General features: G+C 47.1%; 85 protein-coding genes and 2 pseudogenes. 48 read left to right on the top strand and 39 right to left on the bottom strand.

The genetic code is table 11. The features are described 5' to 3' along the window. Both QUB08_RS11120 and QUB08_RS11115 read left to right on the top strand, forming a co-directional pair. A pseudogene (locus QUB08_RS11120) lies at nucleotides 1-209 on the top strand (hypothetical protein); the annotation flags it as partial. A gap of 283 nt (nucleotides 210-492) precedes the next feature. Next, nucleotides 493-1,206, top strand: a complete 714-nt coding sequence (locus QUB08_RS11115) for a hypothetical protein (protein ID WP_333224781.1) — start codon at nucleotides 493-495, stop codon at nucleotides 1,204-1,206. A 112-nt stretch (nucleotides 1,207-1,318) separates the two neighbouring features. Here QUB08_RS11115 and QUB08_RS11110 read toward each other — a convergent pair whose 3' ends face one another. The 3 genes from QUB08_RS11110 to QUB08_RS11100 all read right to left on the bottom strand — a co-directional run bounded on the left by QUB08_RS11110 (nucleotide 1,319) and on the right by QUB08_RS11100 (nucleotide 3,770). Further along, entirely contained in the window at nucleotides 1,319-1,594 is a 276-nt protein-coding gene (locus QUB08_RS11110; RefSeq protein ID WP_172188035.1) for a MoaD/ThiS family protein, read from the bottom strand. A gap of 107 nt (nucleotides 1,595-1,701) precedes the next feature. Beyond that, nucleotides 1,702-3,000, bottom strand: a complete 1,299-nt coding sequence (gene thrC / locus QUB08_RS11105) for a threonine synthase (protein WP_333224780.1) — start codon at nucleotides 2,998-3,000, stop codon at nucleotides 1,702-1,704. 509 nt (nucleotides 3,001-3,509) lie between these two features. Continuing rightward, nucleotides 3,510-3,770: a MoaD/ThiS family protein gene (locus QUB08_RS11100; RefSeq protein WP_015179186.1), complete on the bottom strand. Its 261-nt coding sequence runs from the start codon at nucleotides 3,768-3,770 to the stop codon at nucleotides 3,510-3,512. A gap of 493 nt (nucleotides 3,771-4,263) precedes the next feature. Between QUB08_RS11100 and QUB08_RS11095 the strand changes: the two genes are divergently transcribed. Then, nucleotides 4,264-4,551 (top strand): hypothetical protein, encoded by a 288-nt coding sequence (locus QUB08_RS11095; RefSeq protein WP_006632921.1) that lies wholly within the window; start codon nucleotides 4,264-4,266, stop codon nucleotides 4,549-4,551. 538 nt (nucleotides 4,552-5,089) lie between these two features. Here QUB08_RS11095 and QUB08_RS11090 read toward each other — a convergent pair. Together QUB08_RS11090 and QUB08_RS11085 are read right to left on the bottom strand one after the other, a co-directional pair. Next, complete coding sequence (locus QUB08_RS11090; RefSeq protein ID WP_333224779.1) at nucleotides 5,090-6,466, bottom strand: cytochrome P450; 1,377 nt, start codon at nucleotides 6,464-6,466, stop codon at nucleotides 5,090-5,092. 138 nt (nucleotides 6,467-6,604) lie between these two features. Beyond that, nucleotides 6,605-7,210 carry a hypothetical protein gene (locus QUB08_RS11085; protein ID WP_333224778.1) on the bottom strand — a complete coding sequence of 202 codons (606 nt, stop codon included), beginning with the start codon at nucleotides 7,208-7,210 and terminating at the stop codon, nucleotides 6,605-6,607. 682 nt (nucleotides 7,211-7,892) lie between these two features. On the opposite strand from QUB08_RS11085, the gene QUB08_RS11080 reads away from it, so the two are divergent. The 6 genes from QUB08_RS11080 to QUB08_RS11055 all read left to right on the top strand — a co-directional run bounded on the left by QUB08_RS11080 (nucleotide 7,893) and on the right by QUB08_RS11055 (nucleotide 13,627). Continuing rightward, the gene (locus tag QUB08_RS11080; RefSeq protein WP_333224777.1) at nucleotides 7,893-8,501 is read left to right on the top strand and encodes a COP23 domain-containing protein; all 609 of its coding nucleotides are present in this window, start codon (nucleotides 7,893-7,895) and stop codon (nucleotides 8,499-8,501) included. A 119-nt stretch (nucleotides 8,502-8,620) separates the two neighbouring features. Then, nucleotides 8,621-8,941 carry a hypothetical protein gene (locus QUB08_RS11075; protein WP_333224776.1) on the top strand — a complete coding sequence of 107 codons (321 nt, stop codon included), beginning with the start codon at nucleotides 8,621-8,623 and terminating at the stop codon, nucleotides 8,939-8,941. A 47-nt stretch (nucleotides 8,942-8,988) separates the two neighbouring features. Beyond that, nucleotides 8,989-9,153, top strand: a complete 165-nt coding sequence (locus QUB08_RS11070; RefSeq protein ID WP_333224775.1) for a hypothetical protein — start codon at nucleotides 8,989-8,991, stop codon at nucleotides 9,151-9,153. A gap of 111 nt (nucleotides 9,154-9,264) precedes the next feature. Continuing rightward, nucleotides 9,265-10,488 carry a COP23 domain-containing protein gene (locus tag QUB08_RS11065; RefSeq protein WP_333224774.1) on the top strand — a complete coding sequence of 408 codons (1,224 nt, stop codon included), beginning with the start codon at nucleotides 9,265-9,267 and terminating at the stop codon, nucleotides 10,486-10,488. Nucleotides 10,489-10,707: 219 nt separating this feature from the next. Beyond that, nucleotides 10,708-12,948 (top strand): phosphoketolase, encoded by a 2,241-nt coding sequence (locus QUB08_RS11060; protein WP_333224773.1) that lies wholly within the window; start codon nucleotides 10,708-10,710, stop codon nucleotides 12,946-12,948. A gap of 79 nt (nucleotides 12,949-13,027) precedes the next feature. Then, on the top strand, nucleotides 13,028-13,627 hold the full coding sequence (locus QUB08_RS11055; protein ID WP_333224772.1) for a Uma2 family endonuclease: 600 nt from the start codon (nucleotides 13,028-13,030) through the stop codon (nucleotides 13,625-13,627). A gap of 487 nt (nucleotides 13,628-14,114) precedes the next feature. On the opposite strand, the gene QUB08_RS11050 is transcribed toward QUB08_RS11055, so the two are convergent. The 3 genes from QUB08_RS11050 to QUB08_RS11040 form a co-directional block, all read right to left on the bottom strand. Then, nucleotides 14,115-15,038: a methyltransferase domain-containing protein gene (locus tag QUB08_RS11050; RefSeq protein WP_333224771.1), complete on the bottom strand. Its 924-nt coding sequence runs from the start codon at nucleotides 15,036-15,038 to the stop codon at nucleotides 14,115-14,117. Beyond that, the gene (locus tag QUB08_RS11045) at nucleotides 15,001-16,959 is read right to left on the bottom strand and encodes a cation:proton antiporter domain-containing protein (protein WP_333224770.1); all 1,959 of its coding nucleotides are present in this window, start codon (nucleotides 16,957-16,959) and stop codon (nucleotides 15,001-15,003) included. Before QUB08_RS11045 ends, QUB08_RS11050 begins: the two co-directional genes overlap by 38 nt. Nucleotides 16,960-17,451: 492 nt before the next feature. After that, nucleotides 17,452-18,720, bottom strand: a complete 1,269-nt coding sequence (locus QUB08_RS11040) for a GH25 family lysozyme (RefSeq protein ID WP_333224769.1) — start codon at nucleotides 18,718-18,720, stop codon at nucleotides 17,452-17,454. Between the two features lie 113 nt (nucleotides 18,721-18,833). Here QUB08_RS11040 and QUB08_RS11035 point away from each other — a divergent pair, with 113 nt between their 5' ends. Then, complete coding sequence (locus tag QUB08_RS11035; RefSeq protein ID WP_333224768.1) at nucleotides 18,834-19,328, top strand: DUF427 domain-containing protein; 495 nt, start codon at nucleotides 18,834-18,836, stop codon at nucleotides 19,326-19,328. A 390-nt stretch (nucleotides 19,329-19,718) separates the two neighbouring features. Then, a complete protein-coding gene (locus tag QUB08_RS11030; RefSeq protein WP_333224767.1) occupies nucleotides 19,719-20,828 on the top strand; it encodes a diguanylate cyclase in 1,110 nt (369 codons plus the stop codon). Nucleotides 20,829-20,887: 59 nt separating this feature from the next. Here QUB08_RS11030 and QUB08_RS11025 read toward each other — a convergent pair whose 3' ends face one another. Continuing rightward, the gene (locus QUB08_RS11025; RefSeq protein WP_172186452.1) at nucleotides 20,888-21,127 is read right to left on the bottom strand and encodes a helix-turn-helix transcriptional regulator; all 240 of its coding nucleotides are present in this window, start codon (nucleotides 21,125-21,127) and stop codon (nucleotides 20,888-20,890) included. A gap of 150 nt (nucleotides 21,128-21,277) precedes the next feature. On the opposite strand from QUB08_RS11025, the gene QUB08_RS11020 reads away from it, so the two are divergent. From QUB08_RS11020 to QUB08_RS11010, 3 genes are all read left to right on the top strand, one after another. Then, nucleotides 21,278-21,457, top strand: coding sequence for a hypothetical protein (locus QUB08_RS11020; RefSeq protein ID WP_333224766.1), 180 nt, complete (start codon nucleotides 21,278-21,280; stop codon nucleotides 21,455-21,457). A gap of 128 nt (nucleotides 21,458-21,585) precedes the next feature. Further along, nucleotides 21,586-21,816 (top strand): addiction module protein, encoded by a 231-nt coding sequence (locus tag QUB08_RS11015; protein ID WP_333224765.1) that lies wholly within the window; start codon nucleotides 21,586-21,588, stop codon nucleotides 21,814-21,816. Further along, nucleotides 21,813-22,109 carry a type II toxin-antitoxin system RelE/ParE family toxin gene (locus tag QUB08_RS11010; protein WP_333224764.1) on the top strand — a complete coding sequence of 99 codons (297 nt, stop codon included), beginning with the start codon at nucleotides 21,813-21,815 and terminating at the stop codon, nucleotides 22,107-22,109. Before QUB08_RS11015 ends, QUB08_RS11010 begins: the two co-directional genes overlap by 4 nt. Nucleotides 22,110-22,151: 42 nt before the next feature. Here QUB08_RS11010 and QUB08_RS11005 read toward each other — a convergent pair whose 3' ends face one another. Then, on the bottom strand, nucleotides 22,152-23,168 hold the full coding sequence (locus tag QUB08_RS11005; RefSeq protein ID WP_333224763.1) for a methyltransferase domain-containing protein: 1,017 nt from the start codon (nucleotides 23,166-23,168) through the stop codon (nucleotides 22,152-22,154). A 585-nt stretch (nucleotides 23,169-23,753) separates the two neighbouring features. Between QUB08_RS11005 and trxB the strand changes: the two genes are divergently transcribed. The 4 genes from trxB to rpoD all read left to right on the top strand — a co-directional run bounded on the left by trxB (nucleotide 23,754) and on the right by rpoD (nucleotide 29,421). Then, on the top strand, nucleotides 23,754-25,124 hold the full coding sequence (gene trxB / locus QUB08_RS11000; RefSeq protein ID WP_333224762.1) for a thioredoxin-disulfide reductase: 1,371 nt from the start codon (nucleotides 23,754-23,756) through the stop codon (nucleotides 25,122-25,124). A gap of 400 nt (nucleotides 25,125-25,524) precedes the next feature. Further along, entirely contained in the window at nucleotides 25,525-26,409 is an 885-nt protein-coding gene (locus QUB08_RS10995; protein WP_333054802.1) for an ABC transporter permease, read from the top strand. A 540-nt stretch (nucleotides 26,410-26,949) separates the two neighbouring features. Further along, nucleotides 26,950-27,150 (top strand): hypothetical protein, encoded by a 201-nt coding sequence (locus QUB08_RS10990; RefSeq protein WP_333224761.1) that lies wholly within the window; start codon nucleotides 26,950-26,952, stop codon nucleotides 27,148-27,150. Between the two features lie 1,104 nt (nucleotides 27,151-28,254). Further along, nucleotides 28,255-29,421, top strand: coding sequence for an RNA polymerase sigma factor RpoD (gene rpoD, locus QUB08_RS10985; RefSeq protein WP_333154257.1), 1,167 nt, complete (start codon nucleotides 28,255-28,257; stop codon nucleotides 29,419-29,421). A gap of 210 nt (nucleotides 29,422-29,631) precedes the next feature. Here the strand turns inward: rpoD and QUB08_RS10980 are convergent, their stop codons facing one another. The 3 genes from QUB08_RS10980 to QUB08_RS10970 form a co-directional block, all read right to left on the bottom strand. Next, nucleotides 29,632-29,784 carry a high light inducible protein gene (locus tag QUB08_RS10980; protein WP_015179166.1) on the bottom strand — a complete coding sequence of 51 codons (153 nt, stop codon included), beginning with the start codon at nucleotides 29,782-29,784 and terminating at the stop codon, nucleotides 29,632-29,634. 125 nt (nucleotides 29,785-29,909) lie between these two features. Then, on the bottom strand, nucleotides 29,910-31,343 hold the full coding sequence (locus tag QUB08_RS10975; RefSeq protein WP_333224760.1) for an ATP-binding cassette domain-containing protein: 1,434 nt from the start codon (nucleotides 31,341-31,343) through the stop codon (nucleotides 29,910-29,912). Between the two features lie 199 nt (nucleotides 31,344-31,542). Continuing rightward, entirely contained in the window at nucleotides 31,543-34,095 is a 2,553-nt protein-coding gene (locus QUB08_RS10970) for a DNA topoisomerase (ATP-hydrolyzing) (RefSeq protein WP_333224759.1), read from the bottom strand. Nucleotides 34,096-34,537: 442 nt separating this feature from the next. Between QUB08_RS10970 and QUB08_RS10965 the strand changes: the two genes are divergently transcribed. After that, complete coding sequence (locus QUB08_RS10965) at nucleotides 34,538-34,663, top strand: hypothetical protein (protein WP_333224758.1); 126 nt, start codon at nucleotides 34,538-34,540, stop codon at nucleotides 34,661-34,663. Between the two features lie 927 nt (nucleotides 34,664-35,590). Next, nucleotides 35,591-35,986: a response regulator gene (locus QUB08_RS10960; protein WP_006632892.1), complete on the top strand. Its 396-nt coding sequence runs from the start codon at nucleotides 35,591-35,593 to the stop codon at nucleotides 35,984-35,986. Between the two features lie 312 nt (nucleotides 35,987-36,298). Here the strand turns inward: QUB08_RS10960 and QUB08_RS10955 are convergent, their stop codons facing one another. From QUB08_RS10955 to rpoB, 5 genes are all read right to left on the bottom strand, one after another. Further along, on the bottom strand, nucleotides 36,299-40,432 hold the full coding sequence (locus QUB08_RS10955; protein ID WP_333224757.1) for a DNA-directed RNA polymerase subunit beta'': 4,134 nt from the start codon (nucleotides 40,430-40,432) through the stop codon (nucleotides 36,299-36,301). Beyond that, nucleotides 40,419-40,640: a hypothetical protein gene (locus QUB08_RS10950; protein ID WP_333224756.1), complete on the bottom strand. Its 222-nt coding sequence runs from the start codon at nucleotides 40,638-40,640 to the stop codon at nucleotides 40,419-40,421. The genes QUB08_RS10955 and QUB08_RS10950 overlap by 14 nt, the downstream gene beginning before the upstream one ends. Before the next feature lie 291 nt (nucleotides 40,641-40,931). Continuing rightward, nucleotides 40,932-42,806 carry a DNA-directed RNA polymerase subunit gamma gene (locus tag QUB08_RS10945; protein WP_333054814.1) on the bottom strand — a complete coding sequence of 625 codons (1,875 nt, stop codon included), beginning with the start codon at nucleotides 42,804-42,806 and terminating at the stop codon, nucleotides 40,932-40,934. Between the two features lie 84 nt (nucleotides 42,807-42,890). Beyond that, nucleotides 42,891-43,979 (bottom strand): HNH endonuclease, encoded by a 1,089-nt coding sequence (locus QUB08_RS10940; protein ID WP_333224755.1) that lies wholly within the window; start codon nucleotides 43,977-43,979, stop codon nucleotides 42,891-42,893. 149 nt (nucleotides 43,980-44,128) lie between these two features. After that, nucleotides 44,129-47,515: a DNA-directed RNA polymerase subunit beta gene (gene rpoB / locus QUB08_RS10935; protein ID WP_333054817.1), complete on the bottom strand. Its 3,387-nt coding sequence runs from the start codon at nucleotides 47,513-47,515 to the stop codon at nucleotides 44,129-44,131. A 102-nt stretch (nucleotides 47,516-47,617) separates the two neighbouring features. Here rpoB and QUB08_RS10930 point away from each other — a divergent pair, with 102 nt between their 5' ends. Continuing rightward, nucleotides 47,618-47,761, top strand: coding sequence for a hypothetical protein (locus QUB08_RS10930; protein ID WP_333224754.1), 144 nt, complete (start codon nucleotides 47,618-47,620; stop codon nucleotides 47,759-47,761). A 356-nt stretch (nucleotides 47,762-48,117) separates the two neighbouring features. On the opposite strand, the gene QUB08_RS10925 is transcribed toward QUB08_RS10930, so the two are convergent. Continuing rightward, nucleotides 48,118-48,897: a TatD family hydrolase gene (locus QUB08_RS10925; RefSeq protein ID WP_333224753.1), complete on the bottom strand. Its 780-nt coding sequence runs from the start codon at nucleotides 48,895-48,897 to the stop codon at nucleotides 48,118-48,120. Nucleotides 48,898-49,120: 223 nt separating this feature from the next. Then, entirely contained in the window at nucleotides 49,121-49,423 is a 303-nt protein-coding gene (rpsT, locus tag QUB08_RS10920) for a 30S ribosomal protein S20 (RefSeq protein ID WP_333041544.1), read from the bottom strand. Between the two features lie 905 nt (nucleotides 49,424-50,328). Here rpsT and hisD point away from each other — a divergent pair. The 3 genes from hisD (at nucleotide 50,329) to QUB08_RS10905 (ending at nucleotide 54,946) form a co-directional block, all read left to right on the top strand. After that, nucleotides 50,329-51,642 (top strand): histidinol dehydrogenase, encoded by a 1,314-nt coding sequence (gene hisD / locus QUB08_RS10915; protein WP_333041543.1) that lies wholly within the window; start codon nucleotides 50,329-50,331, stop codon nucleotides 51,640-51,642. Nucleotides 51,643-51,966: 324 nt separating this feature from the next. Then, nucleotides 51,967-52,395, top strand: coding sequence for a universal stress protein (locus tag QUB08_RS10910; RefSeq protein ID WP_333224752.1), 429 nt, complete (start codon nucleotides 51,967-51,969; stop codon nucleotides 52,393-52,395). Nucleotides 52,396-52,822: 427 nt separating this feature from the next. After that, nucleotides 52,823-54,946, top strand: a complete 2,124-nt coding sequence (locus QUB08_RS10905; RefSeq protein WP_333224751.1) for an ATP-binding protein — start codon at nucleotides 52,823-52,825, stop codon at nucleotides 54,944-54,946. Between the two features lie 174 nt (nucleotides 54,947-55,120). On the opposite strand, the gene QUB08_RS10900 is transcribed toward QUB08_RS10905, so the two are convergent. From QUB08_RS10900 to QUB08_RS10885, 4 genes are all read right to left on the bottom strand, one after another. Next, nucleotides 55,121-56,395 (bottom strand): carbamoylphosphate synthase large subunit, encoded by a 1,275-nt coding sequence (locus QUB08_RS10900; protein ID WP_333224750.1) that lies wholly within the window; start codon nucleotides 56,393-56,395, stop codon nucleotides 55,121-55,123. Nucleotides 56,396-56,597: 202 nt separating this feature from the next. Next, entirely contained in the window at nucleotides 56,598-57,491 is an 894-nt protein-coding gene (locus tag QUB08_RS10895) for an isoaspartyl peptidase/L-asparaginase family protein (protein WP_333224749.1), read from the bottom strand. Nucleotides 57,492-57,865: 374 nt separating this feature from the next. Further along, nucleotides 57,866-58,012, bottom strand: coding sequence for a hypothetical protein (locus tag QUB08_RS10890; protein WP_333203961.1), 147 nt, complete (start codon nucleotides 58,010-58,012; stop codon nucleotides 57,866-57,868). Nucleotides 58,013-58,062: 50 nt separating this feature from the next. Next, nucleotides 58,063-63,459, bottom strand: a complete 5,397-nt coding sequence (locus QUB08_RS10885) for an AAA family ATPase (RefSeq protein ID WP_333224748.1) — start codon at nucleotides 63,457-63,459, stop codon at nucleotides 58,063-58,065. Nucleotides 63,460-63,644: 185 nt separating this feature from the next. Between QUB08_RS10885 and QUB08_RS32140 the strand changes: the two genes are divergently transcribed. Further along, nucleotides 63,645-63,767, top strand: coding sequence for a transposase-like zinc-binding domain-containing protein (locus QUB08_RS32140; RefSeq protein WP_445300908.1), 123 nt, complete (start codon nucleotides 63,645-63,647; stop codon nucleotides 63,765-63,767). 779 nt (nucleotides 63,768-64,546) lie between these two features. On the opposite strand, the gene QUB08_RS10880 is transcribed toward QUB08_RS32140, so the two are convergent. After that, entirely contained in the window at nucleotides 64,547-64,939 is a 393-nt protein-coding gene (locus tag QUB08_RS10880; RefSeq protein WP_333057711.1) for a hypothetical protein, read from the bottom strand. A gap of 537 nt (nucleotides 64,940-65,476) precedes the next feature. On the opposite strand from QUB08_RS10880, the gene chlP reads away from it, so the two are divergent. Beyond that, a complete protein-coding gene (gene chlP, locus QUB08_RS10875; RefSeq protein WP_333050110.1) occupies nucleotides 65,477-66,697 on the top strand; it encodes a geranylgeranyl reductase in 1,221 nt (406 codons plus the stop codon). 147 nt (nucleotides 66,698-66,844) lie between these two features. On the opposite strand, the gene QUB08_RS10870 is transcribed toward chlP, so the two are convergent. Continuing rightward, nucleotides 66,845-67,387 carry a Dps family protein gene (locus QUB08_RS10870; protein ID WP_333224747.1) on the bottom strand — a complete coding sequence of 181 codons (543 nt, stop codon included), beginning with the start codon at nucleotides 67,385-67,387 and terminating at the stop codon, nucleotides 66,845-66,847. 355 nt (nucleotides 67,388-67,742) lie between these two features. On the opposite strand from QUB08_RS10870, the gene QUB08_RS10865 reads away from it, so the two are divergent. From QUB08_RS10865 to QUB08_RS10855, 3 genes are all read left to right on the top strand, one after another. Next, nucleotides 67,743-67,988 carry an Asr1405/Asl0597 family protein gene (locus tag QUB08_RS10865; protein WP_333224746.1) on the top strand — a complete coding sequence of 82 codons (246 nt, stop codon included), beginning with the start codon at nucleotides 67,743-67,745 and terminating at the stop codon, nucleotides 67,986-67,988. A gap of 73 nt (nucleotides 67,989-68,061) precedes the next feature. After that, nucleotides 68,062-68,721, top strand: coding sequence for a (2Fe-2S) ferredoxin domain-containing protein (locus QUB08_RS10860; RefSeq protein WP_333224745.1), 660 nt, complete (start codon nucleotides 68,062-68,064; stop codon nucleotides 68,719-68,721). A gap of 274 nt (nucleotides 68,722-68,995) precedes the next feature. Next, the gene (locus tag QUB08_RS10855) at nucleotides 68,996-70,327 is read left to right on the top strand and encodes a hypothetical protein (RefSeq protein WP_333224744.1); all 1,332 of its coding nucleotides are present in this window, start codon (nucleotides 68,996-68,998) and stop codon (nucleotides 70,325-70,327) included. Nucleotides 70,328-70,365: 38 nt separating this feature from the next. Here the strand turns inward: QUB08_RS10855 and QUB08_RS10850 are convergent, their stop codons facing one another. Beyond that, the gene (locus tag QUB08_RS10850) at nucleotides 70,366-72,486 is read right to left on the bottom strand and encodes a flavin-dependent dehydrogenase (RefSeq protein WP_333224743.1); all 2,121 of its coding nucleotides are present in this window, start codon (nucleotides 72,484-72,486) and stop codon (nucleotides 70,366-70,368) included. A 193-nt stretch (nucleotides 72,487-72,679) separates the two neighbouring features. On the opposite strand from QUB08_RS10850, the gene QUB08_RS10845 reads away from it, so the two are divergent. Both QUB08_RS10845 and QUB08_RS10840 read left to right on the top strand, forming a co-directional pair. Then, complete coding sequence (locus tag QUB08_RS10845) at nucleotides 72,680-72,913, top strand: hypothetical protein (protein WP_190662685.1); 234 nt, start codon at nucleotides 72,680-72,682, stop codon at nucleotides 72,911-72,913. A gap of 46 nt (nucleotides 72,914-72,959) precedes the next feature. Beyond that, entirely contained in the window at nucleotides 72,960-73,523 is a 564-nt protein-coding gene (locus tag QUB08_RS10840) for a Uma2 family endonuclease (RefSeq protein WP_333224742.1), read from the top strand. Between the two features lie 171 nt (nucleotides 73,524-73,694). On the opposite strand, the gene QUB08_RS10835 is transcribed toward QUB08_RS10840, so the two are convergent. Beyond that, complete coding sequence (locus QUB08_RS10835; RefSeq protein WP_333224741.1) at nucleotides 73,695-74,774, bottom strand: M23 family metallopeptidase; 1,080 nt, start codon at nucleotides 74,772-74,774, stop codon at nucleotides 73,695-73,697. 160 nt (nucleotides 74,775-74,934) lie between these two features. On the opposite strand from QUB08_RS10835, the gene QUB08_RS10830 reads away from it, so the two are divergent. After that, on the top strand, nucleotides 74,935-75,636 hold the full coding sequence (locus tag QUB08_RS10830) for a phosphatase PAP2 family protein (RefSeq protein WP_333224740.1): 702 nt from the start codon (nucleotides 74,935-74,937) through the stop codon (nucleotides 75,634-75,636). A gap of 11 nt (nucleotides 75,637-75,647) precedes the next feature. Here QUB08_RS10830 and QUB08_RS10825 read toward each other — a convergent pair whose 3' ends face one another. Both QUB08_RS10825 and QUB08_RS10820 read right to left on the bottom strand, forming a co-directional pair. After that, nucleotides 75,648-76,532, bottom strand: coding sequence for an aspartoacylase (locus QUB08_RS10825; protein WP_333156187.1), 885 nt, complete (start codon nucleotides 76,530-76,532; stop codon nucleotides 75,648-75,650). A 505-nt stretch (nucleotides 76,533-77,037) separates the two neighbouring features. Then, the gene (locus QUB08_RS10820) at nucleotides 77,038-77,211 is read right to left on the bottom strand and encodes a type II toxin-antitoxin system VapB family antitoxin (RefSeq protein ID WP_333224739.1); all 174 of its coding nucleotides are present in this window, start codon (nucleotides 77,209-77,211) and stop codon (nucleotides 77,038-77,040) included. 289 nt (nucleotides 77,212-77,500) lie between these two features. On the opposite strand from QUB08_RS10820, the gene QUB08_RS10815 reads away from it, so the two are divergent. The 4 genes from QUB08_RS10815 (at nucleotide 77,501) to QUB08_RS10800 (ending at nucleotide 79,141) form a co-directional block, all read left to right on the top strand. Continuing rightward, nucleotides 77,501-78,013 carry a dihydrofolate reductase family protein gene (locus QUB08_RS10815; RefSeq protein ID WP_333224738.1) on the top strand — a complete coding sequence of 171 codons (513 nt, stop codon included), beginning with the start codon at nucleotides 77,501-77,503 and terminating at the stop codon, nucleotides 78,011-78,013. A 73-nt stretch (nucleotides 78,014-78,086) separates the two neighbouring features. Continuing rightward, the gene (locus tag QUB08_RS10810; protein WP_333224737.1) at nucleotides 78,087-78,503 is read left to right on the top strand and encodes a XisH family protein; all 417 of its coding nucleotides are present in this window, start codon (nucleotides 78,087-78,089) and stop codon (nucleotides 78,501-78,503) included. Then, complete coding sequence (locus tag QUB08_RS10805) at nucleotides 78,491-78,826, top strand: XisI protein (RefSeq protein WP_333224736.1); 336 nt, start codon at nucleotides 78,491-78,493, stop codon at nucleotides 78,824-78,826. The genes QUB08_RS10810 and QUB08_RS10805 overlap by 13 nt, the downstream gene beginning before the upstream one ends. An 18-nt stretch (nucleotides 78,827-78,844) precedes the next feature. Next, nucleotides 78,845-79,141 carry a hypothetical protein gene (locus QUB08_RS10800; RefSeq protein WP_333224735.1) on the top strand — a complete coding sequence of 99 codons (297 nt, stop codon included), beginning with the start codon at nucleotides 78,845-78,847 and terminating at the stop codon, nucleotides 79,139-79,141. Nucleotides 79,142-79,489: 348 nt separating this feature from the next. Here the strand turns inward: QUB08_RS10800 and QUB08_RS10795 are convergent, their stop codons facing one another. From QUB08_RS10795 to QUB08_RS10780, 4 genes are all read right to left on the bottom strand, one after another. Then, on the bottom strand, nucleotides 79,490-80,089 hold the full coding sequence (locus QUB08_RS10795) for a hypothetical protein (RefSeq protein ID WP_333224734.1): 600 nt from the start codon (nucleotides 80,087-80,089) through the stop codon (nucleotides 79,490-79,492). A gap of 129 nt (nucleotides 80,090-80,218) precedes the next feature. Beyond that, a complete protein-coding gene (gene ileS / locus QUB08_RS10790) occupies nucleotides 80,219-83,809 on the bottom strand; it encodes an isoleucine--tRNA ligase (protein WP_333224733.1) in 3,591 nt (1,196 codons plus the stop codon). Between the two features lie 267 nt (nucleotides 83,810-84,076). Further along, complete coding sequence (locus QUB08_RS10785) at nucleotides 84,077-84,640, bottom strand: Uma2 family endonuclease (protein WP_333224732.1); 564 nt, start codon at nucleotides 84,638-84,640, stop codon at nucleotides 84,077-84,079. A gap of 211 nt (nucleotides 84,641-84,851) precedes the next feature. Then, nucleotides 84,852-85,262 (bottom strand): Npun_F0494 family protein, encoded by a 411-nt coding sequence (locus tag QUB08_RS10780; protein ID WP_333224731.1) that lies wholly within the window; start codon nucleotides 85,260-85,262, stop codon nucleotides 84,852-84,854. A gap of 92 nt (nucleotides 85,263-85,354) precedes the next feature. Between QUB08_RS10780 and QUB08_RS10775 the strand changes: the two genes are divergently transcribed. Beyond that, nucleotides 85,355-88,090: a DNA methyltransferase gene (locus QUB08_RS10775; RefSeq protein ID WP_333224730.1), complete on the top strand. Its 2,736-nt coding sequence runs from the start codon at nucleotides 85,355-85,357 to the stop codon at nucleotides 88,088-88,090. A 140-nt stretch (nucleotides 88,091-88,230) separates the two neighbouring features. Here QUB08_RS10775 and QUB08_RS10770 read toward each other — a convergent pair whose 3' ends face one another. Beyond that, on the bottom strand, nucleotides 88,231-88,497 hold the full coding sequence (locus QUB08_RS10770) for a type II toxin-antitoxin system HicB family antitoxin (RefSeq protein ID WP_333224729.1): 267 nt from the start codon (nucleotides 88,495-88,497) through the stop codon (nucleotides 88,231-88,233). Between the two features lie 228 nt (nucleotides 88,498-88,725). Between QUB08_RS10770 and QUB08_RS10765 the strand changes: the two genes are divergently transcribed. Both QUB08_RS10765 and QUB08_RS10760 read left to right on the top strand, forming a co-directional pair. Further along, nucleotides 88,726-89,166, top strand: coding sequence for a peroxiredoxin (locus tag QUB08_RS10765; protein WP_172192900.1), 441 nt, complete (start codon nucleotides 88,726-88,728; stop codon nucleotides 89,164-89,166). A 659-nt stretch (nucleotides 89,167-89,825) separates the two neighbouring features. After that, nucleotides 89,826-92,480, top strand: coding sequence for a C39 family peptidase (locus QUB08_RS10760; RefSeq protein WP_333224728.1), 2,655 nt, complete (start codon nucleotides 89,826-89,828; stop codon nucleotides 92,478-92,480). A 96-nt stretch (nucleotides 92,481-92,576) separates the two neighbouring features. Here the strand turns inward: QUB08_RS10760 and QUB08_RS10755 are convergent, their stop codons facing one another. Beyond that, nucleotides 92,577-93,479, bottom strand: a complete 903-nt coding sequence (locus QUB08_RS10755; RefSeq protein ID WP_333224727.1) for a PEP-CTERM sorting domain-containing protein — start codon at nucleotides 93,477-93,479, stop codon at nucleotides 92,577-92,579. A 1,012-nt stretch (nucleotides 93,480-94,491) separates the two neighbouring features. After that, complete coding sequence (locus tag QUB08_RS10750; RefSeq protein ID WP_333156213.1) at nucleotides 94,492-94,707, bottom strand: hypothetical protein; 216 nt, start codon at nucleotides 94,705-94,707, stop codon at nucleotides 94,492-94,494. A 752-nt stretch (nucleotides 94,708-95,459) separates the two neighbouring features. On the opposite strand from QUB08_RS10750, the pseudogene QUB08_RS10745 reads away from it, so the two are divergent. The 9 genes and pseudogenes from QUB08_RS10745 to QUB08_RS10705 form a co-directional block, all read left to right on the top strand. Next, nucleotides 95,460-96,995, top strand: a pseudogene (locus QUB08_RS10745) (ferredoxin--nitrite reductase); the annotation flags it as partial. 21 nt (nucleotides 96,996-97,016) lie between these two features. Continuing rightward, complete coding sequence (locus QUB08_RS10740; protein WP_333206576.1) at nucleotides 97,017-97,343, top strand: 2Fe-2S iron-sulfur cluster-binding protein; 327 nt, start codon at nucleotides 97,017-97,019, stop codon at nucleotides 97,341-97,343. Nucleotides 97,344-97,434: 91 nt separating this feature from the next. Beyond that, complete coding sequence (locus QUB08_RS10735) at nucleotides 97,435-98,769, top strand: CmpA/NrtA family ABC transporter substrate-binding protein (RefSeq protein ID WP_333224726.1); 1,335 nt, start codon at nucleotides 97,435-97,437, stop codon at nucleotides 98,767-98,769. A 178-nt stretch (nucleotides 98,770-98,947) separates the two neighbouring features. Continuing rightward, nucleotides 98,948-99,817, top strand: coding sequence for a nitrate ABC transporter permease (ntrB, locus tag QUB08_RS10730; protein WP_333224725.1), 870 nt, complete (start codon nucleotides 98,948-98,950; stop codon nucleotides 99,815-99,817). Between the two features lie 168 nt (nucleotides 99,818-99,985). Next, nucleotides 99,986-102,010, top strand: a complete 2,025-nt coding sequence (locus QUB08_RS10725) for a nitrate ABC transporter ATP-binding protein (RefSeq protein ID WP_333224724.1) — start codon at nucleotides 99,986-99,988, stop codon at nucleotides 102,008-102,010. 104 nt (nucleotides 102,011-102,114) lie between these two features. Then, the gene (locus QUB08_RS10720) at nucleotides 102,115-103,815 is read left to right on the top strand and encodes a nitrate ABC transporter ATP-binding protein (RefSeq protein WP_333224723.1); all 1,701 of its coding nucleotides are present in this window, start codon (nucleotides 102,115-102,117) and stop codon (nucleotides 103,813-103,815) included. 375 nt (nucleotides 103,816-104,190) lie between these two features. Continuing rightward, on the top strand, nucleotides 104,191-106,386 hold the full coding sequence (locus QUB08_RS10715) for a nitrate reductase (RefSeq protein ID WP_333224722.1): 2,196 nt from the start codon (nucleotides 104,191-104,193) through the stop codon (nucleotides 106,384-106,386). A 640-nt stretch (nucleotides 106,387-107,026) separates the two neighbouring features. Next, a complete protein-coding gene (locus tag QUB08_RS10710; RefSeq protein ID WP_333143949.1) occupies nucleotides 107,027-107,341 on the top strand; it encodes an RNA-binding protein in 315 nt (104 codons plus the stop codon). A 361-nt stretch (nucleotides 107,342-107,702) separates the two neighbouring features. After that, the gene (locus QUB08_RS10705; protein ID WP_333224721.1) at nucleotides 107,703-108,161 is read left to right on the top strand and encodes a phosphate-starvation-inducible PsiE family protein; all 459 of its coding nucleotides are present in this window, start codon (nucleotides 107,703-107,705) and stop codon (nucleotides 108,159-108,161) included. Nucleotides 108,162-108,230: 69 nt separating this feature from the next. Here QUB08_RS10705 and rimM read toward each other — a convergent pair whose 3' ends face one another. Together rimM and QUB08_RS10695 are read right to left on the bottom strand one after the other, a co-directional pair. Beyond that, the gene (gene rimM, locus QUB08_RS10700; RefSeq protein WP_333056199.1) at nucleotides 108,231-108,872 is read right to left on the bottom strand and encodes a ribosome maturation factor RimM; all 642 of its coding nucleotides are present in this window, start codon (nucleotides 108,870-108,872) and stop codon (nucleotides 108,231-108,233) included. Nucleotides 108,873-109,006: 134 nt separating this feature from the next. After that, on the bottom strand, nucleotides 109,007-109,639 hold the full coding sequence (locus QUB08_RS10695) for a response regulator transcription factor (RefSeq protein ID WP_333224720.1): 633 nt from the start codon (nucleotides 109,637-109,639) through the stop codon (nucleotides 109,007-109,009). Between the last annotated feature and the right edge of the window lie 192 nt (nucleotides 109,640-109,831).

The following is a 109,831-nucleotide window of genomic DNA, read 5'->3' as shown; positions in this document are numbered from 1 at the left end:
GTAGGCACAGATATTTTTCCTACAGTGAAGGTATGAAAATCCTTAGTCATCAAAGCCAGAACTGCGGAATGTGGGTTTTAGGCAAATACGTAGCGAAATTCCTCCGCAGCGGCTCTCAACTGCTTCCTGAAGATTGGGAAGAAACTCCGGCTATTAACTGTTCGAGAGGAATTACACCGGAGTTTTTAGCAGAACACGGGTTTATTTAGCTAATATCATGTCTGGTCGTACGATCGAGAGATTCAGGAAGTTTTAGGTGAAGTTTTGTTACACTATCTACCCCATCCTATTTTGTGCTTATTATAATCATGCTTAAAATAGCGAGAAAGCAAGTCCAATATCTCACTTCTAAATATCGGTCGCGGCTCGTCGTCCTACAACTACTACCTCCTGCGTGGCATCCTTGATGAGGCGGTTATAGCGGAGGCTCGGGCCGTCGCTGCATCGCTACCCCAGCAGAAAGGTCTGTATAGTCGAAGCGGTAGCAATAAGATGTACGTCTATCTAGATCGATTACCATCCTTAGTCGCACTACTTCCTCAGCTTTTTGACCACCTCCACATTATAGGGAGCAATTTTTTTTGTAGCGAGCCTACTAACCCCAAGCACAACTCTCATGGGGAGTGGCATACAGGACATAGCCTCTACTTTGGCGTGAGAGGATCGGCTATGACATTGTGGATTCCCCTTCAGGATCTCAATGAGGACACGGGAGGACGGCTAAAGCTTTATAACGGCAAGTACATTAGCCAGATAGACGATCTGTTGAATTGTCAGGTGCGACACACGGGCAATAGCATCTCTAACGAACACTCCATCCTGAAGTTTCTCAACCATGAACTGGAGTCAGGCTGCAAGATAGAGAATATGTGTGTTGGTGATGCCTTGCTCTTTGACGAGATGCTCCCGCACCAGGCAGAGAAATGCCGCATACACCGAGAAGCGCTTGCTGTGCGTCTTGTGCTAGGCGATTACAGTCTCGACAAGGAGCTGATACAGCAGGTTCTTAAACGATACGAGACTGTTCCTGGAGAGAACGGCTATGCCGGGGAATATCTCGAAAACCTTCTGGAATACGGGGAATACCAGTTCCCTGGGTCAGCCGAGAGAACACAAATAGACCCCCCCACAGAAACAATGCCTGTGGAAGAACCTGAATTGAAACGAAATCTGTGGACGCGAGTTCGAGAACGAATGCAACGGTAAGACCGATTTTATCATTCGTACCGGAACAAATAGCGAACGCAGATAGTGCCGATAGTAATTAATTAAAATCTACCTGCGTTCATCTATGTTTTAAGATTTAATTAGGTGTTAATCAGCCGCCAGCAACAGCCGGAACAATACTGACTTCATCACCATCTTGGAGGGCTGTTTTTGAGCCATCCAAAAAGCGGATGTCTTCGCTGTTGACGTAGAAGTTGAGAAATCTGCGGGGTTCTCCCTTTTCATCACACAGGCTTTTTTTGATGCCGGGACAATTGGTTTCCAGCGATTCAATCAGTTCGGAAATGTTGTCACCGCCGCATTCGATGGTGGCTTGATTGTTAGTGAATTTTTGCAGGGGAGTGGGAATTAAAACTTTGACCGTCATTTTTTTAGTCCTTAGTCAGTAGTCAGTCCTTAGTTATCAGTCATTAGTCATCAGTCAACAGCTTAACAACTAATGACCAATGACCAATGACTAATGACTAATAAATATTAAACCGAAACTTGTTGCCATTCTAAGCGTTCGAGTGTACGGGCGCGTTCTAGGGCGCGCTCGAAGGCTTCTAGTTTCGGTTCGAGGGTGATGGGTTCGCCGATGTAGCCTTGAACTGCTTCTTGCGTTTTCAAACCGTTGCCGGTGATGTAAACGACGGTGGTTTCATCGGGATTGATTTTACCTGCTTCTACGAGTTTCTTCAAGACTGCGATTGTCGTGCCACCGGCAGTTTCTGTGAATATGCCTTCAGTTTCTGCTAGCAGTTTCATGCCTTCGATGATTTCGGTGTCGCTGACGGATTCAATGTTGCCGTTGGTTTTGCGGGCGATTTCCAAGGCGTACATACCGTCGGCTGGATTGCCGATCGCGATCGACTTAGCAATTGTATTCGGTTTCACCGGTTTGACGAAATCACGACCTTCACGGAATGCTTGGGCGATGGGGGAACAGCCGTCAGCTTGGGCGCCACTGAACCGGACTTTCTTTTCATCAACTAAACCGACTTCGATGAATTCTTGAAAGCCTTTGTAAATTTTTGTGAATAGGGAGCCGGAGGCGAGGGGAGCGACGATGTGATCGGGCAATTGCCAGCCTAGTTGTTCGGCAACTTCGTAGCCGAGGGTTTTTGAGCCTTCGGAATAGTAGGGACGCAAGTTGATATTGACAAATCCCCAGCCATGTGTATTGGCGACTTCGCAACAGAGGCGGTTAACTTGGTCGTAGTTGCCGTGAACTGCCATGACAGTTGGATTGTAAATCAGAGTGCCGAGGACTTTGCCTGCTTCTAAGTCGGAGGGAATGAAGACTACGCAGTCGAGTCCGGCGTGGGCGGCGATCGCAGCCGTAGAGTTAGCTAAATTGCCGGTGCTGGCACAGGATACCGTTGTGAAACCCAATTCTCTCGCTCTGCTGAGGGCGACTGACACCACTCTGTCTTTAAAGCTGAGAGTGGGCATATTGACGGCATCGTTTTTAATATAAAGATTTTTTAGACCGAGGCGGCGGGCTAAGCGGTGGGATTTTAATAGAGGAGTCATCCCAGTGCCGACATCGATGACGTTATCTGTAGCGACTGGTAAAAATGCGCGGTAGCGCCAGATCGAGTTGGGGCCGGCTGCGATGGTTTGGCGAGTGACGCTGCGGCGGATGGCGTCGTAGTCGTACTTGACTTCAAGCGGGCCAAAACAGCAATCGCAGACGTGCTTGGCTTGGAGTTCGTACTCTTCACCGCATTCTTTACATTTGAGGGCTGTGAAGGTTGCTGCTGTGGATTGGGTTCTGGTCGCCTGGGTCATAGCTCAACTCTCTAGTTTTGCGATGTTTTCTTAGTCTTGTGCAAGATTAGCACGGTCAATTTACCCCGTCAACCATACCCGATTTTTTTAGTCGGGATTGATTTTTTAGTGACTTTTGAGTTAAACACACCACTGTTTAACTTTGACATTTGGGCGGGCGAGACGCCCAACCCCTACTCCCCACAAGGATTTGACTTGTTTTCAGGATTGGGCTCTTAATCCAGATTGTCAGGCCCGCACGCGAGTTCGATCGAGATCAAGGATGATTTGCCGCCGGAATTGTTACAAAACTTAATAAATCTTTTTTGGGCTAAGAATTGGGCAGTAGTGCGATCGAACACAACTACAAAACCTCGAATTTTTGATTAACTGAGATGTTGCACCATTCTCAAGAACAGGCCGAAAAGCCTGTTCCACAAAAAAATTCATCTCTTGTGGAACAGGCCGAAAAGCCTGTTCATAAAAAGCTTATTGAGAATGGTGCAACATTTCAGATTAACCAACTTAGCCTACCCGCCACTGACGGGGGGGATGAGTACAACTTCGTCGCCGTCTTGGAGGATGGTGTCGGGGGAGACGAATTCCAGGTTGAGGCCGAAGCGAGTGCGATCGCGCCATTGTTCTAATTGAGGATATTGGGCGATCGAGCTTTCGAGCACTTGAGACACAGGGGTTTCGGGAGGAAGTTCTAGTGTAAGTTCCGAAACGCCGTAGGCTTCACCGAAGGCGGCGAACAGTTTAACGGTGATGGTAATCGAAGAGTTAGACACGGCTGTTGAGTGCGATCGACGGTTTGGCAATTATCAACTACACCATACAATTAATTAGGAATTAGGCGCGCCGAGGCTTAGAATTGAAAGCGGCAACCTCTAGTTAAGTTTTACCCCATCGGGTAAAGATAATAGTTGATTGCCGCAAAAAGTCTTAACAGGATTGTATGCCGATCGCTCTCACCAACCAGGCGTTAGAAGCAGTTAGCATCCACTTAGATGCAGCTAGCTAAGGTCTAGTTGGCTGCTGTTGAGGCTAATGCGAGAATATTTTTTGATGATGCGGTATAGATACTTTACCGTAATTGTGGGAGAGTACAAAAAGATCCCACTAAATTTAGCAGGCAACAACGCAGACAAGGCCTTGTCAACCCGCTTCCCTGACAAAAAATCAGGTTATCAAGTGAGGCTTGGGATGGTCAAACCTTTGCCATGCTTAGCAAGCTAGCCGTTCTATCTAAGAAGAATACTGAAGTTAACGCGATAGAAATATATGGCAAATAACGATTTTAAAGTGCTTCAAATTATTGAAGCTAAAGGCTGGTATGCCTTTGGGAGTACGAAGCAAAGCCAGCACGTTGAGAGATGGGTAAGACCTGTAGTGTGTTGGGTTTTAATAGAAGATAAAAAAAAGCGACGGGTTGTGACAGCTACCGCTAGCTATCAGATCCAGATTGACGACAAAGAAGTCGAGTTTTTTGCCCACGAAAGCGAAATTCAAGATCTGGAGAGTCTCCCGAAGTCTGTCTCGGTGTCAGAATTTCTGAAAACAGAAGATTGAGAGAAGGGCAAAAGGAGCTGATTTAACAAGTTATTAATTATTCCTTAGTGATTCCTTAAACTTGCTGTCGGATTCTATTTCAATGAGAGGCAGAGCTCTAGATGGGGGAGAGGGGCAGATGGGGACAGGGGGAGACTTTATACTTTTGCTTGGCCTTCTGCATCTTGTCTCCAATGCCTCAAGTACCGCAAAAAATAAAGAGGCCGGAAGATTGCTGGCAATGCCAACACGCTTCCGACCTTGCTGAATAACAGGGTATGCATATGTTTTTAAAGTATGGCAGGGATGCTTTTGAGATATCAAGAGGACTATTGCAATCACCCACTTTTGCTTTCAGGCTGTGTTTGCAAGGCTCCTATTATTTTAGACTGAGAATTTGAAAATTGAGAGGGGGGAGGCTTACAGGTTAAGGATTCTAGCTGTTTATCTGTAGCAGGTGCTACAAAAAATGGTGGCATTGGCGGACGATCGCACATTCTCGCTAAATTGTTTGCACTCAAAGCTGAAAGTTCGATCGCCCCCTGCAACGGCTGCGACTTCAAACCCCACTAACAACAGGTTCACGCTTCTGCTGCGACATCCGCCGCCCCAGCAGGGCCATCCGCACGCCACCGGCTGGCCCTAAAGTCACCCCTCGGCGTTTGGCCTGTACGGGCTTTTTCTCGGCCAATACGAGGTCGAAATCCCGCAAAATGGTTGCCAGCACCAGTTTCATCTCCAACTGCGCCAGCGCCAAGCCGATACAGCGGCGGCTGCCGCCTCCAAAGGGCAAATACTCATAAGGCGAGAATTGCCTCTCCAAAAACCGTTCCGGTTTAAATTGCAGCGGTTCTGGATACAAATCCTCCCGTCTGTGGGTCAAATAAATCGAGCCGATGACAACCGTGCCAGGTTCGAGTTGATGTCCCATCAGTTCCACGGGCGTGAGCACTTCTCGCGCAAATGTCAGCATTCCCACCGGGTAAATTCGCAGCGTCTCCTGACAAACTGCACTCAGGTAAGGTAAGCGGAAAATCTCCATCGGGTCGGGATTTTCCCCCAAACTGTCCAATTCTTGCAGCAACTTCTGGCGCACCGAGGGCAAACTGTGAATCCAGTAAAACGCCCAAGCTAGGGCCGTTGCTGTGGTTTCGTGGCCTGCAAACAGCAGCGTCATCAACTCGTCGCGCAATTCTTCATTGGTCATTGGTTGCCCGTTTTCGTCGCGGGCGGCCATCATTAAGCTGAGAATGTCGGTGCGGCTGGCGTCTGGTTGTAGTCTGCGTTCTTCAATTTCCCCGTCGATCAGAGCGTTAACTTTCCGCTGCCGCTGTTTCATGCGTCCCCAAGGACTCCAAGAACCCCAATCTTGCTGCATCCAGCCGAAAAACAGTATGCTCGATCGCAACGGAGAACCAGTCATATCCACGAATGAGGCAAGTAGTGGCCTGAGTTTTTGTAACCGCGGCCCGTCATCGAGGCCGAAGACAGCTTGCAAGATTACCCGCATGGTGACTTCCTGCATAGCGCTGCGGGCTACAAAAGGTCGATCAACCGACCATTTGCTGGCAACATCTTGAGCGATATCGCAAATTAGTTGGCCGTAGTTCCGCATCCGTTCCCCGTGAAAGGGCGGCATCAATAATTGGCGCTCGCGTTTGTGCCTTTCTCCTGAGAGCATAATCATGGATTGTTCTCCCAGCATGGGTTTGAGAATATTATTCAGGCGGCCTGGAGCGTGAAACGCGTTGCTGTTGAGCATCTCCTGGACAGCTTGCGGGTGGTGGATCATCACCAATGGTTTCCCGTTGTTCACTTGAGCTGTGAAAATGTCGCCGTATTGTTTGGCACATTTATCCATGTATGTCAGCGGATCGCCGATCCATTGAATTAGCTGCACAAAGGGTGGATCTGTGGGGCCGTTAGGTAGTGTCATAGGAATTACCTGGGTGTGGGTCACAGGACTTAGCAGCATCAAAAAACCTCAAATGGTTTGAAGGTTTATTCAATCCCTCCCAACCCTTGTTTTTAAGGGGAAAATTGCGTAAGTCCCATCTCCAATAATTTTAATAGCTTATTCTTTAACCGTGTTCAAAATGTCCTCTCCAAGCTCTGTAAAACGCACAGTTTTGATTTGCCAAGGAGCATAACTGGTTAAAGTTTGGCGCACGCCGCCGAACAAACCTAACATCTGACAACTCGACAGATTTTGCAATTTCTGCCGCGAATTTCCGGAGGCTCGCAGATCCACGGTAGCTATTCCCCGGCTGCGATCCATACTGAGCCGATAACCAACCAAACCAAGACTATCAAAAATCTGCTGCTTTAACACTTCATTAACAGCCAATGACATTAACTGGTTGTCTGGGCCTGTCACTGTTTCCGGCTTCAGAGTTTGACACAGATTGTCTACCTTATACACGGTAACGGTGACAGTATTCTCTGAGACGGCCGCACTGCCTAAAACTAAGGCAACAGAGTTAGAAGGCTGCGTTAATTGACTCGATCGAGCCTCAATTTGATTTCCCGTTAGCTGTAGGTGTTGGAACCCAGGGGCGCTTCGGGAGAGTTGGCTCTGGTTTTCGGTTGAGGTAGCTGCATCTGAGCTAGAACAACCGCTACCGCCTATCAAAATTAACCAAACGCCTAAATATCCTAACTGTTTGCAGATACGGTTCATAGTTTTTAATACTCCACTAAACGTCAGTGTATGGAGGGTGAATTTTGGTGGTAGAAAGCACTTAGACCCTGATTACACTCACTTAGAAGTATTTCCCCCAGTACGGAGATGAAAACAAGTTAAGAGTTCTTTTTAATACCTGGATTTTAGTGTTAGCTCCCGCAAGATGGGTTTTACCCCTCAGTGCAGTAACCCAGGAGTCTACCTGTCTCAGCAGATCAAGCTCGCGACCGAGCACGTAAGTGATATCAAATATCGTGTCACTAAGTGTGATGTACCCTTGCAATTCGAGCCATTCCAATATCTGAGGTAAAGAGCCTCTTTCCGGTTTGCGACAGCCCGAGCTGGATTAGTAGTAATGAGGACAGAATTCCGACTGGCGCGCGCATTTTAATGTCGGCTTCGGAGCGCTTTTTTTAACAGCGCCGAAATCGCCGTTAGAGGAAACGTGCAAGTCGCGAACAATATCAAAACTTACGCATCAAGAGCAAAAAAACCGGGTTTTTTAACCAGGCATAAGGGCTGCAACGAAGTGTTTTCGTAAAAAAAACTGGTTTCTGGTCAAGTCGCGAAGAACATAATTTCCAAGTCAGCGGAGTTGTAACGAACAAGCGTGTCAAGGGTGTTATCGCAGCATTCGGTGATTTTTGTGCCGAATCTCATAAAACACAGGGAAAAAATCATGAAACAGCAATTATTGACAAAAGTTTTGGTGGCAACAGCCATCGCCCTCAGCGGCCTGACGGTTGCTTCTGGACCGACTTACGGTCGGCGAGCATCGGGGGAAAGTGGATTTTGGTGCAGTACCTCGACCGGTGCGCCGGTGACGGTGTACCAAAACGCTCAAGGTGCTGTAGAGCCTTGGATTGAGTGGACTTCCGATTATTTCTCCGGTTCTGGCTACGATCCGGCAACTCGGTGTCAATTAGTGAGTCAACGCCTCGAAACCTATCGCCGCCAACGAATGCTTAAGTACATTACTGCGGGCCAAATGAACGGCCAGAACGTCATCTGCACGGCGAATCAAGTCAATGGGCGGTGTCAAAATTTGATTTATACCCTCAGACCCGGCCAAGACCCGATCGGCTCTTTGTATAATTTGTTGGCTTGGCGCCAAGGATATGTCGGGATGCCGTCTTTTGATGAAGCCAGTAATATTCCTTACATTGATGTCAGCAAAAAGCTAGGGGAAAACATGGATGATGAGGCGCAACTACCCCCTTTTCCCCACCGTTCGGACAGCCTTAAAGATTGGCAAATTTTCCATCCCATCACCAATTCCAAGGATTGAGGTGGAAAATTTGGCGCGTCAAACAGCGCTACGCATCCCGACGAGAATATCTTCTGCTTCTGGGACGATCGTCCCAGAAGCAGGGCCAAACCTATACGGTGCTGACTAACTAGCAGGTTGTGGCGATCGGACTTGTCACCGATGACGGCCTCCTCTACCCACTGCTAGGAGTTCCGAGGCTGCTGGGCTATACCGAGCGGGCGATCGTTCTGTTTCGTGGCGCGATCGAGTATAAACTAGCACTATTTATGCTTGAACCCGGATCGGTGTCTGAGGCAATGCTGGCAGTGGGCTTTCCTGCAGGTGCTGAGGTTGGGAGTTTCGCTGACCACGAATTTCAAAGGTGGTATCCGCCACGTGATTTATCTCGCGCAAGTCAATCCAAAATCGAAAATCGAAAATCCTCAAGAAAGAGCATTTATCCGTGGGGTCGCCTCTAAAATCTAAAATCTAAAATCTAAAATCGATTGACGCGGGCTTCGTTTCGGTGCTGCTACTCAAATCTTTGCCTCAAGGTTATAGGTTGGGCTATACAAATGAGGTTAAAATCGGTATGAGTCGCGACCCGATTTTTAATGCCAAAGGTTTCTTGATTGGGATTAACGGTAGGGGCAAGTATCGAGATCCAAATTTTGGCGTCTATGAAGAATGAAGATGGAAGTGAATCAACAGCGGAATTATTGGAGAAAATGGTTAAATCCAGTTGGGGAATTCCGATTAGTATATATTGGCAGTTCGCCTCGTTTCATCTAGGGAGTTATCGATGAATGTGTGGAGTTTGCGGTTTGACGCGCTGACAATCATCTTGACAGGTGCATTAACAGTGACGGCGGTTGTCAGCCAACCATATGCTGCCTGTGCCAAAACAGCCGAAGAAATTGCCCAGCTAGCGACCTTGACAACTGTGCAAGTCAACAATACGCTGGGTTTTTTTGCTAGTGGATCGGGAGTAATTATTGCCAAACAGGGTAATATTTACACGGTTCTGACAGCTAATCATGTGGTGGCAAGCCTCGCTCAAAAATACAGCATTCGCACTCATTTGGAAAAGGATTATGCTGCGATTAGAATACAGCGCCTACCGAAAAATGACACGGATATAGACTTGGCTTTGATACAGTTTCAGAGCAGAGAACAGTATCCAGTAGCACCAATGGGCGAGTCAGAACGTGCTGTTGTTGGTTCTGCTATTTACGTTTCTGGCTATCCGCTGCCAATTTCGGGAGTTGAACGAAAACTTGAGTTTACTACTGGTATCATCTCTTCTCGCTTGGGCAGCGCCTCATCAGGGTATCGTCTGCGCTACCAAGCTGTAACCAGGCGCGGGATGAGCGGCGGGCCTGTATTTAATGCTGATGGCAGGGTAATAGGAATTCACGGCCAGGGGGATACTGTTGGAACAATTATGAGTCAGTGGAACGGTCAGATTGAGGAGATAAAAACGGGGTTAAATGCGGCAATCCCGATCGATGCTTTTATGACTTTGCTATCACAAAATAAGCGTAACGGCTTTGATATTCTCAGCAATCTTTCTATCAGCAGCGCCTCTAGTCAAAACCAGCCGAATCGGGCTTATGGAGGATTTGTATGCGATACCTCCACGGGCGAGCCGGTGACTGTGTATCAAAATCCGCAAGGGTTCAGGGAGCCTTGGATTCGCTGGAATTCTAATTTCTTTTCTAGTTCGGGTTACGATCCTCTAACTCGCTGCCAACAAGTGACTCAGCGCCTTGAGAATTATAACCGAAATAAACAGCTAAATTATGTAACTGTGGGTATTGTAAATAACCAGAAAGCGATTTGCACGACTAGCCGCGTTAATGGGCCTTGCGAAGGTTTGATCTACACGCTGCGCCGCGATCAAGATCCGACTCCTGCACTTAGCAGTTTTTTTGTTTGGCTGCGGAATCAAAAGGCTGTGCCTTCTCTTTCTGAAAGCGGTACTGTGCTGTATATCGATGTCCGGGAACGGCTGGAACAATTTTAGATTGGGGATTTAAGATTTTAGAGGGATGAGTAATGGGTAAACACAGAACCCCGACTTTTTTAAAATAAGTCGGGGTTCTCAAACAACTACTTATTAGCTGAAAAGTTGACATATTTTACTTATTTATCACTGACATAATAGAACTCTTGATTTTTTGGAACACGGAAGCTATAAAATTACTCTTACATTAATCTAACTCAAATTTTTCAGGTATCAAGCATGACAGCAACTACCCCGCAGGCAACGTCAACAACGCCCGCTTTTTGCGAAGGCATTCAATATTTTTCTGAAACAGTCCCTGGTTTTGATACTTATGGGAAAACACCTGCGATCGCCGAGGGGAGCAAGTCGATCGCCGATCCTGCCGATCCCGTCGCCGTCTTTCAAACGATGCTGGGAGCAGACGCCCTGCGCTACCTGACGCTGCAAGTCACCGCCAGCAAGGCATCGGGACATCCGGGGGGTTTTGCTAGCCAAGCTGAGGCTTATGCCGCTTTGGTGATGCTCGGACACAAGAACATTGTCACCGAAGTCGGCCATCACGCGCCGGGATTTTACAGCGCCATGTTCCTCGATCGATCTTTGGAGGATATGGGAATTGTTAACGTGCAGCAAGTGCGCGATAAATTCCGAGAAAAAGACGGTTTATTAGGACATCTTTCCGGTTTCATTCCCGGCCTTTTAGCACCGGCAGGCCCCCTCGGACAAGGGCAGCATTTCGCAATGGCTGGAGCACTTTTGCACCCCGACAAACTGTTTGCTTTCACAATGGGCGACGGCGGCATGGGCGAACCTTATCCGATGAGCAGCATGGCGCATTTCCACACTGCTTATCCCAAAGCTACTAACTTTTTGCCAGTGTTAGTTTGGAACGGATATTCTCAGGAACATCACAGCATGGTTTCGACTAAAACTAATGCTGAAATGATTGCTTATTGGCAAGGTAACGGTTTTGAAGAAGTTATCTTAGTTGATGCTAAGGAATTTGACGATAAAAATCAACCGGAAGATTATGTTGACAGCACTGCTTTTTCGCTCGAACAGCGGATGGCATTTACCAAATCTGTTTTACAAGGAGTTGACAAAGCGGCAAAATCTGCTCTCGGCGGCAAATTAACTGCGTTTATTATCAAACAGTTAAAAGGTGCCGGCGTCCACGCGCGCGGAGCAAAATCTCACAACCTTTATCCGAAAGATACGCTGGATGCTCCGCACATTATCAGTGCTCTAAAAGAGCGCGCTTTGACTGCTGCTGCTTGGGAGTTGGTGCGGACAAATTGCGAGCGTGCGGGCGGCGGGCCGGCGGCGAAAACAGTTGTTACTGAGTTTACATTGCCGCTGGCAGATTTAGGCGAATTACCTTTAGAAGAATTTGCAGTTGGGGGAGAACCGAAAATTTCGACAACAGCAATGGGGCGTTTGGTAGGGAAAGTTGGCGAGCGCGATCGGACTTTTCTTGTGACTAATGCTGACGGCAACGAAGCATCGGCAATTGCCAATATCAACCAAGCTCTCAAAATTATTCACCCAACGACAGATGACCTGTACAATCAATCGCCCAACGGTCAAGTTTACGAACCTTTGAGCGAAGATGCTTGCGCCGGTTTAGCTGTAGGTTTATCGCTATTCGGAGCGCGGAGTTTGTGGTGTTCCTACGAATCTTTTGCCATCAATGGTTTACCAATTTGGCAAACTGTAACCCAAGCAATGGCAGAATTGCGCCGTCCAACTCCGGCAACTGTCACTTTATTTACAGCGGGTGCATTGGAACAAGGCCGCAACGGTTGGACGCACCAACGGCCGGAAATTGAGGCTTATTTTGCGGCGATGATGCGGAACGGAAATGTGTTTCCTTTGTTTCCACCGGATGCTAACAGCATTCAAGCTTGTTATGAGTGGGCTTTGACTGCTAAAAATAAGGGAGTTGTGATTACTGCAAGCAAGTCGCCGCTGCCAATTCGCACTACTTTTGAACAGACTCGCCAAGGCTTGCAAGACGGTGCAATAGTTCTGCACGAAGTCGATTCCCCGCAAGCTCCTCACAATCAAGGAGGGAGCAAGAAAGTTGTGTTTGCAGTTGTCGGCGACATGACGTTAATGCCAGTGTTTGAAGCGGCGGCATTTTTGGAAACAGAAGGGATTGGAGTGCGGATTGTTTCTGTTGTGAATCCCCGGCGTTTGTACCGTGCTAGCGATGTTGCTTGGGATACTTGTTCGGAAGCTGACGGCGGCTTTTTGAGCGATGAGAAATTTGCCGAATTGTTTGGCGGAGATGCCTTAATTGGCGTGACAGGCGGTGCTTCTGGGATGTTGGAACCTGTGATGCTCCGCAGCAATTGCAAGCGGGATACTTTCGCTTGGAAGCGGGGGGAAACTACTGCTAGTGCTGGTCAGTTGATGGCGTTTAATGGGTTGACTGCTGAGGCGTTGACTAAAAGGGCGATCGAGCTAGTTCATTAAGTTAGAATGTGAGTGAATGCCCCTGCCTGGTTTGTGCTGGGTAGGGGCTAGTAATATTTAAAATAGGATGGTGATACTTGTGACTGCACAACTTTTAGAAGAAATAGGTACGCTTGCGGAACAGCGATTGATTCTCCCCGGTTATTATACTTGGGAGCAATTTGAGGCGATCGAATCTTTGATGGCCGACTCTCCTGGTTTACGGATAAGTTATCTTGATGGGTGGATCGAGTTTATGACACTGGGCGAAGCACATGAAAGCTTTAAAAAAGCGATCGCTATATTAGTGGAAGCATACTTTTTTGAACTCGGAATTGAATTCTTTCCTGTAGGGAGTGCAACTCGCAGAGATCGGGCAAGAGATGTATCATTTGAACCAGACGAGTCTTATTATATAGGTTCAAGAAAAGAGCATCCCGATTTAGCCGTGGAAGTAACGATTACTAGCGGTAGTACAAATAAACTAGCTAAATATCTGCGACTTCGCATTGCTGAAGTTTGGTTTTGGGAAAATAATCGGCTTGCTGTTTATCGGCTGCGCGAGGATGATTACGAGCAAATTTCAAGAAGTGAGTTTTTGCCGGAATTGGATTTAGAATTACTGGTACGTTGCGTTTTAATGCCTTCAAGGATTGAGGCAAGGACGGAGTTTCTTAATGGGGTTCGGCAAGGGGGTTGAATGCTGAGGAGTTGGTAAAAAGTGCGATCGTCTACGAGGGCTTCGCTAACGACTTGATTGGTTAAGGTAAAATGTGACCGACAACCATTGGCTCTCACAAACAACCTTTGCGCGCTCAACTCCAACGATTGGTTAGACTTGTAGGTGTAAAGTTACTAAATTATTCCTATCTCTCTTCCTTCATCTGCGTGAATCAGCGTCAATCCATTGTCATCTGCGGTTAATAAGTTCTCTTTTTTTAACCGCAGATGAGGGCAGATTAACACAGATTAACGCAGATGGATTAGATCGAGTCCGGTTGCACGATCCTTGATTTTTGGCTGTTGAGTAGATTTGACGCCCGACGATGCTACCGGATTTGATATGATAGGATTCTAGAGCCATACGTGCAGCTTTAACCTAATGCTGAGGGGATAATTTATTCTGAACTTTTCCTGGTTGGCTGTTAAATAAGTTTGCTTTGTTGGCTGGGAATATAGCGAGAGTGCTAGAGGTTGTGCTGCGACGGGACATCAATATTGTGTGAAATATCTGTCTGAATTTTATTGCTTTTTTCCCCGCAAGCCATCAACCAAAAACTCATCATCGATCGATCGCCCGCAGCTACAAACTCATCCCGCGAAACCAGATAGCTTTCTATTTCTGACTCTGAAATCAACCCTTGTTTGACCATTTGCAAAATGGGCCCGGAGTCAAGTAAGGGTTGGAACGCTTCAATTCCTATTATATCGCTGTGGCTGACAACGGCTTCTAAATCAACGCTAACAAACCCAGCTTCTTTGAGAATGCGGCACAGATTTCGCCCGACGCATAAATTGCCGCCCCGCGATGCTATCACCTGCTTGAATTTCTCCCGGACAATCTCGACTGACCAAGGTGGATTTGTCAGCCAAAACAGATCCGCGTCGCTATCAATAATCACCAGTTTGCCGCCCGGTTTCAAGATGCGGAATATTTCTCTCGCTGCTGCGACGGGATCTGGGAGGTGAACGAACAGCAAACGGGCGATCGCAAAATCGAAAGTGTTAGCCGCCAAACCAGTATCCCCAACCGATGCTTGGATGCGATCTACTCGTTCGCCCCCTTTGTCCTGTAAATATGCTACTGCTTTTTCGTGCAGTACCGGGTCAATTTCTACCGCTGTTACTGAACTGTTGGGCAGCAATTCTAATAGTTTTTCGGTGAAAAATCCCGGCCCGCTACCCGCTTCCAAAACATTCATCCCGTCGGCTAAACCGAACCACTTTAAAGTGCGCGCTTCCTTTTCCCAACTGAGGAGAACTTGAGCTTTTAACCGTTGGATTTCTGCGTCAAGTTCCAGATTGTACGTGCTTGCTTTATATGAACCTTCTGCTGTCATAAAATCATTGCTTTTACCGCGAAACTGGTGGCTGTAAAACTTTAGCATCATTTGCTATTTCCGCTGATTCCAAAACCTGCTCTAAAACCGGAGTAGGAATGGGCACTTCTTCAACTACCTGATGCTTTTCCAAAGTCAAACGAGACTGGGACGAACCCGACAATCTTTTCAACAATTTTGGTGTCGGATCGTACAGCAAATAAATAATTCGATCGCCTGCTTGCCAAATCTGGGTCGCCGACACTACTTGCAAGTACCCCTGCCTTTCCAGTAGCAGCGGCGCTAACTCCCCGGCTTGAACCAAAGCTTGCAAGTGAGCAATCTGAAACTGCAAGCCCTCTGTTTTTAACTCAGTTTCCCCCAATTTTACTTCGCCGTCGCTCAAATATTCGTTCCAATCCTTCAGCGACAAATCGGAGACAAAAGCTTGATTGATTTTAGCCTGATTTGCAGGCGTATTTGTTTGCGGATCTTTGGGGAATATTGCCAAAACTCTCGGCGGTGCAAACTCTTCGGCTGCTCGCTGAGCTAACACTAAGTTTACCTCGCCATTGTTAGTCATTGCCAAAAAAGTTCCCATCGATTCCAGTCCGGCTTCTTCTAACACGCTGTGGTCGAGAGCACTGCTCAAAAACACCCGCAAACCCTCTCGTTCTGCTTGTTCGCAAGCTTCCGGATTTGTGTCGATAATTGCCACTGATTCTCCGCGTTCTTGAAACAAGCGAGCAATTAATCTGCTCAAAGGATTTGACCCGACAATTGCAGCACCGGTTGCCGATTTTGAGGTGATGCCCAACAGTTGAGCGATCCGGCCGGCGGTTAGTCCCTGGACGAAAACTGTCATAATAATTGTTAGGAAAACTAAGGCTTTAATCGAGTCGCCACCGTTGATTCCCCGCTGGGTGAGCAAAATTGCAAATAAAGATGCGATCGACGCTGAGACAATTCCCCTCGGCGCTACCCAACAAACAAATAATTTCTGTCGCCAATTTAGTCCGCTGTTCCAAGTACACAACCAAACATTGATCGGCCGCACTACCCACATTAAAGCTAAAACTGTAAACAAACTTCCCCAACCGAGGGCGACCACACTAGCGAGGGATAAATCGGCTGCCAGCAGCACGAACAGCATGGAAATAGCCAGGACTGTCAGTTGCCCTTTAAACCTCCTCAGCAGCCTTTCTTCCGGCACAGCAGCGGCTCTGAGGACGATGCCGGATAGAACTGTTGCCATCAGTCCCGATTCGCTGCGGATTTCTTCTGCTAAGCCGAAAAATCCCCACAAACCGGCTAAAACTACTAAGTTTTTGAGGTCTTCTGAGAGAAATTGCGATCGCTTGAGAATGAATCCCAACAACCAACCGCCCGCAACTCCGATGACTGCGCCAACGAAAAGCCGCACGATTAAATCTCGGAACAAAACCACCAAATCAGCATTGCCGTTTAAAATAATATTCAGCACCAATACCGCCAGAATTGCCCCGACAGGATCGATTAAAACGCCTTCTGCTTCTAGCAAGGCGGCGACTTGTTTGTCAACAGAGACTTGTTTGAGCAAAGGGCCGATTACTGTCGGGCCGGTGACGACTACTAGAGAAGCATACAAAAATGCGATCGGCCAGGGAAATTCCCCCAACCAGTGTGCGGCCATTCCGCCGCCAATTAGCGTAATTAATGTGCCTACTGTAACTAAATTGCGGATGCTGCCGGAAAGTTTGCCCAAATCTCGCAATTCCAAATTCAAGCCGCCTTCAAACAGAATTAAAGCTACGCAAAGGGATACCATAACTTCCAAACCGCTGCCCAGCAGATTGGGGTGCAGCACTCCCAAGCAGTCTGGGCCGGCTAAAATGCCAAACAACAGCAAAAATACGATCGCCGGAACTTTCAGATAGGCGGCCAGAACTTGAGCGCTGATGCCACAGATGACGGTCATGACCATCAACATGGTGATGTTAAAGGGGATTTCCATAGATATAATTGTTACAGGCTGCCCGCTTAGTTTTAAATGTTCGATCGCGGGTAATTGGAGTGCAGGCGCTATTTTCGGCGCAGCTTACAAACTCGGCACGGCCCTGGATTTTTCCCAATAAGATTAAAAAACCTTGATAGTCGCTATAACTTTATCAGATAATTCTCTTGGCGTCAAAGATGGCAGCTAGCTGTAGCTAAGCGAGAGATTGTCTGTTATGTTCGAGAGTCCGATGGGGATGCGGGCACAGAGGGAGAGGATTTGACGAATTTTGATGGGGAGTCAATCTCCAATCTCAAATAGCAAGATTTGCCAGCTTTTCCATTATAGAGCCTTTTAACCCCAGATTCATCTGTGGAGTCAATCTCCTATCAAAAAGCTCACATCTCAAATCGATCGCCCTCAGACTCATCTTTAGAGTAGAGTTGCCATCTAAAATCTCAAATCTCAAGATTCCTCTGTAGAGTCAATCTCAAATCTATAATCTATAATCTATAATCGACTGGCATTCTGCCACCTGCGAAAAAACTCCGAGAGAATGGCCGGGGAAATTCGCCCTTCCAGCCAATCTAAAGCCTGGTTTTGCTGGGGTGCTGCCCGATAAAATTTGCACGCATCTATTAGCCGAATCGGAGAATTAGTGACAATAGATTGAGAGCGCCATTTTTGTGCAAACTCGGTAATAATAGCCGGAGAAATTTGTTTTTGCAGCCAATCTAAAGCTTGGTCTTGTTGTGCTAAACCGCGATAAAATTTGCCCACATCTATCAATCGCAAATTACTGTCTTGAGGTAAGGTAGTTGCCCGCCATTTTTGAGCAAATGCCCCTAAAACAGAGGGAGGAACCTGACTTTGCAGCCAAATTAAGGCAGTATCTTGGCTAGCCTTAGCTTGATAAGACGAAAATATCTGAGTCAGCCGCACGTCTGATATGGGAGTGGGAGTCGGCTGCGGGACTGGTGTCGGGGCTGGAGGGGGGACAACTACTTTGGGAGATTTTCGCATCAAAGCGGCCCAGATTTTGAGGCCTGCAATGCCGTCTGGATTGAGACCTTGAGATTTCTGAAACGAGATGAGGGCCGCTGTGGTGGTAGCTCCAAATTTACCGTCCATCGCGCCTTGATAAAAACCTTTAATTCTTAATTCCCTCTGGATGTCTGCAACTTTATAACTTATGGCGCCTTCTCGGACGCTTTCAAAAATATTGGTGTCTACATTGCCCGATACGCCGGAGACGCTGCCGCTGTCGCTGTATTGCCAAAAAGTCCAAGTTTTCCAGCCGCCGGGAACCCAAGGTTCCTCAGCATTGGTATAGTGAGCAATCCACAGTGGGTAATCGGCAAACCGTTTTGTCCCCAGATTATCCCAGAAAGCGGGGTAAGTGTAGATAATCGGCCGCATCAAGGTGGCTTTTTCAACTGCTTCTAACCAAATTGCGGCTCGATCGCACAATTGATCCACACTCAAACCGCCTGTAGTTTCCATATCCAAGACTGGCGGCAAATCCCCCGCTTCGAGTTTTACAGTTTTCAAGAACAAGTCTATTTGTCCTTGAATGCTGCTTGCAGGTTGAAAAAAGTGGTAAGCACCGCGTTGAATCCCCGCCGCTTTCATCGCCGCCCAATTGCGAGCGAAACTTTGGGCAACGAACGTTGCACCCTCGGTCGATTTGACAAAACTGAAGGTAATACCATCCCTGGCAACTGCTTGCCAATTGACATTGGGCTGGTAGTCGGAAACATCTATACCGCGAATACTCATATTACCAAGAGTTGAGAAAAGCTGGTTTGCTCTGAAGCAGCGACTCGATTAAGGGTACATTAATTTGTAATGCTAAGTCGCTAATTGTTTTTTTTGGAAGGGAGATGGTGCACATGAACTTGGATCGAATAGAGCCCGGCCCTGGTCAAGAGTCTGTTTGGGATTACCCGCGTCCCCCTCGGCTTGAGGAATCGACCAAACACGTACGGATAATTTTTAATGGAGTGACGATCGCCGACACGCGCCGTCCTCAGCGGGTATTGGAGACCAGTCACCCTCCTGCCTACTATATCTGCCCCGATGACATCAAAATAGAATATTTGCACAAAACTTTACGGGGTTCTTGGTGCGAGTGGAAGGGACAAGCCGGTTATTACACTGTGACGGTAGAGTCGAAAGAAGTAGTCAATGCGGCTTGGTTTTATTCCAATCCTAATCAGGTTTTTGCAGCTATTAAAGATTATGTGGCTTTTTATCCCAGCAAGATGGATGCCTGTTATGTGGACGGGGAATTAGTGCAATCTCAACCAGGGGATTTTTACGGCGGCTGGATTACCAAAGATATTGTCGGCCCGTTTAAGGGAGGGCCAGGAACTTGGGGGTGGTGAGGGAAGGTTGAGTTTTGAGTTTTGAGTTGAGAACAGGGGCAGAAACCACGTTTTTTTATGCAAAACCTGGTTACAGCCTCGACCCTGGTTTAAAAACCAGGTTTTTTGAGTTTGTATGCACCGTCAATGAGTTGAGCAATGGCGCCGAGATCGTTTTTTTGTGCCGTAAAAAGCCCATCGTAAAAAATCCAGAATAATTCAATAAATCTGTAATTTAGTGAGCATGAATCAATGCAATGCAGCTAGGGCAAAAACTAAGGCAGCAGCTTATTCCATTCTTAAGAAATAGTGTAGTAAAAAATACGGACACTGGTAATAAATAAATAATTATATAATTTAAGAGCTGACACTAGCTTTGTTGCTGGTTTATTGTTTATTCGGATCTGCGCTGTGTCTGTTGAATTTATTGAGCCGTCTAACTCGGCAGAAAACTTACCCCAAAATTTATCTTTAGAGTCTACCCTTAAGGATCTGGCTCTCTTCAATTTTCAGGTTGACTCCTCATATCTCGCCAAAGAAGTAGCTCGGTTGTTTCAATCTCACCCGCTGCTTCCGGGAGTTATCTTGACCGTAAATGGGGAATTTTTAGGGATGATATCGCGTCGGCGATTTATGGAACGCATGAGCCGCCCTTACGGAGTAGATATATTTGCTTGCAGACCGATTATAGCCTTGTATCAAATAGCTCAAACCGATATTTTGATTTTACCTGGAGTAGCCTTAATTGTCATGGCTGCTCAGCGCTCCGTGCAGCGACCGCCGGAACTGCTTTACGAGCCGATTGTTGTGCAGTTAGAACCTCAAGTTTACCGATTGTTAGACGTGCATCAACTCTGGGTAGCTTTATCCCAAATTCACCAACAAGCTACTTGGTCTATGAGCGAACTTTATTACAATTTATCGCTCACGCAATCCGAGTTAGAAGCAGCTAATTCTCAATTAAAAGCAGCTAATTCCGAATTGTATCGCCTTGCCAACTTAGATAGCTTAACTCAGATTGCCAACCGCCACTGTTTTAACGAATACTTACATAAAAAATGGCAAGAATTGGGAGAAGCAGCAGCAGAACTATCTTTGATTTTATGCGATGTTGACTTTTTTAAGACATACAACGATACTTATGGACATCAGGCGGGAGATGCTTGCTTGCAGCAGGTAGCCAAAACTATTGTTGAGGCTGTACATTACTCAGCAGGCGCAGTTTCGGGGGAGACTCTGGTAGCTCGTTACGGAGGTGAAGAATTTGCGGTAATTTTACCCCGCACTTCGTCTGAAATAGCTGTTTGGATTGCAGAGCAAATTCGAGTTTGGGTAAAAGAACTAGAAATCGAACACATTAATTCAGCGGTGTGTTCTTTCGTGACGCTGAGTTTGGGGGTAGCGAACACGCTTCCTCAGCCCGAAACTTCCCAGGAAAACCTGATTGCAGCGGCAGACCGTTCGCTTTATCAAGCTAAACACCGAGGGCGCGATCGAGTAATTTTAGATTTTAGATTTTAGATTTTAGATTGGAAAAAGCGATCCACGGATTTATCCGTGGGCTTGTTTAATGGTTTCGATCACAGATTGTCTGGCAAATCGCCGATCGACCTCCCGATGCTAGCCAGCAATTTCTCCAAAGCTTTCATCTGCTTGACGGTGAACGTCGGCACATTCTTCCCCAACTCCCAACGACTGATTGTTTGCGACGAAACGCCAAGCTCTCGCGCCAAATCTTCCTGACTCATCTCCAGTTCTTCCCTGAGCTTCTTCAAATGCGACTCTTCATCTTCAGGTCGCGGAACGGGCTTTTTCGGCATATCCTCGATCGCACATTTTTTATATAAGATGCTTAAGCATCTTGACTAAACAATAAATTGATTAGACAATATGTTTAATAGCCAGTCCAGAACCGTGGAAAGTACAAGGACTGGCTCTAATACCCCTTTGGAAAGGAGCATGAATCGATTATGCCTTACAAACAGCGTCTGAATTCCTGGATTATTGTTCGCCTGCTTCCCAATTTACAAAGAAGCGTCGTGGGTCGGTTTCGCAGTTGGTCGGATGCAGACGGTCAGATCCGCATTTTGCGACAGTTGTTGCCGGAAGCTCGCCTAATAGTCGTGTTCGATCCGGGCTCTCGCTCGTAAATTAGTTTTGAGTTTGGAAGCGATCGCGCAACGGTACGGCGGATAGCTGGGGAGGTGCGATCGCTCCTTTCCAGCAATCTTTGCGATAAAATGTGGAAAAGTATTTAGCTGTGACGCATTTTTAAGCTATGGATCTCGCTGGTACTCTTGCAGAAATTATTAGTTTGAGCGTTAATGACAGAATTCGCTTAGTACAAGCGATATGGGACAGCATAAGCGCCGATCCCGAACATCTTGAATTAACCGAATCTCAAAGGATAGAACTATCTCGCCGCCTGCTAGACCACGAAACAAACCCCAATGCGGTTATTTCTTGGCAACAAGTAAAAGCTAGAACAATGGCGAGGTTGCAACAGTGAGCCTTTCTATTGTCCTGCGTCCGGCTGCACAGGAAGAGTTTGATGAGGCTGTTGATTGGTACGAGCAACAAAGTGCAGGACTAGGAGTAGAGTTTCTCAATCGTGTAGAAGAAGCACTCGATCGAATTAGCGCGACGCCAGAAGCTTACTCAATTGTTTTCCAAGAAATGAGGCGGATTGTCGTGCGAAAGTTTCCCTACTTAATTTACTACCGTGTTGAACCGGAGCAAATTGTAGTTCTCGGGATATTTCACAGCAAGCGAGAGCCGAAAACTTGGCAGTCACGAGTCTAATAATTTTATGAATAGGAGATATATCGGGCGATCGTCCCGTGCCTACAAAGACTCGCACCAAGCACGCTCCGCCGTCCAGTGTCTGTCGGAAGATTCATAAATCCTCAACCCATCCAACCCGGCATTTTGGAGCATCTCCTCAACTTCATCCAGCGTAAATGCTGCTTGCAACGAATCGCTGAATAACTGTTTCTGATGCGCGTTGCAATCTCCCGCATACAGATTGACTAAATTATCCCTGATTTCCGCTTTTTCCGGCCGCAGCAAATCCCGCAAAAAAATTGCTCCCTGCGGCTTCAACACCCGCTTGACTTCCTGCAAAAACGGCAGTGGATCGGGCAAATGGTGGATAATGCTGTTGGAAATCACCATGTCAAAATAACTGTCTGGATACGGCATGGCTTTAGCATCGATTAATTCGAGACTAATTTGCGATCGCACGCCTGCCTTTTCCACATTTTCGGCCCCGACTTTCAGCATATTTGCCGACAAATCAATGCAAGTCAATTTCCATGCTGGCCGGAGTTGAGAAATTGCGATCGGAATCCTAGCAGTACCCGTCCCCGCATCCAAAACGTTTCCAAAAACCGGCCCCAACACCGCAGCACTCTGAGCAAAAGCAGCATTAACCTCAGTAAAGTCCATCGAATCGTATTCGATCGCCTCTTCCAAGGAATCCATCACTTCCGGTTCCAAAACTCGCTGCATAAAATTTATCTCGCGATCGGGCATTTCCATATAGGAACCCAGTTTTGCCTGCAAAAGCTCCACTAACTCCGGTTCCATGTATTTGTAATTATCTGGGATTTGCAGGCAAATAAGCTGTTTACCTTCGAGACTTTCGGGAAATTTGCTGCGAAGTCGATCGCCATGCTTCTTCTCCATCACAAATATCAAATCTGCCCACCCCAGCAAACCCTCAGTTACTCTAATTCTTGCACCTTTTTCCGTTCCCGCTGATCGCACACTGTAGCCGCTAACATTCTCGCATATCTTCTCGGCAGTCAAACTTCTCCACTTATTCTGACTGCACACAAACAATATCTTGGTTTTATCCATCTAGACACAATTACAAAATTCTATGTTTATCGTGGCACGGGCGTCCCGCCTGTGCTTCCAAAGCGGTTAAAAATTTCCTTCTAATTTTCCCCCGATCGCACCTTGCCTACCACAAATACTGTATTTTGTCAAAACTGGCAAAATCTCCGTTACAATTCTTAAACCATTAAATGCGGATTTTGCATAAAAAATTGTACTTATTACATTTGCGAGTTCGTTAATTTTACGATTTTAAAAGCTTTCAGCGTCAAAAACGTAAATTAGTCATAATGCCCCTGGATTGTGAAAATCGTACCACAAGCCTCAAAGCAAGTAAATAGGTAAAATAATTGAGAATGAAGTCAATAATTTCGGTCGTCTTTAGATTTTCTTAAGAATTGAGGGGTCAAAATAGATCGAACATTTAAAACTAAATCGACTTTTAGATTGTTTTTGCTTATTAAAGTAGCTGGAATTGCCCCGAAGACCGATCGACCCTCAAGATATAGATACAGGTGGTCGATCGCACAATGGCATCCAACCAAACTCGATCGAACTCTGCTAGAATTAGTAAAACGAAGTCGTTATGAGTTTAAGTAAATAGCTATGACCAACGAAACCGTAGAAAACCTAGTAATTATCGGCTCAGGCCCAGCAGGCTACACAGCAGCCATCTACGCGGGGAGGGCAAACCTGAAACCCGTAGTCTTTGAAGGCTACCAAATGGGAGGCATCCCCGGCGGTCAACTGATGACCACCACAGAAGTCGAAAACTTCCCCGGCTTTCCCGAAGGCATCACCGGGCCGCAACTGATGGATCGGATGAAAGCTCAAGCAGTGCGCTGGGGTGCCGAATTATACACAGAAGATGTAATTTCGGTGGATTTGACCAAGCGTCCGTTTACAGTGCGATCGGAAGACAGAGAAATTAAAACCCACACGATAGTAATCGCTACAGGCGCGACGGCGAAAAGGCTGGGGCTGCCTAGCGAACACGTATTTTGGAGTCACGGCATTTCGGCCTGTGCGATTTGCGACGGCGCTACCCCAATTTTTAAAGGAGTAGATTTAGCTGTAATCGGCGCGGGCGACACAGCAGCGGAAGAATCTATTTATTTGACAAAATACGGCTCTCACGTACATATGCTGGTGCGGCGCGATCGGATGCGCGCCAGTAAAGCCATGCAAGACCGAGTGCTGAGCAATCCCAAAATTACCGTGCACTGGAACACCGAAGCAGTGGATATTTTGGGCGAAGCGGGCGGCAAAATGGACGGGGTGAGACTTAGAAATATCGAGACCGGCGCCGAGAGCGATTTGCTGGTGAAAGGATTGTTTTACGCGATCGGTCACACTCCCAACACTCAACTGTTCCAAGGTCAGCTAGAACTCGACGAAGTAGGCTATATCGCCACCAAACACGGTTCGGTAGAAACCAGCGTCGAGGGAGTTTACGCCGTCGGAGACGTGCAAGACCACGAGTTTCGCCAAGCAATCACTGCTGCCGGTAGCGGTTGTATGGGGGCGATGCTGGCAGAACGTTGGCTGTCAGTTAACGGTTTAACGCAGGAATTCCATCAAACCGAGGCATCCGAGCAACCCACAGCAGCGCCGGAAGCTCCAAAAGTACGCAAAACCAGCGAGAACTTTGATATCCAAGACACGCGCCACGAAGGAGGTTATGCTTTGCGGAAGTTGTTCCACGATAGCGATCGACTGATTGTGGTCAAATATGCCTCTCCGAGTTGTGGGCCTTGCCACAGCCTCAAGCCGATTTTGAGCAAAGTAGTAGATGAGTTCGAGGGCAAAATCCACTACGTGGAAATTGACATCGAAGAAGATCCAGAAATTGCTGAAAATGCTGGCGTGATTGGTACGCCGACGATTCAGTATTTCAAAGACAAAGATTTGGTAGCTGAGCTCAAAGGAGTTAAGCCGAAAAGCCAGTACCGCGACTTAATTGCCAGTAATTTGTAGGAATTCGATCGATTTTAGATTTGAGGTGCGCTCAGAGAGATTTTTCCTAAACTCAACTTGCGTCCCACCTGCCCAAAACCCGGTTTATCCCCTGCGCGCCAGTCCCGTGCAGGGGGGAAATCGGGTTTTTTTTAGCCCCATCGCGCGAAAAAACCCGGTTTGTCGCGAGTGTTTGGCGAATGAGAAAGAGGATTTTTGACCAGGAATTTCAAAGGTGGTACCCGCCACGTGATTTATCCGTGGAATCAATCCAAAATCGAAAATCGAAAATCCTCAAGCCCCCGTATTTATCTCGCGCAAGTCAATCGAAAATCGAAAATCGAAAATCGATTGACTGTTCCGGGTTTTTGCGCCTGAGTGCTACTAAAATCGAAAAGTCTTATATAGGTCGATCGTCATTATGGCTCAAAGCCGCCTCCGACTGCCGCGATTTCTCAACAGTGCCTCACCGTCAAGCCTGTCAATGAAAATGATGTGGGCAGGTTTGACAATAACTGCCGTGTTTATATTGGTAGCCACCTTGTCTCCAGCTATGCAAGCTTGGGGATGGCTGCAAAATCCTACCGAAGCTTTGAGTAACCCCATCCACGAACCTCCGTCGGCGAATTATTGGTTTGGTACTAGCCGCAGCGGCTACGATGTGTTTTCGCGCACGCTGTTTGCTTCTCGCGCGGCTTGGCAAGTAGTGATTTTAGCCACTGCTTTGAGTTTGTTTATCGGTGTGCCGCTGGGTTTGGTTAGCGGTTATTTGGGCGGTAAGCTCGATCGGGTGTTGTTATTTTTAATGGATACAATTTATACTTTGCCGGGGCTGCTACTTTCTTTGACCCTAGCGTTTGTAGTGGGGAAAGGAGTTTTGAATGCTGCGATCGCCCTGAGCATTTCCTATATCCCTCAATACTACCGCGTCGTCAGGAATCACACCGTCAGCGTCAAAACCGAATTGTTTGTCGAAGCTGCGCGAGCAATGGGTGCTGACACTTGGACAGTGCTTTCGCGCTACCTGTTTCTGAATGTGATTCAGAGCGTACCCGTGCTGTTTGCGCTCAACGCTGCCGATGCAATTTTAACATTAGGAGGTTTGGGATTTCTCGGATTAGGACTTCCTGAAGCAACTCCCGAATGGGGACACGACTTGCGTTTAGCTTTAGATGCGCTACCTACCGGCATTTGGTGGACAGCTTTGTTTCCCGGTTTGGCGATGACTTTAATGGTGGTGGGACTGTCTTTGGTGGGGGAAGGATTAAACGAGTTTGTTAACCCTCGCCTGCGGAATCAGCAGTAATCGGTCTCGCGGTTAAATTAAGTTCGCAGTCAGGACTTTAGTGCTTATTCAGCAATATAAAAAAACTGAAGCCCTGACTACAAACGCGCGCTATAAAGAGATGGTAATATTGACCCGATTAATTACTAAATCTTTCTCTCAATAAGGTGAATTATTTCTAGTAAACCTTCGTTGGGTTGTCAATATAGACCGGGAGCGGAAATTTTTCTTGATAGCTTCATCCCCTAACGGTCAAGCCACATAATTTAAACCCCAGTAGAGGATAAAGCGCGACTCTGTGCTTTCTGATGACACGCTGTAAATAATAACAAAATTTTGAGCATCGCACCAGCGTCCTACCGCTCCACATCTTTAAGCGCATCCTGCGGTTTAGGCATTCTCTCACAATAGCAAGCACATCGCTAACTGGGTAAATTTTCCTTCCCTTGCAGAGTTATCATCTGCAGGCAGTTGCATCAACGTCCGCTGGGATTTTTTTGCGTCCGCTTGAAATTATCAAGACAATTCGGGAATGCTATCTAAATTTAATTAAAGGGGTTTATGGAATCTTCACACTGTCACGATATATTTAAAGGAATCGTGAAGTTATACTTCCGGGAGATGTCGAATTGTATGGTTTGTGTGAGCGTGCGATCGCGCAAGTGCGAACCGAAAGCCAAAAAATTTAGAGAAGTCCGCAGCCGAGAGTGGCGCGGTGGCTTAACTCTCAGTAGAATTTATCCTGGTGGTTTTTGCCACTGACGCGACAAACTCGTGTCGAACTGCTTAAATAAGAATGTGACGTTAAGAACTTAATGTGATTTAACGTCAAAATTAAAGCCAATTTCTGAGATTTGAGCTAACTTAACAATGAAAGCCCCTGTTGCACTACTCAACCCGCAACGCTTCATTTGGGGTCAGAGTCGGTCTCTAATCCAGAGTTGCCGACTTAAAACTAAAGCTACGAGCTTTATTCAATCGCAGATTGCGTATGATTCAATTCAGGGAAACAGGGTAATGATGGGTGTATCTACACGGATGGTATTGGTCCCAATTTGGGCAACTCAAAAATTGTCTGCTAACTGTCTGGCCAACTACGCCGCAGCCGTTCACCCAGATATACGCAGAAAACAGCGCCGTTCGATCGTGCCAAAGTTTTTGCGGGCCGTTCTCAGGATTTAGCAGAGCCGGACATGAGTTAGTATTGTCAAGCTAAGCTGACAGAGTTTTCCTAGTTCTTGACAAACAATGGAAAACAACTTCCATTTTTTGTGAGAAAGGCTACAATCGGAAAGGTCTTGGCAAGATCCGATTCTCCCCGTTTGGTGCTTCAACCCTCTGCTGTTGCATTTGAGGCAGCAGACCGGCATCCAAGGTGGCGAAAATTTGCCGTGCAACTGTCATGTCTGACAACCAGAGTGAAAGCAAGGCATCAAAAGTTCGACACCTCGAATACAAAAGTTAGAGGGTTCCGTGCAGGAAAACTTGTACGGGTAAAAGCTCGAAGTACCGAGTAAAAAAGCCAGTATTTTTGGAAGAGCGAACGATCGCACTTCATGGTTTGCTTCTGGGGGCAAGGTATCGCAGATGATGTGGTAACTCGCTCCGAAAGAAAAAGCCTCAAGCTCACTTCAAGGTCGCGATGTTAAAATCTGCGATCAATTGAATGCGCTGGCTGCTTCAAACCAGAACTCGAACCGTGACTCATAAAACAGGTGCAGTTTCGGTAACAGATTCAGCTAGCAGACCGAAAATCCCACTATTTTTTCCTCCGGGAATGTCAATACTGGCTAACTTGTCTAAACTACAAACAGACACTATTCCACTGTTATTTATTCTTTAATTCAGGAGCATGAGGAAGACGGCATGATCCAGGCTAACACCGTACTCGAAACCACAATTACACCGGAAATGGAAACACTCGAGTTGCTTCGGGGCGCCGAAAGCGTTCTACCTGAGAGCGAGTTGGAACTCTTTATCGACGAAGAAGACGATCGAGAAGAATTCTTAGACTCTCAATCTGAGGACGACCCTAAATCTGGCAAAGGCGCCAAAGCCCGCCGTCGGGCACAGGCAAAGAAAAAGCATTATACTGAAGACTCTATTCGTCTTTACCTGCAAGAAATCGGTCGGATTCGACTGCTGCGAGCTGACGAAGAGATTGAACTAGCACGCAAGATTGCAGATTTGCTGGAATTAGAGCGAGTTCGAGAACAACTGCTCGAAGAGTATAACCGCGAACCCAAAGACAGCGAATGGGCTAATGCTGTAGATATGGCACTTCCTGCATTCCGTCACCGACTCCACGTCGGCCGTCGGGCCAAGGAGAAAATGGTGCAATCAAACCTGCGTTTGGTGGTATCGATCGCCAAAAAATACATGAATCGCGGTTTGTCTTTCCAAGATTTGATTCAGGAAGGCTCTTTGGGTCTGATCCGAGCCGCTGAAAAATTCGATCACGAAAAAGGGTACAAGTTTTCTACCTACGCAACTTGGTGGATACGTCAAGCCATCACCCGGGCAATTGCCGACCAATCCCGCACTATCCGCCTGCCTGTTCACCTTTACGAAACCATTTCGCGGATCAAGAAAACGACCAAACTCCTGTCTCAGGAAATGGGTCGCAAGCCTACGGAAGAAGAAATTGCTACCCGCATGGAGATGACGATCGAGAAGTTGCGGTTCATTGCTAAGTCCGCACAGTTGCCCATCTCTCTAGAAACTCCGATCGGCAAAGAGGAAGACTCACGTCTGGGAGACTTTATTGAATCTGACGGGGAAACGCCAGAAGATCAAGTCTCGAAAAACTTGCTCAGGGAAGACTTGGAAAGCGTTTTGGATACTCTCAGCCCCCGAGAAAGAGATGTACTGCGGCTGCGTTACGGCTTAGATGACGGACGGATGAAGACCTTGGAGGAAATTGGTCAAATCTTTAACGTCACCCGCGAGCGGATTCGCCAAATCGAGGCTAAAGCCCTGCGGAAGTTGCGCCATCCCAACCGGAACAGCATCTTGAAAGAATATATCCGCTAGAGTAATTGTTTAGCATCACCCGAAAGAGTGATTAGCACTCTTTTGGGGGGGAAACCCCCCGACCCGGTTTGAGCTATAGCTGTTAAATTTTGTGCGGCTAACTGCAGGGAGCAATTGGCTATTTGTGGCCCAAATCGCGCTGTCAAAATTTTGGGAGTCCGTTACGGAACTCCCAAGCTTTGCAGTGTCACAAAATCCTTAACTAGAAAATTACATCACGCCCCAAAAGTGAAGTAGGCCTTGACCGGAAACCAATTCGATGATGACAGCGGCAGAGAAACCAATCATCGCCAAACGACCGTTCCAATTTTCGGCTCCTTCGCTGAAGCCCCAGTTCCAAGCGTTGCGTTTTTGTTCTTGCATAGTGCGAACTCCTTTCGTTAACTTGTGTAAGGCTTATGTAAATAAATATAACATTCCTTGAAAAAAATGCAAGCTTGTGATTAGTGATATCGGTCACAACGGTCGATCGACCTTGATGATTTTACCTAACGAGGAAAAATAGCCAACTCGGTATCAGGGTCGAACAAGTGAATCTTGTCATGGGCGATGGCCAACCAAAGCTCCTCGCCAACTCGGATCGATCGCTCAGGAGGAACCCGCACTTGCATCCGCACCGCCGGAGCATCCGTCAAACAAACCCCCAAATAAGTTTCGTGTCCCAAAGCCTCTACAATTTCCACTTGTACCGAAAGATTTTTGGTAGCCGGAGGGTTAATGCTCAGATGTTCCGGCCGAATGCCCAAAATCAGCTTTCGCCCGTCATATTGTTGTAGACTTTTTGCCCAAATATCGGGTAAAGTAAAGCGAAATTGCGGGTGAGAAATCAACAGCGGAGCACTAAATTCCACCAACAAAAAATTCATCGGCGGAGAACCGATAAACTCAGCAACAAACAGATTAGCCGGCTTGTTGTAAAGCTCTAGAGGTTGAGCTACTTGCTGAATTTGGCCAACCTTCATAATAGCAATCCGATCGCCCATAGTCATCGCCTCAGTTTGGTCGTGAGTCACATAAATAGTTGTAGTTCCCAACTGTCGCTGCAACTGCACAATTTGCGATCGAGTTTCCGCCCTCAATTTCGCATCCAGATTCGATAACGGTTCGTCCATCAAAAAAACTTCAGGATTTCTAGCCATCGCCCTACCCAAAGCTACCCGCTGCTTTTGCCCTCCGGAAAGTTGTTTCGGCAAGCGATTTAAAAGAGATTCTATTTGCAATAATTCAGCTACCTCTCGCACTCGTTTTCCTACTGCCTTTTCCCGTTCCGACAAATAGCGCAAACCCGGAGGCAACTTGCGAGTAGCTCCTCCTAAAAAGTCCTCAAACAAAGGATAAATTAGATGACTTTTAAAAGAATTAGAAGCTAAATTATTAATAACTTCTTCTATCTTATTCCTAATTTTTTCTATCTTCTGGATGCTTCCTTCTTCTCCTTGTATCTTCCCCCTTATCCCTTCTTCCTTCTTCCTTCTTCCCTCTTCCTTCTTCCTTCTTCCTTCTTCCTTCTTCCTTCTCCCTTCTTCCTTCTCCCTTTCCGAGCGACGCAATCCAAAGGCGAGATTATCGTAAACTGTTAAGTGAGGATAGAGAGCATAATTTTGAAATACCATAGCAATATCTCGGTCTTTAGGAGGCAAATCGTTAACCAGCCGATCGCCAACCCAAATATTGCCAGCAGTCAAAACTTCCAAACCGGCGATCGATCGCAGCAAAGTGCTTTTTCCGCAGCCAGAAGGCCCCACCAGCACCATGAATTCCCCGTCTTCGACCGTTAGGTTAATGCGCCGCAAAACGCTGTTAGACGCAGGGCGATCGGCTATAGGCGAGACATTTTCTGCGACGGTGTTTGCTTCTTTTTCCTGTTCTCCTTGGCGGAGCGGAAAACTTTTGTAGATATTTTCTAATACAACTTGCGCCATTAAACAATTTTAGATTTTAGATTTTAGATTTTAGATTGGGGAATTGGAGGCAGAGCCTCCGGGTATGTATTCCCAGGCTCTGCCTGGGAACAAGGCTTAATGGGGAATGGAATTGGACGTATACTCTGGAAGGCAACAAAGGCAAGCTTTAATTGACTCACAGCGAATAATGACACAATGAATAACCCATGACTAATGACTATTGACTGCTGATAACTTTGATAATTTTTTCACCCGGATTGAGGTCAAAAACTCGATCGCCCGCAGCATCTTTCCCCCAAAAAGCTATAGCATCAATAGTTGATCGCAGCAGGCGGCCAGAAGTAGTAAAAAGTTTAACATCCGTACCCGGAACAGCCGACAGCAAGCCAACCAAAGCATCTTTAGGCTCTGCGAAGCGAAAAGCTTGAGTGCCAATTTCCCCCCGGTTAGTAAGTCTGACAGAACCTGCAGGCATTCGTTTTGCCCAACCCAACTCAGAAATTAGCACCAGACTGTCTTCCGGGTCGAGAGTGATACAACCCACCAACTGTTCCTGCTTCCGCAATCTGGTAACTTGAGATCCCTGGGCGCTGCGGCCCATTGGCGGCAGTTGTTCATCATCGATCTCAAACCGGAGGACTCTGCCTCCTGAAGTCGCGATCGCCACTTGCTCGCCGACTTTAGCCAGACTCGCACAGCGCAGCCGATCGTCCTCCTTGAGTTTAACAACTGTAACGCCACGATTAGTCAAATCAGCAAATTCCTGCATCGGCAAGCGCTTAATTTTCCCTTGCTGAGTCAGAGTTACTAAATCTGCTGCTTCCGAATTTTCCGGCAAAATAAAGTGTGCAACTGTGATTTCCGACAAAGCGCGACCGGCACTTTCTTTAGTAGCACTCGGCGACAACAAACTAACGATCGGCGTTCCCCTGTCTTTGGCGCTACTACTAGGAATATCAGCCACTTTCAGCGGGTAAGCTTTGCCGTTAGGAGTTAAGACAACCAAAGTGCGATCGGTTTTCGTCAGATTTGCCGTCACAATAAAATCTTCATTTTTTTCTAAAGCAGAAACCGATTTTTCGCGACTTTTCGAGCGTGGCTTTTCCCCAGTCGGCAAGCGTCGCACGTACTGCTTGTGCGAAAATTCAACAATAGTTTCCTCTGCCTCTAGAACGGGCAATAAGTTAGGCTGAATCGTTGCCGGCGACAACTGCTTCACCCCTGAATTTTTCTTACCAGCAAATTGTGATTCGGCGTTTGCTGCGCGTGCAGTTCCATTGGCGAATTTAGTGCGGCGGGGGTCAGCGTACTTGCGTTTGAGCGATCGAAATTCCTTCTTTAAAGCCTTCAAAAGTTCACGCCTGTCGCTCAACAACCGCTGCAATTCTTGAATGTTAGCCATCAACTCATCAAACTCAGACTGCAAATTTTGCCTTTCCAAACCAGTCAGTCTACGCATAGGCATCGCCAAAATCGCATCAGCTTGACTTTCGCTCAAATTGAGGCGAACTTGCAAAGTTTGCTTAGCAGTAGTACCGTCAGGAGAATTTCTGAGAATGTCGATCGCGGTATCGAGATTTGTCAAAGCCAACATTAAGCCTTGGACAATATGACAGCGACGTTCCGCAGCCTGCAACTCGTAATTGTAGCGGCGGGTAAGAGTCACTTCCCGGAAATCCAGAAATTCCTGCAACAATTGTCTGAGCGTCAATTGTCGGGGTTGACCGTTGACAATTGCCAGCAAAATCGCCCCAAAATTTGTTTGCAGGTCAGTTTGTTGATAAAGACGAGCCAGAACCGCTTCTGGGGTAAATTCCCGCTTGAGTTCAATCACCACTCGAATGCCTTCGCGATCGCTCTCGTCACGCAAATCAGAAATACCGTCGAGGCGGCCAGCATTGACCAACTCCGCCACCTTTTCAATCCAAGCCGCCTTATTTACCTGAAACGGAAACTCCGTCACCACGATCGCCGTTTTAGTACGCACCTTGCGATTACCTGGCACTTCTTCCACTCCGGCCACACCCCTGACCGCAATGCTGCCTCGACCCTTAGTGTAGGCGTCAACAATGCCCTCTGTAGCGACGATTTCCCCTCCAGTTGGAAAATCCGGGCCCGGAATCAGTTCTATCAACTTCTCGTCGGATAGTTCCGGGTTTTCAATCAAAGCAATTAAACCGTCTACCACCTCCCCCAAATTGTGCGGCGGGATATTAGTTGCCATCCCCACAGCAATGCCCGTACAGCCGTTGAGTAACAGAAACGGCAACTGAGCAGGCAGCGCCGTCGGTTCCTGCTGCGAACTGTCAAAGTTGGCAGTAAAATCAACAGTTGCATCGCCGACTTGGGTTAGCATAGCTTCGTGGGCGATCGGTGCTAGCCTCGTTTCCGTATAGCGCATAGCAGCCGCCGGATCATTGTCCACCGAACCGAAATTGCCGTGACCCGCCAGTAAAGGATAGCGGCTCGAAAACTCCTGAACCATGCGTACCAAAGCGTCATAAACCGATTGGTCGCCGTGGGGGTGATATTTTCCCAAAACATCTCCAACTACCCGGGCGCACTTACGGTAAGGTCGGTCTGGCGTCAGACCTAGTTCGTGCATCGCATATAAAATTCGACGGTGAACTGGTTTTAAACCGTCGCGGACATCAGGCAAAGCTCGCCCGACGATCACACTCATGGCATATTCGAGGTACGATTGCTGCATCTCGGCGTGCAGAGGCGTAGAAATTACTTGCCCGGAAAGTAGGTTGAGTTGTTTAGCCATGAGTCCTTGTGTCCGTTAATTCCTGAGTGAAAACAGCCTCTGTCAATAATGCCGAGGTTCCCTGTCTCGATTGAAAAGCCTTTGCCGCAGGCGAACCTAAAGTTCGACCCAACCGCCCATTTGAAGAATAAAAATAAACTTAACTTGTGAAAGCAGAATCAGAGTCCCGAAGACGGGCAACACTTGCCTCTTACTCTCCACTCTTACCCTAACCTCTATGTTGCCTTGATTTGCGCCTACCTGTCTATTTACCTTCTGCCGTGAGAAGGTTGATTCACAGGAGAACACGGAATGCCAGAAACTCAGAACGTAGTGAGGCTGTAGCTCTTCGTAGGAAAGCGTCACGAGGGACTTGAGTCCCCGTCAATCTATGATAGAATTTAATTGCAATTAGGAATAACCATCTACACGAAGAAATATTTTATTCAGGAGAAACCCCGGATTGATCTCGTCATTGATGTCGTCTCAGTACAGCCGTAGCGTGGATCAAGCAGCAATGGTAGACGATCGAGCTTACCGTATTTTGGCAAGCGTGATGGACTCCAAAAGTATTAAAAAAGAAAAGTAAGCCCAATTGTAATACCTCTGGTAGTGGTAGTGGTTCTGATCGTGTAGAGGCAACTGGACTATGAGTGAAGTCCCAGTTTTGGGCTTATTCAACAATAGAGCGTAGCCGTGACTCGCTGAGAGTGTCAAAAATGCCGATATTGATGAATTCATCAGTCAAAAGCTCTCCTGGCGATATCTCCTAGTCTGGCATCCCCTTGATGAAAGAAAGCGTCGATATTTTAAGTCCTTTGGATGGGTTAAAACTGAGAATTAGGAATCTCCAACAATCCCCGCTAGATTGGCTACTCCGAATGCTGTGGCGACGGGAGTATGTGAATAAACAGGGCTTGATTCTAATCAGGAGGAAGGAAAATAATTATCACACATTCCAGAATCTAATACCAGTTCAAAAAATAATGCAACTGTAGGCCAGTACTCCCAACTGATATCCACTCAATCAGTTCCCATCTAAAATCTAAAATCTAAAATCTAAAATCTAAAATGGTAGAAGCCGGAGGCTTAACCGAAAGAGAGGGTACTATAAGTCCAGGATGCACAGGTAGTCAGAAACCGGGTTTTTTCATAGCAATAGTTCATTATAGCCCGCCGAAACGAGCAAAAACCCGGTTGCGAGGCGTCGTCCATGCGTCCTGGATTGTACTAGAAACCTGCTACCTGAGAATCTTGAGACTCTCACCAGTGCCAGGCCTAGTTATAAAAAAGAACTAAACTGTCTGTGTGTAGTAGTCTAAATGATGGTACTGGATGCTTCTAAGCATCTGTAAACCCTCTCACAGCTAGTGGCTCAAGGATATACATACGGGTTTTGCAGGGTTCCCGGCTGATGGCGCTAAAAACTCTGCATTTTTGACGGGGAATGTAATCCCCGTGTCGTGTTCCTCTTTGGACTAAAGTCACAAAGTTTCTATACTTCCCATATTTATTTATGAAAACCGTTCTGATTGTAGAGGACGATTTGGTTAATGCTCGGGTTTTTTCCAAAATTCTGACTAAGCGGGGGGGCTTAGCCGTGAAGCACACGGAAAATGTTGAAGAGGTGATGCAGATTGCTGCCAACGGCGAAGCTGATTTGATTTTAATGGATGTGTCTCTTTCGCGCAGCGTGTACCAGGGCAAATCTGTTGACGGCATTAAGATTACTCAACTGCTCAAAGCTGACCCACAAACGGCATCGCTGCCGATTATTTTGGTGACTGCTCACGCGATGGCTGGTGATAAAGAAACATTTCTGGATCAAAGCGGTGCCGACGGTTACATCTCTAAACCTGTGGTAGACCATCAAGAGTTTGTTAATCAAATCAAGGCTTTGCTGCCTGATTGAGTGAACCATATATGCCGAAGCAATAAGAAGGAAGAAGGAAAAAGGAAGGAGGAAGAAAGAATTTTTTGTTTGAACCAACAAACAATTAAAACTCTATAATTACAAAGTTTGCTTAAACTCTGAATCTTCCTTCTTCCTTCTTCCTTTGGATGTCCCGATTACACAATGCTATGAGTTCGGACTTTGAATTCGTGAGGCAAAATTTGAGATTTTTATGACGAGTGAAATCGAATGGTGCGTTGCGGCGAGGAACCAAATTATCTTCAGCGAGCGCAACGCTGTTCACTCATTCATGCAATCTCAAAACTATTATTACTCTTCGTCCTCATCGAAGTCAAAACCGATATCATCATCCTCATCGTCAACATCCGGTCCCAAGGCATCATCCTCAGTCTCAGCGACAAAATCGTCATCATCAACCTCAACCTCCTCAAAATCCTCATCAGGCTCAAGATCAGACGGGCGCCCGATCTCAAAACCGCTCTCGATCGTATAAGCACGGCGCGCAGTACGGTCATCAAGTACCACATCCTCCTGCAAATCGTGGATGTCGTCATCAAACACAGCACCATCAAAACCGGCATCCTGAACCCCAGCATCCTCATAGGCATTGAACCCAGTACCCGCAGGAATCAGGCGGCCGATAATCACATTTTCCTTGAGCCCGCGCAGCCAGTCAGACTTACCTTCGATCGCAGCCTCCGTCAACACCCGCGTAGTCTCCTGGAAGGAAGCAGCAGAAATAAAGCTATCAGTATTCAGCGAAGCCTTAGTAATCCCCAGCAACACCGGAGTATAGTCCGCCGGCGCTCCACCAGTAATTGACATCGCCTCATTCACCTGCTCAACCTGCCGCAATTCTACCAACTCCCCAGGCAGCATAGTAGTATCGCCCCCATCCTCCATCCTGACTTTGTTAGTCATCTGGCGGACAATGACCTCGATGTGCTTATCAGAAATATCCACGCCCTGAGACTGATAAACCGACTGCACCTCATTCACCAAAAACGTCTGCACCTGCTGGAAACTCTCCAAAGCCGCCTCAAAAGTAGACTGCCGCTCCTTGAGCACGTGGAAGAACACCTCCAGAATCTCGTGAGGATTCGCAGGCCCGTCCGTCAAAGCCTCCGCAACCCCCACCCGCTGTCCATCGGAAACGATCGGATTTTGACCAGGCAACAAAGGATACTCCTCAATCCGGCCATCATCCTCAATCACCGCAAGTTCCACAACATCATCATCCGTAACCACACGAGCCGTCCCCGGCCGCTTAGCTAAAATACAAGCCTCCTTCGGCTTCCTCCCCTCCAGAAGTTCCTCAATCCGGGGCAAACCCTGAATGATATCCCCAGTCTTTGCCCGCTCAAACACCAGAATCACCAAATTGTCACCCCGCTGCACCAAGTCCCCGTCGTCCACGTGCAGCACCGCACCCGCCGAAACCCGGTAAGGACGAGCCACCCTCAGCAAGAGTTTCGCCGATTCTGTCCCCGACGCAGGCACAACCTTCACAACTTGGCCCGACTCCTCCAGAACAACCCCCGGAGCTATTTCCGTACCAGCCACCAGCAGTTGACCCGGACTCACATCCGGCGTACTCGCCACAGAAATCGCAATAGAATCCGCATCCCGCATCACCAACAGTCGGCGCACCGGTTCGGCCTGCCCCTCACGGATGCCCCGAACAATACCCGCCTCCTTGCAGAGAATCTCCGTCCGCGCCACCACAGCCCCAGGCGCGATCGACTGCCCATCCTCCACCAACAGCCGCGTGTGAGTGCTCCCCTGAGTCGGGTCAGCAGACACATCCCGCCGAATCACCAGCGACTCCAAAATCACCAACTGCAAGCGGAAAGTCTTGGAAACTCGATCGCCCCCATCATCCACAGCCACCGCCAACTCCTGCGACCCACTAACATCTTCAGGCGAACCCCAAGCCGGCCCCGAACCGTCCGCCCCAAAAGCCGCAGCATCATCCTCATCCGGCAACAGCTCAATATCCGCCGCCAGTTGCGGAGCCCCCGAACCAATTTCCAAAATAAGCTGAGTCCGCAACAGTTCCAATCCCTCCACAGACTTCACCCGCTCCCCATCCTTATAAGGAAGCCGCTGCACCGCCTTCAAAGAAATCGACTCATTCAGCGCCGTCTGAGAAGGCACCGGAGGCTTATCCGGCACCGGAAACTCCACCACAGGCCGCAGCAACAAAGCCGGGCCCTCCGGAGTCTCGATATACTCCGCATAGCCTAACTCCTCAGCCACCAAGCCTGGAAAAATTTCTTGACCAGCGTTGACGATTTGACCTTCCCCAAATGTTAGCGGCGGGCGGTCTACTACATGGAGTGTGCCCGGTTTGATCACAATTTCCCGCAGGATGTCATTTTTCTGAGTGATTTCCACTGCCCCGCTGGTTTGGCAGAAAATATCCTTAACCACCTCAGTACCCGCCTCAACGTACTGGCCATCTTCCACCAGCAGCAGAGAAATATCCTTATTCACCTCATGGCACTCCTCCGGTATCCACAGCAGAGTCCCACCTTTAACCACCTCGTAGCCAAGTTTAGCCTTGCCGCGCTTGTGGACTTCCACTCCCCCATACTTGACAATCCCCCCTGTAGCCGTGCGGTAGCTGTCGTCCAGCAGTTCCGCCACCACTTCCCCGTTAATCACCTTGCTCCCAGGAGCAGTCTTCAGGGAAAACCGCTGCTTAGAAGATGTTTCGATCGTGTAATGGTCGCGGCCCCCCGCACTTTCTGCCCGCACCACCGCTTGGTCGAGCAGGACTTGGGCGGTGATAATTTCGATTTCTCTGGGGTCAGCGATGCGAACTACCCCACCATGTTCCGAGACCAGCTTAGTTTCAGCAATCACGCTTTCCGCCGGAATGCGATCGCCATTTTTCACAGCCGGTTCCGCCCCCGGAGGCAAATTGTAGACCTCTCCCGATAGAATCCAAATCAGCCCCCCCTTGCTGGCCGTGCGCGTCGTGTTCCCTTGGCGATCAGTTTTTTCTTCCGGCACCAAATCAGCAAACTTCGCTTCTCCCGCTAAGTCAGAAGCCACATCTGTAGTCACTTTTTCCGTAGTCTTGCGCGCAGCCCGACCGACGATCGGCACCTCAGCCAAAACTTGACCCGGAATCGCCCGCTGTCCGTCTTTGACCATCAGAGTAGAACCCTGAACAATCGCCAACTCAATTTTCAGCTTTTGATTCTTAGCCCCCGATTTCCCTTCCTCAAATCCATCCCCCTCAAACACAAGCTTGCCATTGTTTTCTGCCACCAGCGCCTCTTCGCCATGTCTGGTGCGGAATGATCGAGTACGCAAATTCTTGAACTTCACCACCCCAGGGAAAGGAGCCCGTTCCTGTTTCGCCACCTCCCCAGTAAATACCCCCCCAGTGTGGAAAGTACGCATGGTGAGCTGGGTTCCCGGTTCCCCGATCGACTGAGCCGCAATAATCCCGATCGCCTCACCCATATCCACCATCTTCAAATGCGCCAGACTCCAGCCATAGCAGTGCTGACACACCGATCGAGTCGATTCACAAGTCAGGGGCGATCGTAAAAACACCTCCCCCACCCCAGAATTACCAATCTCCCCCGCCAACTCATCCGTAATTGGCTGATTTCGGACAGCCCTCTCGCCGCCATAAGCCACAACCTCCCTCGTTTTCGGATGCACCACATCCCTCGCCAACACCCGCCCCAGCAACCTATCCTTCAGCGGAATCAGCACCGTTGCCCCATCCGTCATCGGTCGCACCCGAATACCCCGCTGAGTGCCACAGTCCACCTCCCGCACAATTACATCCTGCGACACATCCACCAACCGACGAGTCAAATAGCCAGAGTCCGCCGTCCGCAACGCCGTATCTACCAGGCCCTTGCGCGCACCGTAGGAAGAGATGATGTATTCGGTAACGGTGAGTCCCTCCCGGAAGTTGGTTTTAATTGGCAAGTCAATAATTTCCCCCTGCGGGTCAGCCATCAATCCGCGCATTCCGACTAGCTGCCGCACTTGAGAAATGTTTCCCCGCGCCCCGGAGAATGCCATCATGTAGACCGAGTTTAGGGGGTCTGTGGCTCGGAAGTTTTTGACTACTTCGTCTTTGAGGTCTTCTGATGTGCTGTTCCAGGTATCGATTACTTTTTGGAAGCGTTCGACTTCGGTGATTTCGCCTCTGGTGTATTTTTGTTCGGTGATGCGGATTTCTTCTTCGGCTGCATCCAGGAGCGATCGTTTTGACGGGGGTACTTGCAAATCGTCTACGCTAATCGAAACTCCTGCTCGTGTCGCAAAGCGGAAACCCAAGTCTTTGAGTTTATCGGCCATTTGCGCTGTACGGGCCGTTCCGTAGTGCATGAAAGACCAAGAGATTAATTTTTTGAGCTGACCTTTGTCAACAACTCGATTGCGAAAAACAATTTCCTTATTTTCTGTCATTTTTCTGAGTAGTGGTAATTGGTAATTGGTAATTGGTAACTTTTACGGCAGTTCGCATTCGGTTCCCCTGAGCGAAGCCGAAGGATTGAGGAACCGCGTAGCCGAAGTATTGGTAATTGGTAATTGGTAATTGGTAATTGGTAATTGGTAATTGGTAATTGGTAATTGGTAATTGATAAGTAGAGTGGCGGGAACAAACAACCAGCATTTTGCAGGGGTGGGTTTAGCGTATAAGGAAAAGAGCTAAGCTAGGAGATGAATGCACACCAGCCCTTCCCATAATAAAGTTTACTTGCACCTACCTACTTAATTGGTAATTAGTAACTTTTACTGCCCTTCGATTTCGCTCAGAAACAGCGTAGCCGAAGTATTGGTAAGTAGTAATGGGTAATTTTTCCGTCTTCAATTACTATTATTGGCTAGCAATTATTGGCAAGTTATTACCCATTACCTGTTACCTATTACCTGTTACCCATTACCTCTTACCGATTCCCCATTTCTAATTGTTAATTACCGATTCGATCGTTTGGTGATAGATAATCCGGCCCGGAGTAGTGCGAATGAACTGATTGAGCACCTTGCCGTCTCCGTCTTCCCGCACCCGGCGGAACTTGTATTCTTTCGTCACTATACCGTCGGTAGAGCGTTCTACCTTCAGTGGTTCTCCTTCAGGTTCTATGTTTTCGATAGCGCCTTGAAACCTCACCCACACATAGGAGTGCAAGTCAACGACTCCTTGTTCGTAAGCTACAACCGCGTCGGTGAGGTTGGAGAAATAGTGACCGGCTCCTTTTTGAGCGTCAGGATTTTCGGCTGTTAAGTAATAGCAACCGAGCACCATATCTTGAGAAGGAGTAACGATCGGTCTTCCGGTTGCCGGCGACATAATGTTGTTAGAAGCCAGCATCAGCAAGCGCGCTTCCGCCTGAGATTCCAGAGACAAAGGCACGTGCACTGCCATTTGGTCGCCGTCAAAGTCAGCGTTAAAAGCCGGACAGACTAGCGGGTGAAGCTGAATTGCCCTCCCGTCCACCAAAATCGGCTCAAAGGCTTGAATCCCCAAACGGTGCAGCGTCGGCGCCCGGTTCAGCATTACCGGGTGTCCTTCAATCACCTCCTGAAGCACGTCCCAAACACTGGGATCGTTGCGCTGGATCAGTTTTTTGGCAGCTTTGATGTTGTTGACCAATCCTTGGCGGATCAGGCGGTGGATGACGAAAGGCTGGAAAAGTTCGATCGCCATTTCCCTCGGCAAACCGCACTGATGAATCTTCAGTTTCGGCCCCACCACAATCACCGAACGCCCGGAGTAGTCAACCCGTTTCCCCAGCAAGTTTTGCCGGAAGCGCCCTTGTTTCCCTTCAATGATGTCCGACAGCGACTTCAGCGGGCGGTTGTTTGCGCCCACCACTGTCCGGCCCCGGCGACCGTTGTCAATCAGCGCATCCACAGCTTCTTGCAGCATCCGCTTTTCGTTGCGGATGATAATCTCCGGCGCCAGAATTTCTTGCAGTCTCGCTAACCGATTATTCCGGTTGATGACTCTCCGGTAAAGGTCGTTGAGGTCGCTCGTTGCAAAACGCCCGCCGTCTAGCTGCACCATCGGCCGCAAGTCGGGGGGAATCACCGGAATCACGTTGAGTACCATCCAATCGGGTTGAGAACCCGTAGCGATGAAGTTGTCAATAACCCGCAAGCGTTTAATTAACTTTGCCCGTTTTTGACCTTTAGCATTAGCAATATCTTCCCGCAACTTTTCCGCTTCACTTTCTAGCGGAATATTTTGCAGCAAAACTTGCAAAGCTTCAGCACCTATGCCCACTTCTACGCCCGTCAGCGTGGAATCTTCGCTGTAAAGTTCGTCTTCTATTTCCAGCCAAGCATCTTCCGTGAGCAATTGCTTGTATTGCAGCTTTTCTGCATTACCTGCATTGAGGACAACGTAGGCATTAAAATAGACGATTTGTTCGACATCTCGCAGCGGCATATCTAACAGAATTGCCATGTAACTCGGAATACCTTTGAGATACCAAACGTGAGCTACTGGAGCCGCTAATTTGATAAATCCCATGCGATGGCGGCGGACGCGAGATTCAGTGACTTCAACACCGCATCTTTCGCAAACAATGCCTCTATGGCGAACTCGTTTGTACTTTCCACAATGACATTCCCAATCTTTTGCAGGCCCAAAAATGCGCTCGCAAAACAAGCCATCCATTTCAGGTTTTAATGTCCTATAATTTATTGTTTCGGGTTTTGTCACCTCGCCGGTTATCTGACCGTTGGGTAAAGTTCTCTCTCCCCACTGTCGAATTCTTTCTGGTGAAGCTAACCCGATCTTGACGTAATCAAAGCGTTGTTCTATTTTAGCCATTCTTGACTCCAATTGATGATTTACAGGCGATAATTTGTGGTAATTTATCTTTTTTGTTGGTTTTTTTTGCGGCTTAAATCAATTTTATTCTCCTCTATATGTGACATTCCTTTTGATATCAGAAATGACATTTCTGGATACCCCAAATTCCTGAGCAATTTTAGCAATGGATTCTCCGGCTTGAATTCGTTCTCTGATTTCAAGAGCTTGAGCAAAAGTAAATTTGCGATCAAGATGTCCACCCATGCGAGGAAGTGGAACCTGTTGACCTGCTTCCTTCCAAGTGACGTGATATTTAATATCGTGTATGGTTTTGCGGCCGACACTGTATTCCTGTGCTACATCCTTCATCCTCTCTCCTGCTGCTAGCTTTTGTCGAATTTCTCGCACCTTTTCCCAATCTAATTTGGCATTGGAAAGGGGATGACTTTTGCCTTGAGTGCGTCCTTTCTTAGAAGCATCTAATGAATTTTGGGAACGGGTACCACCCCACAGGTGTTCTGGATTGATGCAACTGGGACGATCGCAGCTATGACAAGCATCTATTGAAGTGGGAATTTCACATCCTAATTTCTCTGCTAAAACAGCACGAGTGACTGATTTCGATTTCCCATTTTTAAAGTACCTGCCATAGCCTTGACCGTCCTTTGAGCCTTGAAAAATGATGCAGCCGTTGTCTTGAATTTCTCCTAAAAAACCTGGCGAAACTGTAGTGAAGTTATCGGGAATATTTGTCTGAAGTATCTTAGTAATAGTTTCATGTTGTACCCCATACTCTTTTGCTAGGTGGTTTTTGACTGTTCCAGATAAATATTTAGTCTGAATTTCCCGTAGTTGTGCGATCGACAATATGCCAATACCGGGAATACTTTTGCGTCTGGGAGTTTTGCGATCGCGCCCAATCATCTGCCCGGTATTCTCAGCAGCAGTACCTACTACCAGATGTGCCGGGTTGATGCAGCTTCGATTGTCGCAGGTATGGCAACCAAAATAACCGGAACCGAGGAACCCTGCTATTTTTGATTCGAGGACTAACCGGTGGACTAAAACCGTTTTGCCATCGATCCATTTGCGCCCGTAACCGTTGCCAAACTTGCTCCCTTGCCAATTAATACAGCCCGTCGCCCGGTCAACTTCTCCTTGAATTCCTGGGACAACTGTTACAATATTCATGTTCAGCGTCTCTCCTGTTTAGAGCGTTGATTCGCCTCAGCAGTGGTACGAACACTGCTGAGGCATTTTAATTTGAGATTGTTGATTAAAGATTAAAGAATTGAATGCTGTCAAAAAATCTTTAATCTTTAATCTTTAATCTTTAATGCCTAATCCTCGTCAAGTTCGTCACGAGAAAGGGATTCGTAAGTAGGCCGGGAGGGCGATCGCTTGCCCCCAGCATCTGCCATCAAATCCACCTCAACGTGCTCGCTGCCCTCGTCGGACGTATTCACCTTGTGCACGGCAATATCCAAGCACAAAGACTGCAACTCCCGCATCAGCACCTTGAAAGATTCCGGCGTACCGGGGCGCGGAATAGCTTTGCCTTTGACGATCGCATTCAGCGCTTCATTCCGCCCCTGCATATCGTCCGACTTCACAGTCAGCAACTCTTGCAAAGTATAAGCGGCGCCGAACGCTTCCAGCGCCCAGACTTCCATTTCTCCGAACCGCTGACCCCCTTGCTGCGCTTTGCCGCCCAAAGGCTGCTGCGTTACCAGCGAGTAAGGGCCTGTGCTACGGGCGTGGATCTTATCGTCTACCAAGTGAACCAGCTTCAGCATATAGGCGATGCCGACTGTGATCGGGCGATCGAACGGTTCCCCAGTTCGGCCATCGTAGACAATAGTCTTGCCGGGGTGCTTTTCATTAAACACCCAAGGCTTACCGGTTTTTTCCCTGGCTTCCTGCAGCTTGCCGTGTACGGTTTCCCGCGACTTTTCAGCGCCGTGCATTTCATCAAAAGGCACCATCTTGAACCGCATCGACAGATTTTCGCCCGCCCATCCCAGCAAGCACTCAAAAATCTGACCTACGTTCATCCGCGACGGTACGCCCAAGGGATTGAGCACTATGTCAACCGGAGTCCCGTCGGGCAAATAAGGCATATCCTCCATCGGCAGAATCCGGGACACAATACCCTTATTCCCGTGGCGGCCGGCCATTTTGTCGCCGACTTGAATTTTGCGCTTTTGAGCCACGTAGACGCGGACGACCATGTTGGCGCCAGGGGGCAGTTCGTCGCCCTGTTCGCGGGTAAACACCCGCACGTCCACCACGCGGCCTTTTTCGCCGTTAGGGACGCGGAGGGAATTGTCCCGCACGTCGCGGGCTTTTTCGCCGAAGATTGCCCTCAGCAGTTTTTCTTCCGGCGGTTGGTCGGATTCGCCCTTGGGGGTGACTTTGCCGACTAGGATGTCGCTGGCTTCTACCCAGGCTCCTTTGCGGATAATGCCCTGTTCGTCTAGCTGGCGCAGCGCGTCTTCGCCGACGTTAGGAATTTCACGGGTGATTTCTTCGGGGCCGAGTTTGGTTTGGCGGGCTTCGATTTCGTATTTTTCAATGTGGATCGAAGTGTAGACATCTTCGTACACCAAACGCTCGCTAATTAGCATCGCGTCTTCGTAGTTGTAGCCTTCCCAGGGCATATAAGCTACGAGGATGTTGTGACCCAGAGCGAGTTCTGCCCCTTCTGTGGAGGAACCGTCAGCCAGAACTTGACCTGCTACAACTCGATCGCCCTCATAAATCAGCGGACGCTGGTTTAAACAAGTATCCTGGTTAGAACGCTGATATTTTTGCAGTTCGTGTTCGATGCAGCCAGCATATTTTTGCTTCCAAACCGAGGGCTGTTTGACTTTGAGATCGTCGTATTCCTTAATCAGGAAATGTTCTTCGCTGGAATTCGATTCGGCATCTACAGCCAGGGGTTTGACAATAATCCGGGTAGCGTCGATGTAAATCACCTCGCCGTCGATCCGGGAAACCACAACCATCCCGGAATCTCGCGCCGCCTGAGCTTCCAAGCCCGTACCGACGAGGGGCCGTTCTGGTTTCAGTAGCGGCACAGCTTGCCGCTGCATATTCGATCCCATCAGAGCTCGGTTGGCGTCGTCGTGTTCCAGGAACGGAATCAGGGATGTCGCGACGGAGACGATTTGCACGGGCGAAATCGCCATGTAGTCCACCTGCATCGGAGTGGTGGTAGTGAATTCTTGGCGGTAGCGGACGGCTACGGTTTCGCCCAAGAGGTTGTTGTTTTCGTCGAGGCTGATGTCTCCGGGGGCGACGCGCAAATCGTCTTCTTCATCGGCTGTCATGTAAACAGGCGCTTTGTCGCGCAGCACCCGTCCTTTTTCTACTGGATAAAAAGGAGTTTCGATGAAGCCGTAGGGGTTGACTCGCGCGTGGGTTGCCAAGGAACCGATCAGACCGGCGTTGGGGCCTTCTGGTGTTTCGATCGGGCAAATCCGGCCGTAGTGAGACGGGTGAATATCCCGTACTGCAAACCCGGCGCGTTCGCGGGTCAGACCTCCAGGGCCCAAGGCGGAAAGCCGACGTTTGTGAGTCAGTTCTGCCAGAGGGTTGGTTTGATCCATGAACTGCGATAGCTGGGAGGAACCGAAGAATTCCTTGATTGCTGCTACCAGCGGTTTGGGGTTGACCAGAGAGGCGGGGCTGAGGGAGTCGGCATCCGAGACTGTCATTCTTTCGCGGATGATCCGTTCTAAGCGGTTGAGTCCGACGCGCACTTGGTTTTGCAGCAGTTCTCCGACACTGCGGACGCGACGGTTGCCTAAGTGGTCGATGTCGTCGGTGGAGCCGATGTCGAATTCGAGGTTAATTAAGTAGTCGATCGCCGTCAAAATATCTTGGGATGTCAGCACCCGCGTTGTATCGGGGACTGTCAAGCGCAATTTTTTGTTGAGTTTGTAGCGGCCGACTCGGCCCAAATCGTAGCGTTTGGGGTCGAAAAAGCGCGAGTTAAGGAGCTGTTCTCCCCCCGCCACGGTGGGGGGTTCGCCTGGACGTAGTTTGCGGTAGAGCTCCATCAAAGCTTCTTCTTCGCCGAATTGTCCTTCTTTCTCGATCGTCTTTTGGAAGTATTCCGGGTGGCGGAGTGAGTCGTAGATTTCGCCGTCTGTGAGTCCGAGGGCTTTGAGCAGCACTTGGGCTGAGAGTTTGCGGGTTTTGTCGATTCTGACCCAGACTAAATCGTTTTTGTCTGTTTCAAATTTCAGCCAAGCGCCGCGGTTGGGGATCAGACTGGCGTTATAGGAACGGCGACCGTTTTTGTCGGTTTCTGATTTGTAGTAGACGCCGGGGGAACGCACGATTTGGTTGACAATTACCCGTTCTGCGCCGTTGATGATGAATGTGCCGCGCTCGGTCATCAAGGGCAAGTCGCCGATGAAGACTTCTTGTTCTTTGATTTCCCCTGTTTCTTTGTTAATCAGGCGGGTGGGGACGTACATTTGCACCGAGTAGGTGCTGTCCCGGCGCTTGGCTTCGTCGACATCATATTTGGGGCGCTTGAGTTTGAAGTCTTTGCCCATGAAGTGGAGTTCCAGCTTGCCCGTGTAGTCTGTAATCGGGGAGAAGCTGTCGAGTTCTTCGATCAGCCCGGCTTCTAGGAACCAGCGAAAACTTGCCCGCTGGATTTCTATCAAATCGGGCAAGGTAAAGGCGAATTCTGTGTAATCTTTAGTGGTCATGGGGGTCCTTTTTCCGCAGTGGCTCTAGCTTTTTACATGGCGCCAAGGCTGGGCTTTTTTACCTTGTTGCGTTTTTTTGATGGATTGTGTGAGAGAATTTATATGATGTTTTCGATCGCCTGCCAACTGCTGCAACGGTTATTTTTGCTGGTGGCTCGCAGTATTTTTGTGCGGATTTTAGTTTCGATCGAGATGCTTTTAGCTCTGATCTCGTGGTATCCCAGGGGAAATTCCCTACACTTTTGACTCCTAAAATTGACTTGACAGCTATTGCCAAATTGCTGAGGTTCCAAGTTTCTTCTGATGTGTAAGTTTGAGTGTGTAAGTTTGAGGTATTGCCTGAAGTTTTGACCTATCCCGAAGGTTAGCGTACTCGCGTTGTGTTGGCCTCAAGCGGGCGACATCGCAGTCGCGGATACTAAGCCAACGCCCGATCAGTCGGTTCTTTTTATTATAGGACGCAAATCCGATCGCAACAGGCAACGCCAAAAGAATCTCCAATAAAGGATGAATCCGGTTTTTCTGGCAGGATAGAAATGGGATTATCCCGATCGCTGGCTCCTAAATCAACCTGTTTTCCTCGTTTCTCTGCTCTGCTATAACTAAACAGAAAAGCCGAATAGCTGACAGGCATTTTCGGTTGTCTGCTGGGACAAAGTTAAGAGAGAAACTCCTCTCAATTTAGCAACTTGCTCGGCTACGTAGTAGACATAGGCTGGTTCGTTGCGTTTTCCCCGCTGGGGTACGGGGGCGAGAAAAGGGCAATCTGTCTCGACTAGGATGCGATCGCTATTTACCATACAAGCTGATTCTTGTATTTGCAAGGCTTTTTTAAAGGTGACTGTTCCGCTAAAACTAATGTAGAAACCTAGGTCTAAAAACCACTGGGTTTCTTCGGGTGTGCCTCCCCAGCAGTGCATGACCCCGCGCACAGGCCCGCGTGTTTGCCAAAAGTTCCTCAGCATTTCGGCCATTGGGGCGGCGGCGTCGCGACAGTGGATAATGACTGGTTTGTCAAGTTCCTGGGCGATTTCAAGCTGTGCCTCAAACACTTTAAACTGGTGTTCTCGATCGTCAGCTTTATAAAAGTCCAGTCCGGTTTCGCCGATCGCCACTACCCTAGAGTCCGAACTTGCTAATTCCCTAATCTGGCTTGCAGTCTCGTCTTTCCACTTGTCGGCATCTAGGGGGTGGAGTCCAACCGCAAAAGACACTTCTGCAAACTGGTTGGCGATTGCTTGAATGCTGGCAAACTCTTCTGGCTCTACACAAGAATGAACCAGCCGAACTACACCAGCTTCGCGCCAGCGTTCTCGAATGGCTTCTAACTCAGATTTGTAGGTCTCAAAGTTGATATGAACGTGAGTGTCGATGAGCTGCATGGGGGAAGCAGATTAGAGGTGATACGGGAGAGTCTTAGTGGGATAGGGCGAGGGGGGAGTGAGAGAGTCTGGGAGTGGGAGTGGGAGAGAGTGTGGGAAAAATCTTCCGTCTTCTTTCTTCCGTCTTCCTGCTTCACGCTTGACTGCTTCACGCTTGACTTCTTCCCTCAACATCCATCCCTTCAATCTTGTACACTGCTTCGTTGCCGAACTTTCTGCTTCCTTAAGACGCTACCGAGGATGCTTCGTGTGGCTTGAGGGTTCTTGCCAAGCGGGACTTTTTGCGAGCGCCGTTGTTGCGGTGGAGTACACCTTTTTTGACAGCTTTGTCAATTTTGCTGTAGGCCTCAGACATTCGCTGCTGAACTTCTTGCATTAATTCCGGGCTAGGAGCTGCGGCGTACTTGTCTACGGCAGCGAAATACTTCTTCATCAAAGTTTTGACCGCTGACTTGTAAGATTTGTTGTACAAGCGGTTACGTTCGGCGATTTTGACTCGTTTGACGGCGGACTTAATATTTGCCATAGTTCAGTTGCTGGAAGTAGGTATTCATTGATACACCCTAGTCTCAAGACAGTCCCAAGACAGGGGGATTTTGAAGGACAACCTTTTCGGGATAGATCCGCAAAAAGCTTGATTTTTAAGGGCGGAGTGAGACAGCCACTCTCGATTCGCTCAGATTGAGATTCAGATTGAGCTGAGTCTGTGGCTACTTTTTGGCGAGGCCCGCGCAATAATTTTTTATTGACTCATTTAACTGGCTGTTTTTTACCCCTGACAATACCCAAAGGTATGACACGGGTGTTACAGAGGCGTTTTGCGGTGTTTCCACCGTCACGAGTTAAAGTCACGGTTTCTTGCGCGCAATTTTCAAGTATACAATAATTTGGCGTTTTTTAATAAAAAAAATATCAGGTGTTGGAAAAACTAATATAGCACCTATTTTGCTTAAAATCCAATTCTCTGAAAAATCCAAGTTAAGCTATAACAAAGAATACGGGTTATTTGGGCTTCGGCAAGAAGCACTTACCGAAGGTAGAAGGTAAAAAGCTGAAGGTAGAAGGTAGAAGGTAGAAGACAGCCGGATCAGAAGGTAGAAGGTAGAAGGCAGAATCAAAATTCTCCCCCTCGAACACTCTCCCTCTCGGATATTATCGGGGTCGGACACTCTCCCCCTCTGCGTTCCCACCCTCTCCCTCCGCAACCGGTTCTCTGGCGGGCAATTCAAGAGAGAAGGTTGTGACTTGTCCTCAGTGTTGCAAAATCCTCGACAGAGATTTAAATGCTGCACTGAAGCCTGGGAAAATGCCGCGATTATCGCGGTTTAAGCTTGTGGACTGGTGGTGGCCTACTTCTCTAGGAGAACCCCACAAAAATCCCCAATTGTCAAGCAAATGTTAGTGAAGTTATAGACGGCATTCCTAATCTCCATGCTGCGAATCATTACTCAGTGGGTTGAGGCACAAGCTGAACTGCGACGGATCTGCGATCGCACCCATGACGAACTTGTCGTTCACAAAGAAGCCACCGTGCGGGAGGTGCTGCAAGCTGTAAGGCGCAGAGGCGATCAGGCTGTGCTGCACTACACTGCTGAATTTGACCGCATGACCCTAAATGTGGAAGATTTACGGGTGAGTGGCGCCGAATTGGATGCTGCTTACCAACAGGTGTCGAAAGAATTATTAAATGCAATCCGGCTGGCTTGCAAACAGGTAGAGGCGTTTCACCGACAGCGCGTACCCAAGTCTTGGGTGCAGTTTGGCGATGACGAGATTGTTTTGGGCAAGCGCTACACGCCGGTCGATCGAGCGGGAATCTACATTCCTGGCGGCCAGGCTTCCTATCCAAGCTCGGTGATCATGAATGCGGTTCCTGCGAAGGTCGCCAAGGTGCCGAGACTGGTGATGTGTACTCCCCCCGGACAGGAGAAGAAAATGAATCCTGCGGTGCTGGTAGCGGCTCAGGAAGCGGGAGTTGATGAGATTTATCGGGTAGGCGGGGCGCAGGCGATCGCAGCTTTAGCCTACGGTACGGAAACTATTCCGAAGGTGGATTTAATTACTGGGCCAGGGAATATTTACGTCACCCTCGCTAAAAAACTGGTTTACGGGACTGTGGGGATCGATTCTCTGGCTGGCCCGTCGGAAGTGTTGATTATTGCGGATGGTTCGGCGAATCCTGTGCACGTGGCTGCGGATATGTTGGCTCAAGCTGAACATGATTCGATGGCGTCGGCAATTTTGCTGACGGCGGATTCGGTGCTGGCTAGGAAGGTGGTGGCTGAGGTGGACAGACAGTTGGCAAATCACCCGCGCCGAACTTTAACAGAAAAGGCGATCGCCAACTATGGTTTAGTCGTAGTAGTTGACTCGCTCAAAGCGGCGGCAGAACTCTCTAACGAGTTTGCCCCGGAACACTTGGAATTGCAAGTTGCAGATCCCTGGGCTTTGCTCGACCAAATTCGCCACGCTGGGGCGATTTTCTTGGGCTGCTCGACGCCGGAAGCTGTAGGTGATTATTTGGCTGGCCCGAATCACACTTTGCCGACTTCTGGGGCTCCGCGCTATGCGTCGCCGCTGGGTGTCGAAACTTTTATGAAGCATTCGAGTTTGATTCAATATTCGCCGGCTGCACTTAAGAAGGTGAGTAGGGCGATTAATGTATTGGCCGAAGCAGAGGGGCTTCCTTCTCACGCTGATTCGGTGCGGCTGCGGACTGAAAATGAGGGAAAGGGTGAGTTTTAGATGGTAAATTTGAGATGGGCGATCGGCAAAATACATAGGTAGTCAAAAGCGAGTGAAATGCAGTGAAAGGAAGCAATTCTCTTGCGATTATGGTAGCTTTACATTCTGTGACAAGCGGTTCAGTTTATTTGCACCTACCTACTTACCAACTGCGGGCTTAAGAAACCCGGTTTCTTCAAGTATCTTGCTTAAATGACGCAATTATGTTAAGAAACCGGGTTTATGGGTAGGTAATAATGATGTTGGTGGGAAGCGCGAAATTGTCGAAAGTAGGCGACAATCAACGAAAAATTTAAAGTCTAAATATCTGAAATTTAAAGGTGCATGGTATTGAATACTGTTTTGGTAGCGATCGACAATTCAGAGTTAGCGACTCAGGTATTGCAAGTTGTAGGACAATTTCAGCTAGAACCGACGGCAAAGGTGATTCTAGTTCATGTTGTCAGTTCTGGTAGGTCGGATTTTGACGCGGTTGTCGATAGACCTCACGCTCAGGGAGATGAGATTGCTTACCGAGAGGTAGAGAAGTTACTGCAATCTTATCAGGAAAAGTTGCCTTGCCAGAGCGAATTGGAAATTGTTTCTGGACAGCCAGCAGAGGAAATTTTGCGTTTGGCTAATATTTATAAGGCGGATTTAATTGCGATCGGCTGTCGGGGTTTGACTGGTTTAAAGCGGATTTTGGAGGGTTCGGTGAGTGCGGATGTTGTGGCTGAGGCTCCTTGTTCGGTGTTGGTGGTGCGGGCGAAGTAAGTAGGCTGGTAAATGCGATCGACTATTGCATTTACATCAACCAAGATAGCTATTAATACCAAATCCGGGTATCGTACCCCCTTGATGTTTAGTAAAAGTAGGGTGCGTCGCCACGAACAATTCTTGCTGCCCAGAAAGCGATCGATCGACGCACCATACCATAGGATAAAGGGGATGAGCAACCCGGATTTTGTATAAGATCATTTGTTAGTAGAATGTAAAAATTAACGCTCTATCAAATATATGCTATTTTGTCAATTTACCGACCAACGGACAAATAAAAAACTTCCAGTAAGCGATCGCTTTTAACCGCAGAGTAACGGGGCTACAAAAAGGGCGATTCACGATCGGGATAGCTCCGCTTTAGGCTCATTTGATGAATTGATATTATGATAGACAAAGAACCAATGGCTAAGCATTATCATCTATGCCTCCAACTGCGAAGTGCCTAAAAATTCCTCTGCGCGGTGTTCTTGTTGTTCCATTTGTTCTACAAATCTTTACAGCAGTGAGCTTAACAGGTTGGCTTTCCTTACGCAATGGACAAAAAGCGGTTAACGATGTGGCGGCTCAACTTCGTCAGGAACTAATAGCACGCATTGAAGGAGAACTCAAGCAATATATCAACAAACCTCATGATATCAATCGTGTGAATGCAGTCGCTTTTGCACAGGGCCACATGGACATGGTGAATGGCCGCAACGCTAAGCAATTTTTAACCCAAGTGCAAATTTCCCCTTTTGTTTTTTCATCCTATTGTGGCGATGCTCAAGGATATTATCTGGGTGCGACTCGTCGAGAGTCAAAAATCGCGATGACTGCGAGTAATCAAGAAACAAACTATCATTTTTATTTTTATGAAATGGATAATTGGGGCGATCGGCGAAAATTCCTAGAACAGGTAAACTCTTCTTACGATCCTCGCCAACGCCCCTGGTATCTTTCTGCTGTGAAAGCAGGGAGACCTACTTGGAGCAATATTTTTGTGAATATTGTCAACAATGGTAAGCCTGCAATTACTGCCAGCGAACCTGTCTATGACCCAGAAGGTAAACTTGTCGGTGTCTGTGCCACTCTTGTTGTCCTCTCAGAAAATTTAAGGGAATTTCTGGGAAGTTTGTCTATTGGTAAAACAGGTAAGGCTTTTGTGATGGAGCGATCGGGTTCAATGATTTCTAGTTCCACAAAAGAGCCACTAATCAAAGGACAAGGTAAAGCTCAGAAGATGATTGACGCCGTGGAAAGTAGCGAACCATTTGTGCGGGAGACAGCTAAATATTTGCAGAAATATTTTGGTAACTTTGACCAAATTCATAAATCAGAACAGTTAGAATTTATCCTCAACAGTGAACGGCAGTTTGTTCAGTTGCTACCGCTGAATGATGGTAGAGGCCTGGATTGGCTAATTGTAGTCGTCGTGCCTGAATCTGATTTTATGGAGCAAATAAATTATAATAGAACTACGACGATTATCCTGTGTCTATTATCACTGGTAATCGCAACAGGATTAGCAATTATCACTTCACAATGGATAGCTAAACCTATTCGGCGATTGAGTCAAGCCAGTCAGGCGATCGCCAGTGGAAATTTCGAGCAAAATGTGCCCGACACTCTCGTAGAGGAATTGGTAACTTTATCAGTATCTTTTAATCAAATGAGTCACGAATTAAAGAACTCTTACCACACCCTTGAACAAAAAGTAGAAGAACGCACTCAAGAACTACGGGAGACTCAAGCCCAACTCATCCAAAGTGAGAAAATGTCATCTCTGGGGCAACTGGTAGCCGGGATTGCCCATGAAGTGAATAATCCCGCGAATTTTATTCACGGTAATTTATCTCATCTTAGCCAATATACCCAAGATTTACTAGAGCTAGTACAGCTTTATCAAAAGTATTATCCCCAGCCGGTATCGGAGATTCAAGCCAAGTCGGAAGATATTGAGATCGAATTTTTGAGCGAAGACTTATCAAAAATGCTCAAGTCTATGAAAGTAGGTTCTGAACGTATCCGCGATATTGTTAAATCTCTACGGAATTTTTCTCGATTGGACGAAGCAGATTTCAAAGCTGTCGATATCCATGAAGGCATTGAAAGCACCCTGATGATTCTGCAAAATCGTCTCAAGCCCAGACACACACATCCAGAGATTGAAGTGATCAAAGAGTACGGTACTCTGCCGCAGATCGAATGTTATGCAGGACAACTTAACCAGGTATTTATGAATATTCTGACAAATGCTCTGGATGCTTTAGATGAGCGAGATCGGGTGGAGAAAAAAACAATTCGGATTAGTACGAGTCTGTATAACTCAAAATTGGTCAGAATTTGTATTGCTGATAATGGGTGTGGCATCACAGAGGAAGTCAAAAAACGGCTATTTGACCCATTTTTTACAACCAAGCCCGTAGGAAAAGGTACGGGAATGGGGATGTCTATTAGTTATCAAATTGTGAGCAAAAAGCATAAAGGGAAACTGTGGTGTACATCAGAACCCGGAGAAAGAACAGAGTTTTGGATCGAAATTCCCCTAAATCAAAGTGTTATGTAGTTGAGGATATTCGCGAACTGTGGCATTATCTGGCCAAACCCCATGAATCGGGTCACTTCAAAGCTGTGGAACCTTCAATTTTGATTTTTGATGGCCCGTTTCCCGATATCACCGAACCCTGGGCGCGAGATGAGGGGGAAAACCCCATAACCGCTGCAATCGGTAGAGTAGATATCAACCAACTTGCTGCAATCCCTTACTGTGCAAATTCTGCTCGATGTGGTGCATTTCCTTCCTATCCTCACCAGCAACTATCCCGTAAATTTCCGTGTAGATTTTCCCGTATTTAACCTTCTCTAAAGCTGACAAAATTATCAAGTCCTTGCGATCGAGTTCTGGTTTCAGAGTGACAAGAATGGATTCCAAAGTCCCATCCATTCGGCAGTCACTGGAATATTTAGCCACCTCCTTTCCCCGCCCCAGTAAGGTATGGCGCTGTAAGCAAAGCGGAGTCGAGCCATTAACTCGGAAATTGGCATCAATGGCATACAACAGTCCCTCAGAGTCTTCCAGCACGTCGAAGCCAATAACGCCGAAATAACCCTGTTGATGAGCATATTTACCAATAGCGGCAATCATCTCAAAAAACCTACTCATGTCGGTTTCGCGGTAGTGAATCAGTCCCCCTAAATAGTTGCCCTCTGGAGTGACAAGTTGGCCGGTAGTGCCGATAAGCGTGATATTTCCCGTTTTGCTTACATAAAACTGCACGCAATAGTTCTGCACTTCATTCTTGACGAATTCCGAGACAATAATCGTATCCAGCAACTTAATATCGAGATATTTCCTCACTTCCTGCAAGCAGTAGTTCATATCGCTGGCGCTTTTGATAATATAAGTGCCTTCTCCAGAAAGTCCGTGGGATGTTTTAATCAAGTAGGGGAATTGCTCTGGTAACTGAATGCTTTCGAGATTGACTTCGTGCAGATTGTAGGTTTCGTATTTCGGACATTGCACGCCTAATTCTGCTAGCGTTGCTTTGCTGAGCAAGTGGTAGTGGATGTCGGGATGAACGGCGTGTTTTTCGGGTTTGAGATTGTCGAAGGGAAATAGAGTCAGGAGTTTGTCAAAGCGATCGGTTATGCTGAGATCTTCGAGATAAGTTGAGCAGTCTATCATCTCCATACTGCTGTTGCTGAAGCCCAAATGCTCCCGCCAATAGTCAATCAGCGAGTTCGGCTGCTCATTAATTACAATCCCTGGGATGGCATCACCTAACACTGCCAGATTTTTCCAAGGTTCCTTCTGACCAATCTTGTCGAAAGAAGTTTTGGTGGCTTCACTGCTGCCGTCTTGAATAAAGTATTTTTTCCTGTTGGGGTAAGCAGCCCAACTGGCAGTTACAGGGTAATTTAGGATGAACGCATAACGTGCATCTGTGATGTCTGGAGCAAACAAATCGGAAAGAGAGTTGCCTTGAAAGTAAGGAAAGTCGTATGTTGAGTTCATAGAAACATCCAAGTCGAGTTTGAATAGAACTGTTTTCCCTGCCACTAAGTAGCTCGACATAATTAAAAGTAGGGTGGGCAATGCCCGCCCTACAAATTGAAAAAATGTTTATTGATGTCCAGCTACTTAATACCTAGGAAAAAAGAGATTAGTTGCGGAATTTTAACTCTTTCCAACTAGAGAGAATCCAACCTCCATAATTTCAACGATGGACGAGTTGTTTTTTCTTAGTGAACACAGCCACCTTGTCCATTTCTGAGGTTCTATAAGCACAAGCCATGTCGGTTGAGTTATGCGCCCAGCCAACCCGCCCTTGAGGGTCTATGAGGATGCACCCAGCTTCTCCTGCTACCTTAGATGCCAGAGTCTCAATTGCCATCTGCGCTGCTTCGTCTGGGTGCTTGCCGGACGCTAGAATGTCGATCGCCCTCTTAGCTAGAACTACTGGCATAATGGACTCGCCATCGCCTGTGGTCGAGCAACCGCCCTGTTCATTTTCAGCAAACAAGCCTGAGCCGATAATGGCGCTGTCGCCGACGCGACCGGCGGGCTTATTCATAGTGCCACCTGTTGAGGTACCGGCAACTAAGGTGCCATTACTATCCAAAGCTACACAACCAACGGTATTGGGGCGGTCAAGAACTTCTTTTTCCTCCTCCCACTCTTCCTGTTGCTCATCCGCGATTAAGTCTTCTTTTGCAGACATCTCTGCTCCATTTTCTGCAGCAAAATGTTCTGCGTGATCCGCTACTAAGAACATGGGTTTTTTATCCATAATCTTTCGCGCCACTGAGATGGGATGGCGCACGCCTTGAACATTTGCGAGGGCTCCCCAAGCTAAGGAACGGCCTTCCATCATCGCTGCGTCTAGCTCTACCTCTCCCTGGTTGTTGAGAACCGATCCAAAGCCTGCGTTAAATGTCTGGTCAGCTTCCAGAACCCGGATAGCTGCCTCAACAGCTTCTGCTGCGGTACCCCCCCTGGTGAGCACTGCCCAACCAGCTTCTGCTGCTGCGGTACAGCCTGCATTGTTGGCTGCAACCTTGTCTTCGGAGATGGTTTTTGCTCCACCGTGAACAATAATACTCAATACCATAATTTTCCTTTTTTTTATCTTAAGCTCTACTTAAAAATTTATTACATTAATCAATTTTTAAGTAGTTTTTTCTCCCTCATAGTTTTATAGATTAGCGGTGTTTAATTTTGGGTTGTTCTATCTTCAGAGATAATTATTTTTGTCGAGCTTTGTGTTCCTTCCGACCTAGTTATTTACGAATTATTAATAGACATCTGACCAAAGTTATGTCAATAGTGTGAGGCAAGTTGGCTTCGAGTTAGTTAGGGAAATTGAAAGATTTAGGGAGTAAAAAGGGGGTAAAATTTAAGGCGATGCACTACACATTAACAGGCAAAATTGGTAAACGTGAAGAATGAGACTTTGAGAGAAAATAAGTGCGATCGGGCTTCACCTTACTCTGAGCCTTTATACTTACCCGCCAAAAACTCCCGCAGCCGCAACAAACTAGCCGTTTGCCCCAAATTCAGTGGCAGCAGCCACACTCCCTCCAACCGAGACTGCACCCAACCGTCGCCCCCATACCACTGGTGAAAAATCAAAATGATCTCCCCCTCAAAGAATGTAGCGATCGAGTTTGGGACTTTTATGATTAATGTAAATTGTGTAGCCTGTCTTTGATTTTTGTGCGAGTCAACAATGCAGACTCACAGCGTTCCCAGTACATTTTAGCCACGCGATCGCCCGGATTCTGACGCCAACACTCTTCAAAAAGCCGCGCCGCTTCAAATAACTTCCCTCCCAAGTAAAGTGCCCTAGCTTCTGCAAACAATTCCAGCGTAGCTAACTTGGCCTGTTTAATTTCTGGTGGATCTGCATCAAACACCTCATAAATCGTCACAGCTTCAGATTTTCCCTTGACTTTTACCGTATCGAGGGTGCGGATTGCATACTGGGATGGATTTTTTAGGCGCGAGTAAGTTGGCTGGGTAATTAATAGCGCCACCCCATAATTTTTTGTCAAACTTTCCACGCGAGAAGCTAAATTCACCGCATCGCTGATGACTGTCCCGTCCATGCGATTTGGCCCTCCCACAGTTCCCAGCATCAAAGAACCCGTATTAATCCCAATCCCAATCTGAATCGGCGCACAGCCAGCGTTAGCGCAGTATTCATTGTATTCAGCGAGACGGTGCAGCATAGCAATTCCCGCTTTCACCGCATTATCCGCCTCGCCGCTAAACAGCGCCATAATCGCATCCCCAATATATTTATCAATAAACCCGTGATTTTGATTAATGACGGGTTCCATGCGAGAAAGATAAGAATTGATAAATTTGAAATTATCCTCCGGCGTCATAGTTTCCGAAAGCGTGGTGAAGTCGCGAATGTCGGAAAACAACACCGACATTTCTAACTGCACTTGGTCGCCCAATTCCACATCAATGATGCTTGATTTCCCTAAAAACTGGAGGAATTGATGGGGAATAAATCGCTCGTAAGCTTTGTTGAGTTGAGCCAGCCTGCTTTCATTTTTGCGTACTTCTGTATAAAGCTTAGAATTTTGAATCGAGATAGCCGCTTGTCCAGATAACACTTTTAATAGTTCCACTCTTTCAGGGGTAAAAGCTCCCGCTGTCCGATTATTTTCTAAGTAAACAATACTAATGATTTGAGATTGGTTAATCAGCGGCACACATAAAATTGATTTTGGCTGATGCTTTCGGATGTGGGCATCGTTGGTAAATTGTCTCGATCTGGCAGCATCATCTAGTACCACACTTTCTTGAGTGCGGCTCACATAATTGACAATTGCTGACGAAAGGTCTTGACAGGTTTCAACGGGAATTGATTGCAACACGGTGACGAGTTCGTCATCGATTGTTCCTTCAGCTTCAATGAACAGTTGTCCCTGGCTTAACAAAATCAGATAGCCTCGTTGCGCCCCGGCATTTTCCATCAAAATTTTCATCAAGCTAGACAGTAGCTTATCTAGCATAATTTCTCCAGAAATCGCCTGAGAAGCCTTCATGACTGCGGTGATATCTAGGTGATTCCCCGAACCAGTCGTTGTCATTGCTACGGTAGTTTGAGTGTTTTTCCTGCCCGTTTGAGTTACTGCGAATAAGTGGGGATATCGGGTTTCTAAATCCGTTACCTTAGCAGTAGCTCCCCATTCAACATAACAATAATATGCCTCAAAGATGTAGGCTTGAGCAACTTTTGTTTTGCCCCATTCCCCGTAGAATTTGGCTGCTAGTTCGTTTGCCAGGGCTTCGTCATTAACATATGTGTTTTCTTTGGCTCCTTCAATGGCGCGATCGTACATTTCAATCGCCTCGGCTTTATTGCCCAACACCCGTTGCCGTTCTGCTTCCACTAAATACCATTTATGCAGATAATTCATGGGAGCATTTTGTGCCCACTGTTGCAGCGTGCTTTGATGGGTTTCCACTAAGGCAATAATTTCAGTTTGCTCAATGGCTGGTTGTGCGGGAAAAAGTGCCAGGTGCGTCAAGGCGGCATAAAAATGAAAAATTGGAACAAAAGCCGATCCAGATACTCCCATCAAATACTGTTTGACTTGGGAAATGTGGTCTAGGGCAGCCGTATAATTCCCATAGCAGTAAGCAAGCAGCAGTTTGAAGATGCAGGCACAGGCGATCGCCGTGAATTCATTATCCTGATAGTGCTTGGGAATCATCACCGTTTCATCGTAGGCAGAGCCTATTAACAAATCCGGCCGAATATGGGTTTCCCTTAAATTTTGCACCGTCTGCTGAATCATATCCAAATAAACCCGAGCAGAATATTGTTTCAACTGTGCCATGACAGCCCTATAACTTGCTATTTCTGGTTCCCAAGAGTCTAGTTCTACACCAGCGAATAAATGAGTATAAAAACAAATATATATGTTATATCCAGCGTCTACAAAGTCGCCTGTTTCCATACCAAACCTATAGCCTTCTTTCAGCGTCGGTATCGTTGCCAAGAGAGATTCTTGGCGATGCTGAATCCAACCACCAAACAAAAGTAGAACTGTGGACTTGAATTCTGGTACATTCAACCTATCTAGCAATGAAAGTGCCAATAGCCCAAAGCCATAGCCCGTTTCCACCTCTTGTAAAAAGGCACATAACACCATCCCGTGCATCGCATAACCCACCGTCGATGCGGGCGCATTCCCAAAGGAGAGCGATAAACTCACCATCGTGGAGCTCAGCAGGGGCAGCAAACCGGGCATTCCCTGGAAAATGGGTGGAAACAACATACCAGACAGTTGCATAGCTGCCTGAGTCTGTGGATTTGTCATCACAGGTAGATCAACCAATTCCTCAATCTTTCTGCCGCCGAGGAGAGCCGCAAGGGCTTGTAGCGCTTTGCCAATCTTGGCTTCATCAGGTTCGGCAGGGAGTTCAATCCCCAATTGTAAGAGTGCCTCTCTTGCTACTGCGATCGTTTCTAACACCTTGCTCTGGGCTGTCTGAGCGGCAATTTGAATTTCGTAAATTTTAACTCGATCTAAAATTGTTTGGGCTTCTTGCAAAACCAGTGCGGCCATCTGTTCCATACCATCAAAGTCACCATTCAAATAGGCAATTTCAGCAGCAGCAACATAAAGATTTAGCGCCAATTCATATTGAGTTTGCCAGCATTGAGGTGTCAGTAGCTCAATTCCCGTTTGTAGATAGATATTTGCCGCAGCGTAGGCGGTAGAATTTCTAGCCTTACGTCCAGCTTCTAAGTTTAGGTGGGCTAAGGCTGAGCGTTCACTTAATTGATGGATTAACTCAATTCCTTGATTTAAATGCCCTACAATATCAAATATTTTTTCTTCGGTTTCTATCTCGGAAGAACTTTGTAGCAGTAACTGTCCTATTTTCAGATGAGTGGCTTGTTTTTGCTCGTCGGGAATCAATGAATAAGCCGCTTGCTGGACGCGATCGTGGAGGAACTTATAAGTTGGATTAGCAACAGACTGATTCGAGGATTGAGCATCGGCTTGAATGAAGTTATAGCCTTCGGAAATCAATAAAATGAGTCCTTCTTGCAAGGCTTTCCAAAGCGCTGATTCCGTTTGTTCTGGTAATTCTTCGCTGACTATTGCCAATGTCTCTAAATCAAACTGCGCCCCAATGCACGCGGCAAGTTTGAGAACATCCTGAGTTTCGGCAGGCAACTTCTGCAATTGCACCGCCATAAACTCCACCACATCCGAGGCGTCGGCAAATTTAACTTGATTAATATCGCACTGCCACCCCCCTTGTACCCCCCTCTGTCCCCCCTTGGTAAGGGGGGATGAAAGGGGGGTGGGGGATTGAGGAGGGTTAAAAATAATTTGACCATCTTCATGCAACGCCTTGAGGAATTGAGTCGAGAAAAAGGGATTACCTTGGGTTTTTTGATAAACCAATTCTGTCAACGGTTGAGCTAAAGATAAATCGCAAATCAGCGTATCTGCTACCAACTGATTGAGATCTGCTAAACTCAACGGTTGCAAGGTAATCGTATTCACCACGGCCCCAGACTTCACAATCTCATCCACTGTTAACATAAACGGATGAGCTGGTGATACCTCATTATCCCGATAAGCACCCAATACTAACAGATGGCCCGTATCTTCCATCAACAGTTGTAATAACTTCAAAGATGCTGAATCTGCCCACTGCAAATCGTCCAGAAACATCACTAAGGGATGTTCTGCTTGCGTAAATACTTGCACAAATTTCTGCATCAGCAGATTGAAGCGATTTTGGGCGGCACTCCCCGACAATTCTAGTGCAGGACTTTGAGCACCAATGATGTGTTCTAATTCAGGAATTACGTCAATCAAGACTTGCCCGCTCTCGCCTACTGCAGTGAGAATCAGGGTTTTCCATCTGTGTAATTGAGCGTCACTTTCTGACAAGAATTGTCCCATCAATTCCCGAAATGCTTGCACAAATGCACTAAAGGGAATATTGCGTTGAAATTGGTCGTATTTGCCTTTGATAAAATAGCCACGCTGTCGGGCGATCGGCTTATGTACTTCGTTCACTACTGCGGTTTTACCAATCCCAGAAAAGCCAGCTACTAGCATCATTTCGGCACTAGCATTACGAACTCTTTCAAAGGCTTTTAATAAATTATCAACTTCAGTTTCTCTGCCGTATAACTTTTCAGGAATCAGGAAATGGTCTGTAAGATCCAGCGTTCCCAAGTCAAATTCTTCTATGCTATCGGTTTCTTGTAATTGAACCAGACACATTTCTAAGTCCTGCTTAAGACCCAATGCAGTTTGATAGCGATTTTCCGCATTTTTTGCCATCAGCTTGCTGACAATTTGCGAGATAATTAGGGGAATTTGTGGATCGATTTCGTGCGGGGAAACTGGTTGTCTGGCAATGTGGCAGTGAACTAGCTCTAAAGCGTCTTCTGTCTCAAAAGGCAGTTTTCCTGTCAGCAATTCGTAGAAGGTGACGCCGAGGGAGTAAAAGTCAGTGCGGTAATCGATAGAGCGATTCATCCTACCAGTTTGTTCGGGTGAAATATAGGCTAAGGTTCCTTCTAAAATGTTGGGGTTTTTCAGGGTTGGCATTTCTCTCGTTAGCTGAGTGGAAATGCCAAAGTCGATAATTTTGAGCTGTCCGGTCGCTGGATTGAATACTATATTAGAAGGGTTAATATCCTTGTGTATAATATTGGCGCTATGAATTTGCCCTAAAGTTTCAGTGGCAGCGATCGCCAGGATCAGAAACTCCTTGAGGCTAAACTGTCGCTGCTGCATCCATATTTTCAAGGATTCCCCGCCAAAGTCCTCCACAAAAATCACGAGGCTGTTTTGGTATTTTTGCAAGTCATAAACTTGCACGACTCCCGCCTCTTTCAGCTCTCGGGTGATGCGGTATTCGGTGCGGTAGCGTAGCAATTCTTGAGGTGTGGGGTAGCTTTCTTTGAGCAGTTTGAGGATGAGCGGTTGGTTATCCGCTTCCCGAATCGCCCGGTACACCAGAGAGTTGGCACTTTCGTAAAGCAACTTCTGGACGGCAATGCCTGGAATGGAGAGCATATTTATTTTTTTGGTAAAAATTAACGCGAAGTCAAAACACACCGGGTTCGTTGTGTCGAGAATAGCGCTTTAGAAAGGAACAAATTATGTTTTTATAACACACTCTTAGTTTTTCGGCAGCGAAGTGGCTTTCAGGTGGTCTGGCATAGTAAGGGTAAGGAGTTATCATGCGACGTACCTAAGCCTTGTTAATTCTCAACTCCATAAATTGTCACCGTTTCTGTTATCCAAACATCGTTAAAAATTGTCCCACCCCCAGCGCTAAGCAAAATTTTGAATGTAGAGATTGTCACAGGCAGTTTGTTTAAAACCCCAGACATCAAAGGATTTCAGAAGAAACACAAAAATTGAGAGATCAGCTTTTATTAGAAAAAATATCTTGAGTTGCGATTGTCAAAGTCACGAGGGTGTCCCCCCGCTGGTTCCAATACTATGTTTTTTTCAACAATTAGCATCAGTCGCCCGGAAATTTCAAGTAAAGTCAAGAAACAAAGGCAAGCTAACGATCCAAGGTGATGAAATGTAGTCGTTTGTAGGCAATAAGGCTAACAAGCAGTGGAAAGAGCTGCCAATTGATGCCTTAACCAAAGAAATTATATGGTTTTATAGCAATCCTTGCAGGAGTCGTAAATTTTTTACCCCACCCCAACCCTCCCCTTACTAAGGGGAGGGAGTAAGAAATTCACAAATGATGCGAGGATTGCTATATAGGAAGTCGAGTTGAAATTGGTGCTAAAGGTTTTTGGGATTCCCTCCCAGCATTTTACAGACAATGTGCCGTCTATTATACAGATTTTTTGGTCGCATATAAAAAAGTTTTGCCTCGCCAGCGACATAAATCTGTCGGGAAAGATACGGGCAAAACTTCTGATATCGAAAGATGCAAGAACTCCCTGATGTACAAGATATCTCGCTATTGTTGTAAGAAAGAGTCTTTCCTAATCTAAAAAGCTCTCCAATCCTGTGGGAGCTTGGTGGTATTTTATTCATGATTACAACGCTTCTTTATCCCTAAAAGGATTAAGAATTTTTCGTTGCTATGCAGAACTACCAGACTTTGTTCTCATGATTTTGGAGAGTGATTTATCTACTTCCGCTTACCCTTCCCGGCTACAAACTCCCGCAGCCGGAGTAAACTAGCCGTTTGCCCCAAATTCAGCGGCAGCAGCGACACTCCCTCCAACCGAGACTGCACCCAACCGTCGCCCCAATACCACTCGTGAAATCCGTCAATTCCCTGACTCAACAACAGCCGCAGACAATTGTGCTCAACAATATCAACGTGATGCTGAACTGCCACGGGGCCTAGCCAACTTGTAAAGGTCAAACCTTGAGCAAATTCTTCCGGCAAACCGCTAGACAACTGCTGCGGCCACAGCCACTGCTGCAATTGACTCGGACGCAACAAGCTATCTCTAATCGCTGTTTCGGAAGCTTCAAGCTCAATCCGCAGGTTGCTTTGTTGAAAATTACCGAGCATAAGAATTTTAGATATAACTGCAAGTAACTTTAATGTAACTTATTGGACTGGTTCTAACCTCTTATGGGCGGGCAAGATGCCCACCCCACAACCAGAAAATTCATTCTTTGTGGAACAGGCTAGGCAAGCCTGTTCATGTCCGGGCGGGCTAGAAGCCCAACCCCTACTCCCACAAGCAGAAAATTTATCTGTTGTGGAACAGGCTAGGCAAGCCTGTTCATGTCCGGGCGGGCTAGAAGCCCAACCCCTACTCCCCACAAGCAGAAAATTCATTCTTTGTGGAACAGGCCGGAAAGCCTGTTCTTAGAAAATAGGGCAAAATGTTCGATCGCACATCACCGTCCATCCACCTTCATCTACACTGAAAGATTTAAGATATTCGATCGCACCTACTGCCGGAAACCCGATTTTCGTATCGAACTGTTAAGCTCTGTTTCATTTCATTGAAATCTCCCCTGCTTCACCCCACCGCATCCAAACTCCGTGATACCATCACACCTGAGTAATGCCTATAGAAAAAAACTGGAGAGAAAAGCTTTGACACTAAGGGTTGCAGTAGTAGGTTCAGGCCCTGCGGGTTCTTCCGCCGCCGAAACATTGGTAAAAGCAGGCATCGAAACATACCTATTCGAGCGTAAATTAGACAACGCCAAACCCTGCGGTGGGGCGATTCCCCTGTGCATGGTCAGCGAATTTGACTTGCCACAAAGTATTATTGACCGCCAAGTCAGAAAAATGAAAATGATCTCCCCCTCCAACGTCGAGGTGGACATCAATATTGAAAACGCCCACGAATACATCGGTATGTGCCGCCGCGAAGTTCTCGATGGCTTCATGCGCGATCGCGCCGCTTCCTTGGGTGCAAAACTGATTAACGGCACCGTTCACACATTAGAGATTCCCGCCAACAATACTGACCCCTATACACTCCACTATGCCGACCACTCCAACGGTACCGCTGTGGGAACTCAGAAAACTCTGAAAGTGGATTTGGTGATTGGGGCCGACGGCGCTAACTCCCGCGTAGCAAAGGCGATCGACGCTGGCGACTACAATTATGCGATCGCCTTCCAAGAACGCATCCGCCTGCCAGAAGATAAAATGGCTTACTACCAAGACTTAGCCGAAATGTACGTCGGCGACGATGTTTCTACCGATTTCTACGCTTGGGTATTCCCCAAATACGACCACGTAGCCGTCGGTACCGGCACGATGAAAGTCAATCAAGCCAGCATCAAAAAGCTGCAAGCAGGCGTCCGCGCCCGCGCTGCCAAAAAACTGATGGGCGGTGAGATTATTAAAGTGGAAGCTCACCCCATCCCGGAACATCCGCGTCCCCGCCGGGTTGTCGGTCGAGTTGCTCTCGTAGGTGACGCTGCAGGTTACGTTACCAAGTCTTCTGGCGAAGGTATCTATTTTGCCGCCAAGTCTGGCCGGATGTGCGCCGAAACTATTGTTGAGATTTCCAATAAAGGCGCGCGGATTCCGACTGAAGAGGAAATCAAGCTTTACTTGAAGCGGTGGGATAAAGCCTACGGCATTACTTACAAAGTTCTCGACATTTTGCAGCGCGTGTTTTACCGTTCCGACGCTACTCGCGAAGCTTTTGTGGAAATGTGTGCCGATCGCGACGTGCAGAAACTCACATTCGATAGCTACTTGTATAAAACCGTGGTACCGGCTAATCCCTTCATTCAGATGAAGATTACCGCCAAAACCATTGGTAGCTTGTTGCGTGGCAATGCTTTAGCGCCTTAATTCCCTGGGAATAAACGCACTTTGTATAAAAAAAGCGAGCAGTTTTGTGACTGCTCGCTTTTTTTTGATCTAAGATAATGAACTGTCAAAATTCACAGGCGAGACGCCTGTGCCACGTGTGCTAAGGAAGAGGGAGAAGAAGAATTGTTAGTTCAAGTTCAACTGCACTAAGGTATCGGGGGCGAGGAAGTGGGAAATGTGATAAGCTCGCTCTTCTGTTTTTAGCAGGATTTTTTCGTAGAGGTAGCGCGTAGCTCGATCGCCCAAACTTTCTGCTTGTCCTGCTTGACGCCGCAGCAAACCTATAATGGCTTGTTCCGCAGTCAAATCGTGTTCTAGCATTTGGCGGCAGGAATATACGCCGTCGGCTTCCGGCTCGAAACAGCACAGCTCGGCTAACTTACTAAAACCCGCTGCTGGTATGCCGCCCAATCCGTTCAACCGTTCGCCCAACTCGTGGACGCTATCTTGAGCTTCTCCGTAGCTTTCTTGAAAGAATTGGTGCAAGGAGTAGAATTCTGCCCCTTCCACCACAAAATGATGTTTTTGATATTGCAGGTATAGAGCCTGAAAACTGGCCAGCAGCGCGTTCATCCCTTCACAAATCGGTGCTGTGACTGAATGTTCCAGTAGAACTGGGTTTTCGGCTATGTGGCCAAATGGTCTCAATGCACTCTGAGTCTGGGCCATGTGTGTTCTCCTCTCAATAGGCAGTTTTGTTGCCAATAGAGTTAGTCTAGCACTCTAGATTTACCCGTCAAGCAGAGTCTGCCTCAATAGTGGAATATTTTGTAGAGTAGGAAATTTTTTTTCTAAACCTATTGAGAATTATTAGCAGTTGGGTTATGCTGGAACAAGATCCTCGTTCTGAACGCTTCCTGAAAGTGGGGCGAACCTTCTGAAGGCAGAAGGCAGAGGGCAAAAGGCAGAATTTTTCAGGAAGGGCTTTTGATCATCTTTGATGTTCTGCTGAAATCTGGCTTTTAACTTCTACCCGCTACCAGTCAGGGTAAAAATTAATGCAAATTATTACTGTTGTTAAAAAATGAATCCAGCAGATCCAGAATTAGAAGTCTGTGACATTGTGCAAGTTAGTTGGCTAGATAGGTGGCAAGTTTACAAACGCTTGCAAGAACTAGAAATTCCCTGCTGGTGTGCGGTTGACCAACCTTTGCGGGCAAAAGTCAACACTGTCAAACAAGCGGCTCAGTTAATGAGCGTGTTGAGGCAAGTCAGTGCCCCTCGATACGAACTGGTGCAGTGGCTCGAAGGCTGCTGGCAAATCGGCTAAAGGTAGAAGGAAGTTCGGCAACGAGCAGTGTAGAAGATGTAACGGATGTAACGGATTTAAAGGAGTCATAAAAATGTATAAATCTGGCAAGCAAGTTTCCGAATTCAGTTTAGAGGGAGAAATCCTCGGCCTGATTATTGAAGATGGCTGCAAACTTAAATATTTGCGAATTAGCAACGATCGCGGAGTAGAATATCTTGTTAAACTTTGCAAGGAATTGCGGTCATTTCTGTCGCCTGTTTTGACACCGGGGTTGAGAGTTCAAGTTGTAGGTGAGAAAGAACTCAATTTGAAAAACGGTAAAATAAAACTTAAAGCTCGCAGCCTCAAGCTGGCTCAAGGTCAAAATGATCGATCGCACGAACACCTCGACTCCACCAATGGGCCTGTTGCGGTATTGACATCGGACGATCGCGCGATCGGCAAAACCCAAGTCACCTCTGGCGCAGCCGCTCAAACTGTAAAAGCTCCAGCAAAAACCCAAACCAAAATATTAGTATGTCAAAAATCAGACTGCCTGAAGCGGGGCGCTGGAGGAGTCTGTAAAGCTTTAGAAAATGCTTTGAATTCGCGCGGTTTAGAAGACAAAGTGACAGTACAGGGAACCGGATGTCTCAAACAGTGCAAAGCAGGCCCAAATGTTGTGATGCCGGACAGAACTCGCTACAGCCGCATTGCACCGGCAGAAGTTCCAGCAATCATTGACAAACATTTTGCAGTTGTTAAAGCTTAGGCGATTGCCGAGATACCGAAACAGTGCGTTAGACATCGGGAAAAATTATTTTGATAGGACTCTGGGCGAAAAACTCACATCTGTAGGGTGCTCACAGGCGCATCTTACGCTTTAATTTGAGTTCGGTTTGTAGCTTGATCGCGCCACTCGATTCAGAGGTTATTGTCCCAAAAAACCGGAAAAATGCCAAAAACTATCACTGAGGGGCTTCCTTCTGTAGAATCTCTAAGGATAGACTGTATCTGAGACCCTGTGAGTATTGGGATAAAAAGCCATGTCAGAAGCTGATCTTCGAGCCCATCAGCACCAACCGCACCCTGCTGTTCCATCCGATACCGAACCATTTCAGTCAGATTTTGCTGCTACTGGGGGTTTTGAGCCGATCGCCCCCGATGCGACAGACACTCCCGCAACGGTGCCCCAACAGCCAGAAGAAGACTGGCAAACAGTAGATTTTCCCAACGCCATCAGCGTAGATGCAATTCCCACAAAACCGGAAACAAAAAATTCGCAATCTCCGACACAGCCGACTGAGGCGGGCTCGCCCCCGATGTCAGAGAATCTAAAAAATATGCTTGGGAATGCCGAACAAGCTAAGGGCAAAGGATCAACCCCAGTCACCCTCATGCAAGCGCTGCACGAATGCAACCGCGACCTTTTACAGCGCATCGCCCAGCTAGAAACAGCTCTGGAAGAGTCCCAAAAAACCTTGCAGAATCGCGAAGCTTTGCTAGAACAGCGGACTGCAGACCTCGAAAATACTCAAGAACAATTGACGCGGCTGTTTGGGAAAGTGGAAGTTTCCCATCAAACCCTCCAAAGTCAAGAAATTTTAGTCGAAAAATTAAGAAGTCAGTTGGCAACCAGCCAAGTCAGGCTAGCGACTGTTGAGCGAGAATGTGCGTCTACTGTGCAGCGCTACAACGAACAGTTACACCAGTTAGTAGCCACAGAAAATATTTGCAGGGAATTACGAGCCCGCTTGCACCGCCAGCAGCGCCACACTCTGCAATTCAAAGCTGCCTTGGAAAGAAGTTTGGACAGGCCGCAGGTAAAGTCGCCGAAGATCGAGCCGCCTGACAATAATCTGGACACCGCCAGCGCACAATTAGAATCTTTGCTCGCGGCGGTCAAAAGCTCTCAGATGCCGGTGCCCCCAGCCTTCAACGCTTCCCCTGTCCAACCTTGGTCGGAATCAGAAGAGCTTCCAGAGGTAGCCGCTGCTGCCGAGGCGATCGAGCCTGAAGCCCCAGCCAATCTGGAACTCCACAAATTAGCCGAAGTACCCGGCATTCAATTGCACAAGAGCGAAACCTACCAACCTGATGAGCCGGCAACTGACTTGGCAGAACCGGTTGCGGAACCTGAACTGCCGATGGCTGAGTCTGAACCCGAAACTGCTACCAATGTGGACGCCCAAGAATTGGCTAGGGCTTTTCAAATTTTGAACTCTGTTGAAACCTTTGGCATTCAAGAAGTGCGATCGAGTGTGGCAAAACCTACAGCAGTTGCCCAACCAGACTGGCTGAGCTTGATTGCCAGTCCGCTGCGGGCTTCTAAAAAACGTCGATCGCTAGCTGAAATTGAATTGCCAAGTTTTCGATAGCGAACTGAAGTTGCTAGTTTTGAGTTTTAACTCAAAACTCAACACTCTTTTCTCCCCTTTCCCATGCCATAGGTGAGAGCATAGCTGGTAGCCAACAGCCACAGCCAAACAGCCGGATATCGGGGTTCCAACCAAGGTTGTACCCTGCGAGCGAAGCTGGGAAGCCATCCGAACAGCAAACTGGCCAAAGCCAGCAGAGTAAAATTCAAGTAACTTCCCAGCCAGCGCCAAATATCCCTCAAGGTGACAAAATCTAAAATCCACAATAGGAGAGAAGGGTTTTTCCCGGCGGCTTCGATCGCCAGTCGATTGAAAGTTAGCCAGTCGGTTCTGTCTTTAATAAAAGTTTCGGCTACGGTGAGTTTTTGTGCTGCCAAAATACCGAAAAAGGTATTGAGAATTGAATTAATTCTTTGAGGTGGCAAACTACTCCCGTTAGGAACCATCATGCCTTTAGAAAATAGCCAAGTTACTGATACATTGCTCTGGTAGGCGCGAATTTGGTTTAAGTGATTTGCCGTCAACAAATTGTGCTTTAAAGCAGTATCCAAAAGGTCTGTTAACCGGAAAAGATTGCGGACAAGAGAGCCGAAGCCGGTGAAAACGAGGGGAGATTGCAGGGATGCTGCGTCGCCGATCGAGACTAGGCGATCGATCGCCACGGAGCGATCTCCGCTGTTGCTGCTAAAATGCCCCGGAATATAACCAAAGGTCGGTTTTTTCCACACCAATTTATCGACATCGCAGCGGCGGTATTCCGGCAAAATTGCGAAAAAATCCTCGTACATTTCCAGCAAAGAACCGGGATTCTCTGGATGTACTTGGTGGTAGTGAAATAGATAAACTGTCAGTTCTGTGCCGGCGCCAGGAAACAACTCCCAGATGAGCTGCCGCCCGCGGGAAATGTCCCCGTGAGTGTAGAGCACATCCCCGTACTCGGAATCCCATACTCCCGGCTCAAATCCTGCGTCGATGACGGCTCCCACTGTCGGACAAACGCTGTCAAAAGTCCGCCCTTCGTTCAATTGCCAAGCGATGGGAGAAGCCGAACCCATTGCATCCACCAGCAGCCGTCCTAATGCAGTGCGATCGGCTTTTGTCGGCAAGTGGCGGCCTTGAAATACTACTTTTTCTGCTTCAACATCGGCTCTGAGAAACTCAGTTTCGTCCCATATTTCTCCACCAGCTTCTGTTAGCTTAACTCCTGCTAAATTCAGCAATTTCTCCCCGTCCAAAGCTACATTGAGTACCTTTGGTGTGTGCAGAACTGGCGCTTTAGCAACGGGCGGATTGTTAGCATCAAAAAACTTGTTGTAGCCATCTTTGTATTCTCTGGCAATCAAAGTTTCTATTTCTGCAGCAGTAAATAAACCCAAATCAATTAAGCTTTGAATTTCCTCGCGCGAAATATTCCACTCGCGATTCATCCGCCCGAAAGGCATTCGCTCAACTAGCAGCACCCGGTAGCCCAATCTCGCCATGACTGCGGCGTGAATCACTCCCAAGGCCCCGCCAATATAAATTAAGTCATAAAAAGTATCGCCAGAATCAGACACCGAAATCGTGTCTTCTGCCTTTTTCCCTGTTTCCTCTTCCTTCAAAAACACTACTTGTTTTGGCTTTTGGGGATTGCGGGTGCCTTCCCGCCAGCGCTGCTCCCACCAGTAGACGCGCTGGAGGTCATATTCACCTTTGGGCATTTTTTGGAAGTATTTGACGGTGAGGGGGTAATAGGGGGCAAGAGCCTCAAAAATTGACTGTTTGGAGAGGTCTATGACAGGGGGTTCCCGGTAGCGATCGGGAAACTTGTTTCTCACAGCAAGATTCAGAGCTTCCAGGAACTTTCTTTCTCCAGCAGGCGCCTCTTCTACACGAAAGACTTTTAAATAAGTTGTGCGTTGCAGTGACCAAACAAAGGTGGAGAGTTCTGTCGATCGCCAATTTTGGTTTCCTGAATTGGTGTCAGCCAAGGCGGGTTTTGGATTGGCATTTTGAGTTCCAGACTTGAGAACCTCGGCTGTTGTGGCTGGTGAAAGCAGGCGAAAGCCGTCAGCAGTAATAATTTTTTCTCCGATTCCGGGATCGAATTCGTGCTGCAACCAAGTGCAGACGGCTGCTGTATCCGGTGTCGGGACTTCTAGATAAAGAATTTCTTGCATGATTAGGCTCTCAATTCTGAATAAATTAATAAAGATGGGGGAGTTGACAAGGGAGCAAAGTAGGCTATACTCCCGAATACTTATTGAGTTTTAAATAAGTTTACAATGTTCTCAGATTTTTAGGTTTTCGATCGCTCTTGCTCTTGGTGGGGGCGCAGTGGCTGAATATCTACTCCTTTCGGTATGCACTTCTATGAATTATCCCATTCCTACGAATCCTCAAGAAATGATTGCTTTGCGACAGCAGCCGCTTAATGAAGAATTGGTGGCGTCGGCGATTGCGGGTGTGATTCAAATAGCTCGATCGCGCTCTCAGTCTTTGGATGAATTAAAGGCTGAGGTACTCGCGGACGACAATCTGCTCGATTTTGCTCAGAGGCTATGGCTGAGCGACATTGTGGCTCAAGCTTGGAACAATTTACCTTAGACTCGACTGCTGCTAAAAGATCTACTTCATTAGAGGTGAACTTAAAATGGTACAAACAAGATTAAAATCCTTAACTTTAGAAGAGTTTCTCCAACTACCCGAAACCAAACCTGCCAGCGAATACATTGACAATCAAATTATTCAGAAGCCAATGCCACAAGGGAAACACAGTGCGACTCAATGTGAACTAATTATTTTCATTAACGCTATATTAAAACCCAAAAAAGTTGCACGAGCATTTCCCGAACTCCGGTGTACGTTTGGTGGAAGGTCAACAGTGCCTGATGTTTCAGTATTTGTCTGGAACAGAATTCCCGCCGATGATAACGGCGAAATTGCTAATGTCTTTCCCATAGCTCCTGATTGGACAATTGAGATTTTGTCACCTGACCAAAGTCAAACTAAAGTTACTAAAAATATTCTGCACTGCTTAAATCATCAAACTCAAATGGGCTGGCTGATCGATCCCGACGAACAATGCGTTTTTGTTTATGTTCCCCAGCAACAGACAGCAGTATTTGATGAACCAGAAATGGTGCTACCTGTGCCGTCCTTCGCTAACGAACTGCGGTTGAGTGTCGGAGAATTATTTGGCTGGCTGCTGAAATAATCTTCGGAAGGAAGAAGGAAGAGGGAAGAAGGAAGAGGGAAGAGGGAAGAGGGAAGAGGGAAGAGGGAAGAAGGAAGAGGGAAGAGGGAAGAGAGTGATTTTGACACGGCTACACGGATTAAATACTGCCAACAGTCAACAGTCAACAGTCAACAGTCAACAGTCAACTAACTAACGCAACTCAACTTCTCGCTTGACTTCTGCTAAAACTCGATCGCCCCGCGTCAACCGGTATTCTGCCCGCCAAACTCCCGGAATCAGAGGAGAGTTTGTACTGTTTCTTTTGCCGACATAACCCAACCAAGTACGGCTGGGGGCTTTAATTTCATTGGTCTGATCGGCGATGGTTGTGCCGTTGGGTGCAAATAATTTGTATTGTTCGCGATCGCCCTTGAGCACTCCGTAACTTTGCACCCAAAACAACAAAGCTGGACTGTTTGCAGGGAGTTGAGTCTCGGAAAATTGTCCTTCCCAGACAGCGTTGATATCGGGCGGCTTATTGGCAAAACCGGCCCGAATTAAACCTGTGGAAATATAGTCTAGAGGCTTGTCCCAAATAGGATTGCGGGCGATGTTGCAGCCTACCTTCGCGTCGGGCCCGACAAAGGGATCTACTGGTTTGCCTTGATAGCGAAAAGTTACGTGTACGTGGGGGAAAGAGGCCATCCCAGAGTTTCCCACCATGCCCAAAACTGTGCCTTTTTGTACCTGCGTACCCGGTTTGACGGCAACGCTGCCTTTGCGGAAGTGGCAGTATTGGGCTTCCCAACCACCGCCGTGGTCGATTACCATGCCGTTGCCGCATTCTGTGCCTGCGATGTTGGCTTTGTCTGTATCGTTTTGTAAACGCCGATCGACAACACCATCTCGTGCTCGCAAAACCTTGCCTGCTGCGGAGGCAATAACTGGAACTCCTTTTGCCATTGCTTTGGCGTCGGGAATGGCAAAGTCTGTGCCGTCGTGCCCGTCGTAGGTTTGGCGCCCGCAGCCAAAATCGACGGCGGTGGGGCCGGGTTCTCGATCGAAATACAGCAATACAAAACAGTCTTTTCCTAGGGTACAGTCGATCGGCTGACCGAATTGCGGGTTGTTCGGCTTTTGGGCGACTGCGGTCGAAACGAGACGCTGGGCGATCGTGTGGGCTTCGGCGATCGGGGCACTTACTCCGCTGTTATTAGCACAGCTAGACAGACTTGTCAACCCCAAGGTCAACAAAATTGCAGAAATGTATTTTTTTGATAGTATAGTCATTCGCCCGTTGGATGTAAAAGCTGAGGTGGGTAGTGAAAAATCAATTAATCATTCAGAATAGAGGAGATCAAAAATCTTGACGATGGGTAAGGCGTTTTCGTTTCCTATATTTGTTGTATTATTTTGAGTTGGATATTTTAAAATTTTAATTAGTTCAAGAATGGGTTCTAAAATTCGATCGCTCATTTCGATAATTCGGCTAGCCGGTCTTGCTGTTGCTGCTTTGGCGATGTGGGGATTTGCCACTATTGCCGAAGACGTGTTGGAAAAAGAAAGTTACACTTTCGATACCTCTATTTTACTAGCTCTGAGGGAATTGCACACTCCGCTGCGCGATCAAATAATGCTGGGCTTTACCTTTTTGGGCGAGCCGAAGTTGCTGCTAGTGATTTGTCTGAGCTTGGGTATTGTTTTGCTAGCGCGCAATCACCGCTCGGAAGCTGCAACAATTGCGCTCGCGGGTGGGGGAGCGATCGGTTTAAATTTACTGTTAAAAAAACTTTTTGCCCGCGATCGACCTCAACTTTGGGAGCGCGTTGTTAATGTAACATTTTACAGTTTTCCTAGCGGCCACGCAATGATTTCAATGGTTATTTACGGTTTACTAGGATATTTTTTGGGTGCACGCTTTCCCAAGCAGCGCTGGTCAATTTACAGCTTGACAGTTGTATTAATTTCTGCTATTGGTTTGAGCCGACTTTACCTAGGAGTTCACTGGCCTACCGATGTTATTGCTGGTTATACGGCTGGTTTGGTGTGGCTGATTACCTGTATTATCACTTTGGAAATATGGAAGGAATTGCGTTCTTTTACTACGGCTTCTAAAGAGGAGTTTTTGTCACCTGAAAATTCTCAAGAATAATTTTTAATTTTCTACTCAAGACTGACTATTTGCTTTTGAGTAAAACACATGGCAATTCCTTTTTCATAATAAGCAGCCTCGTTAATAAAAATTGGATATACGGTTGATTTACCTTCAGACAATACTGACTCACCATCAAAGGTCAAAAACATCGGATCACCGGGATTCAGGGCTTGATAATCTCTGGATTGCAGGTGAGGATGAATCATTGCCTGAATTTCTCTGTTCTCATTTCTGGGATAGTCGATCGCCCCAATGGTGTGATAAATAGTCAGGGGATTTTTTGCAGCAGGCATTGTGCCTTGATTGTAGGCTTCTACGCAGTCTAATATCGTGCCGACAACTTGCTCAGTTTGCTGAAATAAAGAGGCATCCAAGACGCCTTGCGGCACTGCACCAACTTCCAGCGTACCACCTAATTCGGAAAGCGAGCGCAGCAAAGGACTATCATGATTCTTGGTTGCCGAAGCGAGTACCTTGAGGTGGGGATACACAGAGGTTAAATAAGCTGCTAGTTGCAGGTTAAATGGATGATGGCTGGCAAGAATAAATGTTAGCCCCATGTTGGATGTGGTGCTGTGCAAATCGATAATTAAGTTGGGCAGATGAGTGCTTTTTGCGCTCAAAAGGCGGTAGATTTCTTTCGCCCGTAGCGCTTCATAGCTGGACAGATGGGGATTTTCTAAATCTTGTTTTCTAAAGCAGCGGTTGAGGTCGATATCGATGTAGCGTGTCCCGATTTCGCAAGCTTTGGGATTGGCTAGCAGGGCGATTGTTTCAAAAGTCGATCGCCCAATTAACTCTGGCGCGCGATCGAATTTCTTCACGAGGTAAATTCCTGTGAGTTCGTTTCCGTGGGTTCCTCCCACTATGGCAACACGTTTAATTTGGTTCATAGACAAATAACTTCCTATCCCAAGCGTACCACCCTTTGTCATCTGTTGGTAAAACAAACCTGAGAAACCCGGTTTTTTTGTGTATTTATCGTTCCCCAACTAAAAGCTTGTAGAAACCGGGTTTCTCGCCCCATGCGTGAATCTCAGAAACCGGGTTTCTCTCGATATTTCTCGTCACCCAACCAAAAAATTCATAGAAACCCGGTTTCTCGCCTCGATCCAAAAATTTCGGTCACAATAAAATGAAGACTACTCAGAGACAAAGGGCATGACGAGAGCGCACTTATTGCAGTTAATCTACAAAGCCACTGATGAAGGCCAGACAGAATTTGATTTGGCGGGGTTGGGTTGGAGGAATTGCCACCGTTATTTCGGAGATCGTGTTAGCATCGAGTAAATAATGCAGCGTCATTCAAAGATGACCTCGCGTCCTGCAAAAGTTCGATCGCGAACTTCTCCCCAACTTTCATCAGGATTTAAACCCAGTTTGTGCAGTTGATATTTTTCACGAAATGCACGCTAGAGATTCTCCAAAGCTAAGTTCGAGATTCTGTGGCTGTTTGCGGCGTTGAATGTATTCGCGCAAGGCGATTTCAACTAGAGTCTCGAACTCAATTTCTCCCTCAAGTTCGAGATCCTCTTGCAGCAGTGCCGTATCCATATTCAGGCTTGCCACCATTGGCTTTCCTCTTTTAACGGTTATTTTATTATAGTTGTGATGCCTCGCTCAGAAACCGGGTTTTTGCCCAGAAGACGCATGACAGTGTAGAAACCAAAAAAAACCCGGTTTCTTTGATTGTGACGCGCGAACAACTCCCCACCCAGCGAAAAATCCTGTCACAATAAAATCAAGACTACCGAGAGACCAAGTGGGTATCGAACTCAAGCTACCGTCAGGACACTAAATCATTTAAAATTAAAGTTGGGGCGATGATCGCTCCAATCATTCCACAAACCTCGGTGTTGCCATGCGTAAAATTGTACTATTCATTGCATCTAGTCTGGACGGTTATATCGCCCGATCGAATGGCGATATTGACTGGCTCTTTACAGACCAAAATTACGGCTATACTAAATTCTTAGATAGCATCGATACGGTTCTCCTGGGTCGGAAAACTTACGAACAAGTTCTAACTTTTGGCGAGTACCCGTACCAGGAAAAAAAGAGTTATGTTTTTACGAATAATCTAGATTTTCAAGCTACTTCGGATGTCGAAGTGGTAACATATTTAGAGAATTTTGTCAAGGAGTTGCGCTTGCTTGAGGGCAAGAATATTTGGTTGGTGGGAGGTTCTCTGCTGATTCGCGATTTCCTCAATCAAAATTTTGTTGACGAAGTGATTCTCTCGGTGCACCCGATTATTTTGGGCGAGGGAATTCCTTTATTTACTAATCCCATAAATACTACAGCTTTGCAGTTAACTGGATGTCAGACATACAGTTCTGGTATGGTTCAGCTATCTTATGATGTCGCGACTTGAGGGCTATCGCAGCAGCTTAGGCGCTCTCGCTCTGGCTGCTATAAGATAGATATAGAAGCTGTATGAGGGAGAAATGGCTGCTAGAGATTTATTTCATGATGCTGTAAAAAAAGCGCTTCAGAAGGAGGAGTGGGAAATCACCGCAGATCCGCTGATCGTCAAAATTCAGGGTGTTAAGTTTGAGATTGATTTAGCGGCAGAGAAGATTTTGGCAGCAGAGAAATTAGGGCAAAAAATTGCTGTTGAAATTAAAAGCTTTCTCAACAACTCTGCAATTACTGACTTTCATCTCGCCTTGGGTCAATTTTTGAATTATCGGCTTGCCTTACAAATCAAAGAACCGGACAGAACACTGTATCTAGCAGTACCATTTGATACTTTTGACTCGTTTTTTCAAGAGCCATTTATCCAAGAAGCGGTCAATGTGTATCAACTTAAACTCGTCGTTTACCATCCTCAAAAGGAGGTAATTGTGGAATGGAAAGAGTAGAGCATTACCGCCAGTGTATCCGCAAATTGCTAACTCAACAAGCAACGATAGAAAAGCCTAATTCCGACGTTGAATGCCAGCTTGTTTTTGATGGGGAACATGACCACTATCAGTTACTCGATGTTGGCTGGGAGGGACTAAAGCGGATATACAACTGTTTCATTCATTTGGATATTAAGGATAGCAAAATTTGGATTCAGCGCAATATGACAGAGGTGGATATTGCACGGGAATTTGTAGAGATGGGGGTGTCTGAGGAGGATATTGTGTTGGGGTTGCATCCACCTTACAAGCGTCCGCATACTGGGTTCGGGGTAGCGTAAAGGAAAATGCGATCGCCGATGATGAAATGTGTTTGCTACTTGTTGCTATTAATATCTTTTTTCTGGAATTCCCTTCCTGCTGAGGCCTCTGTATGCCGCAATTATCAAGGAAGCGAGATTTGCATTGTCGATATCAAACGCAGTGCAAAAAATTATTGGGAATACAGGGTAATTCTGAGTGTTGATGGAGTGAAACAGCCTCTGGAAGTCTACAATTGCCGCGATCGCACTACAGTTAAGAAATATGGAACTGTTTTGGCGTTTGGACAAAACAACCCTGGTGAAATCGTCTGCCGTTTTTTTAATCAGAAATAGTTTTGGTAATCGATTTTAGAACCTCTATCTGTATAGTGTGCACTGGGCACCGGTTGAGTTTGTATGGTGTGCACTGCGTACAGTTTGACTACAAGTTATGGTAGGGTGCGTCAATCGATTTTAGATTTTAGATTTTAGATTTTAGAGGCGACCCCACGGATCAATGCTCTTTCTTGAGGATTTTCGATTTTCGATTTGGGATTGATTCCACGGATAAATCCGGGGGCTTGATACCATCAAGAAATTCGTGGTCAGGGGCGAATGTTTTAATCGCCTACTCAAGAATTTTTACCCTGACGCACCCTACAGTTAGTTAGCTACTAATACTGTTCAGTACACACCTTAGTGTTAGCCGTTCATAGCTTTGATTAAAATTCCGATGATTTTCTGAATATCTCGGATAAAATACTCGGTTAAATCTATCGAAACCACCTTATTTTCCAGTTTTAGAAATTGCCAAACTGTACCAGTTGTGACAGCGCCGTAAATGATCGAGATTTCATTACCTTCTTGTTGGTTAAACAATTGTGCTGCTACCATTTCAGCGATACACTGACCTAATCCTGCTTTCAAGTTCTCATTTTTTGCCTCTACAATTGCCAATATGGGAGTGGAAATAAACAACTGTTCCTGAGAATTGCTCATTAAAAAATCGCAAAATCCATTGAGTCCTTTACTTGGATCGACATTAAACTCGATCCCAGAAAATAAACTTATATGATAATTTAATTTGCGCCTAATTTCTAGAAGAATTGGGGCTATAATCATTTCTGATCGCGCTTTTTCGGTATTAATTGAAACCGCGAGATCGATATTTTCTTTGAGAAGAGTTGTTAATAATTCGCTGGGTTCTATTTCGGGAACATCAGCGAATAGGTGGGAAGACTCAGTAATTGTCAATTCAAATATTTTACTTACATTACTTAATTTGAAATCGCTGTAAGCCATTGCTTTTATAATTCCGTAGTTACCGGAAACGATGTTGCAAAAAAAATCTTTTGAGAGAGTGCAGATTGGCTGTTCTGTGCTGACTACGCACCCTACATTTAGATGTAAGGTGCGTAGTACACACCAGAGTTAAAATTTGCCGTCAACTGCTGACACGCAGCGTTCGCAAATTAGCGGATGTTCGATCGACTCTCCGACGTGAGTCGAGTAATTCCAGCAACGATCGCACTTTTGGCCGTCTGCTTTGACTACACCAATCGCCAACTCTGGAGACTGATAACTGTACGGCAATTCTTGCAGGATTGCATTCGATTCTACCAGTTCCACTTCCGAAGTAATGAACAAATACCGCAATTCGTCTACACCGTTGCCGGTCATTGTAGAATCGTGCCCTGCAGCTAGGTCAGCAGGAATTTCTGGTTTGGGTTCGACTGCAACTAATTCTGCTTGCGGGATTTGGGGTGTTTCTACAAACACTTTTTCGGCTGGGGCTGTTTGTGCGATCGCCTCTGTTTCTACAAGCACAAGCGCTGTATCTAATGCCGGTGCGAGGACGATCGCCTTTGTTTCTGCAAGTACAAGCGCTGTACTCCGGCCCACCACATCTGCTGTCAGGAAATCAATTTGTAGTGCAATTTCTTGACGGTTGGCGGCAAACAGCAAGTGACGGAAAGCAAACCAGATGGTAAATAAGATGCCGATGACTTCAAAGAGGCCTCCCAACATCGGAATCTGATTCATCGTATCCAAAACCGCCAGCGTTACTCGGCCCGTTATCAACACAGAGGCTAACAGCCCAAGTGTTACCAGCGCTTGTTGGTATTCTGTGAAAAACTTTCCCGCGTATTCAGGCAAATTAGCCACAAACTCGGCGGCTTGATCGAAGATTGGCTGCGAATCTGAGGCCGACAGTTCAGGGACAGAATACTCTACTATCTGAGAAGGTCGATCGCTCTTTTGTGCGATCGTTTTCTGCTCAACATAAATTGTATTTTCTGTCAAGACTTTGGCAACTTTTGCCGCTTGTTCTTCCTGTTTATCTTGTGCTGCTTTTGCTTTCTCCTCTGCAGCTAACTCTATGACTGAATTTTGCGATCGCACATAATCCACCAATTCTTCGCTGCTGGGATTGAAAGCTTGCAATTGCTGTCTTTTCTCAACATCGGGAACGTACAATAAAACCTTAGCTTCCAAAGAAGAACCGATCGCCTTTTCAATCCGGGCTTTTTCCAAAACCTTGTTAACTTCGCCGCGCACTTGTCGCAAATACTGCCAGCGAGTAGCCAATTCTGGATTGTGCCATGAAGCATCAATTTGCACCCAGCCGGCTTCAAACACGGACTTGTACGGAGTCGGATAGGGAAGGTACTGCCAAATATCCTCAGCCATGTGACACAAAACAGGTGCGATCGCCCGTGCTAAATTCTCCACAGCAATGGCAATCACCGTCTGACAACTGCGACGGCGAAGGGTATCTGTCGCGCTGATGTAAAGTCTGTCTTTGGCAATATCCAAGTAAAAATTCGACAAATCCACCGTGCAGAAATTCTGCACAGTTTGGAAAAATCGGGAAAATTGGAAGCTTTCAAAAGCATCTTGGACATCCGCAAATACTTCGCCCATTCTGTGCAGCATATAGCGGTCGAGTTCCGGCAATTCCTCGTAAGCAACGGCATCTTTTGCCGGATCGAAATCGTGCAAATTACCCAGCAAAAACTTAGCTGTATTGCGAATTTTGCGGTAAACATCCGACTGCTGTTTGAGAATGTTTTTGCCCAAAGGCACGTCTGCCGAGTAGTCTACCGAAGACACCCACAACCGCAAAACATCGGCTCCATATTCATTAATTACGACTGCCGGATCGACGACATTCTTTTCAGATTTGCTCATCTTGCGGCCTTTTTCATCGAGCACAAAACCGTGAGTCAAAACTGTTTTGTATGGAGCAACGCCGTTAGTTGCTACACTGGTAAGCAAGCTGGATTGAAACCAGCCGCGATGTTGGTCAGAACCTTCCAAATAGATATCAGCAGGATAGTTTAATTCCGATCGACCTTGGGCAACTGCGGCCCAGGAAGAACCCGAGTCAAACCACACATCCATCGTGTCGGTTCCCTTGCGGTAAGTGCGGCCGTTATTGCGGTAAGATTCCGGCAGCAATTCATCGATCGACAATTCCCACCAAGCATCGGAACCCTTCTCGGCAAAGATGGCTTGCACATGGGCGATCGTTTCTTCATTCAGCAGCGGTTCGTTGGTTTCTTCGTCGTAGAATACCGGAATGGGAACACCCCAAATCCGCTGGCGGGAGATGCACCAATCCGATCGATCGCCCACCATTGCAGTAATCCGATTTTCCCCTTGGGCGGGAATCCAATTCACACCCGCGATCGCTTTTAAAGCTTCATCTCTAAACCCTTCAACCGAGGCAAACCACTGTTCCGTCGCCCGAAAAATGGTCGGCTTTTTCGTGCGCCAATCGTAAGGATAAGAGTGAGCGTAACTTTCCTCTTTAATCAAACAATTGGCTTCGGCAAGGGCGTCAATCACTGCCCCGTTGCCGTCTCCGAGGACATTTAAACCTGCAAACTGTCCGGCTTCTGCGGTAAAATTTCCGTTTTCATCTACGGGCGTTAACACTGGTAAACCGCAGCGTTTTCCGACGATAAAGTCTTCTTGTCCGTGCCCCGGTGCGGTGTGCACCAATCCGGTTCCTGAATCGGCGGTAATGTAGTCGCCGCCGGCAACAATTGGACTTTCGCGATCGAACAGCGGGTGTTTGTAGCTGCAACCTTCTAGTTCTTTGCCTTTGAACGTAGCAAGTATTTTTAATTCTGTATTAAAAGTTGCCGACAGCCGATCGACCGCATCGACAGCTACTAACATAAATTGTTGTGCGATGTGGGAATTTGCCGGCGGTTCCACCACAGCATAAGTCAGTTCGGGATTGACGGCGATCGCCAAGTTGGCTGGAATCGTCCAGGGGGTAGTCGTCCAAATCGCCGCCCAGAGGCTCGGCATATAGCGCTTGAGCTTCGACTGCAAAGATTTTGACAATTTTCTCACATGAAAGCCGACGTAGATGCTGCGCGACGTGTGGCCTTCGGGATATTCCAATTCGGCTTCGGCGAGGGCTGTTTTCGAGCTCGGACTCCAGTGAACCGGTTTGAAGCCGCGGTAGATGTAGCCTTTGAGCACCATTTGACCGAAAACGCCGATTTGGGCGGCTTCGTATTCGGGTTTTAGGGTTAAATACGGGTGTTCCCAGTCGCCCCAAACGCCGTAGCGCTGGAAGGATTCGCGCTGCTGTTCCATTGTTTGCTGGGCGAAGGCGGAGGCTTTGCGGCGGAGTTCGATCGGCGTAAGATTTAGCCGCTCCTCCGATTTCATATTCTGCAATACTTTAAGTTCGATCGGCAATCCGTGACAATCCCAACCGGGAACGTAGCGGACTTTTTTGCCGCGCAGCATTTGGTAGCGGTTGATAAAGTCTTTAAGGATTTTGTTGAGGGCGTGGCCGATGTGGAGTTGTCCGTTGGCGTAGGGTGGCCCGTCGTGCAGGATGAACAAGTCGCCTGGGTTATTTTCCGAAAGGCGATCGTAGATTTCTTGATCTGCCCAAAATTGTTGCAATTCTGGTTCCCGTTTGACAGCGTTAGCGCGCATATCAAACTTGGTTTTGGGCAGGTTTACCGTGTCTTTGTAAGATTTAGCTTCCATTTTTGACAAACTTTTTATGTAGTTAGTTGTTAGTAGTTAGCGGTTATTTGAAAGATGAGATCAAGTCCGGTTAAATAATCATAATCAAGTTTGTAGTGACCACTTTAGTCATCTCTCGTCATTGAAGAGCTGACAACCAGATATTTTAGTATAAGCGATCGACCGCACATTAGATCGAACCAAATCCGTAGAACTCTCTCTCTTCTCTTCCTCTGCGCCCTCTGCGCCCTCTGCGGTTAAATCATTCCTAAACAAACCGAGGTAGCGCTACTGAGTCAGCCAACTGAACATTTCACCCACGGTGAGATTGAAGGATTCGGCAAAGCTTGGAACGGGGATGCGATCGCCCGGTTCTTCAAAAACTGCTAAGGTGCGATCGGCAAAATAGACAAATACCACTTCTTCTTCCGGGTCAATCAACCAGCCCATCTGGGTTCCGTGGCCGAGACTGTGGAGAATGTTGCGGACGACTTTAGTTTGACTTTGGTCGGGGGAAAGAATTTCGATTGTCCAGTCGGGGGCGATGGCGAAAGTATTGGCTACTTCGCCGTTTTCATCGCGGGGAATGCGTTCCCAGGTAAAGACTGCAAGATCGGGTACAGTCGATCGACCGCCAAAGGTACAGCGCAATTCTGGATAGGCGCGCGCGATGCGTTGGGGTTTGAGTACCCGGTTGATATCACCACCCAAATCGCTTTGAATAGTGCTGTGTTTTCCTTGGGGCATAGGTTTTTGGATAATTTGACCATCGATGAATTCGCTGGCGGGTTTGGTTTCCGACAGTTGGAGAAATTCATCGAGAGTCAAAGGTTTAGAAGCGGTTTGAACCATTATTTTAATTGGATTTAAGTTTAATTTGTATTAGTTAAGCGATCGTGCATTTAATTTATACTCACATCTCTCAAGAACAGGCAAGATGCCTGTTCCACAAAGAGTAAATTTGCTTGTGGGGTAGATTTCTTCAAACTCTTGTGGGGTGGGCATCTTGCCCGCCCAAAAGCTTAAATTTTAAGGTTCAACCACTTATTAGCTGCCATTCCGGTTATAGAAATACTCCCAACCCGCGGCTAACGGCATTTCCCATGCGATCGCACAATGAAGCATCCGGCACTTTGTCTCCTTCCTGTTCCCATTTTTCCACGAGTTGGCGACCCAGGGGCGTGAGGCGAAAACTGTCGGTAATCCCTTGTCCGTCTACTTCCCGCCGCAACACGCCGACTTGGATCAGCCACAGTAGCGAGTTTTCGGCTACGAGTTCGGATACGGGCGATCGGGTGTAGCCGCTTTCGACACCGGAATTTGAGGCGATCGCACTTAGGAAAACACTGTTATCGCGGATGGTCTGGAAGAAGTGTAATTGAAAAGGGGAACAGCGGACGGCGCGATCGGCTCTTTTGACAGTGCGATCGGGATAACTAATAGATTTAAACGCTTCGGATGGGATAAAAGTCATTCAAAAAACCTCTGAACAGGTACTATATTTTTAATTGTTACAGATATCCGAGCGGGCTGATTCACCCTATCGATCCTAATTTTACACTTATTATGACCGATACACTAAATAATATCAACAGGTTTATTGAATACGTCCGTACTTTGAAGGGAGACGAAAAGGGCGAAGCTCAAGTATTTTGCGATCGCCTGTTTCAAGCCTTCGGTCATCTAGGCTACAAGGAAGCGGGAGCCGAACTAGAATTTCGAGTAAAGGCGAAAGGCAAAACTACGAAATTTGCCGATTTGCTGTGGCGGCCCAGGTTGTTGCTGGAGATGAAAAAACGGGGCGAAAAACTGGAAAAATACTATCAACAAGCCTTTGAATACTGGCTGGAGCTAGTGCCGCAACGTCCCAAATATGTGGTTCTTTGCAACTTTGATGAGTTTTGGATTTATGACTTCGATTTACAACTGCGGGAACCTGTAGACCGCGTAAATCTCGAAGAGTTACCCCATCGCTTCACAGCCTTAAACTTTCTTTTTCCCGAAAATCGCCAGCCTTTATTCAATAACAACCAAATTGATGTAACGCGAACTGCCGCTGACAAAGTTGCTCTAGTTTTCAATCGCTTGGTGGAGCGAGGAGAAAAAGTAGAAACCGCTCAAAGGTTTATCCTTCAGTGTGTAGTAGCATTGTTTGCTGAAGATATCGATTTATTGCCTAGAGGTTTATTCACGGAATTTTTAGATATTTGCAAGACCAATCGAGAGAGTTCTTATGATTTAATTGGGGGATTGTTTCGGCAAATGGGAAGCGATCGCCCCGCACCTAAAGACAGCCGCTATCGAGATGTATCCTATTTTAATGGCGGTATCTTCTCAGTTGTTGAACCCATCGCCCTAACTCGCAGCGAAATCGATCTGCTATTAGAGGCAGCAAAGGAACGGTGGTCAAAGGTAGAACCGGCGATTTTTGGCGCGTTGTTTGAGTCCAGTATGGGCAAAGAGGAACGTCATGCGTTGGGAGCGCACTATACCAGCGAGGCAGACATTCAAAAAGTGGTTTTGCCTACGATTATCCGCCCGTGGCGAGAACGGATTGAAGCTGCGAAGACGCTCAAAGATTTGTTGGCACTGCGGCAAGAATTACTTGATTTCAAAGTTCTCGATCCAGCTTGCGGCAGCGGTAATTTTCTCTATGTTGCTTATCGGGAACTGAAGCGACTAGAGGCACAATTGCTAACTAAAATTCATGAAAATTTCTCTCGTGCTGCTAATGCGATAGGTACGATGTCGCTGGTGAAGACAAGCCAGTTTTACGGGATTGACATCAAACCCTTTGCCGTGGAATTGGCAAAAGTGACGCTGATGCTTGCAAAAAAGTTAGCCTTAGATGAAGAAAACCAGTTGCTCAATGTTGTACAGTTGAACCTGGCACTGGAACTAGAGCAAGCATTGCCGCTCGATAATCTCGATCGCAATATCCGCTGTGATGATGCTCTGTTTTGCGAGTGGGAACAAGTTAATGTAATTATTGGCAATCCTCCCTTTTTGGGTGGTAATCGTCTGCGACTAACCCTTGGTGATGATTATGTCGATCGTATTTTTGCTAAATTTCCTGATGTAAAAGGTAAAGTAGATCTTTGTTCCTACTGGTTTCGCCTTGCTCATAATCACTTAAGGGAAGATTTCCGGGCTGGTTTAGTCGCAACAAACACCATTTCTCAAGGTCAAACTCGTCAAGCTACTTTAGACTACATCATTCAAAATGGTGGTTGTATTTATGATGCAATTTCTACTCAGCCTTGGTCTGGTGAAGCGAAAGTACACATTAGTATTGTCAATTGGCTCAAAATCTCTGAGAGTAAAGAATTAACGTGCCGTATTGATTATAAAGTTGTTTCTCATATCAATTCTTCTCTCAAGGCAGAAGTCGATGCTTCTCAATCTGTAAAGATTAAAGCCAACTTAAATCAATGTTTCGTAGGAGTGCAACCTAATGATAAGGGTTTTATTGTAACTGAAAGAGAGGTAAAGCAATGGATTAAAGCCGATCCTAAAAATCAAGATGTTCTCAAGCTCTTTTCAACGGGTGCGAATCTGGCACAGAACCCCCAGGGAAAGCCAGAGCGTTGGATTATTGATTTTGACAATCGCAGTTTAGAAGAGGTTAGTGATTACCAGCTACCGTTCGATCATGTTAAAAAGTACGTCAAGCCTCAACGAGAATCTAATCGAGAAGCCGTCATGCGGGAAAAATGGTGGCGATTCAAGCGCACGAATGAAGCAATGCGAAAAGCTCTAGCAACTTTACCCTTTTGTTTCGCCGTCCCAGAAACTTCAAAGTGGTCGATATTTTTAATTTCTGATTGTAATTACTTGCATGGAAATAGCTGCCATCCTGTGGCTTCAGATGACTTCTATGTTCTTGGCATCCTAACTTCAAATCTGCATCGTCAGTGGGTAAAAGCACAAAGCTCAACCCTTAAAGCCGATACACGTTACACTCACAACACCTGTTTTGAAACATTTCCCTTTCCCCAAAATTGCCCAGAAAAAACTAAAACCGAAATTCGAGCAGCCATGCAGGTTCTCCATGACTACCGCACCGAGTATATGGAGCGCAAACAGTGTGGTATTACCCAATTATACAACGAGTTTTTTAATGAACCCGCCAGCGAAATTGCCAAACTCCACGCCCAATTAGACCAACTCGTTTGCAAAGCCTACGATATCAAACCCAACCAAGACCCCTTAAAGTTTCTATTAGAATTAAACTTTGAAGTTGCACAGCGAGAAACTGAGGGATTACCGGTTGTCGCTCCCTGTTCGCGGCCTGTTGTATAAGAATGCTAGTTAAATCCAGTCCTGGACGCACTTCTACCAAAGAAACCGGGTTTTTTACCAAATCTGCGGGTTGTAATTCAGTATTTTCGTAAAAAAACCCGGTTTCTGGCCCCTGCGTAAGTCCTGTAAGTCTAATTATTTTAGGCATAAACTTTCCTGAATTCATAAGTATCTGAAGCTTCCGCATCTTCTAAAGTCAGAAATTCGTGTAACTCATTAATAGAAAGAGGGCTGAGATAAACATCAGACTCGGATTCATAGACTTCGGAAAATGACTCAATAGCTTGTTTGAGTTTATCAATAGATTGTTCGGGAGTATTGCCTTGTCCCACCAATCCATTTTCTAAACACAAAGAAACCCAATAATCAGCACTTTTTCTGATAATGACAGTGTAGAAATCAAGCATAATTTATTTGTTTAATTAATTTAATCGAGTCGGCAAATCAGGAGATAACGCCGATAATCTAACACGCGATCGCCCGCCAGTCAACGCAGAAAATCACCCTATTGAACTCTTTCCAAGCGTAAAATTTCCCTGGGACAAACTCAATCCCGAACCTCACATTCAAAAGATTGGCGGTAGCAGCCCAAAATCAACTAAAATAGGTTGGTAAATCCCAAGGGAAACAAAACTATGACATTACCAGTTGGGTGCGCTGCCCCTCAGTTTACCGCCAAAGACACCAACGGCAACACCGTCTCCCTGTCCCAATTCGCAGGTAAAACCGTAATCTTGTATTTCTACCCGAAAGATGACACCCCGGGCTGCACCAGACAAGCCCAAAGCTTCAAAGCAGCCCATGAAGAATACAAAGGCAAAGATATAGTAGTTCTCGGTGTCAGCCGCGACAACGAGGAATCGCACCAAAAGTTCACAGAAAAATACGGTTTGCCTTTCCAGCTATTAGCAGATGTTGATGGCACGATTACCAAAGCTTACGATGTCGAGAAAGGCGATTATGCCAAGCGCGTTACTTTTGTCATCGACGGTACCGGCAAAATCATTCAGGTTTATGAAGGGGAAACCATGAAAGTTGACACTCACGCTCAAGATATTCTCGTCACCATAGTTTAGTCGAAGTTTAGCCGATCGCACTAACCTTCCTACACGCACCAAACGGCTAAAAACCCGGTTTCTTCCTAGATGCCTCGTTGCTATCAGCAATATTCTCCTAGGAACCGGGTTTTTTTCGTAAGGAATGAGAATTAAATAACTTCCACAAGTTTGTGGGATGGGCGTCCCGCCCGTCCAAAAAAGATGGGCGGGACGCCCATCCCACAATAACAATTAAAATTGTAAGTTATTTAATTCGCGATCCTAAGTCCTGACCGAAAGCATCCAGGATACAAGCCCCCGGATTCATCCGTGGGGTCAATCCTTCAATTCTAAAATCTAAAATCTAAAATCTAAAATCTAAAATCGATTGACTCAGCCAGTGATGGGTCAAGGGTACAGGGGGAAACAACCGACTCGCACTAAATTCCTTCCCTCAAAACTTGCACCACAAATCCGCTTAACTAGGCATATATTCGGTTAAGGTGCTTTTTGTACGTCTAAAGTTAGATTTGTGGGGCAACTCCCGCCAATAATTAAAAACTTATGCTGGAAAAGGCATTAACCGCCCGTAGGCTGAATCTAAGGGCGATTTTTTCCTGGTTCGGGTCATTGTGTTTGATAAAATCAGAAGTTATCCTTGCTTTAGCTGAATAACTAAGTAGGTAGAGGGATATATAATGACAACCAACAACATTATTTTGAGTTACTTAGGCCCGCGAGAAATTGAGGTCAATAGACCCGCTGTGTTACTTGGCACTTTTGACAAAAATCTAGTGGCAGCGATTTCAGCAACAGAAGGCTCCAATGCCCTGAATGTAGGGAGAAATCTCTCTAGAGGCATTTGGAACATCAGTTTAGAAAAAGGATTCGATAGCGCAGGAACTCGCACACTGCAGGTGAGGGCAAGCGATAAGACCGGCAAAGTTATCGGCCAACAAACAATTAACATCAAAGTTAATCCTGCTTCTCAATCACCCGCTCAGTTTTTTACGTTAATTACTCTCAGAGATACCGCATTCAAAGTCGGAACACTGCCCGCAAGCAATCTTAACAACCTGCAAAAAGCGGAAATACCAGCCGGTAAAATTTATCAAATTAGGGACTACGAGTTAGAAGATGGACATCTGAATGTTCAACTAAATAATCCAATTCCTCCGGTGGGAACCTCTGGCTTTTTCTACGAAAAACACGTACTTATAACCAAAGGCGCAAAAATTCTCATATTCGATCGCGCCGAGTTGCCGACCCCGCCGCCTGGAATGCAGTTACTGTGGGTGATCAAAAAGACCTGGTTAAAGTTCACCCCCGCAGATTCTGGAACTTTAGGCCCAACTCAGAAATTACAATTTAACCCAGGAGAAACTTTCAATCTTCTCGGCTACGCAAGCGTAGAAAACCATTTCCGAGTCGCTTTTGCTCGGGCAGTTCCTAACTTAGGAACTTCGGGATTTCTGTACTGGCTGCACGTCCAAATTTTGCGAGACGGGAGGGGAATTGAGTATGATAGAAATGCAGTTACGATGACAATCATCAAAACAACTGTGTTTAAAAAGCGCCCGGTAAATGCGGCTAGCTTGCCACCCGAAGAAAAAATTACCTTGCCGGCGGGAATGATTTACGGAATTGCCGGATTCTCGATCGAACAAAGCCACATTAAAGTCTCGCTGACCGAAAATTTGCCGCAATTTGGCAATACAGGTTTCATTTATCCCGATTTTGTGCAATTCAGCCGCGGTGGCAAATCTTTTAATCCCGCTGTGAATTTAACTTATCAAGGGCCGTCAGAAGTTTTAGTAAATCAGCCGATAGTCCTTCGGGGTACTTTTGACCGAGAAAAAGCAGCAAAAATTGAGGTGATAGCTGAGGATAAATTTCCCCTAAGCGTCACGCTAAACCAAGAGGCCAGCACTTGGCAAGTTAATTTGTCTAAAGGATTTAGCGTAGCGGGAGCTCGGTGGCTCAGGTTGCGGGCAACTGACAGCAAAGGCAACGTTACTGGCAGCCAAATAATTTACATTACCGTAACTTCCGATCCGCTAACTGTCGGACGAGGTTTGACTTTAAAGATACTTTCTGACACTTTGTTTAAGGTAGCTCCCCTTGATTCTTCCCGGCTCAACAATCAGCAAAAAGTTGTTGTCAAAGCAGGCCAGACTTTGGCGGTTAGCAAATACGGATTTATTGACGGGCATCTCAAGGTGGTTCTGGATTCAGCAATTTGGCCGATCGGCACTTTTGGCTATTTTTATGAACCCGATGTTCAGTTGGCAAAAGGTACTCAAATCCTAAAATTTAACCTGGCTGACGTACCGAATAGCAACGTCAGCGCTCAACTTTTGGTAACTCAAACAACTCAGATTAAAGCTAAACCCGAAGATTCATCGAAACTGCCTGCCGATCAAATGGCTGACCTACTTTTAGGCACTACCTATGCCATTACTGGTTATGCCTGCATTTTGGGACATTTCCGAGTAACTCTCGCCGAATCTATTCCCGGTTTCGGCAATATCGGATTTATTTATTGGCAGGACGTTAAAATTAAAAAAGACGGCAAAGAAGTTCCCTTTGACCCGGATGCTTTGACGATGACAATTCTGCAAGCAACTGTGTTTAAAAAACGGCCGGTAGATGCTGCTAGCCTGAGCAGTACCGAGAAAACTACGTTGCCTTTAGGTCGAGTTTACGGCGTCAACAGCTACGGTGCGGAAGGATCTCACCTGAAAGTTTCCCTGACTGAAGAACTGCCGAATTTTGGCAATACAGGTTATGTTTTTCCTAGTTTTGTTCAGTTCAAGCGGGGAGATAAAATTTTCGATCCGGTTCCGAACAATGTGGAATTGAACGTGCCGTATTTTTCGCAGCGGGACAATCCGCGTTTTGACTGGTCTACTTGCAACGTAACTTCGATCGCCATGGTGCTTTATTATTATGGTCTTCGTTCTGAGTGGGGCGGACAGTTGGAGGATGAGTTGTTGCAGTGGTGTTTCGACTATGCCGGCCAGGGATCTCAAACCGATCACAGCGTGCTTTCGGCGCTGATTCAAGCCTACGAGTTTAAGACGAGTTTTAGTACGACTCGCACATGGGCCCAGGTGCGATCGGAATTGCTGAATCGGCGGCCAGTAGTTTTAGCAGGAGATTTTACGGCGGCCGGTCACATTCTTACTGTAATTGGCTACAATTCTCAGGGTTATATCGTGCAAGATCCTTGGGGAAATGCACTCACTGGTTACAGCGATACTGAGGGGAGAAAGTTGATGTATCCCTACAGTTATGTCAATCAAGTTGCTGGGCCAGATGGGAATGTTTGGGCGCATTTTATCTCTCCATAATCTACTCTACTGTTGGCAATTTGTGAGGCACTACGCCTATTACTAAGGTGTGCATAACAGCTATTCGTAATGTACTTAATGCACACCCAACCTAACTTAGGAAATCTTGCACTTAATTTTTCGTTTTGCTGCGCCAATACCTAAAAAGCTCAATCCTACTAAAGTACCGAAGATAGTAGCAGGTTCTGGTACTGGTTCAGCAGAGCCTTGTTCAAATGAGCCTTGAATAGCGATCGCATCGTTAGCGCACTCCGCCAAAAAGTTAGCAATATAGTTCCCCGAAGGCATTGAGGATTTATTGAAACTAAATCCAATTGTTTGAGAACCTACGGCATTAAACTGAGCGAAATCAAGACCGAGAGCGTTCAAAGTTGCTGGCGTTAAAACATTAATCTCTCCTACTTTTGTACCAGTAGCTATTGAGTTAAGAATAGTCGAGTTTCCTGTTTGTTCAAAGTAGGGGTCAGTGGCAGATAAATCTCCCATAGACGGGGTTCCGCCTTGAGATGCAACTACCGTATTGAATTGATTTAAATTGCTAAAGCCAGAGTTGATTTGGGTGACGTTTTTAGCGGTAACGTTACTGTAAACGCCTGTTGTCGCCACGCCGGAGTCATTTCCTTCGGCAAAGCGGATACCAAACAAGCTGCCGTTTGCGTTAGCTGTATTGAAGTTTTGACCGGAAAAATTGAAGAATAAATCGCCGTAGTTGATGTTGCCTCTTTGAGCTAGTGGGTCGGCATATCCTGCTAAACTTAGATTAGAATTGATGGCGATAAAAGCTGTATCTGATGTTTCTTTGATGGCGAGGCCGTAAAATTCAAAATCGCCGCCACCGATTTGGGGCCCTGTCACGCCGTCGTTGAAGGAATCGATCGCATAATTCCAGCCGTTAGATAGCGTTGCTGCTGTAGCTTTTTGTTGCTGTAGTGCGAAAAGGGTACAGAAAATAGCCACTGAGTAAGTCCAGTGGATGCTGTTTTTAGCAATGGATTTCATAAAATGCTCCCTGGGAATCATTGTTAAATTGTCAAGTCTGATCGATCGACTGTTTTTAATTTTTAGTAAATCATACCTTCGGGCCGAATTTCTTAAAGTTTTGCTAAAGGTTTGGTCGGGCAATTGCATGATATTAAATAGATGGCTTAAAACACCCAACCAATGCCAGTAACTAAATATATAGCAATCCTCGCATCACTTGTAAAAATATGTAGGGGTAGTGCTAAGAGTGCCTACCCCACCCAAGGCGGGGCAACCACGGGGGGTTTGCCCCTACAAGAATTACACAACTCATTTAGGATTGTTATATAGGACTTACGCAGGCACAGTATTATAGCGGGGCTGCGTAAGTCCTGTAGGTGCAAATAAACCAACTACTGGGTTTAGGCGGTTGAGTGCAGCAATAAACTGTCTGCGAGTCAATATCCAGGCTATACCGGCCCCTACAAGATATTATTATTTTTTCCTGCCGATCGACTTAATTGATTTTTTATCAATTACCAATTAATTTTGACAAAAGTGGGCGTGATGTTGTAGATGCCGATGCCGGATTCTATTAATAATTCGATTGTTTGATTAATAATTTTCATACATTGTCTTTCATCGCCAGCCCGGTTCAATATACCTCTCCAATAATTATTGTGGAACAGGCATCCTGCCTGTTCAAGACAGGCTTTGCTGGAGATGTCTAATAATTATAATTACGTTGGTTGGGAGGACTTCATTCCTCCAACTCCTCAAAGGCCGATCGCGCACAGCAGTTTTACTAATTTTACCATCAGCGTTCCACCCAACAGGCTCTCATGAATCAGCACTTTTTCTGTAAGTGCCGCCCAAAGCGAGAATTGGATAATCAAAAAAAATCATACGGCAATAGCGATCGCACGTTTTTAGAACACCCAATCAACTTCCTGCCCTACATCCGCTGCAGGCATCGTGGGTTCCTTCTAACTCGGCCGGTGGTTTCTGCACTCTTATGCGCTGCATAAATCAATCAAATTTTTAAATGCTGTTAATATATCGCCGACAGTTCGTTGACTATCTTGACTCTCCCCTTAATCACAGAACGCAGCAGGCGGTTGATCGAATGTCTGTATTCATCGTCGAGAGAGTCGTCCAAAACAGCGGCCATCAAGCCGTAGCGATCGGCTAAAGTCAAACAACCCGTATCGCTAACAGAGGCAAGCATTTCGGAAATAGCGCCGGGGATAAGTTGAACTAAAAACATGAGACATTCCCTGAATTCGATACTTATATAATCTCTCGTTCTTGGAAAATCAAGAGTGACGCTGGCATAGCACACAATGTGATTTTTTGAGGCAAACTGTGTGACAGCGACCGCTTTAATGTTGTGACGATCTCGTTTTAAGTCTGCGATCGCAGTCACAAAATTAATCTTAGGAATGAGAATTAAATAACTTACAATGCGTGATGGCTCTTGTGGGATGGGCGTCCCGCCCGTCCAGAAAGGGCGGGCTAAGAGTGCCCAACCCCTAGTCCCCACTTTCAAGAGTGTAAATTATTTAATTCGCGAGCCTTAGATATTCCCATATCCCCCTCTCCCCTCCTAAATCTAAAGATTTAGAGAGATTTTTCGGTATTGTGGGCGTCTTTACCCATTTCCCATGTATAAAACGCATGGGCTGTATGCGAAATATTCATAAAACTCAATATTTTGTAAAAATAGCTACGAATATTTACAATCGTGGGCTTTACATTAGCTCATAACAAAGGTGCATCGAAACGCAGCGATCGACCGAATCCTCGGTAGCAACTATAACCATAAATAGTTGGACGGCGTTCGAGGCAGCGCCCAGTCAAGCTCAACTGTACAGCCGATCAACCATGCTTAAAAGAAATTCCATCTAGTAACTAAATATACAGTTTTAAATCCATACACTCACTAAGGTTAGCAGGAAACACACACTTTATGCTCCAAGTCAATACCTCCCCACACAAGCCAGCAGCGAGGGTAAACCGATGACCCAAACAGTAGAACCCAAAGCCCAAGCGAGCCTGAACAAGTTTGAAAAACTCAAAGCCGAAAAAGATGGCTTAGCATTAACAGCCGAACTCGACCATTTCGCCGCAATTGGCTGGGAAGCAATGGACGAAACAGATCGGGACCACCGCCTCAAATGGCTCGGCATCTTCTTTCGGCCAGTAACTCCCGGCAAATTCATGATGCGGCTGCGCTTGCCCAACGGCATCATTACTAGCAATCAAACCAGAACGTTAGCAGAAATCGTCCAACGCTACGGCGACGACGGCAGCGCCGACATCACCACCAGACAAAACCTGCAATTGCGCGGAATTCGCATCGAAGACGTACCCGACATCTTCCGCCGCCTCAAAGAAGCGGGCATGACCAGCATCCAGTCTGGCATGGACAACGTGCGTAACATCACGGGTTCCCCAGTCGCGGGCTTGGACGCCGACGAACTGATAGATACGCGGGAACTGGCGAACCAAGTCCAAGACATGATTACGAACAACGGCGAAGGCAACCCCGCGTTTTCAAATTTGCCGAGAAAGTTTAATATTGCGATCGCAGGCTGCCGCGACAACTCAGTCCACGCAGAAATCAACGACATCGCCTTCGTACCCGCTTACAAAGACGGCAACATCGGCTTTAACGTTTTAGTCGGGGGTTTCTTCTCCGCCAAACGCTGCGACGCTGCAATTCCTCTCAACGCATGGGCAAGTCCCAGCGACGTTGTAGATTTGTGCAAAGCAATTTTAACTGTGTTTCGCGATCAAGGCCCAAGAGCAAACCGCCAAAAATCGCGGCTGATGTGGCTGATTGACGAACTCGGAATCGAAAAATTCCGAGCCGAAGTCGAACAAGAATTAGGGCGCACTTTGCCCGCCGCCGCGCCCAAAGATGAAATCACCTGGGACAAACGCGACCACATCGGCATTTACGCCCAAAAACAATCAGGGCTCAACTATGTAGGGCTGCACGTTCCAGTCGGACGGCTGCAGGCATCGGATTTGTTCGATTTGGCCAGAATTGCCGAGGTTTACGGCAGCGGCGAGCTCAGGCTCACCGTCGAAGAAAACGTGATTATTCCCAACGTTCCCGACTCGCGGATTGAATCGCTGGTCAAAGAACCGCTGTTGCAGCGTTTTTCCATCGAGCCCGCACCGCTGATGCGAGCCTTGGTTTCCTGCACCGGTGCCAAGTTTTGCAACTTCGCCCTCATCGAAACCAAAAGCCGATCCGTGGCAATGATTGAGGAACTCGAAGCCGAACTTTCAGTACCCAAACCTGTCAGAATTCACTGGACGGGTTGCCCCAATTCCTGCGGTCAACCCCAGGTAGCAGACATTGGTTTGATGGGAACAAAAGTTCGCAAGAACGGCAAAACCCTCGAAGGTGTAGACATTTACATGGGAGGCACAGTTGGGAAAGACGCTCATTTGGGTGCTTGCGTCCAAAAAGGCATCCCTTGCGAAGACCTGAAACCGCTGCTGTATCAACTGTTAGTCGAGCAGTTTGGGGCAGTTCCCAAACAGACTACAGGGGATGTAGCTTTGCTGAATCGGCAACTCCAATTGACGGTTGAGGAGGGCGAAACTGCAGTCTCGGCAGCCAAACCTCAGACATCTACTGTCATTTTCGCTCGATCGGGCAAAGAAGTTGCTTGCAGCGAAGATGAGTTCATTCTCGATGTTGCCGAACGGGCCGGAGTCGAACTTGACAGCAATTGCCGGTCGGGAAGCTGTGGCACTTGCCAGCAGAAACTCCTAGAAGGCCAAACAGTCTACGACAGCAAACCAGACGCGGCGGCAGACTTAGAACCAGGGTTCATTTTAACTTGCAGCGCGCGGGCGATCGGCAAAGTGACGATCGACGCCTAATCTAATAATGTGAGATGCGATGCGAAGGTCGCGAATCAATCTCAAATCTCACATTTCCACCCTCTCAAAGTACAACAACAATTCAAGACAAATGAGCAACCTTTCTAGAAGAAAATTCATCATCACCGCTGGAGCAACAGCAGCCGGCACCCTCCTAGCCCACGGTTGCAGTTCGAGTTCCACCCCATCTAACGGAAGTGCCACCCCCGCCGCCGACGGCGCATCACCCAGCGCCACCCCTGCAGTCAACATCAACCCCGCCGACGCCCCAGAAGTTACCGCAGCCAAACTCGGATTCATCGCCCTCACCGACGCAGCACCCTTAATCATCGCCCAAGAAAAAGGGTTATTTGCCAAGTACGGCATGAAAGACGTACAAGTTACCAAACAAGCATCTTGGCCAGTTACTCGCGACAACTTAGAACTCGGTTCCGAAAAAGGCGGCATTGACGGAGCCCACATCCTATCCCCGATGCCTTACCACATGACATTAGGCACTATTACCAAAGGCAATCAGCCAGTGCCGATGTACATTCTCGCCCGGTTAAATACTAACGGTCAGGCAATTTCGCTCAGCAAAAAATACCTAGATTTAAAAGTAGGTACAGACAGCGCACCCCTGAAAGCAGCTTTTGGCAACCAAAACCTTCCTGTTGCTATGACTTTTCCCGGTGGCACCCACGACTTGTGGCTGCGTTACTGGCTAGCAGCCGGCGGTATTAACCCAGATACAGATGTTTCCGTGATTCCCATACCGCCGCCCCAAATGGTAGCGAACATGAAATCTGGCAGCATGGAAGCCTTTTGCGTAGGCGAACCTTGGAATGCTCAGCTAGTTGCTCAAAAGGTAGGATACACGGCATTAATAACTGGAGAAATGTGGAAAGATCATCCTGAAAAAGCTTTAGGTTTAAGAGGAGATTGGGTTGACAAAAACCCCAAAGCTGCCAAAGCAATTACAATGGCCGTACTGGAAGCCCAGCAGTGGTGCGATAAGGCCGAAAATCACGATGAGATGTGCCAAATTATCTCTCAAGATAAGTGGTTAAAAGTTCCAGTAGCAGATATTATCGGTCGCTCTAAAGCTCAAATTGACTACGGTACCGGCCGCATTGAAGCTGCCAGCCCCGTGGCGATGAAATTCTGGGCGGACAATGCTTCTTATCCCTACAAGAGTCACGATGCTTGGTTCTTAGCTGAAAATATACGCTGGGGTTATATCCCGGCAACTACCGACATCAAAGCCACGGTTGATAAAGTTAACCGCGAAGATATTTGGAAAGCAGCAGCGACAGCACTTGGCGTTCCCGCAGCTCAAATTCCTGCTACGACTTCTCGCGGTGTCGAAACCTTCTTTGACGGCGTGAAGTTTGACCCAGAAAAACCAGAAGAATATCTGAAGAGTCTGGCAATCAAAAAAGCATAATTAGTTGGTTGACTGTTGACTGTTGACTGGTGACTGTTAACAGTTGACAAACCCCTAAAATTGATTGATGGTGTTGCGCGGAGTGAAACGGATAGTTCGTTTTACGAACCAAACCTGTTGAATCTCTGTTAAAAGTATCTACAAATAATCGATTATTCACAATAGTGCAAAAAGAAAAATGGCAACAAACCTCGCTGTTACTAAAAGCAAAAATCCAGTAAATTTCATTCTGGATCAGGTTCAAAAAAACCGCCGAAAAATCATCCGCCCGCTGGTAGCAATTACAGTTCTGCTCATAATCTGGCAAATCCTCTGCAACAGTCCAGAGTCCAGCTTGCCCGGGCCAATCAAAGCTGTCCAAGAAAGCTGGAATCTGATTATTAATCCTTTCTTCGACAACGGCGGTACAGACAAAGGCTTGTTCTGGCAAATTTTGGCTAGCTTGCAGCGGGTGGCGATCGGCTTTACTTTGGCAGCAGTTCTCGGCATCAGTTTGGGAATCCTGATCGGCACAAACTCCCTAATGTTCGATGCTTTAGACCCGCTGTTTCAAGTATTCAGAACTATCCCGCCCCTGGCTTGGCTGCCGATCGCCCTGGCTGTATTTCAACAGTTCAATCCCTTTGAAGGCATGGGGGTGAAAGCTAACGAAGTTTCGGCACTATTTGTAATCTTAATTACAGCAATTTGGCCGATTCTAATTAACACCACAGTAGGCGTTCAACAAATACCCCAAGACTACAGAAACGTCGCCCGCGTCTTGCGCCTCCCTAACCAAAAATACTTCTGGAAAATCCTGCTTCCCTCTTCAGTTCCTTACATCTTCACTGGCTTGAGAATTGGCATCGGTTTGTCTTGGCTGGCGATCGTAGCTGCGGAAATGTTAGTCGGCGGCGTCGGCATCGGCTTCTTCATCTGGGACGCTTACAACAGTTCTCGACTCAGTGCAGTGATTCTAGCAGTGCTTTATGTAGGAATCGTTGGTTTAATTTTAGACAGAATCGTTGGTTTCATCGCCTCCAAAGTAGTTCCCGAAGAACAGAAATAGGATTGGGAATGGGGAATGGGGAATGGGTGATTAGTGGTGGGTGATTGGTGATTAGTTATTAGGAAGCGGGAATAATTATATATGCCCAATGCCCAATGCCCAATGCCCAATGCCCCATTTTTCATTAATAATTAGCATCTAAAAATTACCAAGTCACCTAAAATAGCCATGTCAGTATTTGTTGAAGTAGACCACGTTGACCGCGTATTTAACTTGCCCAATGGAGAGCAATACATCGCTCTTAAAAATATCGAACTGAAAATTAAAAAGGGAGAATTCATCACCTTAATTGGGCACTCTGGCTGTGGCAAATCTACGCTGCTAAATATCATCGCCGGCCTCGACAAAGCAAGTCAGGGCGGGATTACTTTAGAAGGACGCGAAGTCCGCGATCCAGGCCCGGACAGAATGGTGGTGTTTCAAAATTACTCGCTGCTACCTTGGCTGACGGTGCGCGAAAATATTGCCCTAGCAGTCAATGAAATTTACAGCGGTAACTCGAAAGAAGATCGCGAGTTGGTGATCGAACACCACATTAAATTGGTCGGACTCGGCCACGCCGCCGACAAACGCCCAGGCGAAATTTCTGGGGGGATGAAACAGCGGGTGGCGATCGCCCGCGCCCTAGCGATTCGCCCGAAATTGCTGCTGCTAGACGAACCCTTCGGCGCCCTGGATGCCTTAACTCGCGGCGGTTTGCAAGACCAGTTGATGAAAATTTGCGAAGAAAGCAAAGTCACCAGCGTGATGGTAACTCACGACGTGGATGAGGCTTTATTACTGAGCGATCGCATTGTGATGCTCACCAACGGCCCGGAAGCGCAAATCGGGCAAATCCTCGAGGTGAACATTCCCCGCCCCCGCAAGCGCATGGAAGTTGTCAACCATCCGAGTTACTACGCACTGCGTAACGAAATGGTTTACTTCCTCAACCAGCAAAAGCGGGTCAAACAGCGCAGGGCTAAACAACAACCGCCCGTCATCGCCCGCAATGGCCTGGAAAAAATCAACCTCGACATCGGCTTTATTCCCCTCACCGACTGCGCCCCCTTAGTAGTAGCCAAAGAAAAAGGATTCTTCAAAGCCCACGGCTTGGAAGAAGTTACTCTCAGCCGCGAACCTAGCTGGAAAGCGATCGCCCAAGGAGTTGCCGAAGGACGGCTGGACGCGGCGCAAATGGTCGCAGGAATGCCGATCGCCATGCTGTTGGGCATGGACGGTCAAGCCCCTGTGCCTGTCTGTAGCGCCATGACGCTCTCTCGCAACGGCAATTCGATTGTTTTCAGCAAAGACCTCTACAGACAAGGGATTCGGACATTAGAGGATTTCAAAGCTGCGATCGCCAAGACTCCCGATAAAGTTCACACCTTGGGCATGGTACACTCGGCTTCCATGCACAATCTGCTGTTCCGCTACTGGCTGGCCGCGGGCGGCATCGACCCCGACCTCGATGTGGGCTTGAATGTGATTCCGCCCCCGCAGATGGTATCGAATTTAAAGGCGGGCAACATTGACGGTTACTGTTCAGGCGACCCCTGGAACTCCCACGCTGTCAACAGCGGCACGGGTTTTGTTATGGCCCGTTCCCTGGATATTCTGCCCGGACACATCGAAAAAGTTCTCGGTGTTAGCGAAGATTGGGCTCAGAAATATCCTCAAACCCACCTGGCTCTGGTCAAAGCGCTTTTGGAAGCCTGCGAATACTGCGACGACCGCCGCAACCGCGAAGAAGTCCTAGGATTGATTAGCCAAGAACAATACATCGGCGCTGATCCGAAAGATATCCGTCCAGGGTTCATCGATCCGTACAACTCCGGTACGGAGGCAGAACCAGAAATGCTCTACAACTTCAACCAGTTCTCTGTTGACAAAGCCAATTTTCCAGACCGCCTAGAAATGGTGTGGGTGATGGCGCAGATGGCTCGCTGGGGACTGATCCCGTTCCCGAAAAACTGGGTGGAAGTTGTCGATCGAGTTTTGCGGCCGGATGTTTTTGGTCAAGCAGTGCGCGAATTGGGCTTGCCGGATATTGCCAGAGATCGCCGGACGATCGAGCTATTTGACGGCACTGTGTTTAATCTCGACGACCCGATCGAGTATCTTCAGAATGTCAAAATCAAGCGCAACGTCCGCATTGAAGAAATCTTAATTGAACAAATAGGCAGTCAGTGTTCCATCAAACTGCTAGCATAACCAGCAAATAGGAAGAGGGAATGAGGAGCAAGAAATCAGGAAACAAGACTCCACATTTTCCGCTTCCTAACTCCCTAATTTAAAATTCTCAATCGAAAGTTGTCATGTCTAATCCCCCTATCCCAAATCCAAATCCTGAAAATATGCAAACTCTAAAAACCCCCCAAAAAACCAAAATTCAAACGCCCAAGCAAGACTTTCTTACTATTAAAGACGTATCGAAAGTCTACGAAACTCCTAAAGGCCCTTACGTGGTTCTCGACGGTGTAAACCTGACTATTAATGAAGGCGAATTTATTTGTTTGATCGGTCACTCTGGCTGCGGCAAATCTACTTTGCTGAATATGATTGCGGGATTCAACGGGCCGACAAACGGAGAAGTAGCCCTGGAAGGTTCGCAGATTACTGAACCAGGCCCCGATCGCATGGTGGTGTTTCAAAACTACTCGCTGCTACCCTGGCTGACTGCTACAGAAAATATTCACCTCGGCGTTGAAAATGTTTACCCGGAAAAGTCCGCAGACGAACACAATACGATCGTCAAGGAACACTTGGAATTAGTGGGGCTGACCGAAGCTTGTCACAAAAGACCGGGCCAATTGTCCGGGGGGATGAAACAGCGGGTGGCGATCGCCAGAGCTCTGGCAACTCGCCCCAAACTGTTGATTTTGGACGAACCTTTCGGAGCTCTAGACCCGATTACCCGGGAAGAGTTGCAGGAAGAATTGCTGAAAATTTGGCGGAAGGAAAAAATTACCGTCATTATGATTACTCACGATATTGATGAGGCTTTGTTTTTGGCCGATCGCATCGTGATGATGACCAACGGGCCAGCAGCTTCCATCGGCGAAGATATGCACATTCCGTTCAGCCGTCCCCGCAACCGGGCACGGATTATGGAAGACCCGAAATACTACGAACTGCGTAACTTTGCTTTGGAGTTCCTGTTTTCTCGCTACGCCCACCACGAAGAAGGTGAAGAAACGGACTCGGAGACAGAAGCCGTCGCGCTACCGATGCCATTACCTGCTAGCAAAAAGCCTGCGGTTGCTGACAGGCCTCTTGCACCTGCACCTTTTGTGTCTCACGCTGCCGAACCCTCAGAAGCCTCGTCGATCAAACGCGGCATCCTGGCAGCCTCGTGGTTCGTAGCAATGTTTACTTTAGCTGCGGTCAATATGTCTGTTGTTTCCAGCCAGCTAAAGCAAGCGAAACTAGCAGAAACTGCACCTCCGGCGCCGACTGCCGGGGCGATTGTGAGTTCTCCCCCCAGCCCGCAAATTGCAGCAAGTTCGATCGCACCGAATCCTAGCCCTACACCCATCGCTGCTGCTAGCCCTGCACCCATCGCTGCTGCTAGCCCTGCACCCATCGCTGCTGCTAGCCCTGCACCCATTGCTGCTACTAACAGCGCCGCGCCCATCGCTGCTGCTGCAAGTCCTGCACCCATTGCTGCTGCTAACAGCGCCACGCCCAATGCAGCAACCAGCGCCACATCAGTGATTTCTGACCAAGCCGAACTCGATGCGATCGGACAGAAGTTGTATGCACAAATCGACCAAAAATGGAGAACAACTCCGACATTTACCGAAAGCTTGACTTATCGGGTCAAAGTAAAACAAAACGGCGATATCCTACAGTTCGATCCCACAAATAAAGCAGCTAAAGATTTCCTCAAAGAAACTCCTCTGCCTGTTTTGCAAACTCCTGCCGGTGCCACACCAGGCGCTGAAAAAACTGCTGAGTTCCAAGTAACTTTTAGCCCCACTAACGGTGGCGTATTTGAGGTTAAAACACAGAAGTAGGCGACATAATACTCCCGCACTAAATCTCGGATTGGTATTAACAACCAGACCAAAAGTAGTACCTACGCGCTGTTTGAGTCCTGCAAAAAATCCTCCTAGCTCCCCCTAGGTAGGGGTGACAAGATTTAGGTCTGGAGTGCCTCTATTTGAGAGGGATTGAGGAGCCGGGAGCCACGACCTAAAAGGGATATCAATCGCGAGTTTTAGTAAGAGAGCGGTTAATTTTAAATCAGGGTATTGTCCGTTGCTGTGAAGCATTTTTGCGGTAAGTTAGTAATTATTAACACATTATTTGCAGGAGCACTCAGTTCCGACTATAATGACAAATTACGAATTACCCATTAGCTTTCAAAAATTAGCATCTAAAATCACCAGATGGAAACTATAAAAACTCTTTGCCCATACTGCGGTGTAGGTTGCGGTCTAGAAGTTGTTCCCGACAAAAAACAAAGTTGGAAAGTGCGGGGCGATCGCAATCACCCATCGAGTCAGGGCATGGTTTGTATTAAGGGAGCAACCGTAGCAGAGTCCATTCGGAGCGATCGGCTACTGTATCCGATGATGCGAGATACTCTCGACCAACCGTTCCGCCGCGCTAGCTGGGACGAAGCTCTCGATGCAATTGTTAACCGCATCCAAACAATTCGCAGCACCAGCGGCCCCGATGCTTTGTGCGTTTACGGTTCTGGTCAATTCGCAACAGAAGATTATTATATTGCCCAGAAACTAATGAAAGGTTGTCTGGGTACTAATAATTTTGATGCTAATTCTCGCTTGTGTATGTCTTCAGCAGTCTCTGGATACGTTCAAAGCTTTGGCTCGGACGGGCCGCCTTGCTGTTACGACGATTTAGAATTAACAGATTGCGCTTTTATTATTGGCAGCAATACAGCAGAATGCCATCCGATCGTATTCAATCGATTAGCAAAATACCACAAAAAAAATCCAAATGTCAAGATGATTGTGGTAGATCCAAGGCGGACTCCGACTGCGGAAGCGGCGGATTTGCACTTAGCAATTAAACCGGGTACGGATATAGATTTGCTTAATGGAATTGCATATTTGCTGTTACGCAGGCAATCAATAGATTCAGAGTTTATTGAAGAATGCACGGCGAATTTTTCAGCTTTTGCTGAGGTTGTTAGCAGCTACACGCCGGATTTTGTAGCCTCGCGCTGTGGCATTACTGTCAGCGAGTTAGAAACGGCGGCAAACTACTGGGAACAGTCGCAGCGCGTTTTGTCTCTGTGGTCGATGGGAATCAACCAGTCGTCGGAAGGCACGGCAAAGGTGCGATCGCTGATTAATTTGCACTTGATGACAGGTCAAATCGGCAAACCGGGATGCGGCCCGTTTTCCCTCACCGGCCAGCCAAACGCGATGGGAGGGCGGGAAGCGGGAGGACTGTCTCACTTGCTCCCAGGCTACCGATTTGTGAAAAATGCTGAACACAGAACCCAAGTCGAGGAGTTTTGGGGAATCGCACCGGGAAGTATTTCCCCGAATCCAGGCCGCACTGCTTGGGATATGATCACCGGCTTGGAAACTGGCGATGTCGAGTTGCTATGGATTGCAGCTACTAATCCGGTGGTGAGTATGCCGGATTTGGAACGCACTAAAGCCGCTTTGCTGCGATCGCCCTTTACTATTTATCAAGAAGCTTACTATCCCACTGAAACCTCTGCCTACGCTCACATCCTGCTGCCGGCAACGCAGTGGAGCGAAAAAACCGGAGTAATGACGAATTCCGAACGCCGCGTTACCTTTTGTCCCGGTTTCGACACTCCCTCCGGGGAAGCCCGCGATGACTGGAGCATTTTCGCTGAAGTCGGACGGCGGTTGGGTTTTTCCGAACACTTTGCTTTCGAGAACAGTGCGGAGGTTTTTAAAGAGTACGCGCAGTTGACGCGGGGTCAGCCTTGCGACATGACCGGCCTGAGCCACGAATACATCCGCCAAGAAGGGCCGCAGCAGTGGCCTTGCCGGGAAAACGAGCCTGTGCATCCAGCGAACGAAGCGAAACGGCTGTATACAGACAGGCGTTTTCACACTCCTGACGCGCGGGCGAGATTTTCGGCCTATCACTCGCGGGGACTGGCAGAACCTCCCGATCCGAATTATCCGTTTGTGTTGACGACAGGCAGAGTTTACGGACACTGGCACACGATGACGCGGACGGGTAGAACTGAGAAAATTAATCAATTGCACCCCGATCCGTTTTTGGAAATTCACCCCCGCGATGCTGCCAAATTGCAGATTAAGGAGGGTGATTTGCTGGAAGTTCGATCGCGCCGCGGCAAGGCGCAGTTTCCGGCCAAAGTCACAAAGGCGATCGCCCCAGGTACGCTATTTGTACCGATGCACTGGGGTTCTCTGTGGGCCCAAGGGGCTGAAGCCAATGCCATGACTCATGCTGCAAGCTGTCCAGATTCCAAACAGCCTGAGTTAAAAGCTTGTGCGGTGCAGTTGGTGCTGGTTGGGGCAGAAACTGGGGCGGAGGTTGCCGCAGAAGTTGCCGCAGAAGTTGGGGAATTTAATTGGCCAAAATCCCCCCTTGCCGCCACTTCTTGATCTGCCGTCCAACTACGGGATGTTACAAATCACCGAAGAACGAGCCGGAAGCCGCGGGCGATCGACATGGGGAGGAACCTGGTTGACTTTCCGGGAGACGTTCGGCGAGCGTTCAGTCGAGTCGCGCTCCGTCAATCGCGCTCAGTCGAACGATTGAAGATTTACTCCACAGATGAATCTGGGATTTTGAACAAGAGTCTAAAATTTTGCACTCTTGGCGACAGGAGTCCGGGGCTTGTATCCGTTTTTGGGGTAAGAACCTCTCTCGATCGAGCAATTTTGAACCCGGACATACCCTACACATAAATCTTAAATCCCAAATCCCAGATCTAAAAGCTAAAATGGTTATGCCATTACGCAGCCTAAAAACTGCGTTTCCCCGCCAGAGCCCGGAAACAAGGAAAATTAAATTTTTTTATTCTGAGTTTTTCCATTCTTGATTGGGGGTTTTTCCTTCGGGAGAATGTCTTCTGGCGAATGGTTTCTGCCTTCTTTTTAATTAATCGAGTCAGACAATTGCAGTTTGCACCTATAGGTGCTATAATCGTTTTACAAGGCTTTATTTTCGGCAGTGCAGTTCGTTCGATCGGCGTTCCTCCGGATTTAAATCTCTACACCCTCTGATTCTGGAGAATGTTCAATGTCAATCTATGTCGGCAATTTATCCTACGAAGTAACGCAGGAGCACCTCAACCAAACTTTTGGAGAGTACGGAACAGTAAAGCGCGTTCAGTTGCCTGCTGACCGGGAAACAGGTCGGATGCGGGGTTTCGCTTTTGTAGAAATGTCTACAGAAGCCGAAGAAGCCGCAGCCATTGAGGCTCTTGACGGTGCTGAGTGGATGGGTCGCGACCTCAAAGTCAACAAAGCAAAACCCCGTGAAGAACGTGGTTCCAATTCTGGTGGTGGTAACTGGGGCAACAACGATCGCGGTGGCAATTCTCGTCGCTACTAAACCACCCGAGCTAAATTTTTAGCTATCTTCTATATTACGTCGGAGCAAGCTGGGAGTCAACAATCATTCTCTGTTGAGAATAGATAGTTAGTTCAGTGGTAGCACCGCGCCTTAAAAGCCTCAAACTATTGCTAGACAATAGTTTGAGGCTTTTTTATGGCAAAAATTTATTAAGCAGGAGTTCATCGCGTGCGATCGATTCCTAGCTGACACGAAAAACTATAAAATATAACAGGCAAAGAGAGTCGCCCTCCCCAGTGCCCGGGTTGCCGCCGTGAAACCAGGCAATCAGAGAGTTTTGCGCTTGCAAAGCGTACCGAAAAATGACAAAATCATCAAGAATGATGACTAAATCACTGGTATGCTGAAAAAAATATTTAGGCAAATTGCGAAGTTAAGCAATGATGAAAATTTTCTGCATTTTACAGAAAGTGTAGAAGTAATAATATCGAAAGTTTTATCACTGGCGATGATTTTGGTAATTATCGTCAGCGTTGCCGATTTGGTGATTTTTTTAGCACAAGAATTGGCAAACCACACTGATAATTTTTTAAAAGACACGTTGTTTGTGATATTTGGGTTATTTTTAAATGTTTTAATTGCATTGGAAATCTTGGAAAATATTACAGCTTATCTGAAAAAGCACGTAATTCAAGTAGAGCTAGTTATTGTAACTTCTTTGATAGCAGTATCTCGAAAAATCATCATTCTTGACCTGGAAAAGAAAACCGCAGCCGACTTGATTGGTTTGGCGACTGCTATTTTCGCGCTTTCCATCAGTTACTTGATAGTGCGGTTCACAAATAGAGGAAAGGATTAATATTGGGAATTGGGGATTGCGAATTGTTAATAACTAATATCATCTCCTGCCCCTCGACCGGACATGATATTATTCCAACAAACCAGGAGGAGGCACAATTTCAATTCGGCCTTGTTCTAAGTCAACAACTGGCACAATCTCTTCCACAAAAGGAATCAAGATTTTTGTGGATTTAGGCTCTTTAACGCGAATTTTCCGTGGTTTGCGGGTATTTCGGGGGTCAGCGTTTGCTTGGGGAGTTTCAGGCTGTTTTGGCTTTTCTAATTCTGCAGCGACAGTTTCCGGCGCCGTTAGATTCGTTTCTACTTCTAAAAGGTCGTTACCTGCGGGAATAATATCACTTACCTTGCCGAGGATTTCCCCAGTTAACTGGTTAAAAACTTCCATACCGATCAAATCTTGGACGTAAAACTCATCAGATTCGAGGTAAGGTCGATCGGTCTTTTCAACAAACAACTTACAGCCCCGCAGCGCCTCAGCACTATCGCGGTCTTCCACACCCTCTACCTCTACAGCATACAGCCCTTTGCCCGGAATGTAGCGACCGCCCAAAAACTCGATCGGTTCCGGTTCACTTTTGTTAGGGCGCAAAATCCACCGCTTCCCCGGTTCGATAAACCTTTCCGGGAAATCCGAATCGGGATAGACTCGCACTTCCCCGTCCAAACCTTGAGCTGCTACAATTTTACCGATTTCTATCCATTCAGACATAAACTTTTTGGGAATTGGGAATTGGGAATTGGGAATTGGGAATTGGGCATGGGGCATTGGTAGCAGAAAAGCCTTGGTAACAAACAACAAATAACTACTGACTAATGACTAATGACTACTGACTACTGACTTCTTTACACCAATCCAGTTCTCAGCGCTACAACTGCGACTTGCACGCGGTCATCCACTGCCAACTTATTCATAATACCGCGAACGTGAGTTTTAATAGTATTTGGGCTCAAGTAAAGCGCCGCTGCTATCTCAGGATTGCTGTTACCTTCCACCATTAATTTTAACACCTCCAATTCCCGCTGCGACAACTGACCAAAAGTAGTTGTAGAGGCAGGTATGGGGGGTTTCAGGTGTTCGATGACAGTCCGGGCAATTTGAGGGTCAAGATATGTAGCCCCCTCTGCGGCGGCTGCAATCGCTGCTAACAGCCTGTCTACAGAAGCACCTTTAATACAATAAGCATCAGCCCCACTAGAAAGGGCAGCAATAATTTCAGTTTCTGCAGTGTGAGAAGTTAACATTACTACTCGAACTTCTGGGAGTTGTGCTTTAATTTGCTGCGTCGCTGCTATGCCGTCGAGCCGTGGCAAACCGATATCCATTACAATAATATCAGGTTTGAGTTTCAGTGCGGCTGCTACGCCTAAATAGCCATCTTCTGCTTGTCCTACTATTTCTATTTCTGGGGAATCGGCTAAAACTTGCTCTAATCCCAGTTGCATCATCGGGTCATCTTCAACAATTAAAATTTTCATAATACGAAGGAAGAAGGAAGAAGGAAGAAGGAAGATTACTTAGTTGTTAATATTTTACATGAACTTGTACCGAACCAATGACTAATGACTAATGACTAATGACTAATGACTAATAACTAATGACTAATGACTAATGACTAATGACTAATGACTAATGACTAATGACTAATGACTAATGACTAATGACTAATG

The organism is Microcoleus sp. BR0-C5 (genome assembly GCF_036705045.1).
GTDB lineage: Bacteria > Cyanobacteriota > Cyanobacteriia > Cyanobacteriales > Microcoleaceae > Microcoleus.
Note: the sequence above shows the minus strand (reverse complement) of the source record. Positions and strands in the feature narration are given on the sequence as shown.

What these genes read in the sequence shown, in the direction of transcription:
- QUB08_RS11115 (WP_333224781.1), top strand. Translation starts at nt 493, where the DNA reads ATGTACGTCTATCTAGATCGATTACCATCCTTAGTCGCACTACTTCCT.
- QUB08_RS11110 (WP_172188035.1), bottom strand. Translation starts at nt 1,594, where the DNA reads ATGACGGTCAAAGTTTTAATTCCCACTCCCCTGCAAAAATTCACTAAC.
- thrC (WP_333224780.1), bottom strand. Translation starts at nt 3,000, where the DNA reads ATGACCCAGGCGACCAGAACCCAATCCACAGCAGCAACCTTCACAGCC.
- QUB08_RS11095 (WP_006632921.1), top strand. Translation starts at nt 4,264, where the DNA reads ATGGCAAATAACGATTTTAAAGTGCTTCAAATTATTGAAGCTAAAGGC.
- QUB08_RS11090 (WP_333224779.1), bottom strand. Translation starts at nt 6,466, where the DNA reads ATGACACTACCTAACGGCCCCACAGATCCACCCTTTGTGCAGCTAATT.
- QUB08_RS11085 (WP_333224778.1), bottom strand. Translation starts at nt 7,210, where the DNA reads ATGAACCGTATCTGCAAACAGTTAGGATATTTAGGCGTTTGGTTAATT.
- QUB08_RS11080 (WP_333224777.1), top strand. Translation starts at nt 7,893, where the DNA reads ATGAAACAGCAATTATTGACAAAAGTTTTGGTGGCAACAGCCATCGCC.
- QUB08_RS11065 (WP_333224774.1), top strand. Translation starts at nt 9,265, where the DNA reads ATGAATGTGTGGAGTTTGCGGTTTGACGCGCTGACAATCATCTTGACA.
- QUB08_RS11060 (WP_333224773.1), top strand. Translation starts at nt 10,708, where the DNA reads ATGACAGCAACTACCCCGCAGGCAACGTCAACAACGCCCGCTTTTTGC.
- QUB08_RS11050 (WP_333224771.1), bottom strand. Translation starts at nt 15,038, where the DNA reads ATGATGCTAAAGTTTTACAGCCACCAGTTTCGCGGTAAAAGCAATGAT.
- QUB08_RS11045 (WP_333224770.1), bottom strand. Translation starts at nt 16,959, where the DNA reads ATGGAAATCCCCTTTAACATCACCATGTTGATGGTCATGACCGTCATC.
- QUB08_RS11040 (WP_333224769.1), bottom strand. Translation starts at nt 18,720, where the DNA reads ATGAGTATTCGCGGTATAGATGTTTCCGACTACCAGCCCAATGTCAAT.
- QUB08_RS11035 (WP_333224768.1), top strand. Translation starts at nt 18,834, where the DNA reads ATGAACTTGGATCGAATAGAGCCCGGCCCTGGTCAAGAGTCTGTTTGG.
- QUB08_RS11025 (WP_172186452.1), bottom strand. Translation starts at nt 21,127, where the DNA reads ATGCCGAAAAAGCCCGTTCCGCGACCTGAAGATGAAGAGTCGCATTTG.
- QUB08_RS11020 (WP_333224766.1), top strand. Translation starts at nt 21,278, where the DNA reads ATGCCTTACAAACAGCGTCTGAATTCCTGGATTATTGTTCGCCTGCTT.
- QUB08_RS11015 (WP_333224765.1), top strand. Translation starts at nt 21,586, where the DNA reads ATGGATCTCGCTGGTACTCTTGCAGAAATTATTAGTTTGAGCGTTAAT.
- QUB08_RS11005 (WP_333224763.1), bottom strand. Translation starts at nt 23,168, where the DNA reads ATGGATAAAACCAAGATATTGTTTGTGTGCAGTCAGAATAAGTGGAGA.
- trxB (WP_333224762.1), top strand. Translation starts at nt 23,754, where the DNA reads ATGACCAACGAAACCGTAGAAAACCTAGTAATTATCGGCTCAGGCCCA.
- QUB08_RS10995 (WP_333054802.1), top strand. Translation starts at nt 25,525, where the DNA reads ATGGCTCAAAGCCGCCTCCGACTGCCGCGATTTCTCAACAGTGCCTCA.
- QUB08_RS10990 (WP_333224761.1), top strand. Translation starts at nt 26,950, where the DNA reads ATGGAATCTTCACACTGTCACGATATATTTAAAGGAATCGTGAAGTTA.
- rpoD (WP_333154257.1), top strand. Translation starts at nt 28,255, where the DNA reads ATGATCCAGGCTAACACCGTACTCGAAACCACAATTACACCGGAAATG.
- QUB08_RS10980 (WP_015179166.1), bottom strand. Translation starts at nt 29,784, where the DNA reads ATGCAAGAACAAAAACGCAACGCTTGGAACTGGGGCTTCAGCGAAGGA.
- QUB08_RS10975 (WP_333224760.1), bottom strand. Translation starts at nt 31,343, where the DNA reads ATGGCGCAAGTTGTATTAGAAAATATCTACAAAAGTTTTCCGCTCCGC.
- QUB08_RS10970 (WP_333224759.1), bottom strand. Translation starts at nt 34,095, where the DNA reads ATGGCTAAACAACTCAACCTACTTTCCGGGCAAGTAATTTCTACGCCT.
- QUB08_RS10960 (WP_006632892.1), top strand. Translation starts at nt 35,591, where the DNA reads ATGAAAACCGTTCTGATTGTAGAGGACGATTTGGTTAATGCTCGGGTT.
- QUB08_RS10955 (WP_333224757.1), bottom strand. Translation starts at nt 40,432, where the DNA reads ATGACAGAAAATAAGGAAATTGTTTTTCGCAATCGAGTTGTTGACAAA.
- QUB08_RS10950 (WP_333224756.1), bottom strand. Translation starts at nt 40,640, where the DNA reads ATGCTGGTTGTTTGTTCCCGCCACTCTACTTATCAATTACCAATTACC.
- QUB08_RS10945 (WP_333054814.1), bottom strand. Translation starts at nt 42,806, where the DNA reads ATGGCTAAAATAGAACAACGCTTTGATTACGTCAAGATCGGGTTAGCT.
- QUB08_RS10940 (WP_333224755.1), bottom strand. Translation starts at nt 43,979, where the DNA reads ATGAATATTGTAACAGTTGTCCCAGGAATTCAAGGAGAAGTTGACCGG.
- rpoB (WP_333054817.1), bottom strand. Translation starts at nt 47,515, where the DNA reads ATGACCACTAAAGATTACACAGAATTCGCCTTTACCTTGCCCGATTTG.
- QUB08_RS10930 (WP_333224754.1), top strand. Translation starts at nt 47,618, where the DNA reads ATGATGTTTTCGATCGCCTGCCAACTGCTGCAACGGTTATTTTTGCTG.
- QUB08_RS10925 (WP_333224753.1), bottom strand. Translation starts at nt 48,897, where the DNA reads ATGCAGCTCATCGACACTCACGTTCATATCAACTTTGAGACCTACAAA.
- rpsT (WP_333041544.1), bottom strand. Translation starts at nt 49,423, where the DNA reads ATGGCAAATATTAAGTCCGCCGTCAAACGAGTCAAAATCGCCGAACGT.
- hisD (WP_333041543.1), top strand. Translation starts at nt 50,329, where the DNA reads ATGCTGCGAATCATTACTCAGTGGGTTGAGGCACAAGCTGAACTGCGA.
- QUB08_RS10910 (WP_333224752.1), top strand. Translation starts at nt 51,967, where the DNA reads ATGGTATTGAATACTGTTTTGGTAGCGATCGACAATTCAGAGTTAGCG.
- QUB08_RS10905 (WP_333224751.1), top strand. Translation starts at nt 52,823, where the DNA reads ATGCCTCCAACTGCGAAGTGCCTAAAAATTCCTCTGCGCGGTGTTCTT.
- QUB08_RS10900 (WP_333224750.1), bottom strand. Translation starts at nt 56,395, where the DNA reads ATGAACTCAACATACGACTTTCCTTACTTTCAAGGCAACTCTCTTTCC.
- QUB08_RS10895 (WP_333224749.1), bottom strand. Translation starts at nt 57,491, where the DNA reads ATGGTATTGAGTATTATTGTTCACGGTGGAGCAAAAACCATCTCCGAA.
- QUB08_RS10885 (WP_333224748.1), bottom strand. Translation starts at nt 63,459, where the DNA reads ATGCTCTCCATTCCAGGCATTGCCGTCCAGAAGTTGCTTTACGAAAGT.
- QUB08_RS10880 (WP_333057711.1), bottom strand. Translation starts at nt 64,939, where the DNA reads ATGCTCGGTAATTTTCAACAAAGCAACCTGCGGATTGAGCTTGAAGCT.
- QUB08_RS10870 (WP_333224747.1), bottom strand. Translation starts at nt 67,387, where the DNA reads ATGGCCCAGACTCAGAGTGCATTGAGACCATTTGGCCACATAGCCGAA.
- QUB08_RS10865 (WP_333224746.1), top strand. Translation starts at nt 67,743, where the DNA reads ATGAATCCAGCAGATCCAGAATTAGAAGTCTGTGACATTGTGCAAGTT.
- QUB08_RS10860 (WP_333224745.1), top strand. Translation starts at nt 68,062, where the DNA reads ATGTATAAATCTGGCAAGCAAGTTTCCGAATTCAGTTTAGAGGGAGAA.
- QUB08_RS10855 (WP_333224744.1), top strand. Translation starts at nt 68,996, where the DNA reads ATGTCAGAAGCTGATCTTCGAGCCCATCAGCACCAACCGCACCCTGCT.
- QUB08_RS10850 (WP_333224743.1), bottom strand. Translation starts at nt 72,486, where the DNA reads ATGCAAGAAATTCTTTATCTAGAAGTCCCGACACCGGATACAGCAGCC.
- QUB08_RS10845 (WP_190662685.1), top strand. Translation starts at nt 72,680, where the DNA reads ATGAATTATCCCATTCCTACGAATCCTCAAGAAATGATTGCTTTGCGA.
- QUB08_RS10840 (WP_333224742.1), top strand. Translation starts at nt 72,960, where the DNA reads ATGGTACAAACAAGATTAAAATCCTTAACTTTAGAAGAGTTTCTCCAA.
- QUB08_RS10835 (WP_333224741.1), bottom strand. Translation starts at nt 74,774, where the DNA reads ATGACTATACTATCAAAAAAATACATTTCTGCAATTTTGTTGACCTTG.
- QUB08_RS10830 (WP_333224740.1), top strand. Translation starts at nt 74,935, where the DNA reads ATGGGTTCTAAAATTCGATCGCTCATTTCGATAATTCGGCTAGCCGGT.
- QUB08_RS10825 (WP_333156187.1), bottom strand. Translation starts at nt 76,532, where the DNA reads ATGAACCAAATTAAACGTGTTGCCATAGTGGGAGGAACCCACGGAAAC.
- QUB08_RS10820 (WP_333224739.1), bottom strand. Translation starts at nt 77,211, where the DNA reads ATGGTGGCAAGCCTGAATATGGATACGGCACTGCTGCAAGAGGATCTC.
- QUB08_RS10815 (WP_333224738.1), top strand. Translation starts at nt 77,501, where the DNA reads ATGCGTAAAATTGTACTATTCATTGCATCTAGTCTGGACGGTTATATC.
- QUB08_RS10810 (WP_333224737.1), top strand. Translation starts at nt 78,087, where the DNA reads ATGGCTGCTAGAGATTTATTTCATGATGCTGTAAAAAAAGCGCTTCAG.
- QUB08_RS10805 (WP_333224736.1), top strand. Translation starts at nt 78,491, where the DNA reads ATGGAAAGAGTAGAGCATTACCGCCAGTGTATCCGCAAATTGCTAACT.
- QUB08_RS10800 (WP_333224735.1), top strand. Translation starts at nt 78,845, where the DNA reads ATGATGAAATGTGTTTGCTACTTGTTGCTATTAATATCTTTTTTCTGG.
- QUB08_RS10795 (WP_333224734.1), bottom strand. Translation starts at nt 80,089, where the DNA reads ATGGCTTACAGCGATTTCAAATTAAGTAATGTAAGTAAAATATTTGAA.
- ileS (WP_333224733.1), bottom strand. Translation starts at nt 83,809, where the DNA reads ATGGAAGCTAAATCTTACAAAGACACGGTAAACCTGCCCAAAACCAAG.
- QUB08_RS10785 (WP_333224732.1), bottom strand. Translation starts at nt 84,640, where the DNA reads ATGGTTCAAACCGCTTCTAAACCTTTGACTCTCGATGAATTTCTCCAA.
- QUB08_RS10780 (WP_333224731.1), bottom strand. Translation starts at nt 85,262, where the DNA reads ATGACTTTTATCCCATCCGAAGCGTTTAAATCTATTAGTTATCCCGAT.
- QUB08_RS10775 (WP_333224730.1), top strand. Translation starts at nt 85,355, where the DNA reads ATGACCGATACACTAAATAATATCAACAGGTTTATTGAATACGTCCGT.
- QUB08_RS10770 (WP_333224729.1), bottom strand. Translation starts at nt 88,497, where the DNA reads ATGCTTGATTTCTACACTGTCATTATCAGAAAAAGTGCTGATTATTGG.
- QUB08_RS10765 (WP_172192900.1), top strand. Translation starts at nt 88,726, where the DNA reads ATGACATTACCAGTTGGGTGCGCTGCCCCTCAGTTTACCGCCAAAGAC.
- QUB08_RS10760 (WP_333224728.1), top strand. Translation starts at nt 89,826, where the DNA reads ATGACAACCAACAACATTATTTTGAGTTACTTAGGCCCGCGAGAAATT.
- QUB08_RS10755 (WP_333224727.1), bottom strand. Translation starts at nt 93,479, where the DNA reads ATGAAATCCATTGCTAAAAACAGCATCCACTGGACTTACTCAGTGGCT.
- QUB08_RS10750 (WP_333156213.1), bottom strand. Translation starts at nt 94,707, where the DNA reads ATGTTTTTAGTTCAACTTATCCCCGGCGCTATTTCCGAAATGCTTGCC.
- QUB08_RS10735 (WP_333224726.1), top strand. Translation starts at nt 97,435, where the DNA reads ATGAGCAACCTTTCTAGAAGAAAATTCATCATCACCGCTGGAGCAACA.
- ntrB (WP_333224725.1), top strand. Translation starts at nt 98,948, where the DNA reads ATGGCAACAAACCTCGCTGTTACTAAAAGCAAAAATCCAGTAAATTTC.
- QUB08_RS10725 (WP_333224724.1), top strand. Translation starts at nt 99,986, where the DNA reads ATGTCAGTATTTGTTGAAGTAGACCACGTTGACCGCGTATTTAACTTG.
- QUB08_RS10720 (WP_333224723.1), top strand. Translation starts at nt 102,115, where the DNA reads ATGTCTAATCCCCCTATCCCAAATCCAAATCCTGAAAATATGCAAACT.
- QUB08_RS10715 (WP_333224722.1), top strand. Translation starts at nt 104,191, where the DNA reads ATGGAAACTATAAAAACTCTTTGCCCATACTGCGGTGTAGGTTGCGGT.
- QUB08_RS10710 (WP_333143949.1), top strand. Translation starts at nt 107,027, where the DNA reads ATGTCAATCTATGTCGGCAATTTATCCTACGAAGTAACGCAGGAGCAC.
- QUB08_RS10705 (WP_333224721.1), top strand. Translation starts at nt 107,703, where the DNA reads ATGCTGAAAAAAATATTTAGGCAAATTGCGAAGTTAAGCAATGATGAA.
- rimM (WP_333056199.1), bottom strand. Translation starts at nt 108,872, where the DNA reads ATGTCTGAATGGATAGAAATCGGTAAAATTGTAGCAGCTCAAGGTTTG.
- QUB08_RS10695 (WP_333224720.1), bottom strand. Translation starts at nt 109,639, where the DNA reads ATGAAAATTTTAATTGTTGAAGATGACCCGATGATGCAACTGGGATTA.